The organism is Listeria immobilis, from assembly GCF_014322845.1.
Taxonomy (GTDB): domain Bacteria; phylum Bacillota; class Bacilli; order Lactobacillales; family Listeriaceae; genus Listeria; species Listeria immobilis.
The window spans coordinates 288,357-382,614 of record NZ_JAASUA010000003.1; the positions used below are offsets into that span (position 1 = coordinate 288,357).

Consider the following 94,258-nt stretch of genomic DNA (forward strand, 5'->3'; position numbering starts at 1 on the left):
CACCATGACAATAACAAAAAGCACGGGTAGAAGTGCTAAACTATAAAGTGTCAAAACAGGATCTATCATTAACATAAATCCAAGTGTAACTAGAACACTCAAAATATCCGAAATCAAATTAATAAGGCCATTTGAAAGTAAATCACTCAACATATTAATATAGTTAACAACCCGGATAAGAATTTTTCCGTGAGGTCTGCTATCAAAGTAAGAAAATGGTAGTTTTTGCAAATGACCAAAAATGGCGGTTCTCATGTCTTTCAAAATGTCCTGCCCAATTAGCGTAATGGATTTAATTCGATAGCGCATACATAGTCCAGTTACTACAACCGAAGCAATAAAGATAATCGCAATCCAGAAAAGTTGGGTCATATTTTTATTTGGAATGGTATCATCAATGACAATTTTTGTTAAGAAAGGACCAATCATTGTTGCTACATTGGCAAGTAAGATAATAAATAGTGTTAGGTAAATAGATTTCTGGTATGGTTTTACATAAACAAAAATCCGTTTTAAATGTGCAGAACTAAATGCTGTTTCTAACTCTTCATCAACATCAAATTTATTTCTAGCCATTCGCGCTCGCCTCCATTCCCAGCTGCTTATTGTAAGTATCAAAATAATAACCTTTTTTAGCTAGCAAACTTGTATGTGTTCCTCGTTCAATAATTTCACCATGTTTTAAAATTAAAATTTCATCGGCATCTTTTACAGAAGAAATCCGGTGAGCGATAATAAAAGTGGTTGTGTTTTCGGTGATTTTCTTCAACTCGCCTTGGATTTTCACTTCTGTTTCCATATCCACCGCAGAAGTTGTATCATCTAGAATTAAAATAGAGGGGTTTTTTAAGAGTGCACGAGCAAGAGAAATCCGCTGTTTTTGCCCGCCAGATAGCCCGACTCCACGTTCGCCAACAATTGTGTTATAACTCTCAGGCATGGTTTCAATAAAATGGTCTGCATCGGCAATTCGAGCCATTCGCCGGACTTCTTCCATCGTTGCATCCGGGGCGCCAAATGCTATATTTCCTTCAATAGTGTCGGAAAAAAGGAAAATATCTTGCATAACTGTGGCGATATGATTTCTAAGTTCTCGCACATGCCATTTTTTAGCATCCACACCATCAAGTAAAATTTCCCCGGAAGTTGGATCATAAAATCGGCAAATTAAGTTAACTAGAGTAGATTTTCCAGCACCGGTTTCCCCTAAAATAGCAATGGTTTGGCCAGGGGAAGCTTTTAAAGAAATATTTTTTAGAACATCGGTTTTTGGATCATCTTCAAAATGAAAGCTAACGTTTTTAAATTCAACAAATCCTTGAAGCGAAGGGGCTGATTTTTCGGCATGAATGGGAATTTTTGCAGTGGTAGCCATCATATCTTGAATTTTAAAAGATGAGGCAACAAAACGTTGAACATCATTAATTAACCAACCACTCATCCGCATGGGACCATTTAGCATCCATAAGAAACCATTAAAAGCAACTAAGTCTCCAAGTGTCATTTGCCCTTTAATGACTAAAAAGCCACCAAAAACAAGTGTGATAACTACTAAAATTCCAGCAAGAGAATCCAATATAGGTAGATAAGCTCTAGAAACTGCTGCAGAATCCAGATTGCGTTGTTTAAAATCTTCGTTATGTTCATGGAATTTCTTCATTTCAAAATCTTCTCGTGCAAATGCTTTAACGACACGATTTCCGCTAATATTTTCTTCCACCATTGAATTAAGTCGCGAAAAGCTTTCTCGAATTTCATAAAAGACTGGTTGCGCTTTGCTAGACATTTTTATAGTTAGAAAAGCGATAAGCGGTGTTATAATCACAAGCGCCAGCGTTAATTTCCAGTCAATAGTCGTCATAATAACTATGGCGAATGTAAATAAGAAAATGTTTTCCAAAATATTATAAGATACCCAGGAAATAAAATGACGAATTGCATCAGTGTCCCCGGTCATCCGTGCCATAATATCACCAACTCGAGTGTTATTAAAAAAATCAAAATCCAATGATTGTAATTTTTTATAGAGATCTTCTCGAATTTGGAAAAGGGAGTTTTGACCAATTCGTTCACACATAATTTGATAGGTATAACGACAAATTGTTCGAATAACTGTCGAAACTATCATGATTAATAGTAGCGGGATAAGTAATTTAGGCTGATTTTTATAAACAACATCATCAATTACTTTTCCACCAAGTAACGGATAAATAATACTAATACCAGAAGCAATAAAAATTAAAATAAGTACACCAATCATAAGCAGCCGATAATTTCTTACGTACTGCCAAATCCATTTTACACTCTTCACTCGTTTCACTTCCTTTTACTTTATATACATCCATTTAGTTTACACCCCTGATTTGGAAAGAGAATGGTTTATATTCGCTGGAAGCATGGACAATGTTATATAATTAAAAGATAAATGTAAACGTTATTATTATGGAGGTGAAAAGATGCTAAAAATAAATACTACTACGTTCAATCCGCAAATTTTGTATATTGCTAGTTATTATACGAATGAGGCTCGGATTGGCGAAAATCACCATCATGATTTTTTAGAAATGTCGATTATTTGCGAAGGGACGGGTATCTATAATATTGAAGGTGAGCAAGTAAAGCTTTGTGCAGGTGACGTGCTTATTTTTAATCCGGGAGTAAAGCATTATGATATTACCGAACCTGGGATGACCAATGTGCAACTCCATATCGGATTTCGTAACTTTACGTTGGAAGGCTATGCAAGAAACACTTTTCCATTTAAAAAAGCTTTTTTGCGGAAAAAAGAGACTGAATCTGCCATTTTAGATATAGCTAGGCAGATAATGGAAGAAAAAGATGCTGAAAAACCTGGTTATGATTTAATTTTGAAAGCTTTTGTCATGCAATTGATTATCCATATTTTACGTGAAGCAACTCCGGAACAACTTGAGAACAATGGGGTGAAATTATCAACAGAAGAACAACAAAAACAGCTGCTTGTAAACGAAATTATTCACTATATGGAAAAGCACCATACCGAAGACGTTTCGCTCTCCACTTTGTCACAGACGATGTATATTAGCCCGGCGTATATCTCCAAAGTATTTAAAGAAGAAACAGGAGAGTCGCCAATCAATTACTTAATAAAAATTCGCCTTGCACGTGCGGAAGAACTACTCAAAAATAAAGATATTACTGTAAAACAAGCAGCAAATATGGTTGGCTATAACGATGCTTATTATTTTAGCAAGCTTTTTAAAAAATATTACGGCTTTCCACCCTCTGAAAATTGGCGAAAATCTAGTTAATTTAGGATACAAGTTAATGGGGTAGAAGTTTAAAAGTAACCAAAATACAGTTTACGCTAACGACGAGCGAAACCTATGATAGAAAGAAGGAAGCAGTGATGCGCTATGACGAAGCCTTAAGTTATTTAAAAACAAATAGTATTAAACGACAAGAAGAAGGCACTGAAATCATTTTTAAAATGGCAGCGGATACATTGGAGGGAAACTTAGATCCATTTTTATTAAAAGATATTAAAAAAAATGTCGAAACTGCAATTGAAACGACACCTCAAGAAACCGCAATACCAGATTTTTCTAACTTAGAAATAGCCACAGCCGCAGCACTTCAAATGAGAGCAACAATGGGAAGTCCCAATATAGATTTAACACAAGGTATACAAACAGAGACGGCTGTTGTATCAGGTGAATTTGGGGATATTCCAATTCGGATTTACCGTCCTGATTCACAAGGTCAACTAGCGCCAGCACTGATTTATTATCATGGCGGAGGATTTATAGGAGGTACGCCAGCTGTAGTAGAAAACTTTTGCAAAGGGATAGCGGAAAAATCAGCGGCTGTCGTCATTAATGTGGAGTACCATTTAGCACCAGAATTTCCCGCTCCAGCAGCACCGAAAGATTGTTTTTGTATACTAAATTGGGTAGTAGAAAACAGCGAAAATCTCCAAATTGATCCAACCAAAATTGGTGTTTCTGGAGATAGTGCGGGAGGAACTTTAGCTGCAGCAGTTAGTTATATGGACCGAGAAGCCAAAACTAATTATGTAGGTTTCCAAGCCCTGCTATATCCTGCGCTTACTTTGTTTGCTGCTGATAATGAAAAATATTCATGGGATATTAAAAAGTTTGCTGCATCCGAAACAACTAAACCGCTCGTTACTCCAGGAATTATTGGAATGAACAATTCAGGATTATTGTTACGAACAGTTTATCTTAGAGGCAAAGACCCAACTTCACCCATTTATTCCCCGTTATCGGCAACTGATAAAAGCATTTATACGCCGACATTGATTATTAGCGCAGAATTTGATGGACTTAGGGCTTTAGCGGCTGTTTTTACGAAACAATTAATAGCCAGTGGTGTAAATACAAAAGCGATAGTTTACCAAGGAATGTGTCATGCCTTTATCGATAAATACGGGATTTTTCCACAAGCAGAAGATGCCGCAGATGAAATCGCCAAAATGATGAAAACAATATTTTAAAGAAGCAAGGCAGGTGTTTTTCGGAATACCTGTTTTTATTTTGCTAAACTTTGCGGTTAGCAGTAAAAGTATACTAGAATAGAGAAGAGAAATGGGAAGGAATGATAGGTTATATGAAATTTCAACTTTTTATCCAACCAAAATTAGATGTTATCCAAGGAAATATTATTGAATATGAAATACTTCTTCGAGATGATAGTGAAATTCCTAGATTTCCTTTGTCAGAGTTAGAGAATGTCCTTGCAGATGAGGAACTATATGCTATTTATTCAGATTGGTTTAATGAAGCATTTTTAGATGTCTTAAATAAATATCCAAATGATCGATTTGCCATTAATATCGCACCACAACAGCTTTTTTATATGGAAACAATTCATTGGTTTGAGCGGCTAAAGAGCGAAAGTCATCGAATTACAGTAGAAATTACAGAAGATATTTTTGATGTTCCCGCACACAAGCGACATTTAAATGCAAATGACAAAGATGCTTTTATACTTAATAAAATAAAAGTGATACATGGGCTAGGCTATCATATTGCAATGGATGATGTTAGCTGTGGACTCAATAGTTTGGAACGTGTAGTGAGTTATTTGCCTTATATAACCGAAATTAAGTTTTCTTTAATTCACTTTGAAAAGATAGATTTAGAGGACTTGCTTTATTTTGTTAAAGCATGGGCTAATTTTGCCCACAAGAACAAATTGGGTTTTGTAGTGGAAGGAATTGAAACAAAAGAAACCATGACTCTACTTGAAAGTCATGGCGTCACTATTTTCCAAGGTTATTTAGTTAATAAACCATTTCCAGTATGAAATTACTCCACCTGATTTTGTAAGTTTTGATAAGATTCAATTGTTATCGGCTTTTTGCAAGAAAGTAAGCCTTTTTTCCGCATTTTTTCTAGTGCTTCTGTAATTCTCGCCCGACTAGATCGACAATAATCAGCTAAAAGTGACTGGGTAATATAAGAGGGAAGAATAATTTGATCGCCTTGTTGATGCAGGTTTAATAGCTCAACAATTTCAATTAAAACATTAATCGCCTTATAAAATGGTGGTTGATTAATGTTTCTATAATTTTTTGCTGTAAACATATATTTAATGATAACATTATCTAATATTTGGTGGAAGATTTGAGGATTAGCATACAAATAATTAAGAAAAAGTTCTCGATTTATAAGGATGGCGGTTCCATCGGTAAGAGCGCGCACACGATAATCTATGCGATGTGGTGCTACATCTGTTTCGAGTAATAATTCTACTCCAAAAAGCATGGATTTAGCAATAAGTCCGTTTATTAGCCAACGACCGTCTGCTGTATGTCCCTCGGTGGTAGCCGCACCAGACATAATAATTCCAATATGCATTTTATAATTTCCATCAACATCAGATGAATGGATAATATCACCTTTGCAAAAAGAAAGTCTATTTGAATATTCGTGGGAGATAACGTCTAAAAAATCTTTAATGTAAATCATTTATCAAAACTCCTATGTGAAATAGATTTAATTCACATTATTTACTACCTAATAAAATTACTGTACTCTCAAAAGGTGTGAAAAGATACGCAAATAACGATTTTTTCACAAAAAAGACGATAAAAAGACACATTTTAGACACAAATAACCACTTTTTTAAGTTTTGTGCATTGTATTAATAAAAAGTTTTGCCTGATAAACAAACTGCTTTTTTAAAAAATTATAGCGAATAAAATGGATGCAGAAAACTATTAGTAATAAACTGGAGGAGCAACAAAAAAGAAGAGGCTCAAAATCATGAGTCCCTTCAAAATTTTTTATAAACATCAATCGAACTGCCAAAATTAATTAAATAATCGCCACAATCATACATTGGACCAAATTTTTCTGCGTAATGCGTAACTGTATGGCGCAAAAATTCCTCAGTTACTTCTAAAAACTCTGCAACCTCAAAATATTCCCGTAGTCCTAGATAAAAACAAGTAATTATATCTTCAAGTGGAACCATCTCTTCGTATCCTTTTCTTCGGGCGAAAAGCTCTTGTTTTTTATCCATAATTGTTTCTTGCTTCGTAATATTGCCAACTGTGTACTTGTGATGCATTAATTCTTCTGCTAAAATACAACCTTTTTCAATGGTGGATTGGTTTTTATTAATCAAAATTGTCCCATTTAAATATAAACCAGGTAGTTTATAAGGCATTTTTTCTTCTCTAATGGTTACTTCATCTTGGTATTTGGCTACCAATTTTTCATACAATAAGATCACATCCCGCGATGGAGTTTTTTCTTCATCTCTATATAAGCTAGTATATCCCGTAATTCTTCATCTGTTACATCGTCGTCAATATGGGCTGCAACTGTCATTCCGCGTTCATCAACAGGAGGAAGGTTTCTTTCTGGAAAAAAGTCATCTAATCGTTTGTTAAAAATCTTCGCAAGTTCAAATAAAACATCCTGGTTTGCTTTACGATCACCATTTTCGTAGCGACTAATTGTTTGGCGCGTGGTCTGCAAACGTTCCGCTAGTGCTTCTTGATTTAACCCACGTTCCTCACGATATTGTTTTATTTTATTTCCTACAAATTTATTTAACTCCATAATAATTGTCCTCCACGTGTTTATGTTAATAGTGTAGCACTTTTAGCACCAAAATGGAACTTTTTCGGACTAAATTGTTTTATTTAATTTACTTGTAACCAAAATGGTGCTATAATAAAGTTATATTAAAAATAAAAACAACACAATTTTACACCAAAAGCACCGAAACGGTGACAAGGTTGTTCAAAATGGATGAATAAATTTAGGAGATGGAAGTGAAAATGATGGATAGAAAACTTCTGAAAGAAAAACAAATACAATTAATTTTTCAGCTAGAACAAGAAGAAAACAGATTTGTAAGGAAAAGATTATTAGAAGAACTAGAATACTTTGAAGCATTAGGAGACGAAGAAAAAGGGCTTTTAACAGCGGAGCAAAAATTACTTATTTTATCACCACAAGAGTACTTAACATACAAAAAGACATTTTCCGATGCTCAAATTAGCAACTTAATTGGCATATCTAGATCTTCACTCGCAGAATGGAAACGAAAAAAAGGACTGTCAAAAAAGCAACGACCTCGAAATCAACAAGAGATGATTCAGATTTTAGCATACCATTTAGATAAAACAGAAGAGGAAATAAGCCGTTTGCCCGATGCAACGATTGAATGCCAGTATGAAGCGTTCGTAATTAACGAAGCCCATAATTAAGGAGTGATTATATTGCAAGTACTTGTTTTACCAGAAAATAAAGAGATTAATTATATAAAAACCGTCCAAGAAGTAAAGCGGTTTTTCGCAGATTTTCAGCGTTTTCGAATGATATGTGGATTATCACAGAAGCCAAAGCTAGAAAAAAATGGTTGCTTGGAAGAACCTGTTTTTAACACAATTACATTTTCTGCTAGACATGATAAGGAACTAATTCGCGAGGCGCAGTGGCTAGTGGAGAAATACACAACAATACTCAATCAAATGGATGCACTTTATCGAACTATTTTACTAAGCTGCTATATCGAACGAAAGCAGGATGTAGCGATTATGATGGATTTGCCCTATGAAATCGCCCAATTTAAACGAATAAAAAAACGAGCAGTTTTGGAGCTTGCTGCGGTTTTGGGGATTTTGGTTAGGAAAGCATGATACTTTTGCGATATTTTTCTAAGTTATTTTTGCAGTAATATAAAGATAAGGAAATTGTCCAGTATGCGGATGACAATAAAAGCTGCATCAGAATTTGGGTGCACCGTTATTCTGATAGAAACACGTATTTGTTTTGAATTTGGATGATAATCCGTTGATATAAACAAATGATCTATTTAAGGAGTAAGACTCGGAGGAATGAATTATTAAGAATGGTCTCGACCGAGTTTTATGTTCTATTTTTAAGGAGTGAATGCTTAGTGAAGAGTTTGAACTTCATGAGAGTCTTAGAAGCAGCCAAAACTATGCTTCAAGAAAAAGGTGGAATCAATGTTTCTATTGTAATGCAAAATCAAGTAGATACTCCAACAACAATAATGGAAATGATTGAACAAGAAGAAGAAGAAAGTCGAACAGTGTGGAAAGAAATTTATCGTCTTGCAATCCATCATTATTCAAGTGAGTTGGATGTTGCAAAAATCGATTTAATTGATACGCTGATGCAATCGGGTTTCATTTTGCCAGAAGGGTATGAACTACTTACTATTAGGCATTATGGAAAACAAAATTTAGTAAAAGAAGGCAATTTAACACATGCGAAAATAAGCTTTGAAATAGTTATTTGTCGCAATTTAAAAGTGAAAATTTAGGAGGAATTATTAATGGCATTTGAAGAAAATTTATATTGTGATTATACACCGGGAGCTGCTAAAGCTGTTGCTGGGAAAGATGTGGTTTTAGCAATTTTTAATGCGGCAGGAGATAAATTACTAGCCGTTGCAGGTCAACAAGGTTTAACGATTAATCGTTCTAAAGATAGTATCGAGATTACCTCAAAAGATACAATTGGTGGTTGGAAATCTAAAATTGGCGGAATGAAAGAATGGTCAATCGAAAATGACGGTCTATATGTGGCCGATGCAGATTCTCACCAAGAATTGGCGAAATATTTTGAAAGTGATAGTCCGGTTTGTGTTAAAGTCATTAATCAAGCTTCTAAAAAAGGTTTGTTTGGTGGTTTGGCAATTGTAGCTGACTATAGTTTTGAAGCACCTTTTGATGAAGCGATGACTTATTCCATAAAACTTGATGGAATGGGTGCACTTGTTGATTTAACAATTACTGAGGGCGGAGATCAAATGCCCGGAGATGAACCAGTAACACTAGCGGAATAAAATAGAAAGCCACTACAAAAAGTGGCTTTTCCTTAGGAGGAAATGGAATGTTTGAAGTGAATGATACAACCTATATTTTACGATTTAATAAGCAAAAAGTGAAAACGGTCGAACTAACAACTGGAATTAGTTTGGTGGCTGCTTTAACTGCTAATAAAGGAATTCTAAGTTATCAAGTTATTGAAACGCTATTTGTTTCTGGCTTAGTTGAAGAAAAAGGGCTAGTAGCTGTAAAACAAAAAGAAGCATTAGAAATTTTTGACAAATTAGTAGAAGAACAGGGTTTAATTTCTTTAAATGTAGCTGTTATTGAGAAATTACAAGAGGATATGGGTTTTTTGTTCCGATAAAACAAATTGAGTTTGAATATTTTGGAGCAGAAGATGGAGAAACTGCAAATGAAACAAATAATGATTTTGAACTTGAGAAACAGCTAGCTTTTTTCGTAGTTAATTTTCATATGACTAAACACGATTTTGAAGAGTTAACAGAGATAGAAAAAAATTTCATTATGAAAGAATGGGAAAATAAAGTCATTTTTGAATCTACAATGATGCGAAATGCAGTATTAAATGCTGAACAAAATCTCAATCGAAAACGTAATTCTCGCTTTATTGATTTACACAAAAAACGTCAAAAGAAAGCGGACGTAAATTATACGGTAAATGCACTCCAAGCAATTTCCGAAAATGAGGAACAAGAAGGAAAAGGATGGATTGACCGCATTTATCAAGCAAATGGTTTACAGAAACCAAAAAATAAAAAAGAAAGGGGGAAAATTAATGGCGGATAATAAAAAAATAAATTTAGAAATGAATGATACGGCTTTAATTGCTCAAATGAGTCAACTAGATCAAATGGTTTCAACAGTCGAAAGGCGCTTTACTGAAATGAAAATGACTATTGAAGATACTGGAAATGCAGATCCTGGATCAAAAATTTCTAACTCTCTAGGTGGCCTACAATCCAGTGTTGCCTCAATCAGTGATGCTTTTAGTTTATTAGGGTCTAGTGGAGAGTCTATAACTTCAGGTTTTGGTGCTGCGGTAGGATCTGTTGGAGGAATCACAGACGCATTTAAAAATCTTGGTTCCAGTGTTCAAAATGGTTCACTCTTTTCAAGCCTAGCAACAGGTATTGGTGGTATGGGAAGTATGCTAAATGGTGTTGTTGGCGGTGTGCAAGGTATTAGTAACTTAGCTAGTGGATTTATGGAGTTGAAAAAAAGCGTAGGTGGTTTAATGTCTTCCGTCGGTGGTGTTTCAGGAATTATGTCTAAGCTAACTTCTCCAATGGGGCTAGTTATTATCGGGATTGTTGCGCTTGTGGCAGCATTTGCTTATTTAATGTCAACTAATGAATCATTTAGAAATTCAGTTATGTCAGTCGTTACACAGGTTGGTCAATTATTTGGACAATTAATAGCAACCTTGATGCCTATTATTATGCAAATTGTTACTGCGGTTGGTCAAATTGGAGCAGCTTTAATGCCGATTGTCGTGCAATTTATCGCATTCTTTGCACAACTTTTAGCACAATTAATGCCATTTATCTCCATGCTTGTATCCATGCTTATGCCCGTAATAATGCAAATTGTCCAAGCCGTCATGTCGCTTGTGTCAGCGCTTTTACCAAGTATTATGGCTATTATTCAAGGTATTATGGGAGTTATTCAGTTCTTAATTCCAATCATTATTCAAATTGCCACTGTAGTAATACAAATTGTTGTGACGATTATTTCATACATTAGTAAAATTATACCCGTCGTCATGATGATCATTGGAGTCATTATTTCTGTTATTACTACAATTATTAATTATATTGTTGTGATCGCAACGACAATTATAAGTATTATCGGTAAAATCATTAGTTTCGTTGCTAGCGTAATTACTGCAATCATGGGTATTGTTCAACCGATTATTGGATTTATCACCAATATCTTTAACTCAATAGTTGCTGTTATTGGGGCAGCTTTCCAGATGGTTTTTGCAGTAGCATCAAAAATTTGGAACGCTATTTTAGCAACCATTTCGGGGATTATTGAAGGGATCAAGTCAATTATTACAGGAATATCAACCACAGTTTCATCAGTCTTTAATGGAGTGAAACGAATTATTACTGGGGTTTTTGAAGGTATTAAAAGTGCCTGGGGTGGTTTAACAAATTTTGTGGGAACTATTTTTGACGGTGTTTCGAGTGCAATTCAAAATGTAGTAGATAATGTCAAAGGATTTGTGAATGTAGTGATTCGTGGAATTAACTCGGCAATCGGGCTTATTAATAAAATCCCAGGTGTAGAGATTGGTAGGATTCCGCAACTGATTTCGGGGACAACAAACTTCCAAGGCGGTTTTGCAAGGATGAATGAAGGCGGTCGAGGCGAGATGGTTGTATTACCATCAGGTTCCCAAGTAATTCCGCATGATGCAACGATGAAGTATGCAAGAGAAAGTGCTCGCGGAAATAGAACTTCACTACTATTGAATCAAGGTAATGATTTGGGTAGAGTGGAAAATCTTCTAGAGCGTTTATTACAAAAAAATCCAGTAATTAAAATGGACGATAAAGTTGTTTCGGAAGTAGTTAGTCGAAACCAAGCTAATTCGTTTGATCAGTATAACTATACAATGGGAGGTGCGGCATACTAATGAATGACTTGTTTTTAGAGATAAATGGAGAGGTTTATTCGATGAGTGAAACGTTTCCAGGGCTTTCAGTTCAAGAAGTAGCAAGACAAAGCCCACAATTAAGCATGGAAACTGCTGAAATCGCTGGGACTGATGGTGTTATTCCAGGAACCGTTGCTTTTAAACCATTTGTCTTTTCGGCAATATGTAATTTACAAGCACTTGATATACCTGATTACCATTTAGCTGTTAGAGAAATTTATGAGTTTCTATTTCAGCGCGAAAGTTATTATATTTGGAGTAATCAGATGCCTGGTATTCGTTATGAAGTGCATCCAAAACCTTTTGATTTTAGTAGGGAGTCAGACAGAGTTGGACTATTGACCATTGAATTTGATGTATTCAAAGGCTATGCAGAATCACGGGGTACGACACTTGATCCACTGACATTTGAAGTGGATTTATGGCAAATGGGGATGAACTTATCCAACCGTGATGATCTATTTTACATTTTTAAAGAGAATTCTTTTCGTGTGTACAATGCGGGGAGCGAACGAATTAATCCCCTAATGCGTCATGAGTTAGATATAGCAATGACTGCAAATGGGATTCCAACGATTAATAATATCACAACTGGAGACTCGTTTCAGTATCAAAATGAACTTAAAAAAACGGACGTCTTACTATTGAATAACATCTATCCATTTGTAAATAATCGCCGAGTTGGGAAAAATACGAATCATGGAATTATTACTTTAGAAAAAGGCTGGAACGATTTTGAAATTAAAGGTGTAACAGATGTAACAATTGCTTTTAATTTCCCGTTCATTTATCGGTAGGTGATGATGATGGATTATTTAATTATTCAAAGTATGGACAAAGAAGTGGAAGAGATATTGACGGATATTGACTATGGTTCATTTTCGTATGATTATGAAAAAAATACAACTCGATCTATCTCTTTTACCGTAAATAAAACAAAACAAAATTCAAGTGTTTTTGATTTATTGGGAAACGAAGCCGTGATTATTTATCGAGGTCAACAATTTGTTGTGAAAAAATGTGCCCCTAAGTCCATTGGGAAAACCATTTCTAAGCAAATAACTGCACAACATATTAGTTATACAGTGCAAGATCATGTTCAATACAATGTGAAAAAAGGGCTAAAAAAATATTCGATTCAAACGGTAATGGAATTTGCTTTAGAGAATAATGTGTTAGGTTTTTCTCATAAAATCATAGGAAGTTTTCCTCTAGTTGAGCTAGAAGATTTAGGAAATAAGAATGGATTAGAGTTAGTTAATTTATGTTTAGAAGAATTTGGCGCAATATTATTTGCAGACAACAAAAAACTATATTTTTATGATGAAGCTAGTTGGTATTTGAAAACAGAAAAGCAATTTCGCTACTTGTACAATACAGAAGATATTTCGGTAGATACTAATACTGATAATTTAAAAACGCAGATAAAATGTTATGGCAAGCAAAAAGAAAATGCAGATAAGCTAACGGGAGATAACAAATATTTAGCTGTAGTTACCTATACTTCGCCAAATGAAGCTATCTATGGTAAGCGAATGGCAAATGCTAAAAGTGATGACAAAATAACAAATAATGCAGACTTATTAAACTTTGCAAAAAAACAAATTTTAGACGTTCCTGAAACTTCTTTAAATATTACTTATAAAGGGCAAGAAGAAGTTTCAGAGCGAGATGTTTGGTATTTTATTCATGAGCCAATGCATTTTGAAACGGAAGTTAAAGTTACACGAATTAAATCAGCGCACCCGTGGAGCAGGAAGTTTCAAGATGTTGGTTTTAGTAATACGAGGCGGGATATGGTTCGGATTCAAACCCAAATAGCAAATCAAGTTAAAAAAGCTAGTATAGATACGAATAAGATTAATTCGTTTTCAAACATCGCAATGAATGCTTTTGATTCACGAATTTTAACGGAAGTAGTAGGTGTTGTAGATGGCGACTGAAATTAGAGTGCTAAAAAATACAGATAATACCGTTTTCTATCCAAAAACACACTTAATGGCAATCGAAGGCCTAAATGAAGCGACATCAAGTACTGCTGGATTAATGGCTCCTAGTGATAAAACGAAATTAAATAGTATAGAAGCAAATGCGGAAAAAAATAATGTAACAGCGGCTGATATTTCGAATTGGAATAAAAAGCAGGATACGATTTTGACTTCGGAAAATGGATTTAAATTCAAAATAGTTGTAACGGATACTGGAGAATTAAAGACAACTAAAGTGGATTAGAAGGGGAGGTATTTATGAAATTAGACTTATGGAAATGGGAAATGCTCCTTCAAGGGCGTGAGTTCAGAAATAAAACTAACGATAATTGGCAGAAATTAATGGATTGGTCCAGTTTTATTTCAACTGGTTTGGACGCAATTTATGTATATATCAATAAAGCAGACGCAAGCCTAAATCAAAAAATTGAAACAGTGGATAAAGCAGTAAATGTAAGAATAAATGAGCTGATTAATGGGGTTCCGCAGCTAGATGAAGTTGTTGATGCTAGAACAGATGCGTTTGGTGAGAAATATCCAGTTTTAAGAGCGCGTTTAAATGAGGAGCAAGTTATTTATAGTAAAAAGAGTACGCTGCAATTTGATGTGGATAGTATTATTTCGATGCAAGAACAAGATATTGGACTGCTTACTAGTAAATCAATTACAGAACCGCAAACAGTTTGCTTTTTAAATGTTTCAAGCCTGGATGAGCAAGCAGATATTATTCTTGAAAAAACAGGGGAGACTAGTTTTTCAGACAAATTAACTAGTTTAGTATTTGCGAGAATAGGAACAAATGAACGTTACCAAATGGAACAATTGGTTGTGTAAAGGAGGAGTGAAGTATGACTGAAATTAAACGAATGCTACAAACAAAGGAAGATCAGTCAAAAGAACAATTTTATCCAGAAACACATGTGGAAGGAATTGTTGGGTTAACAGATTTTGTTTCTGGCCAACTTCCAACAGGTGTTGTTAGTGTTAATGGCAAGTCTGGCAGTGTTTTGCTAGAAGCAGCAGATGTTTATGCCGCAAGAAAAGATCATAATCATAATGTAGCTACTTACACAACAGATGGATTTATGAGTTCGTTTGATAAAATAAAAATTGATGAACTAGTATCGCCGGAAGCAGGCGTTGTAAGTGTTAATGGGAAAACGGGCATTGTTGATTTATTTGCATCTGATGTTGAAGCAGCAACAGTGAACCACACCCACTCAGATGCTTCAGCTAGTGAAAGTGGATTTTTATCAATAGAAGACAAAGGAAAACTAGATGCGATGCCAATAATCGCGCTGGAAACTATTAAGGAGGTAATAGAATGACTAAAATTGTAAAAATGTCAGAGAAAAATGAACACGGAACTTTAGAACAATTCTATCCAGAAACACATGCCGAGGCTGTTAAAGGATTAGTGAGTGTTTCAGAAGAAGAAAAAACAATTTGGGATGGTAAGGAAAGTACAGAAGGAGCAGAACAAAAAGCGAATACAGCGTTAAATAGCGCTAAAGAATATGTCGATACTATTGGGGAGGGGATAGTGGTTTTTAAAGGAGCAAACCATATGGGAGCAGGTCAAGCATTTAAATGGGACCCTTTTAAGCTGAAATTTGGTTTAACACTATTGTTTAGTCGATATGATACAACAAATAATACTCCATACGATTATTATTATCATTCCGTATTCTTATCTAAGGCTCAACTAGTTGAGTTAGCTGGAAAAGGTGTCTTAATGCAAATGCCATCAACAACTTATGGAGATCGAAAATACCTCTATATATCAACAACTGGGCTTTCTGGACATGCTGATAATTTGAATTCTCCGGCCTGGGTGCTTCGCCAAATAGCAATAATGTAATCAAAAAGGAGGGTTTCCATGGAAGTCATACTAAAAGTTGGGATACTGGGATTTGGTGCGGTGTTTGGATACTTATTTGGGGAAGTGGATCTATTGGTAAAAGTGCTTGTATGCTTTATTGTAGCTGATTATATTTCTGGGCTACTTGCTTCAGGGTATCAAGGACAACTAAATAGCAAGATGGGTTTCAAAGGAATCGCAAAAAAGATTGCAATCTTAATTTTAGTGGCTATTGCACACCAAGTAGACTTGATTCTAGGAACGCATAATACAACCCGAGATGCAGTTATCTTTTTCTATTTGGCAAATGAGCTGATTTCTATATTGGAAAACTTCATACGAATGGAAATGAAAGTGCCGGAAGTTTTGAAAAATTTAATTTCTATTTTTGATTCAAAAGCAGGTGAAAAGGAGGAAAAGCATGACAAAAATTTGGATTGATGCAGGGCATGGAGGAAAAGATTCAGGAGCTACTGGAAATGGTCTTGTTGAGAAAAATTGGGTATTAGCTATTTCCAAGCAGTTAGAAGTGGATTTGACGAAGGCTGGTTTTGATGTAGGAATGACAAGAAAAAATGATACTTTTTATGGCTTAAGTAATCGGGCACAAAGAGCAAATAACCTAAAAGCAAATTTATTCATCTCAATTCATTTTAATGCAGGTGGAGGAATGGGATATGAAGACTATATTTTTACCTCCACACCAGCAAAAACTAAAGAAATCCAAAAAATAATTCATAAAAATGTGATTGCAAAAGTTTCTAAACATGGTATGCGTGATCGAGGAATGAAAAAAGCAAATTTTGCTGTTTTGCGAGAAACGGCTATGGACGCTATTTTACTAGAGGCAGGTTTTTGCGATAGCAATGATTCAGCAATTCTCAAAACAAGTGCATTTCAGCGAGATTTTTGTTTAGGAATTGTAAAAGCTGTACAAGAAATCTTTAATGTTCAAGCAACCAAATATCGAGCGGGAAAATATTCGACAAGTGATGATGCGATTTCAGGTAAAAATCTAAAAGGTTATTTACCAGCAGGGACAAAGGTTTTTATTTATAAAGAATTAGCAAAAACAATTAATTTAACAACAACAAAAGGTGTTCCGGGAAGCTGGATTTTAAAATCAGAAGTGAATGCTGGAAAAAGGTAAAAAAGAGAGCGGCCAATTTTGGTCGCTCCTTTTGTACAGTTAATTTTTCTTTCGCAAAACATAAAGTGCAGTTGTTGTTAAAACTAAACCAAACACTGTCGCAAGTCCTGTTGTATCGCCAGTTGTTGGTAGGGAAGCATTAGTTTTACTTCCAACAGGCGACAATTTAGCTGGCTTTTCATTTGTAGTTATCCCATCATTAGTTGCGCCGTTACCATTAGTTGTGTTGTCGTTACCTGTGCCACCACTATTACCACTACCATTATCAACCCCACCATTACCACTTCCATTATCTGGAGGCGTTGTTGCGGCTGCTTGGACAGTTGTTTGGAAAGTGGTGCTATAGCCATTTGTGTCGGTGATTGTAGTTGTTACTTGATCGCCTTCTTTAAGGTCTAGGGCAGAAACATTAACAGAGAAGTTACCATTTGTATCAGATGTTGTGTTAGGTAATGTAGCACGTGCTAATTTTACTGTTGTGGTTGCTTTTTGAACTTCGACATTAACACCCGGCAAAGTAGTACCGGTTAGCATTTTGTCTTTTTCTGTCAGTTTATTGATTTTTGTTGCGTCTTTTAATGCTTTGATAGCTGCATCAGCTGTTTCTTTGTCGATTTCAGCTTGGGATTTGTAAACTTTACGGCCTTCTTTTTGGGCAGTGATTACTTTTCCAGCAGCTTTTTGTTCTTTGATATAATTGATGAAAGTTTCAGTGTCTGGGTCAATGGCTGTAACTAAGTTTGCTTTTTTAAATGCAGAAAATCCATCACCACCACCGAATAAGAAATCATTGATTACGACCTTGTATTTTTGGTCAGATTTTAACGGAGTGCCATCTTCTGTTGTAACGCTAGCAACTTTGTAAGCATGCTCTAAGTCATCTGTATCAGTGAAAGTGTATTTTAATCCAGAAATTTGTAAAAAGTAAGTTTGGTTACTTAAATATTGTTGGTTTAGTGCTTCTAAAATATCTGCACCAGACATTTCCACTACTTGAAGAATATTTCCGAATGGTTGAACAGCTTGTGCCGCACCCCAAGTAATTTCGTTTTGGCCATTTGCCAGACGTGTTGTGAGGTCAGCACGAATGCCGCCATTATTTGTCATAGCAAAATCTACGTCAGCGCCTGCTTTATTTGCCATATAGCGCTGTGCATCAGTAATCATATTACCAAGTTCAGATTCTTTATCATCTAGGGCTTGATTGTCTGGATTTGTTTCGCGGGAAATGACATCTTTATTTGCTAACCCGATAGTTTCGTTGATAACTCCTTCAATGCGGCTTTTCGCATCTTCGGTAACAGCGGTAATATCGGCAGTTGGAGAGACGCTTCTTGTATTATATGTAATTTTTGCATCTGGAGGTGAAACGAAATCACCGGTTGTTTTATCAAGTTCGCCAGTTACATCAGAAAAAGCTTTTCCGTTATTGTAGCTTTGAACGATACGAGTTTTACCAACTAATCCATTTGTATATTGATGATTATGCCCCGCAAGGACTAAATCGACGGAGTTATTTGGGTCTAGTTCGTTGGCTTTCGTCATCATATTAGCAGCTTCTCCAGCTACATCTTGCTTTGTTCCAGTATTTGGATTTCCAGTAGATAGAGCAGGAACATGAGATAAGACAACGATTGCGTTAACACCTTGGTTTCTAAGTTCAGCAGAATATTTTACGATTGTATCCGCTTCATCAAGAAAATCGTAATCTTGAATATGGCTTGCAAGCACTAAGTTTGGAATTTCTGTAGTAACAATACCGATGAAACCAACTTTGACACCAGCAATTTCTTTTACATAATATGGTGAAAATCCTTCTGCAACAGTGTTTGTTCCTTTATTTACAACGTTTGCTGCAACAATCTTCATATCACTTTTAACTCGAGGATAACTTTCCACAATTGGTCCAAATTTGCTCGTAGAAACACCATCTAAAATTCGTTTGTATTCTGGCAATCCTTCATCAAACTCGTGGTTCCCAAGTGTACCGACTTCGAAATTCATTTTTTGAAGGACTTTCATTGTTGGCTCGTCTTGAAGTAATCCAGAAACTGCTGGACTAGCGCCAACCATATCACCCGCTTGAACGCGAATGGCATTATCAGCAGTAGCATCAGGATTTGCCTGTAAAAATGAGCTAGTGGCATTATCTAAGTTTGTTGCTAGATAGTCTGCTCCGCCAATTGGTGAGCCAGATGCATCTTTGGAGGCTGTTTCAAGCGCTCCGTGAAAATCATTTATTCCTAAAATCTGGATTGGAACGGTGTCTGCCGCCGCTTGTGCTGTTGTCCCGGTGAATGGTGCAGTTAGTCCAATTGTGAGCCCTGCTGCGAGTAAAACATGTGTAGTTTTCTTGAAAAATTTGTTCACTTTCACACTCTCCCTTTTTTTCGCCAGTGGCAATTTGTAAGCGCTAACTCATTGGTGCCTATCTATTATAGTAGCAAAGTGAATTTGCCTTAGCAATAGAAAATGTTGGCTTTTTGTAAATGTTAGGATAATTTATTGCGATATTTTCATATTAAATAAAAAAGGCTGATGTGAGTCTGGTAACGTACCAAATTCACACCAACCATTTTATATTTACTTAATTAAATTATTGGAAGCGTCTTTAACAACAACATCATGTGCGCCGCCTTCTACGATAGAAGTGGAGGAAACGAGTGTTATTTTAGCTTTTTGTTGAAGTTCAGGGATATTTAACGCTCCGCAATTACACATTGTAGAACGAACTTTGCTTAAACTAATTGCTACATTATCTTTTAGTGAACCAGCATAAGGGACATAGGAATCTACCCCTTCTTCAAAGGAAAGTTTTTTATCGCCGCCTAGGTCATAACGTTGCCAGTTACGTGCTCGGTTAGCTCCTTCACCCCAATATTCTTTCATGTAAGTACCATTTAAATTCACTTTATTTGTAGGACTTTCATCAAAACGAGAGAAATAACGACCAAGCATAATAAAGTCTGCACCCATTGCTAAAGCCAGTGTCATATGATAGTCGTAAACAATGCCGCCATCAGAACAAATTGGAATATACACACCAGTTTCTTCAAAATATTCATCACGTGCTTTGGCAACATCAATTAGTGCAGTTGCTTGTCCACGACCGATTCCTTTTTGTTCGCGTGTAATACAAATAGATCCTCCGCCAACTCCAACTTTAACAAAGTCTGCGCCAGCATCAGCTAGATAGCGGAACCCATCACGGTCCACCACGTTTCCAGCACCAATTTTGACAGAATCACCATATTTGCCGCGCACATAATCCAATGTGCGTTTTTGCCATTCGGAGTAGCCTTCAGAAGAGTCTATACAAAGAATATCTGCGCCAGCTTCCACTAGTGCGGGAACACGTTCTTCATAATCACGTGTATTGATACCAGCGCCAACAACGTAACGTTTGGAGGAATCAAGTAGTTCTAATTTATTTTCTTTGTTGGAGTCATAATCTTTACGGAACACCATATGAACTAAGTGCTCATTATCATCAACAAGAGGTAAGGCATTTAATTTGTTGTCCCAAATAATGTTATTTGCTTCTTTCAAAGTGGTGGATTTATTTGCTGTAACTAACTTATTAAAAGGAGTCATGAAATCTGCTACTTTTTCGTCAGGACTCATTCGTGTTATACGATAGTCGCGGCTGGTTACGATCCCAAGTAATTTACCATTCGCAGTACCATCTTCTGTCACTGCAACGGTAGAATGACCTGTTTTTTCTTTTAAATCCAGAATATCTTGAAGAGTTTTATCTGGGCTAATGTTGGAATCACTAATAACGAAGCCGGCTTTATGATTTTTTACACGTGAAACCATTGCCGCTTCACTTTCAATAGATTGTGAGCCGAAAATAAAGGATACTCCGCCTTCTGTAGCTAAGGCAATCCCCATATTATCATCAGAAACAGCTTGCATAATTGCGGAAACAAGCGGAATATTCATTGTAATTGCTGATTCCTCACCCTTTTTAAACTTTACGATAGGTGTTTTTAAACTAACATTAGTAGGTACACATTCTGCTGATGAGTAGCCAGGAACGAGCAAAAACTCACTAAATGTGCGGGACGGTTCTTCAAAATAAAATGCCATTATCTCCACTCCTTCTTCTATTTAATTTACATTTATAAAATATCTTTATTATTTCAAGAACTCGCTTGAAAGTCAATGATTGATAGTGATTTTTTAAGGTCAAGTATAAACGTTTTCTTTTGTAGGTTAGGAGGAATATACTAAAAGAAGATTATTTTATGCGAAGGAGGTAAGCAGATGAGTGAGGAAAAACTTTTAGAACGTGGTTATCGTAAGTATCACGGGGAAGAAATAGATGTTTATTTTAATACAAATGTTTGTGAGCATTCAGGAAATTGCGTAAGGGGAAACAAAGAATTATTTGATTTAGATAGAAAACCATGGATAATGCCAGATAACGTATCAAAAGAAGAAGTAAAACGTGTTATTAACACTTGTCCAAGCGGGGCACTTCAATATATAGAGAAATAGGAGGGGTAAAATGGAATATAAAGACGGCGAAAATAGAATTTATGCGGTAAATGATGCAGGTGTTGAGGTTGGTGAGGTAACATTTGTACCAACAGGGGAAGATATGTTTATTATTGATCATACGGGTGTGGACGATGCAGCTCGTGGTCAAGGGATCGCCCAAGAACTGGTGAAACGTGCTGTAGAAAAAGCAAAAATAGAAGGTAAGAAAATTATTCCGCTTTGTCCATTTGCTAAATCTGAGTTTTCGAAAAAGCCGGAGTATCAAGCGGTACAAGCTGATAAGTAATAATAAGTAGACTAGGTTTTGAGCCTAGTCTCTTTTTTTATGGAATATTTTAAAAATATTGGATTTCTCTTCTTGACATCTCCTTCATTTCAGTGTATCTTTAATTCACAGTAAACGTATAGGAATAATAGTGATACAATTTCTTATCAAGAGTGGTGGAGGGATTCGGCCCAGTGAAACCCAGCAGCGGAGCGCAAGTTCTATGCTAATTCCGATCAGAAGTAACATTCTGGCAGATAAGTAGTCGCTTACAATTAGGCGCTTCGATTCTGACCAAAAAACAGAAGAAGCGTTATTTTATTAGCGCTAAAGAGGGGAGTTTTTGTTAGATGAAGAAATTTTTATTAGTGGCAGTTATCTCAGTTTTTGCTTTGGTGCTGACTGCTTGCGGAGGTTCTGGTACTAGCTCAGATAAAGCAAACGGTTCTGGCAAAGCAACAGATGGCGGATCGATTATTATCGGAGTGGCAGGAGACCCAGAAGTTATCAATCCAAACTATGCCTCTGACCGAGTAACATTAACTATTCAACAAGCTGTTTACGCACCACTTTTTTGGGAGGCTGATGGAAAACCAGCGCTTGCGGAAAGCTTAGATATTTCAGATGACAACCTAACTTATACTGTAAAATTGAAAGATGGTTTAACATGGCACGATGGAAAACCGCTAACTGCAGATGATGTAGTATTTACAGTAGATTCCGTTTTAGATACAAAACAAAACAGCCCTAATCGTGGGAATTTTGTTTTTGACGATAAACCTGTAAAAGTAGAAGCTGTTGACGATACAACAGTTAAATTTACTTTACCAACTGTTGCTCCAGCCTTTGAAAATACAATTAAAACTTTCTTCCCTATTCCAAAACATGTTTTTGAAGGGGTAGAAAATATCGAAAAAAGTGATAAAAATAAAAAGCCAATTGGTTCCGGACCATATAAATTTGTTGAGTATAAAGCAGGCGAATACGTTTCCTTAGAGAGATTCAACGATTACTTTGATGGCAAACCAAAACTAGATAAAGTCACTTATCGAATTACCAAAGATCAAAATTCAGCAAACTTAGCACTTCAAAATGGAGAAATCAACTTAAAATCAATACAACCTTCTGAGCGAAATAAAGTAGAAAAGGCTAGTGCGGTAAACATTATCACTTATCCTGAAAACCGTTTGAGTTATGCAGTTTTCAATGAAAATCAACCTGCTCTGAAATCAAAAGAACTTCGCCAAGCGTTATCTTATGCGCTTAATCGCGAGGAAATCATTGAAGCAGCGTATGGTTCGGATGAATATGCCAAACCAGCGTCTTCCTTCCTAACAGAAAACACAAAATATTTTACTGATAAAGTAGAAACATATGAGCAAGATATAGCTAAAGCAAAAGAACTAGTAAAAGAAAGTGGTTTTGATACTAGTCAAAAATTAACCGTATATTATTTAAATAACAGTAAATCTCAAGAGAGCATTGCGCTTTACCTGCAACAACAGTATAAAGAAATTGGCGTAACACTTGATTTAAAACCAACTGATCCAAATGCACTAAGTAATATTACACTTGACCGTAAAAATGCGGATTACTCAATCGCCTTAAATGGTTATATTATGGGGAATGATCCAGATGCATATAAATCTTTATTCCTAAGTGATGCTCCTTATAACTATGCCAATTATCACAATAAAGCTTTGGATGAACTTTGGGCAAAAGGCGCCGTTACAGCGGATGATAAAGACCGTCAAGCAGTGTATGAAGACATTCAAAATACAATTGCGGACGATGCGGTAATTTACCCAATTTCATATGACAATGCAGTACTCGCACTTGATAGCCGTTATGGTGGACAAAAAGCTGCAACACCGCAACCAGTAACAATGTTCCGTGATCTATCTAAATTATATTTAACGGAATAATAGCTAAAAAATATTCATAAAAAATCTGACCTGCCAAGTTATTTTTGGTGGGTTCAGATTTTTACTTGTCATTTTTTGTGTTTTAGATAGGAGATAAATTATGCTAAAAACAATCACAAAACGCGTACTGCAAATTATTCCGATGCTATTTATTATCTCAATTATTTCCTTTGCACTTATAAAATTAGCACCCGGTGATCCGGTAAATTCATTTGTTACGCCTGATATGAATCCCGATGATGTAGAGCGAATTCGACAAAGTTTAGGGCTTGATCAGCCGATTTATATGCAGTACTTTATTTGGCTAGGGAATTTGTTGCAAGGGAATTTAGGTTATTCAATTATTAATAGCCAACCAGTTTTACAACAAATTTTAGAGCGAATTCCAGCGACACTTGGTTTAGTAGGGACTTCCCTTATTTTGACGCTAATATTGTCCATTCCGCTTGGATTAGTGGCGGCGAATTATGAAAACACTTGGATTGATAAAGTACTAAATGGAATTTCATATATTGGGATTTCGATTCCGATTTTTTGGTTTGGGATGATTTTAATTGATGTGTTTTCAATTCAATTAGGGTGGCTTCCGAGTCTAGGAATGCGAACGATTGGGGTGGATTCATTTTGGGATATGGCGGAACATGCGATTTTACCAGTCATTACGCTGACTTTCCAAGGATGTGCGGCCTATTACCGCTACGTTCGGTCCAATACGATTAACCAATTAAAAGAAGAGTATGTATTATTTGGTTATGCAAAAGGGCTTTCTAAAGTACAAGTAATGGGACATCATGTCTTAAAAAATTCCTTGCTTCCAGTTATAACTTTGCTTGGAATGTCGCTACCTCAAGTAATTACAGGAGCGTTTATTACCGAGAGCATCTTTTCGTGGCCGGGAATGGGATCGCTTGGCATTAATGCGATTTTCCAATTAGATTATCCGGTTATTATGGCAATTACACTTTTTTCAGCACTTTTATTAATTATTGGAAATTTACTAGCTGATTTAGCTTATATGATTGTTGATCCGCGGATTAGGGAAATGGGGTGAGGAATGCATGATGCGATTAGACTTTTCGAAAAAAACAATGCAGGAATTTGAGCGAGATGCGGAAGTGGTTCATGCTACGAGAGAACGAACTTTTTGGCGTTATATGTTATCCGACCGCCGCGCTATTTTTGCAACAGGAGTATTGATTTTTATTACCGTTGCTTGTGTTTTTGCATTCCTGTCGCCTTATGACCCTAATGCACTTTCGATTCAAGATAAACTAATGCCACCAAACGCATCGCACTGGTTTGGAACGGATGATCATGGGAGAGATTACTTAACACGTGTTTTATATGGCGGTCGTGTTTCTCTTTTAGTTGGTGTGTTTGCGATGATGATTGCAATTGTTGTTGGGACATTTGCTGGAACAATAAGTGGTTATTTTGGCGGGTTTGTTGATAACATGGTGATGCGTTTCTTAGATATTTTTATGTCGATTCCATCATTTTTCTTATTAATGATTTTAAATGCGTACTTAAAACCAGGGATTTCCAATATTATTATTATTATAGGTTTGTTGTCTTGGATGGAAGTAGCGCGGATTGTTCGAGCGGAAACACTAACTCTAAAAGAGCGAGAGTTCATTTTGTATTCGAAGTCAGCGGGTGGCGGATTTTTCCATATTATGTTTAAGCATATTATTCCAAATGCCATGCCATCAATAGTTGTAGCGGCATCTCTAAATGTAGCGACAGCAATTTTAACCGAGTCGGCGCTAAGTTTTCTAGGGCTTGGCGTGCAACAACCAAACGCTTCATGGGGAAGCATGCTGAACAATGCGCAAGGTTATGTTGGAGAAGCCAGTTATTTGGCACTTTTCCCAGGTTTATTAATATTAATGACGATACTTTCGTTTAATGTGCTGGGTGATGTACTTAGAAAAGGGTTATCGCGTAGATATTAAAATACGGATTTGGTTTTTTCTTTTGCGGGAAATAACCAAATCTTTTTTATGAGGAACGTAACGATTCAAGTTATAATTACTAAGAATAATTCTATTTTTATACATCTTTATCTAAATTTTAATCTTTTATGATGTATGAATATTCAACTTTATTCATCACCCTACATTACAAAACGTTAATTAGTTTGGCGTTTTTGCTAATAGAAGATTGAAAAATTATATAAGACTAGTCTAGTTTATGAACATTTCGTGACTTTTAATTTAATGTGCAAAAATTGTGAAAAACAGCTCTAATTGTGCGATTTTTTCTGAAACCATGCAATATATATTGTGCAGCAATTACGCTAAATTAATGGTGTTTTAGTAGTTAATAAGGGTAAATGGGGCTTTTTACTTAGATTGTTCTGTGCTATTCTCCAATTAGGGAGGTGTGATTATTGTATAGATTATTAAGTATTATTTTTTTTGGAATAGCAGTAATTTGTTTGTTCTTTCCATGGATGTCAAGCGGTGTGGATGCAGAATCGTTTGAATTAGTTTATGAGCCTGCTTATAAATTAATATGGATGCAACCAATTATTATTATAGGATATCTAGGTTTTATTATTACTATTTTTATTCCGAGATTTCAAAAAGGGACTAATAAAATCGTGCCATTTATTGGGCTGTTAGTATTAGTGTTTGGTTTATTAAATTTGGCAGTTAGACCACTGTTTGGATTTAGCACATTTGCATTTAGTATACTAAGTACTTACATTACTGAATTAGTAGAACCGGCATTTATTATCGCAGTATTGGCAAGTGTTGTATCGTTAATTATGTATGCAATATATTTAAAAACGTCGGATGGTAATTTGTTCAATACTAAGTAGGGAACAATATATCATAATGTAGGGCCGAAAAGCTTATCTTATAAACTGCAAATTATACTAGTATAGATGAAAACAAATAAGGTCTCTATTCCGATTTTTGGATAGAAGCCTTATTTGTTTTTTGGTAGATTTAATTTGCTCTACTATTTTTTCACTTCAATAAACTTATAACTATAAGGTGAGCCAAAAGCATGTTTTTGCACACCTGTAATATCGGTTCGTTGCAGTACTGCGGTTTGATGTTGATAAAGAGGTAAAATCGCTGCATCGTCATCTAGTAAGACTTTTTCAGAAGCGACAAATGCATTCCAACGTTCTTCTGGTTTTGTTGCAAGTGTTGTGTCAGTTGATTTAACTAGTTTATCATATTCGGGGCTGTTATAGCTCATATGGTTATTAAAGTAATCTGATAAGAATAGGCTACTGTATGTCCAAGGATCTTTGAAATCAGGCATCCAAGCAGCAAGTGATAAATCATAGTTACCATCAGAAGTCAGCTGTGTTGCGCTTTTCGATGGCATATTTTTCACTTTAATAGTCACACCTGGTAAATTATCTTCAAACTGTGCTTTTAAATAAGCAAAAACAGTTTTAGTAGTTTCTTGGTCATCGCCAAGCAGTTCAATGGTCACTTTGTCCGTACCAAGTTCTTTTTGCGCTTGTTTCCAATATTTTAATGCTTCATCTTTGTTATAAACTAAATGGTCCCCGCTATCTGTTCGGAAATCTGCACCCGTTGTTGGATTTTGAACAAAATCTTTTGGAAGCAGGCCGTTTGCTGGGAAAGACCCATCGCCTAAAATGCGGTCTGTTAACTGTTTTTTATCAACAGACAAGTTAAGCGCATGACGTAAAGAATTATTAGCAAGTGGTGTCGCTTTTCCGTCACGTTTTTGGTTCATACGCAAATAACTTATTAACGCGTCTTTTTCAGTTAGGAAATCTTTTTTATCTTTATATTGTTTAGCGAACTCACCCGAAAGTGGCGCACGATCAGCCTCGTTAGTGTTATAAAGATTGACACCGGCATTAATATCTTTTGCTACTTGAACATCAATTTCGTCTACCTTCACATTATCTTTATCCCAGTAGGTATCGTTTTTAGCGTAAGTCCATTTATTGGTAATATTTCCGCCCCAATCTTTCATTACAAAAGGACCATTGTACAAAGTATGCTCACTATCTGTACCATATTTATCGCCTTGTTCCTTCACATAACTTTCCTTTTGTGGGAAAAATGTTTCAAAAGAAAGCAGTGAAATGAAGTAAGGAACAGGTTTTTTTAATGTAATTTCAAGAGTCGTTGGATCAGTTGCGACAACCCCAAGATCAGTTACAGGTAATTTGCCTTCATTGATTTCTGTTGCATTTTTAATAGAATCTTTAAATAGCGCTGAGTAGCCTGGCGCTGTTTTAGGGTCCACAGCACGTCGCCAAGCAAAGACAAAATCATCGGCAGTTACTTGTGATCCATCAGACCATTTAGCATTTTCTTTTAGTTTAATAGTATATTTCGTTTGGTCGGCGCTGATTTTGGGCATTCCATCAGCAACCCCAGGAACAAAGTTATCTTTTTGATCGAGTGTATATAAGCCTTCAAAGACCTGGTTTTGCGCGGTGAAACTTGCAAAATCTTCTTCAGACGTTGTATTTAAAGTCAGTAATTCACTGGTTTCAAGAAATTTAATTTTGTTCGGGGAAGTTTTTTCAGCCGACTTATTAGAGTCATTTCCGCAGGCTGTTAGTAAAAGTATGGTCAAAATGGCAATAATAGGCAGTGCTTTTTTAAAATGGTGCATAATTTTCTCCCCTTTTATATGAGTATTTAAGGTTATTATAAGTATTCCGATAAGATAAGTCAAATTAATGATTTGCAAAAGAAGTGCTTGACGCATAAAAAATCAAATGGTAAGATATTTCTTGCAAATAAGAATGATTACGTTTTACGCCGATCGCCAAACAAGTGACTAGAATAGCTATGTGGTATAAATCGTAATCATTACGAATAGAGGGGGAATAGTATGAAAAAATGGTCGTTTTTATTTAGTATTATAGCGTGTGTGTTGCTTTTAGCTAGTTGTGGAACGAGTAATGAAGGGGCAAATGAAGCTAAGGATGAACAACTAAAAATAGTAACAACTTTTTATCCAATGTATGATTTTACCAAAAATGTAGCAGGTGAAAATGCTTCAATTGAAATGTTAATTGATGCTGGCACAGAGCCACATGATTATGAGCCAAGTGCTAAAGATATTGCCAACATAGAAACAGCGGATGTATTTATATACAATAGTGCAGATATGGAAACATGGGTACCAAGCGTTTTGAAAAGTTTAGATTCTAAAAAGTTGACAGTTATAGATGCAAGTAAAGGAATTCAGCTAGTAGAAGGAATAGAAGAAGGCGAGGAGCATGAAGGTCATGAGCACGACGGAGAAGCGGCACATCACCATGAACATGATCCGCACGTTTGGTTAAGTCCAGTCCTAGCACAAGCAGAAGTTGTCAATATCCAAAAAGGGTTAGCAAAAGCAGACAAGTCGAATACACCTACATATGAAGCCAATGCAGAAAAATATATAGATAAATTGAAAGCCTTAGATAATGAATATAAAACTGCTTTTAAAGGAGCAAAACAGCGAGATTTCGTAACACAACACGCTGCTTTCCAATATTTAGCTGCAGAATATGGTTTACATCAAGTGGCAGTTGCTGGGTTATCACCGGATCAAGAGCCAAGTCCAGCGCGTTTGGCAAAATTACAAGAGTATATAGAAGCCAATCATATACAAACGATTTACTTTGAAGAAATTGCTTCTCCAAAAGTAGCGAAAACACTTGCAAATGAAACAGGCGCAAACTTGGAAGTACTAAGCCCAATTGAAGGAGTAACAACAGAACAACAAGAAAAAGGAATGGACTACATCTCTTACATGCAGCAAAATCTAAAAGCTTTGCAAAAAACAATTAAATAGGGAAGCGATAAAATGTCATATATTAATGTAAATAAGGTTCGTTTTAAATATGAAACGGAGCCAGTTCTTGAAAATATTTCTTTTGAAGTGAATGCGGGAGAATTTATTATCCTAACTGGGGAAAACGGAGCAGCTAAATCAACACTGCTCCGTATTATTTTGGGAATTTTAAAGCCAGATCAAGGTTCGATTTTATTTGCTAAAAAGAATGTCGATGGTGGAAGACTATTAACAGGGTATGTCCCGCAACAAATAGCTTCATTTAATGCAGGTTTTCCAAGTACAGTCATTGAATTGGTGAGGTCAGGTCGTTTTCCAAATGGAAAGTGGTTTAAACATCTTTCAAAAAAAGACCATGAACATGTTGAAAAAGCACTGAATTCTGTAGAAATGTGGGATTTTAGGAATAAACGCATAGGTGAATTATCTGGAGGGCAAAAACAGCGAATTTGTTTAGCAAGAATGTTTGCGATGGATCCGGATTTATTAATTCTAGACGAACCTCAAACCGCGATGGATAAAAATAGCAAAATTCGATTTTATGAGTTATTGCGACATGAGGCGAGAGTACATCAAAAAGCAATTTTAATGGTAACACATGATAGTGAAGAATTAGAAGGATACGCGGATAAGCACATTCGGCTTGTAAGAAGGGAGGATGTTTCATGGAAATGTTTTTCTATGGATTTATGCAAAGAGCCTTCGAAGCATCCATGATTATTGCGGTTATTGCACCGCTTTTAGGGATATTTTTAATTATTCGCAGGCAGTCCCTTATGGCGGACACACTTTCGCATGTATCGCTTGCAGGAGTGGCGTTTGGCCTAGTTTTAAATGTGAATCCTAATGTGACAACTTTAATTGTAGTGGTTATTGCAGCGCTTGGAATTGAATATTTGCGCGGAATTTATTCAACTTATTCTGAATTATCGATTGCGATACTGATGGCGGGAGGTCTTGCAGTTGCATTAGTTTTAATGAGTTTAGACCAAGGGGGAATTACAACAAGTGTACAACAGTACTTATTTGGTTCCATCGTAACGATAAGTAAGGCGCAAGTACAAATATTACTCATCTTAGGAATAGCAATTATTATTTTATTTCTCGCATTTAAACGTTTTATGTTTGTGCTTACATTTAGTGAGGATGTTGCAATCTCTGAAGGAGTACCAGTTCGTTTAATTTCATTATTATTTAGTGTAGTGACAGGGGTTGCAATTGCTTTTATTATGCCGATAGCAGGAGCGTTACTTGTATCAGCACTTATAATACTACCTGCTGCAATTGGGATGCGTATATCTAAAGTTTTTTTTATGTGTGTCATTAGCGCTATTTTTATTGGCATGCTAGGAATGTTTTTTGGACTTGTATCCTCGTATCAATTTGGAACCCCGCCAGGTGCAACGATTACATTAATGTTTATTTTAATTTTTATTGTTGTCACAATTGGTCTAAAGGTAGCAAGAAAATAACGCGTTACCAGCTTTCTTGAAATTCCTTAACACGAGTATTTAATTCTTCACTTGTAATAATCCAATTTTTATTTTGTTTTTCGATTGTTTTAGCTGCTTTTAAATCCGTTAAATCTTTGTAAAAACAGCTTTTGGATAGGTTGCTATAGGAAAGAAGATAACTCGTTTTAATTTCTTGAGGGAGAATAACTTTGTTGTCATTAATTGGTGTGCCATGAAGAAGTGCCATGTTGTTAAAAGCGACTATAAGTTTATTCGATGCGGAACAGTTAGCTACTATACTTTTGAGGTAAGCGTGGGTGGCTTGATTCTTCATAATGAAAAATTGAAAACCAAAATTTTCTGGAAACATGGATAGAAAGTAAATGATATTTTCCTTAGAATATTGGTATAAGGTGCATTTTGATAGAGTTTTGAAGGTAAACTTATTGGATGAATCATCAAGTAAGGTTAAATAATTTAAAAATGAACCCCCGCTTTGAATGGAATAAATTTTTGAATGAGAAGTAGGATCAATTGAAAACACAGAAACATAACCTTTTACAATAAGATAAATATACTTATTTACGTCAGCTTTTTGTGTTAGTAAGCTGGCGTTTTTGGGTATTTCGATTTCTTTATATTCAATCTTACCTTCCTTAGAAAGCCTAATAAATTCTTGATAATTGTATAGGTTTTTTGTCATTTTATGCTCCTCCATTTTTTCATCTCAACACATATTATTGTACCAGAAAGAACAAATTATAAATTCTTAGCTAGGTACTATTTTTTAGGAAGATGTTTCTAAAATGTGAATAAACTGTGTCTCCTAAAGGTGGAAAAGAGGGACATGGCTTCGTTTAGTTAGAAATGAGTGAGTGATTCACAGGGAAAAGTGTGTTTTTAAAGGAACAATAAAAAGTGTAACGAACACCAGTTCTATGGTATAATTCAAAAGAATGATGAAGGAGGATTTTTGATGAAAACGGTGAAAATTTCTGTTCGGCGTTTAGTAGAATTTGTTCTTAGAAGTGGTAGTATAGATAGCCGAATGACAAGTTCTGATCGAGCGTTAGAAGGGACGAAGATTCATCAATTACTCCAAAAATCAGCAGGCGATGAATATAAGGCGGAAGTTAGTTTGAAACTCGACCGAACTGTTGCTGGTGTGGCTTTCTCATTGGATGGACGTGCGGATGGAATTATAAATGAACGAATAATAGATGAAATTAAATCAACAGAGACGGCTATAGAGGAAATTACTGAAAATTTTCGACCACTTCACTGGGCACAGCTGATTTGTTATGGCTTTATGCTGGCGGAGAATGAGGGACTTTCAGAGGTTGAGCTCCAGTTGACATATTATCAAATAGTAGATGAAGAGACAAAGCAGTTTAGACGTACAATGAGTCGCGAAGAAATGGGCGCTTTTGTAGATGATTTACTTACTAAATACGCAATTTGGGCGCAAATGTCTGCAGCTTGGGAATTGAAACGAAACCAAACGATAAAAGAATTAGCATTTCCTTACAATAGTTATCGGCGTGGCCAAAGAGAACTTTCTATAGCTGTTTATCGGACAGCAGTTTCTGGTGAGAATTTGTTTTGTGAGGCTCCTACAGGAATTGGAAAAACAATGTCGACATTATTTCCAGCTATCAAAGCGATGGGAGAGGGAAAGTCGGATAAGCTTTTTTACTTTACCGCAAAAACAATTACGAGACAGGTGGCAGAAGATGCACTAGATGAAATGCGGCGGAAAGGACTTGCTGCAAGGAGTGTTACTATTACGGCAAAAGACAAAATATGTTTTCTAGATGAGCGCAAATGCGAACCGGACCATTGTCAATTTGCTAGAGGGTACTATGACCGTTTGAATGAGGCATTATTTGATATCTTAGGTCAAGAAGAAGCGATTACTCGGCCGATTATAGAGCAATATGCTAGAAAATATACGCTTTGTCCATTTGAATTGTCATTAGATGTGGCACTATTTTGTGATGCAATTGTTTGCGATTATAATTATTTATTTGATCCAGTAGTATATTTGAAACGATTTTTCAGTGAAAATCTAGGAAAGTATACATTTTTGGTGGATGAAGTTCATAATTTAGTAGATCGTGCTCGCTCGATGTTCTCTGCAACACTTCGAAAATCACTTATTATGCAAGTGAAGCGGCAATTGGATAAGAAGCAGCACAAACGTCTCTGGAATTCCATTGATGCAATGAATAAGGTAATGATTTCGCTAAATAAAAAGCTAGTTGAATCAAATACAACTATTCATGTGAGAAAAGAACAATTAGAAGAATGGAATGAAACAGTGCTTAAGTTTACATTTGTTGCAAAGGATTGGCTACCGCAAAATACACAATCAGGAGCGCAGACAAGCGTCTTAGAACTTTATTTTGAAAGCTTAAGATATATAAAGATTGCGGAACTTTATGATGAAAGGTATACAACGCAAATTACAAGAAGTCGGAATGAGATAGAAATAAAACAACTATGCCTGGACCCAGCCTTTTTATTATCTGAGAAACTAAAACTTGGGACGAGCTCGGTACTTTTTTCGGCAACGCTTAGACCGATTGACTATTATACAAATGTACTTGGCGGGGAGTCAGATACTAGTAGAATGATTTTTTCGTCTCCATTTGAGCAAAAAAACATGCATTTATTAGTAGCAGATTACCTTAGTACTAAATATCAAATGCGCGAAAATAGTATGGAGGGAGTAGTTGAGGCGTTATTTGCTCTTATATCTGGTAAGAAAGGGAATTACTTGTTTTTCTTTCCTTCGTTTCATTATTTAGAAAGGATTTATCAATTATTTAAAGAAAAATATCCAGATGTTCGTGTTCAAAAGCAAGAAAACTCGATGGATGAAGTTGGTCGAGAAGCATTTTTAGCGGAATTTGAAGCTGATAATGTGGAAACTTTGGTAGGATTTTGTGTTTTAGGGGGAATTTTTTCTGAAGGAATTGATCTGCGTGGAGAAAGATTGATTGGTGCGGCAATAGTAGGAGTTGGACTTGCACAGCTAAATCCAGAATCAGACTTAATTAAGGATTATTACAATAAAACAATTGGTCATGGTTTTGATTATGCCTATCAAATTCCAGGGATGAATAAGGTGCTTCAAGCGGTTGGTCGAGTGATACGTGCGGAGTCCGACCGAGGTGTAGTTTTATTAATAGAAGAACGATTTTCAGCAGATCGCTATCGAGCTTTGTTTCCAGCGCATTGGAATCATGCCAAAACAGTGAAAAATACACAAGAAATAGTGCAACAAGTAAGTGAATTTTGGCGAAATGACTAATTTTCTAGTAGAATGAAAGTAATTAGTCACTGTTGGGAGGAAATTATGTATAAAATTATCGCAATAGATATTGATGGCACCTTATTAAATGATGCGCACGTGATCACACCAGTCGTTCGAGATTCTATTAAGGCAGCGAAGGCAAAAGGGGTAAAAGTTGTTTTATGTACTGGTCGTCCGCTTGCTGGAATTAAGAAAAGTTTGCTGGAATTAGATCTTTTAGATATTGGAGATTATGCAATTACATTCAATGGAGCAGTCGTTTTAGAAACTGCTTCCGAAAAAACATTAGCCGATATTACTTTAAATAAAACCGAATTGGAAGAAATCTATGCATTTTGTCATGCCGAGGATGTAAATGTTACTTATTTTGATGGGAAAAACATGTATGTACCAAGCCGAAAAATAACAGAAATTACTTGTCAGGATTCGCTTCTATTACAAACACCGCTATACCATCTGCCAGTAGAAGAAGCCCCTGAGTCCATTCACGTTTCGAAAGTAATGTTGCTAGATTCTCCTGAAAAAATAACGAGTGTCATTAAAAATCTACCTGCAACATTAAAAGAGAAATTTTATATTGTTCGAAGTGTTCCTTACAATCTAGAATTTTTGCAAAAAGGGGTAAATAAAGGTTCCGCATTAGAAAGCTTGGCGAATAAACTAGGCGTGGATCAAAGAGAAGTAATTAGTATTGGGGATCAAGAAAACGATATTTCGATGATAGAATATGCTGGTATGGGTGTAGCGATGGGTAACGCAACCGAGCATATTAAAGAAATTGCTAATTATACAACAACAACCAATAATGAAGATGGGGTTGCAATGGCTATTCAACTGTTTGTATTAGATCGCTAAAAATAAAAACATTCCATGTAAGGTAGGATTTGAATTAAAAATATTGACAGCGCTTTATTTCATAGGCGAAAATAGAAAGATATCAAAGCAACATAGAATGGAAGCTATTTTAGCGCAATTAGAAATCAATGGTTTTTTTGTGGGAGTTTTTCTATTAGCTCTATCTTGCCAAATTAGCTTTCTTTTGTTATTGTTTTAGGAATAGTTTGACATTTTGAAAATAGAAGGGGGTAACGATGTTTGAAAATCACAAAAATTAAAACACATACCATACCAATTCAACTAAGTTCTACATTTAAAACAGCCCTTAGAGAAGTAAATCATGTAAATATAGTGCGAGTATATATCCATTTTGATAATGGGATTGTAGGAATAGGTGAGGCTGCTCCGACACATGTCATAACTGGAGATACAGAAGTAAGCATTAAAAGTGCAATTAATGATATTTTTGCTCCTTTTTTAATAGGGCGTGAACTAGACGAAGAATTAACCATTTTAGATGAAATGAAGGCACTTTTGATACATAATTCAAGTCCGAAAGCAGCGATTGATATTGCGCTTCATGATGCTTTAGCGAAAGCAAATTCTACCCCACTATACAAATTTCTAGGTGGTGGAAAAGTAGTACTAGAAACAGATTATACGATTAGCATCGGCGCACCAGAAAAAATGGTGGATGATGCAAAAACAAAAGTAGCGGAAGGGTTTCGTTCTCTAAAAGTTAAACTTGGTCTTGATCCTGTAGAAGTCGAAGTTGCTAAAATTAGGCAAATGAATGATGCTTTAGGCGGGAAAATCCCATTTCGGATTGACGCAAACCAAGGCTGGACTCCAGAAGTAGCAATTCAAATTTTAAATGAATGGAGTGATATTCCAATTGATTTCGTCGAGCAACCGGTGAAAAGTTGGGATTTCGCAGGGATGGCAAAAGTGACTGCCAACACAAATATTCCAGTTATGGCAGATGAAAGCTTGTTTGGAATTCATGATGCCAAGCGACTATTGGATGAAAAATGTTGTGATTTACTAAATATAAAATTGATGAAAAGCGCTGGTATCAAAGAAGCCCGTGCTATTCGTGCTTTGGCAAATGAGTATAATGTTGATTGTATGATTGGGACGATGATTGAAGGCTATGCAAGTTTATCAGCCGCCGCCCATTTTGCTGCAGCTTCAGAACGAGTGAAATTCTATGATTTAGATGTACCATTTATGTGGAATCTTCAAGGCAAAGATATAACAGACATCGGGATAGAAATCGGCCAAGGTCAAGTGCTTTTAACAGAAGAAAGCGGCATTGGAATTTCTGCATACTAAAGAAAGAAGGGGTAATATGAACAAATTAGTTAGTCAAAGTAATGCATTTCTTTGGAGAAAAAATGAAATGAACCCAGTACTAGAAAATATTTTAAAAGCAAGAAAAACAAGTGATTTAGTACAGGTATCAAAAGAAGATGCGATGAAGCTATATGAAGACAGCTTAGTGGACTCGGATTTGCTCTATAATGACTTGGTAATTGTCGATAAGATAGAGGGGGACTGGGCGAAAGTAGTTGTTCCTTCCCAACATAGCTTCCTAGATAAACGTGGCTATCCGGGCTGGATGCTGCTGGAAGATTTGATAGATGAAAAAAACCCTGCGAACACAGAAGAAAAATTAGCGGTTGTTATACCAAAATCACAAATTACGTATGAAAATGGAGCAACACGAGAAGTATCATTTGGAACACTTTTCTTAAAAAAAGCAGAAACAGAAGACAACTACATAATTGAGACACCTCATGGGGAAGCGTTTATCCCACGCACACACGTGGCACTTCAAAATGAACCGCGTGAAAATATCGGGGTGGATGTGGTTCAAATGGCATTACAATTTTTAGATTTACCTTATGTTTGGGCAGGTATTAGTAGTGCAGGTTTTGATTGTTCTGGTTTTGCATTTACATTGTATCGTACTTGTGGAAAATACATCGGTCGTGACGCAACAGAGCAATCATTTGCGGGAGAAAAGATAGACTATTCGAATGCCGAGCCAGGTGATTTACTATTTTTTGCTTATGAAGAAGGTAAAGGCGAGGTGCATCATGTAGGAGTATACATGGGCAACGATGAAATGATTCACTCGCAAACACCAGGTTCCAAAGTAATTCTCACCAAAATAACCGGCAGCAAATATGAACCAGAGCTTTGTGTAACGGCGCGACATCGCTAAAAAGGGGTGGTGAAATAGTGAAAACAAATATATACCAAAAAATCAACCAAACTTTCGATTCAATTGATTCAAAAGCACTTTATATAACAGATGGAAAACAAGTTCTTTTTGCTGAACAAGAAAATCAGCTTTATACAGCAGCTAGTGTCATTAAACTACCAATTTACTTGTACTTTTTTGAGAAAATTGCTAAAGGTGAGCTAGACTTGCAAAGTGAATTCCAAATTTTACCAGAAAAAGTAGTTGCGGGTGCAGGCATAATTCAAATCCTTCCTGAAAAAAGGACTTGGCGCCTAGAAGAGCTTTTACATTTGATGATTGCAATTTCAGATAATACAGCTACCAATCAACTAATAGAGCTAGCAACCTTTCCAAGTCTAAAAGCGTGGATAAATAAAAAAGGTTGGGAAAATAGTGTGCATATAGAGCGCAAAATGATGGATTTTAAATCAGCTAAGCAAAATAAAATCAGCGCAAAGTTAGCCGTCATTATTTTCCAAGAAATTAACGAGTTAAGTAAGGCACATCCAGACCTAGCAGAAACGATTCGACGACCATTTTTAAATCAGCAACATCGTTCGAATTTGACTGGGACTTTGGAAGAAGCGGGAATTACTGATCTTTTAATGTTAAACAAAACTGGCGAATTAAAAGATGTGCAGCATGATGTCGCCATTTTTGAGTACAAAGGGAAAACGCGGATTGCAGCGGCGTTAACGAACAATACTGGGCTTGAAGCAAATGCAACAGCATGGATGCAAACAGTAGGTAAACAATTATTTGTCGATATAAGCCAAAATGAAAAATAGGGAGGAAACAAAATGAAAAAAAGATTAACAGTATTATGTATCATGATCCTATCTATATCAACCTTTTTAATAGCATGTGGTGGAAATAAAGACGAAACTACTAAGTCAGCAGGCAAAAAAACATTGAGAATTATGGAAAATGCTGAAGTTTCTTCCATGGACTCTACTCTTTCACAAGATGTTCCGAGTTTTACCGAACAAGGTCAAGTTTTTGAAGGTCTATACACTTTAAACGATAAAGACCAAGCAGTTCCAGCCGTAGCCAAAGAGATGCCAACTTTAAGTGAAGATCAAAAAACGTACACTATCCAATTACGGAAAGATGCCAAATGGTCTAATGGAACAAAAGTGACAGCAAATGATTTCATTTTTGCATGGAAAAAACTAGCAAACCCAGATACTGCCGCTCAATACTCCTTTTTACTTGATGGAACAGTTGAAAACGGCACAGATGTAATTAATAGCAAAAAAAGCGTAGATGAATTAGGCGTAAAAGCGCTTGATGATTACACAATTGAAATCAAACTAGAACAACCAGTTCCTTATTTCACTTCACTACTCGCATTCAACGCTTTCTATCCTCAAAATGAAGAATATGTGAAAGAACAAGGTAAAAAATATGCGCAAAGCAGTGAAAATATGATTTATAATGGTCCCTTTACAATGAAAAGTTGGACCAATACCGAAAAAGAATGGACACTAGAAAAAAATCCAGAATACTGGGATAAAAAGAATGTTAAATCCGATAAAATTGAAGTTAGTGTTGTAAAAGCACCAAATACAGCAGTTAATTTATATGATACTGGAAAACTAGATGTAGCAACACTTTCAGGTGATTATGCTGCACAAAAAAGCAACGACAAAGATTATCATTCCGAGCTTGATGCTTATGTGACACATTTAAAATTAAATCAAGCAATTGGCGGAAAAGAAACACCACTTGCAAACGAAAATCTGCGAAAAGCGCTATCCCTTGCTGTAAATAAAGAATCGCTTACTAAGAAAATTTTAGCAGATGGTTCTAAAGCGATTTACGGTTATGTTCCAGAAAAATTTGTCACTAATCCAGAAACTGGTGAAGATTTCCGCAAAGAAAGTGGCAACTACATGGAGCAAGATGAAGCAAAAGCAAAAACGTATTTTGAAAAAGCAAAACAAGAGCTTGGTGAAGAAGCGATTACTGTTGAGCTACTAAATTCAGACTTAGAATCTAGTAAAAAAGTAGGCGAATACTTGCAAGACCAACTAGAAACCGCACTTCCTGGGCTTAAAATAAATTTAAAAACAGTTCCTAAAAAGAACTTGCTACAATTAACGAGAGAGCAAAATTACGAAATCGTTCTTTCTAATTGGGGTCCAGATTTTCAAGATCCATTAACATTCTTAGGAAACTACACAACTGGCAATACTTACAACGCGAGTGGCTATTCAAACACGGATTACGATAAAATGATAAATGCAACTTCAACCACACTAACAACCGAAGCTGAAAAACGTTGGGAAACATTTATTGATGCAGAGAAATTGCTTATCGAAACGGATGCAGCAATGATTCCGCTTTATCAAACGGCTGTATGTAATTTGAAACAAGACACAGTCAAAGGAATCGTTCACCATAACTTTGGTACAAGCTTTTCTTATAAAGGTGCATACGTAGAATAGAAGGAGCGAAACAAAATGAAACTTTGGATTTCCGTAGATATGGAAGGGATAAATGGACTACCCGATGATACTTTTGTAGATTCTAGTATGCGAAACTATACTAGAGGACAAAAAATAATGACGAGCGAAACAAACTGGGTAGTGGAAGAAGCCCTTAAAGCCGGCTACGATGATATTTTGGTAAACGACAGCCATTCCAAAATGAACAATATTTTAATAGAAGATTTACACAAAGAAGCACGTCTAATAACTGGTGATGTAAAACCGTTTTCGATGGTGCAGGGACTAGATGCTAGTGCTGACGCAGCCATTTTTATAGGTTATCATTCTCGAGCAGGACAGCCGGGAGTGATGAGCCACTCAATGACTTCTGGGGTACGGAATTTTTACATTAATGATGTAGTGGTAGGAGAATTTGGTTTAAATGCATATGTTGCAGGGGCATTTGGAGTATCAGTTATTCTAGTTGCAGGTGATGATTATATTGCTGCCGAAGCGAAAGCGTTAATTCCGGGCATCGAAACAGCTGTAGTCAAAGAAGCAGTCTCTCGTTCTTCTGCAATAGCGTTTTCTTTAGCAAAATCAGAAGCTATTATTCGTGAGAAAGTCGAGATAGCACTACAAAACAAACGAGCAGGAATACTCACTCCACCAGAAAAACCTATCTTAAAAATCGAGTTTTGCAACTACGGACAGGCTGAATGGGCTGCACTAATACCTGGAACGAAAATAATTGATGAAACGACAGTCCAATTTGAAGCTAATGATATATTAGAAGCTTATCAAGCAATGGTTGCAATGACTGAATTAGCAATGAAATGCGCATTCTCATAAGATTTGAAGGAGGCACTTTAATAGTGTCTTCTTTTTTTGTGTCTAAAATGTGACAAAAAACACGATATTTTATGTCGACTTTATGAATAGAAAGTACTTATTTATCCTTTTTTAAATGAAAGCGCTTCGATTTCGTATACAGCCAATGCCTTGCCTTGTATTATATAAAAGTGCACTTAATTTAACAGTAAATACAACTTAAAAAATAGGAGGAGAGAATTTTTTATGATAAAAGCAACTGCGCTACGAAGCTACATTCTATTAACACTATCTATTTTCTTAATACTTAGCCAATTGAATTTAGCACCTTTATTAGCATTAGCAGAAGAAAACGGTAACGAGTTTCTTTCATATGAAGTTCAAGAAGAGCTATCAAATGATAAAAAGAAAGCCACTCTAAAAATAAAAGTAACACCAAAAAATGAACAAGTGAAAATTTTAACGGTGAAATCCCCAGATGGTGAGGAAACAGAAGGACAAGAGGCCACTTATACTGCGGATAAAAATGGTAAGGTGGACTTCTTAATCACCTACCAAAATCAAACGAATGACGAAGCTAATCCGGAAACTAAAACTTACACAGCTACATATGATGTAAGTGAAATAGTTGCTGATGAAGAAATAAATAATGAAACAGCAACCACAAGTCCAACTGAAAAAGAAAGTACAGAAGTTCAACTTAATCCTAATACAACAGATACAAATCAAGTAAATAAGCCGCTACTGAAATCAGGACAAACTAATGTAACCTTAAACATACCGGATTATAACCAAGTAGCTTGGGGCAACGGTGAAATCAAAACAGTTACTACAACAGTAGAGTTTGGCGACAGTGCTACTTCAGGTAAAAAAGTGAATTTTACTTTACCAGATGGAATGCGTTTTGTATCGCTTCCTGTTCCAAGTAACTATCAAGCTAGCGGTAACGTAGACACAAGTATTTTAAACTATTTAGGCGCTAGTGACCCACTAGGAATTGCAACTACATCTGTAGCTGTCCCTGAAAAAGAATCAGGTTATAATCACTCAACTTTTGGCACAGTTAGCTATGAACTAAGTCCGGGAACAGAAAAAGCGACTTTTACTTTTTTAGTTCGAGTAGATGCAACGAAATATTATGGAGAAGTTGATTTAGCATCTCCAATTAAAGCAGATGTCTTTGTTGGAGACGGAAGTACACCTGTCGCTTCCGCCGAACAATCAATTCACGCAAAAGGAAATAAAGTTGTTGGTTATGCTAATCAAGACCATATAAGTACAATGTTCCGTTACTGGTATGAATCGCAAACAATAGCTGAATCTTTAGCAAGTACTGATACAGAGACTTCTTACAACTACACAAAAACCTATTCGGTGGTCAATGGTTTAAATCAATTAGATGAACGTGGATCAAAAAGCTTTATTCCTAAAAGTGTATCAATGACACTTTATTATCCAGAAGGCATGGAATATATGGGGATTGTTAATACATCTGGATATAATGTATACGCTAGTAGTAATTTAGCTATTACACCTTATCCAAATGAAAATAAAGTTGTGATAGATTTAAAACAACCAATTTATAACGGATTTGCAGTAAAATATAAAATACCTAAAGGAACGGCAGTAGGGACACATAAAGCAACCCAAGTTCCACATGCTGTTGTGACCACTTATGATGGAAAAGTATTTGAATCTGATGCACTAACTAATAATACTGCTGACTTAACTACTACAGCACCACTTGAAGAATGTAAGGTTGTTGCTAGTTCATTGAATCAAATGACTTTAATAGGAGCACATAGGAGTATCAATCCTGAAAATGAATCATGGGCAGGTAGTATCCAGGTTACAAATAGAAAGACTGCTGGGATGAAGACCAACCAAGTTTATCAAATTCAATTTGACCCAAATTGGGAAGCCTATACAGTTAATTTACCATTTGACGGAAGTGTTTCCGGAAATAAAGTAACAGATGTTCAATATAAAACAAATCTAAATTCTAGCTATCGTACTTTCAATGGAACTGTACCTGTAGCTAGTAATAGACGAATGGCAGTTCTAGATGCTGCTGCTGTTGGCCTTCAAGAAGGAGAATATTTTACAGAAGTAAGAGCTAATGTAGGAGATTTTTCAACTGGATTTGCTAGCACGGATCCCTCGGCTACTTACCGAGCGACATCGACTGCTTCATATGGAATTGTTAAGCCTGGAATTACATCAGTAGATTTTAAAGGGGCAATTTGGGATGCTAATGATGAAGCAAACACAAAAGTGACTGGTGTATCGAATTATGGCGTCTCCAATACTATCACCTCAGCTGCAAATGGAACAGCCACTTTTTATAATAAAGCAGGTGAAGCTGTTAATGTTGCAAGTGCAGGGGATACAGTAAATACGAAAGCAACACTTGCTATATTCGATTACCCATATGGAACACGCACCACATTAAAAAATCCAGAAGTATATTTACGGACTTTAGCAGGAACAAAAATCCAACCATCCTCAATAAAATTAACAGATGAGAGTGGAAAAAATGTTGATTTTACAGTTCAAACAGAAACAGATAACAAGGGTGAGCAGGTTTATGTTCTGAAAACAACAGGTGTCACAGTTGGATTTTATGTAGGCTATCCGAGCAAAAACCAATATTTAAACCTTAGTTATGATACAACATTTGATGTAACACTAGATAAAAGTATTGATATGGATGCAAAAGATGTTATTGCATGGGGCGGACCAAATGTCTCTTCTGCAATATATACTAACTATTTCACAGACAATGGTTTAGATATAAATAAAAACGGCATTGAAAACGAAAAGTTGCTATCTGTTAATAGTAGCCCGCTAAGTGTTCCAAAACAAGATACTGTTACTGTAGAAACTTTCCTAAGTGTAGCTGGCGAAGGTGCAAAAGCTGCATACGTGGAAGGCGATGACAACACCGTTTCTTATTTCACACCAGGAACTGACGCTGATTATACAGTTCAAATTACCAATACTTCCAGTGGTGAAGCGAGCACATTTGAACTCTACATTCCGATTCCAAAAACCGGTCAAAACTTTGGCTCCAAATTCCAAAGTGAAGCCTTCAAATGGGATATGAAACTAAGTAACGCACTTAATATCAGTGCTGAACAACAAACTCAGTTCGATGTGAGTTACGCAACCGAAGCAACCGCGGACAATTACGCTTCCGATAGTATTTACAGCGACACTGTTTCCAATTATGAAAAAGTTAACATGGTTCGCATCAATGTCAAAACACAAATTAACGCTGGCGAAACTCAAACTTTCCAAGTACCACTCAAAGTAGATGAAACTTTTGATTCTGCTAACAAAGACAATAAAATCAGTGAACGTGACATCTACAATCCATATTATCGTGTAATCACAAATACTTTCTCTGGTTCACTATCCGGTACAAAAGTAGGAGCTGAACTCGTAATCGGCGAAGTGACTGGGACATTATTTAATGATAAAGACGCCAATGGACTATATGAGAAGGCAAAGGGTGATGAGGCTCTAGCCAACGAAACCGTCGAACTTTATAAATGGGATGACACAACATCCACATATAACCCAGCAACAAAAGATGGCGAAAATATTACTACCAATACAGATGCAAACGGCTCATATACCTTTGATTATCAATCCGATGTAGGTTATGGAAATTATGCTGTGAAATTCCCGGAAAAAGCGGGCTATCAGTACACGCTGAAAAATGTTGGTAAAGATGTGACATTGGATAGTGATGTACCTTATAGCGGTGCTGATAAAGGATGGGCAAAAAATGTTGATCCAACCCAACCGACTTCACAGTTTATCAATGCAGGTTATTATGCTTATACACCAGAGCAAGATTTAAAAGTTAATTTAAATGAGAAACGTATCCAAATGGGACGTAGTATTGAAATTACATTACCAAAAGTAGCTTCTACAAGTGGGCAAGCTGCAGAAGATACTATAGAACCAGCCTTTTTCCAAAATATCCAAGCAAGCGCAAATGGCTATAAATGGACAAGTGCTAACACCGGAGTAGCAACAGTACAAACATTAACAGATGGTTCAGCTGCTGTTGTAGGTGTTTCTACTGGAGGCAAAACAATTGCTGCAACAGACTTAACGATTGCGCTTAAAGATGTTTTTGGAACTGAACAAAGCTCGACGGCACCAGTGTATGTCACTTCTGCAGACGGAAATATTGTTCAGCAAGATGGCTTTATGATGGGAGCGACAGACTTTTCATTAGAATATAAAGAAGCTGTTGCAGTTACGGATGCTAAGGCATTAAGTTTAGCGAAAATTGCTGCTTTTGAAGAAGTGAAAAGTGGTGTCAATTCCAGTGCGCAAGACCGTTTAAGCTTAGTACAAGTAAATCAAACACAATTAAATGCAATTAAAAACGGCTCCAATCTAGGCGGGACCTATCCACTAACATACACTCTTGCTAAAGATGGGAAAAATGTTGAAGTAACTATTCAAGTAACGGTTGCGCAAGATTTAACAACAGTTAATGCACATAATTCGACCTTATATGTAGGCGATAATTGGACTGCAGCAGCAAACTTTGATAGTGCTATCAATAAAGAAGGAAATACGGTTGCATTTAATGATATTGTAGTAACAGGAACCGTCAATACTAGTGTGGCAGGCGTTTATCCAGTAACATACACTTATAATGGTGTATCCACTACTGTCCAAATTACAGTTAAAGAAATTTTAACAGCAGTGAATGCCCATGATTCAACGATTTATACTGGGGATACATGGAGTTCCGCAGATAACTTTGATAGCGCGCTAGATAAAGATGGTAATACTTTAGACTTGGCAGATGTGACAGTAACAGGAACCGTTGACACTAATCAAGCGGGTACAAACCAAGTTACTTACACGTATGATGGCGTATCAACAACCATTACTGTCACCGTTAAAGAAAATAAATCCGGAATTAGCGCTCATGATTCTGCTATCTATGTAGGAGATAACTGGACTGCAAAAGATAACTTTGACAGTGCTTATGATAAAGATGGCAATCCGGTTGCTTTCGAAGATGTAAAAGTAACTGAAAAACCAATCGTTAACACTAATAAAGCAGGGGCTTACCAAGTTACCTATAGCTATGGTAAAGTATCTAAAACAATTACACTAACAGTCAAAGAAATTCAAACTGCCGTGAATGCACATGATGCCGTTCTTTACACTGGAGACAATTGGACTGCTGCAGACAATTTTGATAGCGCTCGTGATAAAGATGGTAACTCTGTTTCTTTCTCAGGGATTCAAGTAAATGGTACAGTCGATACCACACAAGCAGGAATCTATCCTGTGACTTACAGCTATGATGGTGTATCGAATACAATTAACGTCACTGTCAAAGATCCACAAACAGCTGTCCATGCCCATGATTCTGTGATTTATACAGGAGATACTTGGACTGCTGCAGATAACTTTGATAGTGCGACTGATAAAGATGGAGAAGCAGTAGCATTCCAAAAAGTTGCTGTAAGTGAAACGCCTACAGTCGATCCAAATACAGTTGGCGTGTATCAAGTGACCTATAGCTATGATGGCGTAGCAACAACAATTAATGTTACTGTTGAACCAAGACAAACTAGCATTGATGTGATTGATAGCACTATCTACGCAGGAGATACTTGGAATGCCAATGACAATTTTGAGAAGGCAACCGATAAAAAAGGTAACCCAGTCTCATTTGCGGATATGACTATTACAGGAACAGTAGATGCAAGTGCTCCAGGTACTTACGAAGTCAGTTATCTTTATGACGGAATAAAAGCTGTAGCCCATGTAACAGTTCTGAAAAATCAAGCACAAATCACCATTCAAGACAGCACCATTCAAAAAGGTGATAAGTGGAAAGCGAAAGATAATTTTATTAGCGCAATAAACCGTGATGGTACAGCCATTGCGTTTGAACAAGTACAAACTAGCGGTACAGTAGATACAAGTAAAGCAGGAAAATACCAAGTTACGTACACAATCGACCCGAGTGAAGGTACTGCGGATGCAGGTAAAAAACAACTATCCGTTATTGCTACCATTCAAGTTGAGGACCCAGAAAAGCCAAATCAATCCAACGAATCTTCCAAAGGTGGATCCGGTTTAACAGTCAAATGCACTGAGCAACATACAGCTGACTATGAAGAAATAAAACCACTACCCAAAACAGGAGATCAAACCACTTCTTGGATAGTCTGGACTGGACTTGGCTTACTGGCAATTAGTTTCCTACTATGGACACTAAACCGAAGAAGACGCGCTTAAAATAATTTAATTAAAAATAAGGCATACCCTAATACAGGGGTGCCTTATTTTTTTAGTTATAAATAAGTATCTAAAAAGACAGTTTGCAAACATGTTAAACCACACAATAACCGTAATTAACACTTAAAATAAGTCTGAATCCCGACCTAAAGTTCGCAAAAAGTTCACATAAAAGACACTTTTACCCATAAAAACGTGTAAATTATACGTTTTTTAATGTATACTCACATTGAATTGATTGAATTGCAAGCGATAAAACAAGTAAAGGATGAGTTGTGTTATGAAAAAGGGTAATAGTGTTAAACGGAATTTCTTGCTTCTTCTCAGTGCGATTTTACTTATGAATGTGCTCCTTCAAACAAATTTCGTGAAAGCTGCAACTAATTATAGTTCTGATTTTTTAAAAACAATTGAATTGCAAGATGCAGACGGTAACCCTAAAACAGATTTTGGCTATTATGATAGTATCCAAATTCACTATACATGGGAAATACCAAATTCATCAGATTTAAAAGCTGGAGATACAATGGCATTTACTTTACCAGAGCAATTAAAAATAGTAACGGATTTAAGTTTTGCCTTAAAAGATGATGAAGGAAATACAGTTGGGAATGTGGTTGCAACGAGAGCTACTGGGGAAGTTGTTGTTACTTTTACAGATTATGTAGAGAAAAAGTCGAATATAAAAGGGAATCTCAACTTTTGGAGCAACTGGAATACAAATATAATTCAAGGAAGCGAACAAGTCCCAATTGAATTTCCGGTAGACGGAGATTATGTGACTGTTCCAGTTGATATTGGACCAAAAAACCAAATAGGTCCAAATGAAACTTTATATAAATATGGTTGGGCTGATGAGAAAAATCCAGCACTTATCAATTGGGTTGTTCGGATAAATTATGCGAAAGTAAGTATTGATAATGCGATATACGAAGACTTTATTGGACCAAATCAAACACTTGATTTTAGTTCTGTGAGAGCATTCCATGGTGAGTTTGACGCAAATGATAATTTTACAAAAGGAACTCAAGTACCAGCCTCGGCCATTACACAAACGAGCGATGGGTTTAAAATAGCATTTGGTAATTTAACTGATTCCGTGAAAGTTTCTTATTATACCATTGCAACAGATGGCGGCGTTTCATCTAATTACGCAAATAAAGGGATATTATCTGGTACTAATTTTGTTTCAAAAACAATTGAAGTTTTAACACCAACATCTGGCGGGAGTGGTAGCGGTGAAGGGACAACTGGATCTGTAGAACTAACTAAAACAGATAATACAGCACAAAGAAACCCACTTGAAAATGCAGAGTTTAAATTAGTGGATTCTGCTGGAACTACCTTGCAAGAAGGGATTAAGACTGGTTCTGATGGGAAACTTACAATTGCGAATTTGAAATTTGATACGTATAAATTAATCGAAACCAAAGCGCCAGTTGGATACGAATTAGATGCAACTCCAGTAGAATTTACAATTGACGATACGCATCAGTCGTTATTTGTATCTAAAGAAAATGCCCCGATTACAGGATCTGTCACACTTGAGAAATTAGATAGTGAAACAAAAGCGAAATTAGCGGGTGCGGAATTTGAACTACAGGATGCGCAAGGAGTTACATTACAAACAGGTCTTAAAACAACCGACGAAGGAATTTTAACTATTACTGATTTAACGCTTGGAGAATACCAACTAGTGGAGACCAAAGCTCCAATCGGTTATTTGTTAGATGCGGCACCAGTGGAATTTACAATTACAGAAGAAACGGCGAAACAGGCATTACTTGTAACGAAAGAGAATACCAAGATACCAGAAACGCCAACTATTCCAAAAGTGCCAAACGAACCAAATGAGCCTTTAAAACCAGTAATTCCTAGTAACTCTAAAACACCAAATGAACCAAAAATATCGGTAATTTCGGAAACACCAGATAAAATAGTAAGTGCGGATAGTGCAAGTTCGCCATCTGCATTACCAAAAACAGGTGATTCTCCTTATGTTAACGGTTTGGGATTATTATTGGTAGTAATTTCAGCTAGCGGATTAATCTTATTTAGAAGAAAATAATAAAAATGGAACATAAGACGATTAAATAAATCGCTTTATGTTCCATTTTTTTACTTGGTTCTTGTTTGATCTTGTAAAACAGCCTTTAAAGAATGATAGGCTGGAATGGATAAATTCAAATCAACACGATTAATTTGTTGAGCCATTTTTGGTTGGACGCCAGAAATGAATGCCTCAACGCCAAGAAGCTTAAGCACGGTTACTAAATTATTAAGCATTTCTCCAAGTGCATCATCAAAATAAGATATTCCCGATAAATCAATGCAAAGCTGTTCAACGCCTAATTTGACGCATTTATTAGCTGTGATTTCGGAAAGTTTTTCAGCTCTTTCCCGGTCAACGCGCCCCATTAAAGGAAGGATTGCTAATTTGTTGGTAATCGAAATCACAGGTGTGCTAATTTCTTCAATTAAACGATGCTGTTGTTCCAAATGCTGAACAATATCCCGATAATACATTGCAGAAAACGCCTCATTAATCCGGTCAAAACCGTGGTTAACCATCGCCATGCTAGAAGAAAAATCACATTTTGAAACATCGTCATTTTCAATGCAAAAATCAGCAACCGCAGTTAAAAATTCGCGTCGAAGTTTATCTAGTGTCGTGATAACTTCGGGTAGTGGAACTTCATTTTCCATACGGCGCTCGTACATATGATCAAGCCATTTATCTAGTTTGGCAAAAAACGCCTTTTTACCAGTAAAATAAGAAATAATTAAATCCGCTGTTTGTTCACTATCTGCACGCAGTTCATCTTTATAGCGAGGGGAGTAGACAAAGCTAGTATAAGTATTTTCGTTTTCGTAAATTTTTGATAACCAATTAGTTATTATTTCTTCAGTATGTGCTTTTAAATAAAGCTCCATACTCCCATTTGATTCATTCATACCAGACAGCCCCTTTTAAGTCTAAGTATAGAAACTACTTTCTTATATTCTATGCTCAAAAAGGAATAGTGTCCATTTAAATTTATAAAAAAAAGCTAATTTATTGAAATTGTAATATTTTTTAACAAAACCATCGTTATTTTTTGTTAAAATTCCGAAGCTATTTGGGACTTGTCATGGTATAATATTACAATATGGATAGAAAGGAAGTTTTTTGTGGGATTACAGGATGAACTTACAGTGATGCAACCAGTGGTCATGAAGATATTCTCAAAAAGTGTCCGCGAAAATCGATTATCTCATGGTTATTTATTAGAAGGAGCAAGTGGCACAGGGAAAAAACGGATGTCACTTTGGTTAGCGCAAAGTCTTTTTTGCTTAGAGCCAACCGAGACAGAGCTTGCATGTGGGAATTGTGCGAATTGCACCAGAATAGCCAGCCATAATCATCCGGATGTTCATTTGCTAGAGCCAGATGGAGCTAGTATTAAAATCGATCAAGTCCGCACATTAAAGCAAGAATTAAGTAAACGCGGAATGGAATCAGATCGAAAAGTTGTTATTATTTACGATGCAGAAAAAATGACTGTTCAATCAGCCAATAGTCTGCTGAAATTCATAGAAGAACCAGAAGGCGGTTTGTTATTATTGTTTTTAACAACGAACCCAGGTCAAATCTTGCCAACTATTCAATCAAGACTACAACCAGTAACTTTTAAATCACTAACATTTGAAAGTTTAGTAGCTTCTTTAACGCGGATTAATATTTCCGAACAAAAAGCGCGGATTTATGCTAGTATTACAGGTAGCACCGAACAAGCGAAAAAATTTGAAGAAGATGATTGGTTTGGCGATGCAAGAAACGTAGTAATTAAGTTGTATGAAGGATTGCATCATCAAGGGACTAGTCCGTTAATCATTATTCAAGAGTCATGGATGCCGCTTTTTAAAGAGAAAGATAAGATGGCGCTTGGTCTGGAATTGTTGTTACTGCTATACCGAGATAGGCTGCACCTCACACTTGATGAAAATTACGAACCTATTTGTACTGCGCAAAAAGGAATGCTCGCGCAAGATGCTTTGCGTAAATCATTGACTGAAACCACAGGGGAAATCGAGAAGATTCTCGCTGCGAAATCAAAGCTAGATTCCAATATGAATTTGCAACTTCTAATGGAACAACTAGTTCTTGAAATTCAAGGGAGGTAATCACTATGCTTAAAATTGTTGGCGTCCGTTTTAAAGACGTTGGTAAAATATATTATTTTTCACCTGGAGAACTGGAAATCACAGAAAATCAAGGTGTAATTGTGGAAAATGCACAAGGAATTGAATTTGGTAAAGCCGTCATTGAGCCGCGTTATGTGGACGAAGAAGATGTTGTTTTGCCATTAAAGAAAGTACTTCGAGTCGCAACAGAAGCTGATTATAAGTGTGTTGCTGAAAATGGTGATTCTTGTCAGAAAGCCTTTTTGTTATGTGATGAGAAAATCCGCGAACGCGAACTAGAAATGAGCTTGGTGGATGTTGATTATACTTTTGATCGTAATAAAATTATTTTTTACTTTACCGCAGAAGGACGCGTGGATTTTCGGGAGCTTGTGAAAGATTTAGCTTCTGTATTCCGGACGCGCATTGAACTTCGCCAAATCGGAGTTCGTGATGAAGCGAAGTTACTTGGTGGAATCGGTCCATGTGGTCGAATGCTCTGCTGTTCAACGTTTCTTGGCGATTTTGAACCAGTATCCATCAAAATGGCAAAAGACCAAAACTTGTCACTTAATCCAACGAAAATTTCTGGGTTATGCGGTCGTTTAATGTGTTGCTTGAAATATGAAAACGATGAATATGAGCAAGCTAAACGTGAAATGCCAGATGTTGGTGTGAAAGTGAAAACTCCAGAAGGCGCAGAAGCACGTGTTTCGGGAATTAACTTGCTTTCTAGAATCTTACAAGTAAGCTTGCCCGAAGAAGAGACGGTTATAGAATACGAATTGGATGAATTACGTCCATTTAACGATTTTCTAAAACAACCGGCAAAGTCTTGAGGTGAAAAAATTGGATAAAAAAGCTATTTTTGACTCAGTCAGTAATATGGAGGAGCAAATTGGCGAATTGTATCAGCAACTTGGAGATCTAAAGACAAACTTAGGTGAAATGTTGGAAGAAAATAATCGGTTAAACCTTGAGAATGAGCATTTGCGACGTAGGCTTTCTTTGACGGATGAAACACCTCCTGAACAGGAAGTAGAAGAAGATGAGGCGGCACATGGAGTAATGGCCCCAAATCGAAAAGAAGCAATGCAACAAATGATTGAACTCGGGGAAGGCTATGATAATCTTGTCCAACTTTACAAAGAAGGATTTCATGTCTGCAATGTACATTTCGGCAGTCCGCGTGGCAATGATGAAGATTGTCTATTTTGCCTATCCTTACTTAATAAAAAATAACATGACGGGCCTTTCTCGAATTTGGAGAAGGGCTTTTTACTAGAAAAGGTGATTTGGTTGGAAAAACTAAAATTAATAGGTGACGAGCGGTTAGACTTTTTACTGGCAGAAAACTTGCGGATTATTCAAAGTCCATCTGTCTTTTCATTTTCCATTGATGCGGTTCTTCTGGCAAAATTTAGTTATTTACCCATTCGAAAAGGGAAGATAATTGATTTATGTAGCGGGAACGGTATTATTCCGTTATTACTTAGCACTCGAACAAAAGCGCAAATTATAGGTGTCGAAATTCAGCCGCGACTCGCAGATATGGCAAAACGAAGCGTTATCTACAATGAGCTTGAGGACCAAGTTGAGATGATTGAGTATGATTTGAAAAAAATTACCGATATTATACCAAAAGAACGCGCTGATATTGTTACTTGCAATCCGCCTTATTTTGCAGGTCCGGAAACCAGTTTGAAAAATGAAAATGAACATTACCGAATTGCGCGACATGAAGTTATGTGCACACTTGAAGACACGATTCGAGTTGCTTCAAACCTGTTAAAACAAGGTGGGAAAGCTAATTTTGTACATCGTCCCGAACGTCTGCTGGATATTCTAGATTTAATGCGAAAGTATCGCTTGGAGCCGAAGCGGATTCAAATGGTGCATCCACGCTTAGAACGAGAGGCAAACACAGTACTGGTAGAAGGAATCAAAGACGGAAAACCAGGCGTGAAATATATGCCACCAATTATCGTCTATGATGAAGCTGGCGAATATACCCCAGTAATAAAGGAGATTTTATATGGCGAAAGCGAGTGAACATTTCTTTTATGTGCTAAAATGTAGTGATAATTCCTATTATGGCGGTTATACGACAGACGTTTTGCGCCGGGAAGCAGAACATAATGCGGGAATCAGATGTAAATATACAAAAACTCGCCGGCCGGTAAAAGTAATTCATTTCGAAAAGTTTGCAACAAGAAGTGAAGCAACAAAAGCGGAAGCGGCTTTTAAAAAATTATCACGTAAAAATAAAGATGCCTATTTAAAGCGGGAGGAGGGTACGGAATGATTAAAAGTCAAAAAAGTTTTAGTGGAGTTATGGCGGGAGCGCTCTATTTAGTGCCAACGCCAATTGGGAATTTAGAAGATATGACTTTTCGAGCGATTAGGATGTTAAAAGAGGCAGATATTATCGCAGCAGAAGATACAAGAAATACGGTGAAACTTTTAAATCATTTTGAAATTACGACTCGAATGACAAGCTACCACCAGTTCACGAAAGAAAATAAAGAAGATACGATTATTGAACGAATGCAAAGCGGAGAAGTTATTGCGCTTGTGAGTGATGCGGGTATGCCTTCAATTTCTGACCCGGGCTATGAACTTGTTCAAAGTGCGCTAGAAGCAAATATTCCAGTCATCCCACTTCCAGGAGCGAACGCCGCTTTGACAGCGCTAATTGCCTCAGGACTGGCGCCGCAACCGTTTTATTTTTACGGTTTTTTACCTCGCCAAAACAAAGAACGAACTCAAGAAATCGAAAAATTAGCGGCTCGCACGGAAACATGGATTTTATATGAATCACCGCATCGTTTAAAAGAAACCTTAAAAGCCATTAGCAAAATTACTGGAAATGAGCGGAAAATCGTTTTATGCCGGGAATTAACTAAACGTTTTGAAGAATTTTTGCGTGGTACGGTGGAGGAAGCAGTAAATTGGGCAACTGAAGAAGAAGTACGTGGGGAATTTTGTATTATAATAGAAGGAAATGCGAATCCGCCACTTGCGGAAGAAACGCTATGGTGGCAGGAATTAGATATTAAAACACATGTCAGCAAAGTAATGGAACAAGAAAATGTTAGTTCCAAAGATGCGATTAAAACCGTCATGAAAGCTAGAAATCTACCTAAGCGCGAAGTTTATGCTGCTTATCATGAAATAAAATAAAATCATGCGCGATGTCCCATAATAAGACAATCGCGCATGATTTTTTTATATCGAATCACCAAACCGCCGTTTAATCTCTTCCATCAACTCCGTGGCACCTTCCTTGCTTAGTGTCAATTTACCGTCCACAAATTTCTTATTTTCAACGGAAAACTCTCCAGTAACATCACACACCAAACCAGCAGAATATTTCTTTAAAATAATTGTTTCATCATCAATAAAGATTTCAAGGGGGTCTTTTACGTTCAAATTCATGGTGCGTCTAATTTCAATCGGAATTACAACGCGACCAAGTTCATCGATTTTTCTTACCATTCCAGTTGATTTCATTTTCTCACCTTCCACGTAATTTTTATTCATTTTAACAGATTATCATCAGAATAGGAATGATTTGGGGGTAGAACGGGTAAAGACTCCAAGTAGAGAAAATTTAGGGGGAAAATATATGAATATCGTTATCGCATTAATTCCAGCAGTTATGTGGGGGATTATGCCGTTAGTTGTCTCAAAAATTGGCGGAAAACCGCGGCAGCAAATTATTGGGACAACATTTGGTGCATTGCTTTTCGCAGTGGGTGTATTTATTTTTACCAATCCAGAATATACAGCCACCATATTAATAGCTAGTTTTGTTTCAGGGGCATTTTGGAGTTTAGGTCAAATGAATCAATTTCGTGCCTTTACGCAAGTCGGCGTTTCAAAAACTATGCCACTTTCAACAGGGATGCAATTAGTCGGAACCTCGCTTTTTGGGGTCTTTGCTTTTCATGAGTGGGGAACGACTTCTAAATTAATCATTGGTTTTTCAGCGTTAGCACTAATTATTTTTGGGATATTTTTAACAAGTTATCAACAACATAAAGATGAAAATTCTGGTCAAAATATGAAGAAAGGACTTATTACTTTAGTTATTTCTTCGGTTGGATATGTTGGGTATGTTGTTATTACGCAATGGTTTAATATTAGTGGATGGGATGCTATTTTACCGCAAGCAGTGGGGATGGTTGTCGCAGGGTTATTATTTTCCATTAAATCATCTGAAAAACGTTTTACAAAACAGACTTGGCTAAATATGATACCCGGTGTTATGTGGGCTACAGGTAACTTAGCATTACTATTCTCTAATAAATTAGTTGGAATCGCCACTGGATTTTCACTTTCTCAAATGGGTGTAGTTATTTCAACCATTGGGGGAATTCTTTTCCTTGGCGAGAAAAAGACGAAAAAAGAGCTTATTCTTGTTATTATTGGAATTATTTTAGTTATAATCGGTGGAACAATGATTGGAATAGCAAAAAGTTAATCTTTAAAATTCAGCACATTTTTTGATAAATAAAAACAAATTAAAGGCGGTCATAAAAAATGGGTAATAACCTAAATGTAAATGCAGAAACTGTTAAAGAATCGTATGTGTATTTATTGTCACGCTATCTTGTTTTAAGACAAGAAAATTTTGATATTAACGAAGATAAGGTGCCTTATAATGTATTAAAACAAAATACAATTGCTCCAGCAGATGCGAATTTTGTTAATCCTAATTTTGATGTGGTTTATTCTGAAACATGGATAGCTGTGGATGACGAACACGCAGTTATTTTAGAAGTTCCAGAAATCAAAGGGCGTTATTATACCGTGCAACTTCTAGACGGTTGGGGTGAAGTAGTAACGAATATAAACGAACGAAATTATCCAGAACATCCATTTGGGAAATTCGCCTTTATTAAACAAGGCACAAGTCCAGTTATACCTGCTGATGCTGTGAAAATTGAATTACCTGCTGAAAAAGTGAAATTACTACTTCGGGTAGAACAAAAAGGTGATCCAGATGGCGCAGTAAAACTACAACAACAATTTAAATTAGATGCACCAGCTGGCATTAAAATTCAAGAACCACTTGAAATACCGACATTTACCAATGCAGCCTTCTTAATGGAAGAAATTTATAATAATTTAGAAACTATTTTAGCTAGTTATCCTGATAAAATGCCAAAAGCAGCTGAATTCCAAGCAAAAGCGAAAAAAGTTGCAGATTATATTGCACTTGGAGACGAACAAAGAGCTGAAGTGAAAAATCTTATTATTAAAGAAGCCATTCCCTATTTCTTAGCTGGAGCAAAAGGATTTGGAACGCAAAAAGGCGGATGGTCAGTTACATATGTTGCTGGGGCATTTGAAAATGATATATTAGCGCGATGTATCATTAATTTTGGCGGCTTATGGGCGAACACTATTGATGAAGCTTTATATTTCATCGGTCAAACAGATTCAAATAAGGAAATGCTAAGTGGCGATAATACTTATAAAATTCATTTTACAAAAGAGGAACTACCTGAGAAATTAGTAAATAGTTTTTGGTCGATTACGATGTATAGTGTTCCAGACTATCATGTTATCCCCAATAAACTAAATAAATTCAGTATAAACAATTATTCTAATACAAAACTAAATGAAGACGGTAGCCTAACGTTATACTTAGCACCTGAACAGCCTGCAGACGTGGCAGAAGAAAACTGGTTGCCAACAGAAAAAGGAAGAGATTTCTCACTGAATTTTAGATTATACGTTGCAAAACAAGAAGTGCTTGACGGCGAGGTATTTTTGCCACCGCTTGAACGCATTTAAATAATTAAAATGATCGAGCTAAATATGGTAGTTACCTGTTTTAAAGGTTGCTCCTATTTAGCTTTTTTATTTGGAATAATCCTTTAGAATCCTCTATCTTCTTCCTACTATTTCCGCTATAATAAAGTAATTGAAAATCATAACAAAAGGTCGATAAGGAGGATAACGATTTGAATATTATGATTGCGCTGATTCCTGCGTTACTTTGGGGAATAGTTCCGCTACTCATTACTAAATTTGGCGGTTCTACAAGGCAACAAACTATGGGAATGACACTAGGGGCGCTAATTTTTGCAGTAATCGTTTTTTTCTTTACAGATCCAGTTTATACACTCAAGACAGTTGGTATTAGCTTTTTGACAGGGTGTTTATGGTCGGTTGGACAGATGTTTCAACTACAGGCCTTTAAAATAATTGGCGTTTCAAAAGCTATGCCGATTTCAACAGGGATGCAACTAGTTGGAACAACGCTATGTGGAGTCATTTTATTTCATGAATGGGATACGACATTACGGATAATTCTCGGCTTCATTGCTTTAACATTGATTGTAGGAGGAATATTTCTTACTTCCTATGCAGAAAAAGAAGAAGATGGTTCAACAGCGCTAAAACAAGGTTTGATTACATTAGTGATTTCATCTGCCGGTTATGTTGGCTTAGTAGTATTAATTCAAGGCTTTAAAATTAATGGAATTGATGCGATACTTCCGCAAGCGATTGGGATGGTTTTAACTGCGCTAATTATGACTCAAAGTACTGGTAAAGAAAAACGTATCAATAAGCGAACACTTTTATTAGTTATTCCGGGAATGATTTGGGCTACGGGAAATGTTGTGATGGTACATGCGAATCAACTAGTCGGTGTAGCAACCGGATTCTCTCTTTCTCAATTAGGTGTAGTGATTTCAACTATCGGCGGCATCGTATTACTAAAAGAAAAGAAGACAAGAAAAGAAATGGTTTATGTAATTATCGGAGTTATTTTAGTTGTTCTTGGTGGAATTTTAATCGGTGTGGCAAAAGGCGTCTAATTAATTATTTCGTTTAGGATGAAAAATGATATAATAATACTAATTGTTTTATTTTGAAGGAGGGAATTGTGTTGCCTGAAGAGAAAAATACGTTTTACATTACAACACCAATCTATTATCCAAGCGGAAAAGCACATATTGGACACGCTTATACGACTGTTGCCGGAGACGCGATGGCTCGTTACAAACGCTTAAAAGGATACGATGTGTTTTACTTAACTGGAACAGATGAACACGGACAAAAAATCCAAGCAAAAGCAAAAGAACGCGGGATTTCTGAACAAGAATATGTTGATGAAATTTCAGAAGGTTTTCAAGAGCTTTGGAAAAAACTAGAAATTTCTAATACAGACTTTATTCGTACAACACAGGACCGCCACAAAACATCCGTAGCGAAAATTTTTGAACAACTTGTCGAGCAAGGAGACATATACTTAGGTGAATATGAAGGTTGGTATTCGGTTTCTGATGAAGAATATTTTACTGAAACACAATTAGAGGAAGTTTACAAAGATGAAAATGGCAAAGTAATTGGCGGAAAGGCTCCTAGCGGGAATGAAGTGGAACTTGTTAAAGAAGAATCTTACTTTTTCCGTATGAGTAAGTATGCAGATCGTTTAGTAGAATACTACAATTCTCATCCCGAATTTATTTTACCGGAATCAAGAAAAAATGAAATGTTAAATAATTTTATTAAGCCAGGTTTAGAAGATTTAGCGGTATCCAGAACTACTTTTGATTGGGGAATTAAAGTTCCGGGAAATCCAAAACATGTAGTTTATGTGTGGATTGATGCGCTTTCTAACTATATTACAGCACTTGGTTATAATACGGATAATGATACAAAATTCCAAAAATATTGGCCAGCTGATGTACAAATCGTCGGGAAAGAAATTGTTCGTTTCCATACGATTTATTGGCCGATTATATTGATGGCACTAGATTTACCACTTCCAAAAATGGTATTTGGTCACGGTTGGATTTTGATGAAAGATGGTAAGATGTCGAAGTCTAAAGGAAATGTAGTAGATCCTTATATGTTAATTGATCGTTACGGCCTTGATGCGCTTCGTTATTATTTATTACGCGAAGTTCCCTTTGGCTCGGATGGACTATTTACACCAGAAGACTTTATTGACCGGGTAAACTATGACTTGGCGAATGATTTAGGAAACTTGCTAAATCGTACAGTCGCAATGATTAATAAATATTTTGATGGTGAAATTCCTGCCTACCAAGGGGACGTGACACCATTTGATAAAACTTTAGTTGATTTTAAAAATAATGTAGTTGCTGACTACGAAAAAAGCATGGACCATATGCAGTTCTCTGTAGCCCTTAACCAGCTTTGGTCGCTTATTTCCCGTACGAATAAATATATTGATGAAACAGCTCCATGGGCACTTGCCAAAGACGAAGAAAAACGTGCAGAACTAGAAAGCGTAATGACACATTTAGCAGAAAATTTACGGATTATTGCTATTCTTTTACAACCATTCTTTACAAGAACACCAGGAGAAATCTTCTTACAACTTGGCCTACAAGAAGAAAACTTAAAGAAATGGGATAGTATTTATGGCTACGGAGAAATTCCAGCTGGAACAACTGTAGTGAAAAAAGGAACGCCAATTTTCCCAAGACTAGATGCAAAAGAAGAAGTAGCCTTCATTCAAGAGGAAATGAAGGGTTCAGCACCAGCGCCATCAGAAGCAGTAGAAGAAATCACGGCTTTAGAAACACCGCAAATTGGTATTGAAGATTTCGACAAAATAGATCTACGTGTAGCCGAAGTAAAACAAGTAGAAAAAGTGAAAAAAGCTGACAAATTACTTTGTTTCCAATTAGATCTAGGTGAAGGTAAATTACGCCAAGTACTTTCTGGTATTGCAGAATTCTATGAGCCAGAAGACTTAATTGGCAAAAAAGTCATCGTTGTTTCCAATTTGAAACCAGTAAAACTTCGCGGACTGATGAGCGAAGGGATGATTCTTTCCGGCGAGAAAGATGGCAAACTAAGTGTTATCGAAGCAAATAACGCTCTTCCAAATGGAGCAAAAGTAAAATAAAAATTAAAAAACCAAAAAACCATCTAATTGGAAGATGGTTTTTTGGTTGAATTATATTTTATAGTATAATAGAAGGAAATTGATTTATTAGGAGGAATTCCATTGTTATTTGACACGCATGTACACCTCAATGACGAGGCTTTTGACGATGATATAGAAGAAGTAATCAAACGAGCGCAAGAAAACGATGTAACTCGTATGGCGGTCGTAGGCTTTAATAAGGAAACAATTGACCGTGCATTAATACTAGCGGACAAATACGATTTCATTTCACTTATCGTTGGCTGGCACCCTACAGACGCAATTAGCTTTACAGACGAAGATTTAGAATGGTTGCGAGATTTAGCTCTTACCCATCCAAAAGTAGTAGCTTTAGGCGAAATGGGCTTAGATTATCATTGGGATACTTCCCCGAAAGAAACCCAATTTGAAGTTTTCCGGAAACAAATTCGTTTGGCAAAAGAAGTGAATTTACCGATAGTCATTCATAATCGTGAAGCCACTGAAGATATCATTCGGATTTTGCAAGAAGAGCATGCCGAAGAAGTTGGCGGAATTATGCATTGTTTTGGTGAAACGGTAGAAGTTATGGAAGCTTGTCTTGCGATGAATTTTTACATTTCTTTTGGCGGAACAGTCACTTTTAAAAATGCTAAATTACCAAAAATTGCAGCTCAGGCTATACCAATTGACCGATTATTAATCGAAACAGACGCCCCATATCTTGCGCCAACACCAAATCGCGGAAAAAGAAATGAACCTGGATACGTCAAGTTAGTTGCCAAAAAAATTGCAGAACTGAAAGAAATGAAATATAGCGAAATCGCTACGCACTCAATGGATAACGCAAAACGACTATTTAGAATTAAAGATTGAATGTAACAAAACTGTAATATAAGGGCGACTCTGTAACCCAATCTTAAGCTTCAAAGATATGAAAATAGGCATTTGGACCAAAACCCTTATTTTATGCCTACGACCAGAGACGTAGAAAAATGACATACTTTTGTTACATTTGATATTTTTATATTTATGTGGATTCATAAATGGCTTTATACCAACGTTTATTTACTGAGTTTGCGCAAATATGAACAATCTGCTTAAAAAATTGACAGTTGTTTGCTCCCCTGTATATAATCACTAGCGAAGCAGAAAGGGGAGAAATACATGACCATGGAAAACAGCAGTAACGTAGCTCAATCATCAAAATGGAAATTACCAATCATGATTGCAGGATTTGTTATTGTAGTAGCATTGGTTTTTTATTTCGTTTTCGAAGGAACTAAAAACGATATCACTATAGTAAATGCTGGCGAAAAAACAGAATCAAGAACGCATGCCAAAACAGTTGCTGAAGCATTAGACGAAGCAGGAATAAAAGTAAGCGAACATGATGAAATTGCGCCAGGTAAAAACGCAGACATTAAAGACGGCATGGAAATCAAATATCTTCCAGCACGCCAAGTTACAATAAATGATAATGGAACAAAGAAAAACGTATGGAGCACTAAAGAAAATGTAGAAGATTTACTTAAAGATGAAAATATTACAACTCGTCCACATGATGTGCTAAACGTAGCGTTAGAAGATAAATTAAAAGATGGCCTTGAAGTTGATATTGATCGTGCCATCCAACTTTCCTTACAAAACGGAGCAAAAACAGATACAGTTTGGACAACAAAAACTCAAGTTGGCGATTTGCTAGCTGAGAAAAACATCCAACTTGATCAAGATGATCGTGTGTCACCTGCGAAAGACAGTAACTTAAAGGAAAAAATGACCGTACAAGTTACATATGTTGATTCCAAAGCTGACAAGAAAAAAGAACAAATCAAATTTAATACAGTTTACAAAGAAGACGATAGCCTAAATCAAGGTGTTGAAAAAGTCGTTCAAGAAGGTAAAACTGGTGAAAAAATTGTTGAGTATAAAGTAACATTTGAAAATGGCAAAGAGAAAAAACGCGATGTCGTTAAAGAAAATGTCACTTCTGCAAAATCTGATAAAGTAGTTGTTCGCGGTACAAAAGCAAAAGCTGTAGTTGCTGAAATAGCGAGTGCAAAACCTGCTAAAAAAGCAACAACATCTAAAACTTCTAATTCACCAAAATCATCAAATTCTGCTAAATCATCGACTCCAGCTGGTGGAAAAACATTCACAATGGAATCCACTGCATATTCTGGTGGCGGTGTAACTGCGACAGGAATTAACTTAAGTGCTAATCCTGGAATGAGAGTAGTAGCTGTTGATCCTAGTGTTATTCCACTTGGCTCACGCGTTTGGGTAGAAGGATACGGAGAAGCTATCGCTGGTGATACTGGTGGAGCAATCAAAGGAAATATCGTTGACGTTTATTTCCCAAATGAAAGTTCATGCTACTCTTGGGGTAGAAGAACTGTAACCGTAAAAGTGTTAAACTAATAATCGCATAAAAACGAGGCTGACTCATAGGGCCTCGTTTTTTCTTTGCCCAAAATGTGGTATGATGTATGTACTTATTTTACTAAAAAGGATGTAATCATTATGAACGAGAAGCCTGTAATACACGAGTTTATTGTCGTAGAGGGCCGCGATGATACAACTGCGATTAATCGTTCTGTTGTTGCGGATACCATCGAAACAAATGGATCGGCACTTTCACAAGAAACAATTGAGAGAATTAGACATGCGCAAGAACTTCGGGGAGTCATTATTTTTACAGATCCGGATTTTCCGGGTGAAAAAATTAGAAAACAAATTGACTCAGCAGTTCCAGGTTGTAAGCATGCTTTTATTAATCGTCAAGATGCTTTACCAAAAGCGGGTCGTGGTCTTGGAGTGGAACATGCTAGTAACGCTACCATTCAAGAAGCATTACAACATTTCCATACAAGTAATACACGAACTGAAAAACATTTTATTTCAAAAGAGATTTTAATGAACTTAGGTCTTCTTGGCGGACAAGGGTCAAAAGAACGTAGAGAAAAACTCGGAAATATACTTAAAATCGGCTACACTAATGGAAAACAGCTACAAACGCGTTTGGAATCATTTGCGATTAGTGAACAGCAGTTAGTAGCCGCGTGCCAAAAGCTTATGCAGGAGGAAGAAAATGAGTAAAGATATTGCAACACCTGGAAGAACAACAGAAATCTTAAAAAAATATGGTTTCTTATTTAAAAAAAGTTTAGGGCAGAATTTTTTAATTGATAGTAACATTTTGACCCGAATTACGGATACTGCTGAAATTACGAAAGAAACAAATGTCATTGAAATAGGTCCGGGTATTGGCGCGCTAACAGAACAATTAGCTAAAACAGCCAATGAAGTAGTTGCGTTTGAAATTGATCAACGTTTATTGCCAATTTTAGATGATACACTTAGCGCATACAATAACGTTAAAGTCGTTCACGGAGATATTCTAAAAGCAAATGTAGAAGAAGTAATTACAACTCAATTTACCAAACCAGAGCTACCACTCAAAATTGTAGCTAATTTGCCCTATTATGTAACTACTCCGATTATTTTAAAACTACTACATGATAATATTCCAGCTGATTCCATGACTTTCATGTTACAAAAAGAAGTTGCGGATCGGATTAGTGCCGTTCCAAGCACTAAAAGCTATGGCAGTTTAACCATTGCTATCCAATTTTATATGGAAGCTGAACTAGCTTTTATTGTGCCGAAAACAGTGTTTATGCCGCAACCTAATGTCGATTCAGCAGTTATTCATCTAAAGCGTCGTAAAGAACCGCTAGCCCAAGTTGATGACGAAGAATTTTTCTTTGAAGTTACAAGAGCGGCATTTGCCCAAAGAAGAAAAACGCTTTGGAACAATCTGGCTTCTAAATTCCCGGCTCTAAAAGCACGTAAAGAAGAATTAGTAAATGGTTTAAATGGCATTGGTATAGACTTAATTCGTCGCGGAGAAACATTAGATATCCCTGAATTCGCCAAATTAAGCAATTTTTTAGCTGGTTTTTTAGCAGAAAAATAATTTTTTTGAAAAAAGCGCTTTCTTAGTTGACAGCTAGCCCTTACAACTGTTAAAATATTTGGTTATTGATTTCTTGAGCCATCTGTGCTATAATAGTTCTTAGTGAGGTGGAAAATAAATGCCAAAAACCATTGCAAGCATTAAGACGAATTTAGATTCTAGATTAGGTAAAGCATTGACATTGAAAGCAAACGGCGGTCGTAAGAAAACGATTGAACGTTGCGGCATCCTAGCTGAAACATATCCATCCGTTTTCATTGTAGAGCTTGATCAGGATGAAAACAACTTTGAAAGAGTATCCTATAGTTATACGGATATTTTAACAGACGCAGTAGAACTTGTATTTACAGATGATAATAAAGAATTAGCTTTGTAAGAAGCTGAAGTAGCCGAGCCATCATTAATGGTTCGGTTTTTGCTTTGTTAAGGGTTGTTTTGGACCGTCAGCTACATATTTCTTCTTTCATATGATAGAATAGAAAAAGAGATTTTGAACGCGGAGGCGGGGAAAATGAAAATAAGCATAACGGCGCCAGCTAAAATTAATCTATCGCTTGATGCGCTTTATAAACGTGATGATGGTTATCATGAAGTAGAGATGGTAATGACAACTATCGATCTTGCGGATAGACTATATTTAGAACGGCTAGATGAGGACGTTATTGTGCTAGATGTAAAGGCGCACTTCATCCCAGAAGATCGCCGCAATTTAATTTATCAAGCAGCCGCACTTTTGAAAAAACGCTTTAATGTAAAAGCAGGTGTGCGGATTACAATAGATAAACATATTCCGGTTTCTGCGGGGCTTGCAGGTGGGAGTTCGGATGCAGCTGCAGCACTTAAAGGGTTAAACGTTATTTGGGAGTTAGGTCTTTCAATCGAGAAATTAGCAGAAATTAGCTCGGAAATCGGTTCTGATATTGCGTTTTGCGTCTATGGTGGGACCGCTATCGCAACTGGTCGTGGAGAAAAAATCACTTCACTGCCGAATATGCCCGGTTGCTGGATTGTACTAGCGAAACCAAGTATTAGTGTGTCGACTCCAACAATCTATAAAGAATTACAAGTGGATGAGGTAGAACACCCGAATACGAAAAAAATGATTACAGCAATGCAGCAAGGGGATTTAGACGGCATTTTCTCATCTACAGGGAATGTTCTTGAATCCGTGACGCTTGAAAAAAATCCACAAGTAAAACGAATTAAAGACAAGATGTTAGCGTTTGGTGCTGAGGCGGCTTTAATGAGTGGTAGCGGGCCAACAGTGTTTGCACTTGTCAAACAGTACTCAAGAGCAAAACGCATCTATAACGGCTTACGAGGCTTTTGTGAGGAAGTTTATATGGTTCGACCATGGAGTGAGAGTGAAAACGATACTATTAAAGGTTGAGAGGGGTCAGAAGAATGAAAATTATTTTTAATGCAGATGATTTTGGAATTAGCCCAGGAGCAGTATATGGTATTTTAGATTCTTACAAAAGAGGGGTTGTAAAATCAACGACACTGTTAGCTAATAGCCCGGCGTTTGATTTAGCGATTGAAGTAGCGAAAGAAAATCCAGGTCTAGATATTGGGGCGCATTTGACTTTAACATTTGGTTCTCCATTACTTCAAGGGCTAAAGACGCTTACAGATGAGAACGGCCGCTTCCGTAGAAATTATGATGCACTAGAATCTGGCTTAGCTGATGTCGATATGGGAGAGGTTGAACGTGAATTAACTGCCCAAATCGAGAAAATTTTAGCTTCTGGCATTACTATTTCTCACTTTGATACGCATCACTCCATTGAACCATTAATCTATCCTGTACAACATAAACTTGCAGAAAAATATGGTGTAAGTTTGAGACGCCACGCAGATGTTTCTGATTTTGGTGCGATTAAAACACCAGATTTATTTGCTACTGATTTTTATGCAGATGGTGTTAGCTGTGATACGATTAAAAAAATAGTTCAAAAACATATCGGGACAAATGATGTGGTTGAAGTTATGACCCATCCGGCTTTTATAGATGATATTTTACTTAATATTTCTAGTTATGTTAAGCCAAGGACAAAGGAGCATACAATACTTACATCAAGAGAATTGCAAGCTTATTTAGGTCAACAAGAAGTAGAAATTATTAGTTTCCGCGATTTATAAAAAATACTGACCCGTCAAAGGATGTTTATTTGGCGGGTTTTTTAATGCGTTACAATAATAAAAGTTGTCATTTTCATGGAAAACGTTTTATAATAGAGAAAATACGGACAAAATACAAGAATTTGCTTTTTAATATACGGAATTTTATCAAAGGGAGAGAGATTATGAAGATTCGTCGCAGTGAACGATTAATTGATATGACCCAGTTTCTTTTATCGCATCCGCGAAAACTAGTGCCGCTTACGATGTTTGCTGAACGTTATGGCTCAGCTAAGTCTTCTATTAGTGAAGATTTGGTTATCATAAAGAAAACATTTGAAGATAGAGGAATTGGTACGCTTGAGACAGTTCCGGGAGCTGCAGGTGGAGTGCAGTATATTTCTATTGCTGGGAATGATGATGTGCTTGATTTCGTGCATACATTATGTAACCGAATTGCAGAACCAAATCGTTTGCTACCAGGTGGTTATTTGTACCTTTCAGATTTATTGGGCGAACCAGTTACACTGAAGGCGATTGGGAAAATCTTAGCAACGAAATTTAACGATAAGAAAATAGATGCAATTATGACTGTTGCAACGAAGGGTATTCCGATTGCGCAAGCTGTTGCAGAACATTTAAGTGTGCCATTTGTCATTGTAAGGCGAGATAGCAAAGTGACAGAAGGTTCGACGGTTAGTATTAATTACGTATCCGGCTCATCCAAACGAATCGAAAAAATGGAACTATCCAAACGCAGCCTAGCAGAAGGTTCTAATGTTGTTATAGTAGATGATTTCATGAAAGCTGGAGGAACAATCAACGGAATGAAAAATTTACTTGAAGAGTTTAATGCTCATTTAGTTGGAATTGGCGTTTTAGTTGAATCAGAATATGCCGAAGAACGCTTGGTAGATGATTATGTTTCGCTTGTGAAAATTAAAAACGTGAATATGAAAGAGAAACAAATTGAAGTAGTTGACGGAAATTATTTTAATAGCTAAACGTACAACCCTAGGCGACTCTAGGGTTGTTTTTTTATTAAAGTGATGATATGAACAAATCAGACCTGCGATGTACTTCACTCACTTAAGTTTTATGTTAAAATAAATCCTATCATTGTTACATAAAATCTAAGCCTTTCAAATACTTGGGAGCAGAAGGAGAACGTTCATGAAAAAATGGGTTAAATGGTTAATTGTTATTGTTATTATTGCAGTTGTAGCCGTTGGTGCGGTTATGTTGCTTGGAAAAGATAGCGGTTCTGTAACACAAGAGAAATTAGTTACAACAAAAGTGAAACAAGGAGAAATGAAAATAAACGCTACTGGAACAGGGGCGATTTCACCAGAAAACACACAAGTTCCTGATTATGACGAACTTCAATTAGTGGCGCAAATGGACGAGCTTGATATTCCAAACATCAAGAAAGACCAAGAAGTAAAAGTTACTGTAACAGCACTTCCTGATAAAACATACACAGGAAAAGTGAAAGAAATCGCGGAACAAGGTCAGGTGCAAAACGGTGTGTCTAGTTTTTCGGTAATTATCTCACTTGATAAAACAGACGATCTAAAAGCGGGAATGACAGCAGATGCATCTATTTTAGTTAATGAGAAAAAAGATGCGCTTTATGTGCCGATTGAGGCAGTTCAAAAAGATAGCGACGATAAATACTATGTGTTAGTTCCAGAAGAAAAAGATAATGGTAAAACAAAGAAAGTGAAAAAATTTGTAGAGACAGGTCTGCATAACGAAGACAATATTGAAATCACTAAAGGTGTTAAAAAAGACGAAAAAGTAATCCTTCCTACACAAGAAACTGAGACGCTTCCAGGTGCTCCAAGCTAAGTTTTATGTAAGCAAGAATCAGAAAAATTGTATGAAGGAGGGATAAACATGCCAAAACCGCTAATTGACATGAAAAATTTAACAAAAACATATACTTTAGGCGGAGAAACTTTTAAGGCATTAGATGATGTTACTTTTACCGTTGACCAAGGCGAATTTTTATCCATCGTTGGTCCATCCGGTTCAGGAAAATCAACATTAATGAATATGATTGGTTGCTTAGACGTGCCAGATGAAGGAAGCTATCATTTGGATGATGTCGACGTCTTTACATTGAGCGACAATAAATTATCCGAAATTAGAAATAAGAAAATCGGCTTTATTTTTCAGCAGTTTAATTTACTTACAAAATTATCGGCTTTTGAAAATATCGAATTACCTTTAATCTATGCAGGTTTAAGCGTTTCAGCACGTGAAAAAGTTGCGCTTGAATGTTTGGAAAAAGTTGGCTTACTTGAAAAACGGAGAAACTTACCAACACAGCTTTCTGGTGGACAACAACAACGGGTCGCTATTGCAAGAGCGCTCGCTGGAAAACCTCAAATTCTGTTGGCAGACGAACCAACCGGAGCACTAGACTCCAAAACTGGTAAAGAAGTAATGGGTATTCTTCAAGAATTAAATCGGGCAGGCAATACGATTGTTATGATAACCCATGATCCAACAATTGCGTCTTATGGAACGAGAAGTATTCGTATTCAAGATGGTAAATTATTCCACGAGGAGGCGACTAAAGCATGAACGTTCTCCAAAGCATGAAAATGGCGTGGAAACAATTAAAAGCAAGTAAATTGAGGTCTTTCCTAACCATGCTAGGTATCATCATTGGTGTAGCATCTGTTATCCTATTAGTTTCACTGGGGAATGGAGTTACTCAAGAAGTGGATGAACAAATGGGCGATTTAGGATCTAATTTAATCACCGTTGTAAACAGCTCAGTTAATCCGAATGATAAATACACCTATGATGAAGTAATGAAATACCAAAATATTGATGGGGTCAAAAGTGTTTCCCCAGAACTATCTGGACAAGTAAATGCAACATATGATTATAAAAATTCAAGCAATAAGGTCATTGGTACGAATGATCAGTACAGAGCGGCTCGTAGCTTGGAAATGGATGAAGGGCGCTTCTTGCTACCAATTGATACAGAATATGGTCAGAAGGTAGCTGTAATAGGCTCTACAGTCGCGAATGATTTGTTTGGCTTTGGGAATCCAATTGGTGAAACAATTAGGTTAAACGGAATGCCGTACAAAGTGGTTGGAGTTCTAAAAGAAAAAGGCGCTTCAATGATGGGTTCAAGCGATGACCAAATTTTCATTCCAATTTCTTCTGCGCAAAGACTACTAAAAGATACGAATGTCCGTACAATTTATGTAGAAACAAAAGCTGCTGAAGATGTTGACTTTGTTGTAAACACGCTGGAATCTCGTTTAGCCATTAAGTTTGGTGATGAGAAAGAGCAAGAAGAAAATGCTTCTTCCGCTCAAATGGGACCATCTTATCAAGTTATCAATCAACAAGAAATTTTAAATGCATTTAATACAATAAGCGCAACTTTAACAACTGCGCTAGGTGCGATTGCTGCTATTTCGCTTGTCGTGGGTGGTATCGGAATTATGAATATCATGCTCGTTTCGGTAAGTGAACGTACGAGAGAAATTGGTATTAGAAAAGCACTTGGAGCTAAAAAACGAGCTATCTTACTACAATTCCTGATTGAATCAATTGTTATTAGTGTTTGTGGTGGGGTTATTGGAATACTCATTGGTGTATCTGGTGCGTTAATATTCGGCTCATTTGCTGGGATATCATCAGGAATAACTGCTGGGACGATTATTTTCTCCTTTGTATTCTCGCTTTGCATTGGAGTAATATTTGGAATCGCTCCTGCCAACAAAGCATCAAAATTAAGACCAATTGATGCATTAAGGTCAGAATAAACCTAAAAAGGAATTCAAAACATTTTTGGATTCCTTTTTTAGTATTAAAAAAGGGCTATTTATGTATAAATGAACCACTAGTTGTCTTGTCATCTAGATTTAACATTTTTGTCACAATTAAGCGTTATCAATCCAAAAAATAAATTTAGAAAAATAAAGCATACGATGAAAACGTGCATGGCTATGCTGTTTTTAGGGTAAATATACAATAATAAGAAGAAGTATGCATAGAGACTGGGAAAAGTACAAATTTTAAAAAATAGGTGCCATTAAGGGGGAAAAACTCGTTATATTGTATACAATGGCTTGTAAGAAATGAATTGATTTCAACCATTTTACTGGCATTATTGCCTATAAAATAGTATGATGAATACATTGTAATTCAGCTCTAGCAATGGTTTGAGAGTTTTTTACATATAAATAAATAACATTGTATACAAAGGTCATTTCATAGTGAACAATTCAAAAATGTCAATACTTTTTGAAAAAAAACTATTTTTTTTGATTCCGAATTCACAAAGTTGTCAAATTTAGTTTTTTTTATTATTATGTTTGTAGGGAATAATTTTACGTAAATGTTGCTTGTTTCAAAAGCGATTTTTTCTATGGGGGAATTTTTCTCGAGTGTGTACTTAATGTTGCATGTGAGCATTGGTTATTAACAGAGCAACTAGAATAAGGTGGTGAAGATAATGGAGATTACAGATGTGAGATTACGCCGTGTTGAGACAGATGGGAGAATGAAAGCTATTTCTTCAATAACGATTGATGGTGAGTTTGTTATTCACGACATTCGTGTTATCGATGGCAACGAGGGACTGTTCGTAGCTATGCCAAGCAAACGTACGCCGGATGGAGAGTTTAGAGATATTGCACACCCTATTAACTCGAATACCCGTGCGAAAATTCAAGAAGCTGTTTTAGCTGCTTATGAAGTGGCGGAAGTACCAACTGCAAGTGAAGAAACATCTGCTGACGAAAGTGTCGCAGAAGAGAATTAAAAAATCCTCATTTCGGGAAGGACATTGTTGTGAACAGCTTGAGAAGGGGATTTAATGAACCTGATGTTTGGCTGGGAAAAGCATATTCTTTTTGATCGAGGCAAATGGGATAAGGAGTGACTAATAATGCAAGTAACAGATGTGAGATTACGTCGTGTAGAAACTGATGGAAGAATGAGAGCAATTGCTTCAATCACTTTAGATGAGGAATTTGTAGTTCATGATATTCGCGTTATTGATGGGAATAACGGTTTATTCGTAGCTATGCCAAGTAAGCGTGGCGTTGACGGTGAGTTCCGTGATATCGCTCACCCAATTAATTCTGACACTCGTGCAAAAATTCAAGAAGTTGTTTTAGCTGAATATGTACGTGTTGGTGAAGAAGAAGCTAATGCGGTGACAGAAGAAGAATCTGAATCCGTTTCTGCTGAATAATTAAAAATTTCCAAGGGCTAGCCTCGTGCTAGCCCTTTTTGCGTTTTTAAATATAGGGAAAATGATAAATAGTCTTGGTGTTCCATTTTAGCTATGGTATAATTAAAAGTAGATTGAAATTTGGGAGGGGAATTCGGAATGATGTTGCAAAATCAGGCACAATCACGAAACTATTATTGTAGCACGACTGTAATCTCTGCTTTCAATAAACAAATAAACAATCATGCTATATCTTTCGGAATTTTCAAACAAATAAAACACTAAATTTACTCTTTACCTAAAAATATGGTTAAGAGTTTTTATTTGGGCGCAATCTTGAAAAAATGCAATTTTTACGTTATCATTCATAGTGGAAGAATAGTGAAAAATGGAGGTTCTATATAATGTCAAAACGATATGCTGTAGTGCTTGCTGCTGGCCAAGGCACGCGGATGAAATCAAAACTTTACAAAGTATTGCATCCTGTTTGCGGAAAACCAATGGTCGAACATGTAGTAGATCAAATTTCGACGCTTGATGTTGATAAAGTGGTTACAATAGTTGGGCATGGAGCGGAAAAAGTACAAGAGCATCTAGCTGGTAAAAGCGAGTTTGTAAAGCAAGAAGAGCAACTTGGAACAGCCCATGCGGTACTTCAAGCAAAAACAGCCCTTGCTGATAAAGATGGTGTTACGTTAGTTGTTTGCGGAGATACTCCTTTAATTGAGGCTAGTACAATGGAAGCTCTATTGAAATATCATCATGAAAAACGTGCAAAAGCAACGATCCTGACAACAGTGATTGAAGATCCTACTGGTTATGGACGTATCATTCGTGATGACCTTGGCATTGTAGAAAAAATTGTCGAACATAAAGATGCGACTGAAAAAGAACAACGCATTTCAGAAATTAATACTGGTACTTATTGTTTTGATAATAAAGCTCTTTTTGAGGCGTTAGAAAATGTCTCTAATGATAATGTGCAAGGAGAATATTACTTGCCAGATGTTATTAAAATTTTAAAAGATTTAGATGAAGTAGTAGCGGCATATCGAATGGAATCTTTCGAGGAATCGCTTGGAGTGAATGATCGAATCGCTTTAGCTGAGGCATCTAAATTAATGCAACGCCGAATTAATGAGAATCATATGCGTAATGGGGTAACGCTTGTTAATCCAGAAAGTACGTATATTGATATAAATGTAAAAATTGGTCAAGATACTGTTATTGAACCTGGTGTTATGTTGCGTGGTAATACAGTGATTGGAGACGATTGTATTGTTACAAGTGGCTCGGAAATCGCTAATAGTGTTATTGGTGAACGCGCTCATATCAGAAGTTCTGCTATTTTTGAAAGCAAGGTTGGGGATGATGTTCAAATCGGACCTTATGCGCATCTAAGACCAGAATCCGATATTCATAATAACGTGAAAATCGGCAATTATGTTGAAACCAAAAAAGCGGTTGTCGGTGAAGGGACAAAACTGCCACACTTCATTTATATGGGGGATGCAGAAATCGGCAAAAACGTAAATATTGGTTGTGGAAGTATTGCGGTTAATTATGATGGCAAAAATAAAGCGAAAACGATTATTGGCGATGATGTTTTTGTAGGTTGTAATTCTAATTTAGTTGCCCCTGTCAAAGTAGGCAATCGCGCTTTCATTGCAGCTGGTTCAACTATTACAAAAGATGTTCCAGAAGACGCGCTTGGGATTGCTCGCGCGAAACAAGACAACAAGATAGGTTATGCAAAACGTTTGAATCACGGTAAATAATTTCCAATTGGAAAGTTTAAAATTTTAATAAAAATAGTGGAGGCTGATTATGTCAAACGAGTATTTTGATCCAAAGTTGAAGATTTTCTCGCTAAATTCTAATCGTGAACTAGCTGAAGAGATTGCGAAAGAAGTAGGTATTGAGTTAGGAAAATCAAGCGTTACTCATTTTAGTGATGGAGAAATCCAAATTAATATTGAAGAAAGTATCCGTGGTTGTCATGTTTACGTTATTCAATCAACGAGTAACCCTGTAAACCAGAATTTAATGGAACTTTTGATCATGATTGATGCGTTGAAACGTGCTTCTGCGGCGACAATTAATATTGTTATGCCTTATTATGGTTATGCACGCCAAGACCGTAAAGCGAGAAGTCGCGAACCAATTACGGCAAAATTAGTTGCAAACTTAATCGAAACAGCTGGAGCGACAAGAATGATTACGCTAGATATGCATGCGCCGCAAATTCAAGGTTTCTTTGATATTCCAATTGATCATTTGAATGCTGTACGCTTACTAAGTGGTTACTTTGGGGAACGTCATTTGGGTGATGATTTAGTAGTCGTTTCGCCAGACCATGGTGGAGTTACTCGTGCTCGTAAAATGGCGGATCGTTTGAAAGCGCCGATTGCTATTATTGATAAGCGTCGTCCGCGTCCAAATGTGGCGGAAGTAATGAATATTGTTGGTAACGTAGAAGGGAAGGTTTGTATCATTATTGATGATATTATTGATACAGCGGGAACTATTACGCTTGCTGCAAAAGCGCTTCGTGAAGCTGGGGCAACAAAAGTATATGCTTGTTGTTCGCACCCGGTATTATCCGGACCTGCAATGAAACGTATTGAAGAATCACCAATTGAAAAATTAGTTGTTACAAACTCTATTGCACTTCCAGAAGATAAGTGGATAGACAAGATGGAACAACTTTCTGTAGCGCCACTTTTAGGTGAAGCAATTGTGCGCGTACATGAAAACGCATCTGTAAGTTCGTTGTTTGAATAAAAAATCGCTTAAACTAAAACAGAAATTCTCTATTGATGAGGATTTCTGTTTTTTATTTTTAATAGAAGAAAAAGATGTGTTTCTCTTATAAGGGTTTAACTAAAATGAAAATAAATGTTATTATGTTCGCCGGATTTTTTAAGTGTTAGTATTGTTTGGAAGAAGAGTGGCGCATTCTGGCATAATAGTTTAAAATACTAAGATGAGATTGAGAAACGCAAAATGAAAAGGGCTAAAATGAGCGAGGGGATAGCTCTGTAAGCGTCACATAAGGATTGGGGGGAGTTTATGGATAAAGTGAGAGTTGCAATTATATCGGATGTTCACGGTAATGTAGAAGCTTTAAAAGCAGTGTTAAAAGATGCTGCGAATGAACATGCGGAAAAATACATAACGGTCGGTGATATAGCTTTAAAAGGTCCAGGTACAGATATTTGTCTGGAACTTCTGGAAAAACTCAATCCGCTTTCTTTTGTGCTAGGAAATCATGAACAGGTGTATAGGGACTTTTTGGAAGGAAAATCATTTAATTATTCTATAAAACGACGGATGATTGAGGAATTAGTGAAATATGATTATGCTTTTTTAGGTGATGAAAAATTTCGTTATTTAGCTACATTGCCCAAAAAAGTATCAATTCAAATATTGGGGACGAAAATAGATGTTTTTCATGCGATGCCAAAATCCGCTAGCTTCCCGATTTATGCGACGGAAGAGCAAGCCTATTTTGATGAGATGTTTTCGGATACTGATGCGGATGTCGCGATTAATGGACACGTTCATCGGCAATCGCTTAGAAGAACGGTGGATGACAAGTTGATTATTAATTCTGGCTCGGTCGGACTACCAGGCGGGGAAAGTCGGAAAACAAAAGATAATCTAGCTCAATATGCTCTTATTGATATCGCTGCTACAGGTGTTGTTGACATCCATTTTAAAAAAATCGCCTATGACATTGATGCAGAAATTGCTTTTGCGAAAAAAAGAGCTTTGCCATATGTGGATATTTATGAGAAAACACTTCGGTCAGGGCAATATTTATATATAGATAGTCAAATTGAGCAATACCTTGATTGAAAATAACCGTAAAAAAATGGAAATCAGCTTTAATGACTGATTTCCGTTTTTTTTAATAGTCTTGGGTTTCTGTAACGACAGCTGTACCGGATGCAGTGACCATTAACATGCCATTATCTGCTCCAAGTACTTCATAATCAATATCTACACCAATCACAGCATTTGCACCGATGTCTTGTGCGCGTTGTTCCATTTCTTTAATAGCTTCCTCACGTGCGTTAATCAGCTCGTCTTCATATCCTTGTGAGCGTCCGCCAAAGAAATTTCTGAATCCTGCTCCAATATCTTTCATAACGTTAACCCCGGTAATTACTTCGCCGAAAACGATTTTTTTATATTCGATAATTTGTTTGCCTTCGATATTTGGTGAAGTTGTTACAATCATTGTTTAATCCCTCCAGTTTTTCTTTTATCATACCCCTAAGTAGTTTTTTGAGTCAAAGGATAGCTAATTATTTTTTTCGGCTACGCGCTCTTTCAATATAAGGAATGGCGTCAGGGACTTTGCAGGCGGTTTTCCCTAAATCAACATGAACTTTACCTACAAAATTAGCTGCTTCTAATGCTTTTTCATATAATTCGTCTTTATAAATTCCACAAGCGATAATATAGCTATTCATAGAATAACGCGTTCTGTTTGTTTCAGATTGTAAGTTTTGCTTTGCGAATTCAAGCAATTCTTCTGCTTCAGGCAAATTGGCAATATGTTCTGAGAAAATTTGCCATCCCATCGATTTAGTTAAATCAAAATCACTTTTCATCCATTTTCTTGCAAAAGTGAGTGCGTCTTCACGTTTGCTTACGACGGAAGTTAAGCCGGAAGTTAGCATTGTCCATGTTTCGCGAAAAGCGCTATTCCATTGTTCGATTTGATTTACGTCTAGTTTTTTAGGGTCGACAGCAAGTAAACCTAGGTAAATTAAGTCGCTATTATTAGACTCAATTAGTTGAATCGCTAGTTCTTGATTTTTATTTAGTTTTTCACGACGAATAATTTTCTTTAAGTCGCCGATTTTTAAACCGTATAGTTCTAATGTTTCTGGGCAGCCATGGTTTCTAAAGATTTTGATAGTATTAGGGTTTTGAAGAGCACTTAGTTCGGCATCCAGCTGATCAAAAGTAATCATGAGTAGCCTCCTTTCGAATAAATTAAGTATAACAAAAAAGCATGCAAGGTAGCATGCTTTTTTGGTGGAAACATATTAATCAATTTGTTGCATTGCATCATCTAATACTTTTTTAAGAGTATCAGCGGATTTTTTCATTTGTTCTTTTTCTGTGGCATTTAAATTCATTTCAACAATATGGCGAACGCCTTGACGGTTAACTACGGCAGGTGCTCCAATGAAAATATCGTTCATTCCATAATGGCCATCTAAATATACGGAAAGAGGTAGAATCGCATTTTCATTATTTAAAATAGCTTTAGTAATACGGGCAAGAGCAGCTGCAACACCATAGAAAGTAGCGCCTTTTTTATTGATAATTTCATAAGCTGCATCACGAACGCTTACAAAAATAGTATCCATTGCACCTTGTTCATCCTCGCTTATCCATTCTGTAATTGGTAGTCCCCCAACGGTTGTATGGCTCCATGCTGGGAATTCTGTATCGCCATGTTCCCCTAAAATATAACCGTGGACATTACGTGCATCCACTTTTAAATAATCGGCAATTGACATACGGAAGCGGGCTGTATCAAGGCTTGTTCCTGAACCGATAACACGTTCTTTGGGAAGTCCAGAGAATTTCCATGTCGCATAAGTTAAAATATCGACTGGGTTTGATGCGATTAAGAAAATACCGTCGAAACCACTTGCCATTACTTCATCAACAATGCCTTTCATAATCTTAATGTTCCGGTTAACTAAGTCTAAGCGAGTTTCGCCAGGTTTTTGTGCTGTACCTGCAGTAACAACAACTAGGTCTGCATCATGGCAGTCGCTATAATTAGCTGAGTAAATTTTCTTCGGTGTCGAAAATGGAACAGCATGACTTAAATCCATCGCATCCCCGATTGTTCTGTCTTTATCTATGTCAATAATACCGAATTCTTGTCCAATGCTTAAGTTCACACAAGCGAATGCGTAACTAGAACCAACTGCTCCGTCGCCAACTAAAATAATTTTTTGATGATCTTTCATTTCGAATTCCTCCTATAAAAAATCTATTTACTAGTACAGTATAACATGTATTTTTCATTTGTGAAGCATTGAACGTCCTGAAATTTTAAAAGTTGTTATAATAAAATACTGAAAACGTTATAGTACAGTTTTAAAACGTTTGCATAAGGTAGCAACCGCTATTTTCTGTTTACCTTTTATTGAGAATTATAAACCTCTTAATCGTGATCAACCCATTTGCTTTGTTTTGCTATTTTTTTAAAGGGTAGATATAATAGGAGTGTACCAAAATTGAATGAGTGGAGTGATTTTTTATGGCAACAACATTAGAGGTCCAGAAAAGAGAAACAACGCAACATTCAGAAGTAACGAGATTGCGTAGTGAAGGAAAAGTACCTGGAATTATTTATGGTTACAAATCGGAAAATGTTCCAGTTTCCGTTGATTCTTTGGAATTAATCAAAGCAGTTCGTGACAATGGTCGAAATGCCGTATTTGCAGTGACTGTTGGCGGCAAGAAATTAAATGTTTTATTGCATGAGTATCAAGTGGATCCGTTAAAAGACACATTAGTACATGTGGACTTGCTAGCGGTTGATATGAATGAAGAAGTGGAGACCGATGTTCGTGTGGTATTAGTTGGGGATGCGCCTGGTGTTAAAGCTGGCGGTGTGTTACAACAAATTATCCATGATGTAAAAGTTTCGGCAACACCTGAAAAATTACCAGAAACGATTGAATTAGATATTTCCACATTAGAAATTGGTGATGTATTAACGACAAATAATCTTCCAGAAAACAAAGATTATGTTGTGCAAGTGGAAGAAGAAGAAACAGTTGTAACAGTTTCTGCCCCTCGTGCTGAAGAAGAGCCAACAACTTCAGAAGCGCCAGAACCAGAAGCTTTACATGGTAATGATGAAGAACCAGTAGAATAATTTTCAAATATATCCATTCGGAGGTACGCGTTTACTCGCGCGCCTCCTTATTTTTTTGTATAATATTAGAAAAGGAGGCGTTTTTATGCTGGATCAATCTGTTCCGAAAATCTCTGTTGCTATGGTTAATGATGATGCTACTAATTATCCGGAATATAGTTTGCCGGATGGGTATTTCTTTCGTTTTTATGAAGACGGGTTGGAAGAAGAATGGTGCAATTTACAGTTAGAATCAGGACAAGTTACCTCCTTAGAAGAGATTTATGCCCGTTTTAAAACAGAATTTAGCGGAGAGAAAGAAAAATTAGCTAAACGTTGCGTTTTTGTTCAAGCGCCAAATGGGGAAATCGTTGGGACGGCAATGTTGTGGGATGGAGATACTTTTGGTGAGATGGAAAGTCGTATTCACTGGGTTGCTGTACTAGATTCGCATGGAGGAAAAGGTATCGCAAAAGCATTATTATCTGAAATTCTACATTTAAATAAAAATGATTTTGTCTATCTAACAAGTCAAACCGGTAGTTACCAAGCAATTTATCTATATCAAAAATTTGGTTTTAAAAAATATCTTGGCAAAACACCAGTAAATTGGAAAAAAGCGAACTTTCAAGCCGAAAATGAAAAAGCATGGGAGATAATTGAAAATAAAATTGCGGAACATAAGCGTTGATTGGAAAACTTTCAACCAAATCAATTCCGTGGTATAATCAAAAAAACATCGAAACAAAAACCAGTTCATTCGTGAAGTGGTTTAGTTCATGTAAGGAGAAGCTTTATGAAAATAATAGTTGGCCTCGGAAATCCGGGCAAAAAATACGAACGCACCCGGCATAATGTCGGTTTTATGGTAGTAGATGAATTAAGTTTTCGTCATCAAACTCCTTGGAAAAAATCTAAGTTTAATGGAATGATAAGTGAAATCAATGTAAGTGGAGAAAAAATGTTGTTAGTAAAACCTTTAACCTTTATGAATGCTTCTGGTGAGTGCATTCGACCGCTAATGGATTATTACAATATCCCGATAGAAGATATGCTTATTGTTTACGATGATTTAGATTTACCAGTTGGGAAAATCCGCTTGCGACAAAAAGGCAGCGCGGGTGGACATAATGGAATGAAATCAATCATCCAACATGTAAAAACACAAGAGTTCAACCGTATTCGAGTTGGTGTGAGTCGTCCAAGTCATGGGGAAGTTATTAACTACGTGCTAGGTGACTTTCCAAAAGCAGAACAACCAGATATTATTGAAGCAATTCAAAAAAGTGCAGATGCAATAGAAGATTTCGCGCAGTTGCCATTTATTGAGGTAATGAATAAATATAATTAAAAACATAGACTAAAACGAGGCGTGGCAATATTTTTGTCACGTATTTCGGTCTTTCTTCGAGGCGTTGATTTATTTTCGCATTACATAGAATGAATTTTCTGAAAAAAGGAGCTGTTTTCCCTTGAAAGGATTACAACAATTAATATATGAACAAAAAGATATTCGAGCGATATTAAATGCGCTCAATGAAAAAAACAAAGCACAACTGGTTACAGGTCTTACCGGGTCTTCACGCGCTTTATTTGCAAGTGTCGTAGAAGGCGCTTCAAAACGTCCAGTTGTATTTGTCACACATAATTTATATCATGCGCAAAAATTATATGACGATTTACTTTCATTAATGGATGCAGATCGATTGTTTTTATATCCTGCAGACGAACTAATTTCTTCTGAGCTAAGCATTTCTAGCCCGGAACTTCGAGGTCAACGAGTGGAGGCGCTAGATTTTCTGCTATCTGAAAAACCGGGAATAGTAATTGTTCCAGTCGCGGGACTTAGAAAAATGCTGCCCCCAGTATCACTTTGGAAGCAATTTAATATATCTATCGTAGAAGGCGAAGAACTGGATCCAGAAATTTTACGCCAAAAATTAGTGACAATGGGTTACACGATGAGCGGCATGGTTAATACACCAGGTGAATTCAGTGTTCGTGGCGGCATTATTGATATTTATCCGATTACGGAAGAATTTCCAATTAGAATAGAACTTTTTGATACCGAAGTGGATTCCCTTCGTTTCTTTGATGTGGAAACGCAGCGCTCTACTTCACGTGTAGAAGAGTTTCGTTTGCTTCCCGCGACTGAAATTATCCTTGATCAAAGTTATTATCCAGATATTGTTCAACGTCTGGAAAAGAAAATGTCACATACATTAAATGAACTAAAAGAAAAAGAAGATAAACAAGCACTTGTTGAAAATTTAGAAGCAGACTTAGAAATGCTGCGTTCAGGGGTAAAACCAGATATGTTTTTCAAATACATTGGTTTAGCTTATCCAGATCCAGCATCTCTTTTTGACTATTTCTCAAAAAATACCGCAATTTTACTAGATGAATTTGCAAGGATTTTAGAAACAGAAGAAGGCTTGGAAAAAGAAGAAGCGGAGTGGCAAACGGAGACATTGAGTCGAATGGAGACTGTGCGTGATGTGCAAGTAAGTCATTCTTTTAAAAAATTACTAGATGAAAACCGCTCACCAAAAATTTATTTAACACTTTTCCAAAAGCAAATGGCGAGCATGCGAGTATCTAAAACAACCAATATTGTCTATAAACAGATGCAACAATTTCATGGTCAAATGAACGTATTAAAAACAGAACTAGAAAGCTGGCATAAGAATAATTATGCCGTTGTAATTCTGGCGCCAAATATGGAACGTGCAGAGAAAATGCAGCAAACTTTAACTGACTATGATATGGAAAGTACCATTTTAAAAAGCGAATCGGATGTTCCTAAATACGGTCTTGTGCAATTCGTTATTGGGACATTCCAGAACGGCTTTGAACTACCGCTTGCCAAAGTAGCAATCATTAGTGAATCAGAGCTTTTTAACAAAAAAGTGAAAAAAGTAAAAAAACGTCAAAAACTGTCTAATGCGGAGCGAATTCAAAGTTACTCCGAATTAAAAGTGGGCGATTATGTTGTGCATATTAATCATGGTATTGCGCGGTATGTTGGGATGGAAACATTAGACATTAATGGGGTGCATAAAGATTATTTATTGCTGGTTTATCAAGGAGAAGATAAACTATTTATTCCTGTTGATCAACTCGATTTAGTGCAAAAATATGTTGGCGCAGAAGGCAAGTCCCCAAGATTAAATAAACTTGGTGGCGCAGAATGGAAACGCGTTAAGAAAAAAGTACAAGCCTCTGTCCAAGATATTGCGGATGACCTGATCAAACTATATGCAGAACGAGAAGCAGAAAAAGGTTATGCATTTAGTCCGGATGAAGAAATGCAACGAGAATTTGAAGATGCTTTTCCTTATCAAGAAACCGATGATCAACTGCGCTCTATTGCGGAAATTAAAAAAGATATGGAGCGACCTCGCCCGATGGATCGTTTGCTTGTTGGTGATGTTGGTTATGGGAAAACAGAAGTTGCGCTTCGTGCGGCGTTTAAAGCGATTATGGATGGTAAACAAGTGGCATTCTTAGTTCCGACAACTATTCTAGCGCAACAACATTTTGAAACAATGAAAGAAAGGTTTCAAGGGTTCCCAATAGAAATCGGTCTTTTAAGTCGCTTCCGTACGAAAAAACAACAAACAGAAACCTTAAAAGGAATGAAGAATGGCACAGTGGATGTTGTTGTTGGAACGCATCGTCTATTGTCTAAAGATGTGGAATACCATGATTTGGGACTGCTTATTGTTGACGAGGAACAACGATTTGGTGTGACTCATAAAGAAAAAATAAAGCAAATGCGTTCAAAAATCGACGTACTAACCTTAACTGCAACGCCAATACCAAGGACGTTGCATATGTCTATGTTAGGAGTTCGAGATCTATCAGTTATTGAAACGCCGCCAGCAAACCGTTTCCCAGTTCAAACATACGTTGCAGAACAAAATAATGTACTTGTTAGAGAAGCGATTGAACGAGAATTAGCCCGTGATGGTCAAGTTTATTATCTTTACAACCGAGTAGAAACAATTACTCAAAAAGCAGACGAAATTTCAGCAATGGTTCCAGATGCTCGTGTGGCAATTGCTCATGGTCAAATGGGCGAATCTGAACTAGAATCTGTCATCTTAAGCTTTCTTGAAGGAGAGTTTGATGTTCTCGTAACTACCACTATTATCGAAACAGGTGTAGATATTCCTAACGTTAATACTCTATTTGTTCAAGATGCTGACCGAATGGGTCTATCGCAACTGTACCAATTACGCGGACGAGTAGGTAGATGGAATCGAATTGCTTATGCTTACTTTATGTATCAAAAAGACAAAATTCTTCGTGAAGAAGCGGAGAAACGTTTGTCAGCTATTAAAGAATTTACAGAACTAGGCTCCGGTTTTAAAATTGCGATGCGTGATTTATCAATTCGTGGTGCAGGTAATATCCTTGGAGCGCAACAACATGGCTTTATTGATTCTGTAGGATTTGACCTTTATTCGCAAATGCTAAAAGAAGCAATCGAAGCCAAAAAACCAAAAGAAGAACAAAAACAAATCGTACCAGTTGAAATTGATATCCAAGTAGATGCTTATATACCGGAATATTATATAACAGATGGACGACAAAAAATCGAAATGTACAAACGGTTCCGCAACATAGAAGTGTTGAATGATTTGGAAGAATTGCAAAGTGATATGATTGACCGTTTTGGTGAGTATCCGGAAGAAGTCGAGTATCTATTCACGATGACAGAACTCAAAGTACATGCACTTGAAGTGGGTATCGAGTCTGTAAAACAAGAGCAAAATAAAATTACCATGTTGTTTTCCGAAAGTGGAACAGCAGGCATTCGTGGGGATGTCGTTATGCAAATCATTGGTGAATTTGGACGAATGATTGGTGTTGGCATGGAAGGGACACAATTGAAAATCACTGCCAATATCCAAAATAAACCATTAAAAGAATGGCTCTATCAAATTAAAAGTTTGGCTGAAAAACTTCGCGGAGCTTTAAAAGAAAAAGTATCTACCGAAAAATAACCAATAAGTAAAAAGAAAGGAGGTGGCGGGATGTCAGAACGTTCCATGAAGCGACTGATGAAAGGAGCAGCTTGGCTAACCGCTGCCTCGCTTATCTCTAAAATACTTAGTGCAGTTTACCGTGTACCTTTTCAAAATATGGTGGGAGATGTTGGGTTTTATATTTTCCAACAAGTATATCCGATATATGGAATTGCGATGACCCTTGCTTTAGGGGGCTTTCCAGTTGTTATCTCTAAAATGTTAGCAGAAGCAAACGGTGATATAAGACGACAACAAATTATAATGCGAGCTGTTTTTAGGATGCTTCGAATTGTTAGCGTCTCTCTATTTGCCTTTTTATTTCTGTTTGCTAACATTATTGCAATGATGATGGGAGATCCGGCGCTTTCTGAACTTATTCGAGTCATTAGTTTTGTGTTTTTGCTTACACCATATCTTGCTTTTATGCGTGGCTTCTTTCAAAGCACAGGAGAGATGATACCAACAGCGATTTCTCAAACAGTAGAACAAATTATCCGTGTCGCCGTCATTCTTTTTGGGGCTGGTTTAGCTCTTCATATGAAATTAGATTTATATGATGCAGGAGCGATGGCGATGAGCGGCGCGATTTTCGGTGGCGTTTCAGGAATTTTGGTATTGCGCCATTTTTACAATAAAAAACTTACATCAGGTCAAGGGATACAACCAGCTGTATTTGCTGAAAAACAAGAAAAAATCGGAATAGGTCGCGATTTTCTTCGTCAAAGCATGGCGATATGTATCGTTAGTTCAATGCTAATATTGTTCCAACTAGTGGACTCTTTTCAAGTTTATCGCTTAATGAGTGATTCGGGAATTCCAGATTTTATTGCCAAATCACTGAAAGGGATATACGACCGTGGACAACCGATTTTACAGTTAGGGCTAGTGGTTTCAACTGGGCTCGCGCTTGCACTCGTACCAATGATTACTGCTGCAAGGGTTCAAAATCAGCAAAAAGAATTAAAACGTTCTATCCTTCTAGCAATCAAAATTACACTCATTTTGTCTGGAGCAGAAACAGTAGGACTAATTGTCATTATGCGCCCTTTAAATCAAATGCTCTTTCAAACGCCGGACGGTACTTTTGTTTTGCAATTATTTATGCCAGCAGTTTTTCTTAGCGCTTTAATTGTTATGTTAAGTAGTATTTTACAAGGGTTTGGAAAAATTATTGTCCCTGCTATTGGTGTTGGAATCGGACTTGTTGTAAAATGGATAACAGGAAGTATATTGATTCCGCATTATGCAACAGTCGGAGCGTCAATATCAACATGCGTTGGTTTAGCAGTAATCTTACTAATTTGTTACGTATCATTAAAACAAACAATCCGAGTTCCCTTCGTTGAAAAATCAATGCTACTAAGGTTAGCCGCAGCATTAGCTTTAATGGCGATAATTCCTTGTTTAATCGAATGGTTTGTCCCGTTTGAAACAAGGATGGGCAGTGCGTTTCAAGCGATTATAAGTGCGTTATTTGGCGGCGGGGTTTTTCTCGTTTTTGCACTAAGATACAAACTACTTGGACCGAAAGATTTTGTTTTCCTTCCGTTTGGCTCCAAGTTACTAGCGCTCAGCAAATTAGTTGCGCGAAAATAAACATAAAAGTAGGTGAATAAAATGGCAACAACCATGCGATTAGATAAATATTTAAAAGTATCAAGATTAATTAAGCGTCGTACAGTAGCGAAAGAAGTAGCTGAAAAAGGACGTATTGCTGTCAATGGCATAACCGCGAAACCAGGAACAAATGTGAAGTCTGGTGACGAATTAGTTATCCGTTTTGGTCCAAAGATTGTTACTGCGAAAATCGAACGTTTAGAAGAAAACGCAAAAAAAGAACAAGCAACAGAAATGTACACAATTATTAAAGAAGAACGCACAGATGAAAGTAGATAGAAAAATCGTTTGAAACGGGTTAATATAGCCGATTTCAAACGTTTTTTTTCTTTTTAAAAAAATGCACAACCAATTTTTTATGAAAAAGTCAAGAAAAAAATGATAAAAATCGTGGATTCCAATAGACAAATGGCTGATTTATTGATATTATTTTAATCAAGAAACGTTTTTTTCTCTACCGAATTTCACAAACGAAAAGCAAATAAGAACATGGGAGGGACGATGTATGAAAAAAGCTAAAACAAAAGTAGCGAGAATAGAAAATCGCTACATCAAAGATACTGCAGCAATGAAGAAAACTCGTAACCGTCGTCGCATTGCCCTGTTTCGAAGACTTGCTTTTATGGCTATTATCTTTGCTGTTGTTGGTGGGTTACTAACTGTTACCTATACACAACAAGTTCTATCACTAAAAGATAAGAAAGAACAACAAGTAAAAGTAGACAAAAAAATGGTTGCAATGAAAGATGAAGAACAAGAGCTAAATGATCAAATTAAGAAACTTCATAATGATGAATACATAGCTAAATTAGCTAGAAGTGAATATTATTTATCCAAAAATGGAGAAATTATTTTCAACATTCCTGAAGAGAATTCGAAACAAGAAGAGTAAGTCAAGGTTGAGCCATTATTCTCCATTACAGAATCAAAGGGAAAATTAAGTGGTACATTTTTGGGGATTACGAGTTTGACTGTTTGACACTCTTTTTATTATAGCTATAATTAAGCAATAGAGTGATATTTTAAGGAGGACGCATTTTTTTATGTCGATCGAAGTAGGCAACAAGTTACAAGGGAAAGTTACTGGGATTACTAATTTTGGAGCATTTGTGGAGTTAGAAGGTGGCAAAACAGGTTTAGTCCATATTAGTGAGGTTGCAGATAACTATGTTAAGGACATTAACGACATCTTAACTGTAGGAGATGAAGTTACTGTCAAAGTAATGAATATTGGTGATGATGGCAAGATTGGTCTGTCCATTCGTAAAGCAGTAGATCGTCCGGACCGTCCAGAAAAAAGTTATGATCGCAAACCAAAATACAGCAAAAAACCTGCTGGAAACTATGTAAAACCAGCCGAGAGCTTTGAAGATATAATGTCTAAATTCTTGAAAGATAGTGACGAAAGATTAACGACTATCAAACGCCAAACAGAATCCAAACGTGGTGGCCGAGGAGCAAAACGCGGCTAAACCGTGAAATTTATTGTAAATGAAGGATGCACCGTATGGATTATTAATACGGTGCACTTTTTAATAAAATGTATGAGCCGAATTTCGAAGGAAGGGTTTCTTGAATGGATGACACCAAAAAACGAGTACATAAATATATTGAGAAACACGACTTAATCCGGTCCGATGACAAATTGCTTGTAGCAGTTTCTGGTGGTCCGGATTCTTTGGCATTACTACAATTTTTACAAACAGCTAATCTAGTTCCAAAAGAAGCAATTTATGTAGCCCATCTCAATCATGGTTTACGAGAAAATGCAGCAAAAGAACAAGGTATCGTCCAAAATTACTGTGAAAAGTACGATATTCCTTTCTTTACAGAAGAAGTAAATGTGAAAAAACGCGCCGAAATGATGCAAAAAGGCATTGAAGAAACAGCGCGAATAGTTAGATATGAGTTTTTCACAAAAATAATGATTGAAAAAAGTATCAATAAATTAGTGCTCGCACATCATGCGGATGACCAAATCGAAACCATCCTCATGCGCTTAGTTCGTGGAAGTTCAAGTATGGGATGGTCCGGTATCCAACCGAAACGCAGTGTGCAAGGTGGTTTTGTAATTCGTCCATTCTTATCAATTACAAAGTCAGAAATTATAGAGTATGCTAATAAACATGATTTAGCATATGAAATAGATGAATCCAATGCTAGCCCAGAATATACTAGAAATCGCTATCGACAAGAAGTGCTACCATTTCTTACAAAAGAAAATCCAGCTGTATATGCTCATTTTGAGAGATTTTCTGAAGAAACAAGTGAAGATTTCCGGTTTTTGGAAGATTTAGCGAAAGATTTATTAAAGAAAAACCTTATCCAAAACCAAGAACAAACAACACTTTTACTTAGCAACTTTAAAAATGAAGCGAATCCTTTACAACGCCGTGCAATTCATTTAATATTGAGTTATCTGTACAATGAGGATGTTCGTTCTATTACGGCAAATCACATATATCAGATTATCCAGATGATTCAAAATGAAAATCCGTCTAGTTCGCTCAATTTACCCAAAAAACTCATTGTTACTAGATCTTACAACGAACTCCATTTTCAATTTGGAGAAAGACAAGCATCTGCTGAGTTTTATCATCAATTAGAACTAAATGACCGCATTGAATTAGAAAATAAAGCAAGCATCCGTTTAAAATTAAAAAGTTCAGTCGTACAAACGAATGGATTGAACGGAATGCTTCTAGATGCAGCGGATATTACACTTCCATTAATCATCCGGAACCGTGTGAACGGGGACAAGATGACAATGAAAGGACAAGCAGGTAGCAAGAAACTAAAAGATATTTTCATCGATGCCAAAATACCAAGGCAAGAACGCGACAATCTACCCGTGATAACAGATTACACTGGGAAAATTCTTTGGATCCCTGGCGTGAAAAAGTCTGCATATGACCGAGAATTTAGTCGTAACAAAAAGCAGTACATTATTAGGTACACTCGAAATATAGGAGGAAACGAGAGCATGCATAATGATATTCAGAAAGTGCTGATATCGGAGGACGAATTACAAGAAAAGATTCGTGAACTCGGTCGTGAGTTGACAGCAGAATATGAAGGACGTAATCCACTTGTAGTGGGCGTATTAAAAGGGGCAACTCCTTTTATGACAGACTTACTTAAACGCGTAGACACATACTTAGAAATGGACTTCATGGATGTATCCAGTTACGGAAATGGTACAGTATCGTCTGGAGAAGTAAAAATAATTAAAGACCTTAATGCATCCGTAGAAGGACGTGATGTGCTAGTAATAGAAGATATTATTGATAGTGGTCGCACACTTAGTTATTTAGTAGATCTCATTAAGTATCGCAAAGCAAAATCAGTAAAATTAGTTACTTTACTAGATAAACCAGCAGGACGAAATGTGGCAATTGAAGCGGATTATGTAGGCTTTGTAGTACCAAATGAATTTGTTGTAGGCTACGGTTTAGATTTTGCAGAACGCTATCGCAATCTACCATATATAGGTGTTTTAAAACCAGAAATTTATAGCGAGTGAAATTAATTAACAAACAGAACCATTTTTTGTTAAAATATAATAGCTAGCTTTTTAAGAAAACAAAACGAAAAAAGATTCATGAGAGCCGTGCAAAATAGTGGGCAAGATAGATTCGGTATGCTATCATTAGTCTTAGTTTTCGAAGGTGAAAAAAGTATCAATAAATATTAAAAAATCTAAATTAATAATAGAATAACTTCGTAAGAGAAAAGGCGAAACGGATATGTTTTTATTAATCAGGGGAATCTGCTATTAGTCGAAAACAACTTTTAAAGGGATTAAATCCAGAAAAAGTAAGATCCAAGCTCTTGCGTGGGAGGAGGTAAGGAATGAACAGGTTTTTTAGAAATGCAATATTTTATGTCATCATATTCCTAGTTATAATCGGAATCGTTGCATCGTTCAATTCAAATAAAGAGGCAGCGAAAGATATTAGCTATACGGAATTTATGAGTAAATTAGAAGATGGTAAAGTTAAATCATTAACCATACAACCAGACCGAAGTGTTTATACAATTGAAGGAGAATTCAAATCAAGCGATAAAAGTTCTTCTGATGACAAAAAAACTGGTCTAGGACAAAGCAAAACAAGCAGTACAGCTTTTACAACTTATGCTTTAAATAGCGATACTTCGTTGGAAGAATTACAAACTGCAGTATCTAAAGAAGATGTGAAAATGGAAGTTGAACCCGCTAAACAAAATAGCGGTTGGGTTACATTCCTAACCTCCATCGTTCCGTTTGTAATCATCTTTATCCTCTTCTTCTTCCTAATGAGCCAGTCTCAAGGCGGTGGCGGTGGTAAAGTAATGAGCTTTGGTAAAAGCAAAGCCAAACTTTACAATGATGATAAGAAAAAAGTTCGCTTTACTGATGTAGCAGGAGCGGATGAAGAGAAACAAGAGCTTGTAGAAGTAGTTGAATTCCTAAAAGATCCACGTAAATTTGCGGATCTTGGTGCTCGTATTCCAAAAGGTGTTCTTTTAGTAGGGCCTCCGGGTACTGGTAAAACCTTGCTTGCTCGTGCAGTTGCAGGTGAAGCGGGTGTGCCGTTCTTCTCTATCTCAGGTTCTGACTTTGTAGAAATGTTTGTCGGCGTCGGTGCAAGCCGTGTCCGTGATTTATTCGAAAATGCGAAGAAAAATGCTCCATGTATCATTTTCATTGATGAAATTGATGCAGTTGGTCGTCAACGTGGTGCAGGAATGGGTGGAGGTCACGATGAACGTGAGCAAACCCTAAACCAATTACTAGTTGAAATGGATGGTTTCGGCGGTAACGAAGGAATTATCATCATTGCAGCAACTAACCGTGCCGATGTACTTGACCCAGCACTTCTTCGTCCAGGCCGTTTTGACCGTCAAATTATGGTTGATCGTCCAGACGTAAAAGGTCGTGAAGCAGTACTTCGTGTTCATGCTCGTAACAAACCACTTGCTAAAAGTGTTGATTTAAAAGCAATTGCACAGCGTACGCCTGGATTCTCTGGTGCTGATTTAGAAAACTTACTAAATGAAGCGGCCTTAGTAGCAGCTCGTTCCGATAAGAAAGAAATAGATATGAGTGATCTTGATGAAGCAAGTGATCGTGTAATTGCTGGTCCTGCTAAGAAAAATCGAGTTATCTCTGAAAAAGAACGCCGTACAGTTGCGTATCATGAAGGTGGTCACGTAATCGTTGGAATGGTTCTTGATGAAGCAGAAGTAGTGCATAAAGTTACGATTGTCCCACGTGGGCAAGCTGGCGGTTATGCCGTAATGCTTCCAAAAGAAGACAGATTCTTAATGACGAAAGCCGAATTAATGGACCGTATTACTGGTTTACTTGGTGGACGTGTAGCCGAAGAAGTTACGTTTGGTGAAGTAACAACTGGTGCAAGTAACGACTTTGAACGTGCGACCGAACTTGCTCGCCGCATGGTAACTGAATGGGGTATGAGTGATAAAATTGGGCCACTTCAATTCGCTTCCGGAAATGGTCAAGTATTTATGGGCCGTGACTTTGGTAGTGACAAAGGATACTCAGATAAAATTGCTTATGAAATCGATACAGAAGTTCAAAGTTTAATTCGCTACTGTTATGACCGCGCTAAAACAATTATTACTGAACACCAAGAACAACACAAACTTATCGCGGAAACATTACTAAAAGTAGAAACTCTAGATGCTCGTCAAATCCGTTCCCTATTTGATGATGGTGTAATGCCTCCAGATATTGATACAATTGACGTAGAAGCAGAATATCCTTCCGAAAAAGACGAAATAGTAGCAGGTAAATCTTTTGAAGAAGAAAAAGAAGACTTAAAAGAAGAAGGGCACATCAAAGAAACACAAGATGAGCCAAAAGAAGTAACTTCTGAAGATGCTCCGGACGTTGAGCAAACTCCAAATGACAAAAAAGACGAATAAGATTAAAGAGGCTGGATATTCCAGTCTCTTTTTTGAAGCTGTATTACTCGGATTTTACATTAAAACATGATATGATACGTTAGAAAAATCTTCTAAAGGACGGTAGACAAACTTATGATACTTGTAATTGATGTTGGAAATACTAACTGTACTGTTGGAGTGTATAAAGAGCAAAATCTATTAAAACATTGGCGCATGACAACTGACCGCCACAGAACATCTGATGAGCTTGGCATGACAGTTTTAAACTTTTTTTCTTATGCAAATATAAATCCAGCTGATATTCAAGGAATTATTATTTCGTCTGTAGTACCGCCAATTATGCACGCCATGGAAACGATGTGTTTGCGCTATTTTAATATTAGACCGCTAATCGTCGGACCGGGAATTAAAACTGGTCTTAATGTAAAAGTAGATAATCCTAGAGAAATCGGTGCTGATCGTATTGTAAATGCCGTAGCAGCATCAGCAGAGTATGGAACACCGGTTATTGTTGTTGATTTTGGAACAGCCACCACATTTTGCTATATTGATGAATCTGGCGTTTATCAAGGTGGTGCAATAGCTCCGGGTATTATGATATCAACTGAAGCTTTGTATAATAGGGCAGCGAAACTACCTCGTGTAGATATTGCTGAATCTAAGCAAATTATCGGGAAATCTACAGTAGCATCCATGCAAGCCGGCGTTTTTTATGGCTTTGTTGGGCAATGCGAAGGAATTATTAACGAGATGAAAAAACAATCTCAATCAAGTCCAGTAGTTGTTGCTACCGGAGGGCTTGCTAGGATGATAACGGAAAAATCTTCCACAGTAGACATATTAGACCCATTTTTAACACTAAAAGGGTTAGAACTTCTGTATCGAAGAAATAAACCAACAACAGAAAAAAAGGAGTTTTAGATAATGAGTGATTATTTAGTAAAAGCGTTGGCCTATAATGGAATGGCGCGTGTATATGCAGCAGTAACAACAGAAACAATTAATGAAGCGCAAAAAAGACATGATACATGGTCTGTCTCTTCCGCAGCGCTTGGTAGAACAATGACGGGGACACTATTCCTTGGAGCAATGCAAAAAGAAGACCAAAAAATCACTGTGAAAATAGAAGGTGACGGTCCAATTGGTCCAATCGTGGCGGATAGTAACGCCCAAGGTCAAATTCGTGGTTATGTCACAAATCCACATGTTCATTTCAGTGAACTAAATGATTCAGGAAAGCTAGATGTTAGAAGAGGTGTTGGAACATCAGGGATGCTTTCAGTTGTAAAAGATTTAGGCTTTGGAGAAAATTTCACTGGTCAAACTCCCATCGTTTCAGGAGAGATTGGCGAAGATTTCACCTATTATCTGGCTACTTCCGAACAAATTAATTCTTCAGTAGGTGTTGGTGTTTTAGTAAATCCGGATGACTCCATCGAAGCAGCTGGTGGTTTTATGTTACAACTTCTTCCTGGGGCGACAGATGAAGTTATTGATGAAATCGAAAAAAATCTAAACGCTCTACCAACTATTTCCAGAATGATTGAAGCAGGAGAAACACCAGAAACGATTTTAGCTAAACTTGCAGGTGGCGAAGAAAATCTACAAATCCTCGAGAAAATCCCAGTATCTTTTGAATGTAATTGTTCTAAAGACCGTTTTGGCAACGCGATTATCTCCTTAGGAAAAGAAGAAATTCGCTCGATGATTGAAGAAGATCATGGTGCAGAAGCGGAATGCCATTTTTGTCGGAACACATACGATTTCTCAGAACAAGAACTGGAAAAACTATATGAAGAAGCAAAATAAGCTAAAGGAGTACTCTATTTGAGTGCTCTTTTTTTAAAGACGTTAAACTTGACAAAATAGGTCGGAATTAATTAAACTATATGAAAGACTTAAAATGATAGGAGTGCTTTAATAATGACGATTGCAAATTCAATAACTGATTTAATAGGAAAAACACCAATTGTAAAACTTAATCGTTTACCAGAAGCAGGAAGCGCAGATGTATATGTAAAATTAGAATTTCAAAATCCGGGTGGCAGTGTAAAAGATCGTATTGCAAACGCGATGATTGAAGATGCAGAAAAGTCGGGCGTATTAAAACCTGGAGATACAATTATCGAACCAACAAGTGGTAATACAGGAATTGGACTTGCAATGGTGGCAGCAGCAAAAGGTTATCAAGCCATTTTTGTAATGCCAGAAACAATGAGCCTGGAACGTCGCAAGTTACTTCAAGCATATGGCGCGAAATTGGTATTAACACCTGGGCCAGATGGGATGAAAGGCGCTATTGCCAAAGCGGAAGAATTAGCGAAAGAAAACAATTATTTTGTACCGCAACAATTTCATAATCCGGCGAACCCAGCAGTTCATGAAGAAACAACGGGTCCGGAAATTGTCGAAGCATTTGGAAAAGATGGATTGGATGCATTTATCGCAGGAGTCGGCACAGGTGGTACAGTATCAGGTGTAGGACATGTACTTAAGAAAAATTATCCCGATGTAAAAATATATGCACTTGAACCAGAGGAGTCTCCTGTTCTTAGTGGAGGATCTCCATCGCCTCATAAAATCCAAGGAATCGGTGCAGGTTTTATCCCGGATACACTGGACACAAAAGTGTATGATGGAATTCTAAAAATTTCTAGTGAAGATGCAATAGAAACAGCTCGCGAAGTAGCTAAAAAAGAAGGAATTCTAGTGGGTATTTCATCTGGAGCAACTATTAAAGCTGCTCTTAATCTAGCAAAAGAACTCGGAACAGGAAAAAAAGTATTAGCTATTGTTGCAAGTAATGGGGAACGTTATTTAAGTACACCGCTTTATAATTTTGAAGATTAATAAAGGAAAAGCGATATGTTTGGGGGAGTGCCCGAACGTATCGCTTTTATTTATTAAATGAAATAAATATATTTCTTACTATTTTCTAATCAAACGCACAGGAGAAATTTTCTTTTCTTGGTTAATATATAGTCATAAGCTAACAACAAGCAAAACATTTTCATTCTTCCCCCTTTTAGAATGAAAATCCCAAACTCCCTTTTTGACCAGTGTGGTTTACTCCCTTTTTCCACACTGGTTTTTTTATACAAAAAAATGAAAAGAAAAACCGGAAAATCTCATGAAACTTTAACAAAAATCACAGCATATCCACCAAAATATTGGTTAATATATAGTCATAAGCTAACAACAAGCAAAACATTTTCATTCTTCCCCCTTTTAGAATGAAAATCCCAAACTCCCTTTTTGACCAGTGTGGTTTACTCCCTTTTTCCACACTGGTTTTTTTATACAAAAAAATGAAAAGAAAAACCGGGAAATCTCATGAAACTTTAACAAAAATCACAGCATATCCACCAAAATATTGGTTAATATATAGTTATAAGCTAACAACAAGCAAAACATTTTCATTCTTTCCCCTTTTAGAATGAAAATCCCAAACTCCCTTTTTGACCAGTGTGGTTTACTCCCTTTTTCCACACTGGTTTTTTTA

At 36.6% G+C, this 94,258-nt stretch carries 89 protein-coding genes and 1 riboswitch (1 of these 90 running past the window's edge); of the genes, 75 read left to right on the forward strand and 14 right to left on the reverse strand.

Annotated elements, in window-relative coordinates:
* A protein-coding gene (locus HCJ45_RS06165; protein ID WP_185344464.1) for an ABC transporter ATP-binding protein crosses the window boundary here: on the reverse strand, positions 1 to 576 show its start. It extends 1,206 nt beyond the left edge of the window; only the first 576 of its 1,782 coding nucleotides appear in the window; it begins with the start codon at positions 574 to 576; its stop codon lies off the left edge, out of view.
* Positions 569 to 2,311, reverse strand: a complete 1,743-nt coding sequence (locus HCJ45_RS06170) for an ABC transporter ATP-binding protein (protein ID WP_185395714.1) — start codon at positions 2,309 to 2,311, stop codon at positions 569 to 571. The genes HCJ45_RS06165 and HCJ45_RS06170 overlap by 8 nt, the downstream gene beginning before the upstream one ends.
* A 145-nt stretch (positions 2,312 to 2,456) precedes the next feature.
* On the opposite strand from HCJ45_RS06170, the gene HCJ45_RS06175 reads away from it, so the two are divergent.
* The 3 genes from HCJ45_RS06175 to HCJ45_RS06185 all read left to right on the forward strand — a co-directional run bounded on the left by HCJ45_RS06175 (position 2,457) and on the right by HCJ45_RS06185 (position 5,307).
* Positions 2,457 to 3,290, forward strand: a complete 834-nt coding sequence (locus tag HCJ45_RS06175; protein WP_185395713.1) for an AraC family transcriptional regulator — start codon at positions 2,457 to 2,459, stop codon at positions 3,288 to 3,290.
* A 98-nt stretch (positions 3,291 to 3,388) separates the two neighbouring features.
* A complete protein-coding gene (locus HCJ45_RS06180) occupies positions 3,389 to 4,495 on the forward strand; it encodes an alpha/beta hydrolase (RefSeq protein ID WP_185395712.1) in 1,107 nt (368 codons plus the stop codon).
* Between the two features lie 104 nt (positions 4,496 to 4,599).
* Positions 4,600 to 5,307, forward strand: coding sequence for an EAL domain-containing protein (locus HCJ45_RS06185; protein WP_185395733.1), 708 nt, complete (start codon positions 4,600 to 4,602; stop codon positions 5,305 to 5,307).
* Between the two features lie 2 nt (positions 5,308 to 5,309).
* On the opposite strand, the gene HCJ45_RS06190 is transcribed toward HCJ45_RS06185, so the two are convergent.
* From HCJ45_RS06190 to HCJ45_RS06200, 3 genes are all read right to left on the reverse strand, one after another.
* The gene (locus HCJ45_RS06190) at positions 5,310 to 5,972 is read right to left on the reverse strand and encodes a Crp/Fnr family transcriptional regulator (protein WP_185344469.1); all 663 of its coding nucleotides are present in this window, start codon (positions 5,970 to 5,972) and stop codon (positions 5,310 to 5,312) included.
* 307 nt (positions 5,973 to 6,279) lie between these two features.
* Positions 6,280 to 6,732 (reverse strand): ImmA/IrrE family metallo-endopeptidase, encoded by a 453-nt coding sequence (locus HCJ45_RS06195; protein WP_185344470.1) that lies wholly within the window; start codon positions 6,730 to 6,732, stop codon positions 6,280 to 6,282.
* Between the two features lie 5 nt (positions 6,733 to 6,737).
* Positions 6,738 to 7,073 (reverse strand): helix-turn-helix transcriptional regulator, encoded by a 336-nt coding sequence (locus HCJ45_RS06200; RefSeq protein ID WP_185344472.1) that lies wholly within the window; start codon positions 7,071 to 7,073, stop codon positions 6,738 to 6,740.
* 224 nt (positions 7,074 to 7,297) lie between these two features.
* Here HCJ45_RS06200 and HCJ45_RS06205 point away from each other — a divergent pair, with 224 nt between their 5' ends.
* From HCJ45_RS06205 to HCJ45_RS06275, 15 genes are all read left to right on the forward strand, one after another.
* A complete protein-coding gene (locus tag HCJ45_RS06205; RefSeq protein ID WP_185395711.1) occupies positions 7,298 to 7,726 on the forward strand; it encodes a hypothetical protein in 429 nt (142 codons plus the stop codon).
* Between the two features lie 12 nt (positions 7,727 to 7,738).
* Positions 7,739 to 8,158: an ArpU family phage packaging/lysis transcriptional regulator gene (locus HCJ45_RS06210; protein WP_038406483.1), complete on the forward strand. Its 420-nt coding sequence runs from the start codon at positions 7,739 to 7,741 to the stop codon at positions 8,156 to 8,158.
* Between the two features lie 260 nt (positions 8,159 to 8,418).
* The gene (locus tag HCJ45_RS06215) at positions 8,419 to 8,808 is read left to right on the forward strand and encodes a DUF5072 family protein (RefSeq protein WP_311769594.1); all 390 of its coding nucleotides are present in this window, start codon (positions 8,419 to 8,421) and stop codon (positions 8,806 to 8,808) included.
* Between the two features lie 12 nt (positions 8,809 to 8,820).
* On the forward strand, positions 8,821 to 9,333 hold the full coding sequence (gene lmaA, locus HCJ45_RS06220) for a protein LmaA (RefSeq protein WP_185344474.1): 513 nt from the start codon (positions 8,821 to 8,823) through the stop codon (positions 9,331 to 9,333).
* A 47-nt stretch (positions 9,334 to 9,380) separates the two neighbouring features.
* Positions 9,381 to 9,683, forward strand: a complete 303-nt coding sequence (locus HCJ45_RS06225) for a hypothetical protein (protein ID WP_038406486.1) — start codon at positions 9,381 to 9,383, stop codon at positions 9,681 to 9,683.
* 110 nt (positions 9,684 to 9,793) lie between these two features.
* The gene (locus tag HCJ45_RS06230; RefSeq protein ID WP_038406487.1) at positions 9,794 to 10,126 is read left to right on the forward strand and encodes a hypothetical protein; all 333 of its coding nucleotides are present in this window, start codon (positions 9,794 to 9,796) and stop codon (positions 10,124 to 10,126) included.
* The gene (locus tag HCJ45_RS06235) at positions 10,116 to 11,981 is read left to right on the forward strand and encodes a phage tail protein (protein WP_185395709.1); all 1,866 of its coding nucleotides are present in this window, start codon (positions 10,116 to 10,118) and stop codon (positions 11,979 to 11,981) included. The genes HCJ45_RS06230 and HCJ45_RS06235 overlap by 11 nt, the downstream gene beginning before the upstream one ends.
* The gene (locus tag HCJ45_RS06240; protein WP_185380460.1) at positions 11,981 to 12,799 is read left to right on the forward strand and encodes a phage tail family protein; all 819 of its coding nucleotides are present in this window, start codon (positions 11,981 to 11,983) and stop codon (positions 12,797 to 12,799) included. Before HCJ45_RS06235 ends, HCJ45_RS06240 begins: the two co-directional genes overlap by 1 nt.
* Positions 12,800 to 12,808: 9 nt before the next feature.
* Positions 12,809 to 13,945: a phage tail protein gene (locus tag HCJ45_RS06245; RefSeq protein WP_185395732.1), complete on the forward strand. Its 1,137-nt coding sequence runs from the start codon at positions 12,809 to 12,811 to the stop codon at positions 13,943 to 13,945.
* Positions 13,935 to 14,234, forward strand: coding sequence for a hypothetical protein (locus HCJ45_RS06250; RefSeq protein WP_038406491.1), 300 nt, complete (start codon positions 13,935 to 13,937; stop codon positions 14,232 to 14,234). The genes HCJ45_RS06245 and HCJ45_RS06250 overlap by 11 nt, the downstream gene beginning before the upstream one ends.
* A 14-nt stretch (positions 14,235 to 14,248) precedes the next feature.
* Positions 14,249 to 14,824, forward strand: a complete 576-nt coding sequence (locus tag HCJ45_RS06255; protein ID WP_185395708.1) for an alpha-amylase — start codon at positions 14,249 to 14,251, stop codon at positions 14,822 to 14,824.
* 14 nt (positions 14,825 to 14,838) lie between these two features.
* A complete protein-coding gene (locus tag HCJ45_RS06260; RefSeq protein ID WP_185380462.1) occupies positions 14,839 to 15,318 on the forward strand; it encodes a hypothetical protein in 480 nt (159 codons plus the stop codon).
* On the forward strand, positions 15,315 to 15,851 hold the full coding sequence (locus HCJ45_RS06265) for a hypothetical protein (protein ID WP_185395707.1): 537 nt from the start codon (positions 15,315 to 15,317) through the stop codon (positions 15,849 to 15,851). Before HCJ45_RS06260 ends, HCJ45_RS06265 begins: the two co-directional genes overlap by 4 nt.
* A gap of 18 nt (positions 15,852 to 15,869) precedes the next feature.
* Complete coding sequence (locus HCJ45_RS06270) at positions 15,870 to 16,292, forward strand: phage holin family protein (RefSeq protein ID WP_185344485.1); 423 nt, start codon at positions 15,870 to 15,872, stop codon at positions 16,290 to 16,292.
* On the forward strand, positions 16,273 to 17,001 hold the full coding sequence (locus HCJ45_RS06275) for an N-acetylmuramoyl-L-alanine amidase (protein ID WP_185395706.1): 729 nt from the start codon (positions 16,273 to 16,275) through the stop codon (positions 16,999 to 17,001). The genes HCJ45_RS06270 and HCJ45_RS06275 overlap by 20 nt, the downstream gene beginning before the upstream one ends.
* Before the next feature lie 39 nt (positions 17,002 to 17,040).
* Here HCJ45_RS06275 and HCJ45_RS06280 read toward each other — a convergent pair whose 3' ends face one another.
* Together HCJ45_RS06280 and HCJ45_RS06285 are read right to left on the reverse strand one after the other, a co-directional pair.
* Positions 17,041 to 19,377 carry a 5'-nucleotidase C-terminal domain-containing protein gene (locus HCJ45_RS06280; RefSeq protein WP_187124244.1) on the reverse strand — a complete coding sequence of 779 codons (2,337 nt, stop codon included), beginning with the start codon at positions 19,375 to 19,377 and terminating at the stop codon, positions 17,041 to 17,043.
* A 207-nt stretch (positions 19,378 to 19,584) separates the two neighbouring features.
* Positions 19,585 to 21,093, reverse strand: coding sequence for an IMP dehydrogenase (locus HCJ45_RS06285; protein ID WP_185344492.1), 1,509 nt, complete (start codon positions 21,091 to 21,093; stop codon positions 19,585 to 19,587).
* 177 nt (positions 21,094 to 21,270) lie between these two features.
* Between HCJ45_RS06285 and HCJ45_RS06290 the strand changes: the two genes are divergently transcribed.
* The 6 genes from HCJ45_RS06290 to HCJ45_RS06315 all read left to right on the forward strand — a co-directional run bounded on the left by HCJ45_RS06290 (position 21,271) and on the right by HCJ45_RS06315 (position 26,524).
* Positions 21,271 to 21,504 carry a (4Fe-4S)-binding protein gene (locus HCJ45_RS06290; protein WP_185344494.1) on the forward strand — a complete coding sequence of 78 codons (234 nt, stop codon included), beginning with the start codon at positions 21,271 to 21,273 and terminating at the stop codon, positions 21,502 to 21,504.
* Positions 21,505 to 21,514: 10 nt separating this feature from the next.
* Entirely contained in the window at positions 21,515 to 21,793 is a 279-nt protein-coding gene (locus tag HCJ45_RS06295) for a GNAT family N-acetyltransferase (RefSeq protein WP_185344496.1), read from the forward strand.
* Between the two features lie 140 nt (positions 21,794 to 21,933).
* Positions 21,934 to 22,036: riboswitch (SAM riboswitch) on the forward strand.
* Positions 22,037 to 22,122: 86 nt separating this feature from the next.
* Positions 22,123 to 23,697: an ABC transporter substrate-binding protein gene (locus tag HCJ45_RS06300; RefSeq protein ID WP_187124245.1), complete on the forward strand. Its 1,575-nt coding sequence runs from the start codon at positions 22,123 to 22,125 to the stop codon at positions 23,695 to 23,697.
* A gap of 100 nt (positions 23,698 to 23,797) precedes the next feature.
* The gene (locus HCJ45_RS06305; protein ID WP_185380465.1) at positions 23,798 to 24,748 is read left to right on the forward strand and encodes an ABC transporter permease; all 951 of its coding nucleotides are present in this window, start codon (positions 23,798 to 23,800) and stop codon (positions 24,746 to 24,748) included.
* 10 nt (positions 24,749 to 24,758) lie between these two features.
* Positions 24,759 to 25,652 carry an ABC transporter permease gene (locus HCJ45_RS06310; protein WP_185380497.1) on the forward strand — a complete coding sequence of 298 codons (894 nt, stop codon included), beginning with the start codon at positions 24,759 to 24,761 and terminating at the stop codon, positions 25,650 to 25,652.
* Between the two features lie 437 nt (positions 25,653 to 26,089).
* Entirely contained in the window at positions 26,090 to 26,524 is a 435-nt protein-coding gene (locus HCJ45_RS06315) for a hypothetical protein (RefSeq protein WP_187124246.1), read from the forward strand.
* 143 nt (positions 26,525 to 26,667) lie between these two features.
* Here HCJ45_RS06315 and HCJ45_RS06320 read toward each other — a convergent pair whose 3' ends face one another.
* On the reverse strand, positions 26,668 to 28,323 hold the full coding sequence (locus HCJ45_RS06320; protein ID WP_187124247.1) for a peptide ABC transporter substrate-binding protein: 1,656 nt from the start codon (positions 28,321 to 28,323) through the stop codon (positions 26,668 to 26,670).
* Between the two features lie 222 nt (positions 28,324 to 28,545).
* Here HCJ45_RS06320 and HCJ45_RS06325 point away from each other — a divergent pair, with 222 nt between their 5' ends.
* From HCJ45_RS06325 to HCJ45_RS06335, 3 genes are read left to right on the forward strand one after another with little or no spacing between them, the layout of a single operon-like run.
* On the forward strand, positions 28,546 to 29,499 hold the full coding sequence (locus HCJ45_RS06325; RefSeq protein WP_187124248.1) for a metal ABC transporter substrate-binding protein: 954 nt from the start codon (positions 28,546 to 28,548) through the stop codon (positions 29,497 to 29,499).
* Between the two features lie 12 nt (positions 29,500 to 29,511).
* On the forward strand, positions 29,512 to 30,216 hold the full coding sequence (locus HCJ45_RS06330; RefSeq protein ID WP_187124249.1) for a metal ABC transporter ATP-binding protein: 705 nt from the start codon (positions 29,512 to 29,514) through the stop codon (positions 30,214 to 30,216).
* Positions 30,165 to 30,971, forward strand: a complete 807-nt coding sequence (locus tag HCJ45_RS06335; RefSeq protein ID WP_187124250.1) for a metal ABC transporter permease — start codon at positions 30,165 to 30,167, stop codon at positions 30,969 to 30,971. The genes HCJ45_RS06330 and HCJ45_RS06335 overlap by 52 nt, the downstream gene beginning before the upstream one ends.
* Before the next feature lie 4 nt (positions 30,972 to 30,975).
* On the opposite strand, the gene HCJ45_RS06340 is transcribed toward HCJ45_RS06335, so the two are convergent.
* Entirely contained in the window at positions 30,976 to 31,656 is a 681-nt protein-coding gene (locus tag HCJ45_RS06340; protein ID WP_187124251.1) for a Crp/Fnr family transcriptional regulator, read from the reverse strand.
* Between the two features lie 273 nt (positions 31,657 to 31,929).
* Between HCJ45_RS06340 and HCJ45_RS06345 the strand changes: the two genes are divergently transcribed.
* From HCJ45_RS06345 to HCJ45_RS06385, 9 genes are all read left to right on the forward strand, one after another.
* The gene (locus HCJ45_RS06345) at positions 31,930 to 34,269 is read left to right on the forward strand and encodes an ATP-dependent DNA helicase (RefSeq protein ID WP_187124252.1); all 2,340 of its coding nucleotides are present in this window, start codon (positions 31,930 to 31,932) and stop codon (positions 34,267 to 34,269) included.
* A 45-nt stretch (positions 34,270 to 34,314) separates the two neighbouring features.
* The gene (gene yidA / locus HCJ45_RS06350) at positions 34,315 to 35,127 is read left to right on the forward strand and encodes a sugar-phosphatase (protein WP_187124253.1); all 813 of its coding nucleotides are present in this window, start codon (positions 34,315 to 34,317) and stop codon (positions 35,125 to 35,127) included.
* Between the two features lie 240 nt (positions 35,128 to 35,367).
* A complete protein-coding gene (locus HCJ45_RS06355) occupies positions 35,368 to 36,444 on the forward strand; it encodes a dipeptide epimerase (protein WP_187124254.1) in 1,077 nt (358 codons plus the stop codon).
* A 16-nt stretch (positions 36,445 to 36,460) separates the two neighbouring features.
* Positions 36,461 to 37,339: a C40 family peptidase gene (locus HCJ45_RS06360; RefSeq protein ID WP_187124255.1), complete on the forward strand. Its 879-nt coding sequence runs from the start codon at positions 36,461 to 36,463 to the stop codon at positions 37,337 to 37,339.
* Between the two features lie 17 nt (positions 37,340 to 37,356).
* Positions 37,357 to 38,148 (forward strand): serine hydrolase, encoded by a 792-nt coding sequence (locus tag HCJ45_RS06365; protein WP_187124256.1) that lies wholly within the window; start codon positions 37,357 to 37,359, stop codon positions 38,146 to 38,148.
* A 12-nt stretch (positions 38,149 to 38,160) separates the two neighbouring features.
* Positions 38,161 to 39,810 (forward strand): peptide ABC transporter substrate-binding protein, encoded by a 1,650-nt coding sequence (locus HCJ45_RS06370; protein ID WP_187124257.1) that lies wholly within the window; start codon positions 38,161 to 38,163, stop codon positions 39,808 to 39,810.
* A gap of 15 nt (positions 39,811 to 39,825) precedes the next feature.
* Entirely contained in the window at positions 39,826 to 40,644 is an 819-nt protein-coding gene (locus HCJ45_RS06375) for a M55 family metallopeptidase (RefSeq protein ID WP_187124258.1), read from the forward strand.
* 225 nt (positions 40,645 to 40,869) lie between these two features.
* Positions 40,870 to 46,911: a putative cellulose-binding protein LCP gene (lcp, locus tag HCJ45_RS06380; protein ID WP_187124259.1), complete on the forward strand. Its 6,042-nt coding sequence runs from the start codon at positions 40,870 to 40,872 to the stop codon at positions 46,909 to 46,911.
* 280 nt (positions 46,912 to 47,191) lie between these two features.
* On the forward strand, positions 47,192 to 48,979 hold the full coding sequence (locus HCJ45_RS06385; protein WP_187124260.1) for a SpaA isopeptide-forming pilin-related protein: 1,788 nt from the start codon (positions 47,192 to 47,194) through the stop codon (positions 48,977 to 48,979).
* 50 nt (positions 48,980 to 49,029) lie between these two features.
* Here HCJ45_RS06385 and HCJ45_RS06390 read toward each other — a convergent pair whose 3' ends face one another.
* Positions 49,030 to 49,866: an STAS domain-containing protein gene (locus HCJ45_RS06390; RefSeq protein ID WP_187124261.1), complete on the reverse strand. Its 837-nt coding sequence runs from the start codon at positions 49,864 to 49,866 to the stop codon at positions 49,030 to 49,032.
* Between the two features lie 216 nt (positions 49,867 to 50,082).
* Here HCJ45_RS06390 and holB point away from each other — a divergent pair, with 216 nt between their 5' ends.
* Genes holB through rsmI form a run of 6 tightly spaced genes read left to right on the forward strand, consistent with a single transcriptional unit; the run spans position 50,083 to position 54,258 of the window.
* Complete coding sequence (holB, locus tag HCJ45_RS06395) at positions 50,083 to 51,075, forward strand: DNA polymerase III subunit delta' (protein WP_187124262.1); 993 nt, start codon at positions 50,083 to 50,085, stop codon at positions 51,073 to 51,075.
* A gap of 5 nt (positions 51,076 to 51,080) precedes the next feature.
* Positions 51,081 to 51,914 (forward strand): PSP1 domain-containing protein, encoded by an 834-nt coding sequence (locus tag HCJ45_RS06400; protein WP_185344534.1) that lies wholly within the window; start codon positions 51,081 to 51,083, stop codon positions 51,912 to 51,914.
* 10 nt (positions 51,915 to 51,924) lie between these two features.
* On the forward strand, positions 51,925 to 52,317 hold the full coding sequence (yabA, locus tag HCJ45_RS06405; protein WP_187124263.1) for a DNA replication initiation control protein YabA: 393 nt from the start codon (positions 51,925 to 51,927) through the stop codon (positions 52,315 to 52,317).
* Positions 52,318 to 52,374: 57 nt separating this feature from the next.
* Complete coding sequence (locus HCJ45_RS06410; RefSeq protein ID WP_185380498.1) at positions 52,375 to 53,127, forward strand: tRNA1(Val) (adenine(37)-N6)-methyltransferase; 753 nt, start codon at positions 52,375 to 52,377, stop codon at positions 53,125 to 53,127.
* Positions 53,111 to 53,380 carry a GIY-YIG nuclease family protein gene (locus HCJ45_RS06415; RefSeq protein ID WP_185380474.1) on the forward strand — a complete coding sequence of 90 codons (270 nt, stop codon included), beginning with the start codon at positions 53,111 to 53,113 and terminating at the stop codon, positions 53,378 to 53,380. The genes HCJ45_RS06410 and HCJ45_RS06415 overlap by 17 nt, the downstream gene beginning before the upstream one ends.
* Positions 53,377 to 54,258, forward strand: a complete 882-nt coding sequence (gene rsmI, locus HCJ45_RS06420) for a 16S rRNA (cytidine(1402)-2'-O)-methyltransferase (protein WP_187124264.1) — start codon at positions 53,377 to 53,379, stop codon at positions 54,256 to 54,258. Before HCJ45_RS06415 ends, rsmI begins: the two co-directional genes overlap by 4 nt.
* Before the next feature lie 45 nt (positions 54,259 to 54,303).
* On the opposite strand, the gene HCJ45_RS06425 is transcribed toward rsmI, so the two are convergent.
* Positions 54,304 to 54,588, reverse strand: coding sequence for an AbrB/MazE/SpoVT family DNA-binding domain-containing protein (locus tag HCJ45_RS06425; RefSeq protein WP_187124265.1), 285 nt, complete (start codon positions 54,586 to 54,588; stop codon positions 54,304 to 54,306).
* A 115-nt stretch (positions 54,589 to 54,703) separates the two neighbouring features.
* Between HCJ45_RS06425 and HCJ45_RS06430 the strand changes: the two genes are divergently transcribed.
* The 20 genes from HCJ45_RS06430 to HCJ45_RS06525 all read left to right on the forward strand — a co-directional run bounded on the left by HCJ45_RS06430 (position 54,704) and on the right by HCJ45_RS06525 (position 75,150).
* Positions 54,704 to 55,561, forward strand: coding sequence for a GRP family sugar transporter (locus tag HCJ45_RS06430; protein WP_185344542.1), 858 nt, complete (start codon positions 54,704 to 54,706; stop codon positions 55,559 to 55,561).
* Between the two features lie 59 nt (positions 55,562 to 55,620).
* Positions 55,621 to 56,880, forward strand: a complete 1,260-nt coding sequence (locus HCJ45_RS06435) for a DUF1214 domain-containing protein (protein WP_187124266.1) — start codon at positions 55,621 to 55,623, stop codon at positions 56,878 to 56,880.
* Positions 56,881 to 57,050: 170 nt separating this feature from the next.
* Positions 57,051 to 57,911: a GRP family sugar transporter gene (locus tag HCJ45_RS06440; RefSeq protein WP_187124267.1), complete on the forward strand. Its 861-nt coding sequence runs from the start codon at positions 57,051 to 57,053 to the stop codon at positions 57,909 to 57,911.
* A gap of 71 nt (positions 57,912 to 57,982) precedes the next feature.
* Positions 57,983 to 59,977, forward strand: a complete 1,995-nt coding sequence (metG, locus tag HCJ45_RS06445; RefSeq protein ID WP_187124268.1) for a methionine--tRNA ligase — start codon at positions 57,983 to 57,985, stop codon at positions 59,975 to 59,977.
* A gap of 102 nt (positions 59,978 to 60,079) precedes the next feature.
* Complete coding sequence (locus tag HCJ45_RS06450) at positions 60,080 to 60,853, forward strand: TatD family hydrolase (protein ID WP_187124269.1); 774 nt, start codon at positions 60,080 to 60,082, stop codon at positions 60,851 to 60,853.
* A 291-nt stretch (positions 60,854 to 61,144) separates the two neighbouring features.
* On the forward strand, positions 61,145 to 62,398 hold the full coding sequence (locus HCJ45_RS06455) for a resuscitation-promoting factor (RefSeq protein ID WP_187124270.1): 1,254 nt from the start codon (positions 61,145 to 61,147) through the stop codon (positions 62,396 to 62,398).
* A gap of 102 nt (positions 62,399 to 62,500) precedes the next feature.
* Complete coding sequence (gene rnmV / locus HCJ45_RS06460; protein ID WP_187124271.1) at positions 62,501 to 63,076, forward strand: ribonuclease M5; 576 nt, start codon at positions 62,501 to 62,503, stop codon at positions 63,074 to 63,076.
* On the forward strand, positions 63,069 to 63,956 hold the full coding sequence (gene rsmA, locus HCJ45_RS06465) for a 16S rRNA (adenine(1518)-N(6)/adenine(1519)-N(6))-dimethyltransferase RsmA (RefSeq protein ID WP_187124272.1): 888 nt from the start codon (positions 63,069 to 63,071) through the stop codon (positions 63,954 to 63,956). The genes rnmV and rsmA overlap by 8 nt, the downstream gene beginning before the upstream one ends.
* A gap of 118 nt (positions 63,957 to 64,074) precedes the next feature.
* Positions 64,075 to 64,332, forward strand: coding sequence for a biofilm formation stimulator Veg (veg, locus tag HCJ45_RS06470; RefSeq protein WP_003718261.1), 258 nt, complete (start codon positions 64,075 to 64,077; stop codon positions 64,330 to 64,332).
* Between the two features lie 135 nt (positions 64,333 to 64,467).
* On the forward strand, positions 64,468 to 65,346 hold the full coding sequence (gene ispE / locus HCJ45_RS06475) for a 4-(cytidine 5'-diphospho)-2-C-methyl-D-erythritol kinase (RefSeq protein ID WP_187124273.1): 879 nt from the start codon (positions 64,468 to 64,470) through the stop codon (positions 65,344 to 65,346).
* Positions 65,347 to 65,360: 14 nt separating this feature from the next.
* On the forward strand, positions 65,361 to 66,098 hold the full coding sequence (locus HCJ45_RS06480) for a carbohydrate deacetylase (RefSeq protein WP_185395752.1): 738 nt from the start codon (positions 65,361 to 65,363) through the stop codon (positions 66,096 to 66,098).
* Positions 66,099 to 66,262: 164 nt separating this feature from the next.
* The gene (purR, locus tag HCJ45_RS06485; protein ID WP_185348779.1) at positions 66,263 to 67,081 is read left to right on the forward strand and encodes a pur operon repressor; all 819 of its coding nucleotides are present in this window, start codon (positions 66,263 to 66,265) and stop codon (positions 67,079 to 67,081) included.
* 169 nt (positions 67,082 to 67,250) lie between these two features.
* The gene (locus tag HCJ45_RS06490; protein ID WP_185348787.1) at positions 67,251 to 67,928 is read left to right on the forward strand and encodes an efflux RND transporter periplasmic adaptor subunit; all 678 of its coding nucleotides are present in this window, start codon (positions 67,251 to 67,253) and stop codon (positions 67,926 to 67,928) included.
* Positions 67,929 to 67,976: 48 nt separating this feature from the next.
* Complete coding sequence (locus HCJ45_RS06495) at positions 67,977 to 68,669, forward strand: ABC transporter ATP-binding protein (protein ID WP_185348789.1); 693 nt, start codon at positions 67,977 to 67,979, stop codon at positions 68,667 to 68,669.
* Positions 68,666 to 69,874: an ABC transporter permease gene (locus HCJ45_RS06500; RefSeq protein WP_185348791.1), complete on the forward strand. Its 1,209-nt coding sequence runs from the start codon at positions 68,666 to 68,668 to the stop codon at positions 69,872 to 69,874. Before HCJ45_RS06495 ends, HCJ45_RS06500 begins: the two co-directional genes overlap by 4 nt.
* Before the next feature lie 692 nt (positions 69,875 to 70,566).
* Complete coding sequence (gene spoVG, locus HCJ45_RS06505; RefSeq protein ID WP_185395753.1) at positions 70,567 to 70,875, forward strand: septation regulator SpoVG; 309 nt, start codon at positions 70,567 to 70,569, stop codon at positions 70,873 to 70,875.
* Between the two features lie 126 nt (positions 70,876 to 71,001).
* The gene (gene spoVG / locus HCJ45_RS06510) at positions 71,002 to 71,310 is read left to right on the forward strand and encodes a septation regulator SpoVG (protein WP_185395751.1); all 309 of its coding nucleotides are present in this window, start codon (positions 71,002 to 71,004) and stop codon (positions 71,308 to 71,310) included.
* Positions 71,311 to 71,693: 383 nt separating this feature from the next.
* Positions 71,694 to 73,067, forward strand: a complete 1,374-nt coding sequence (gene glmU, locus HCJ45_RS06515) for a bifunctional UDP-N-acetylglucosamine diphosphorylase/glucosamine-1-phosphate N-acetyltransferase GlmU (RefSeq protein WP_185348810.1) — start codon at positions 71,694 to 71,696, stop codon at positions 73,065 to 73,067.
* A 49-nt stretch (positions 73,068 to 73,116) separates the two neighbouring features.
* Positions 73,117 to 74,073: a ribose-phosphate diphosphokinase gene (locus HCJ45_RS06520; protein ID WP_185348812.1), complete on the forward strand. Its 957-nt coding sequence runs from the start codon at positions 73,117 to 73,119 to the stop codon at positions 74,071 to 74,073.
* A gap of 288 nt (positions 74,074 to 74,361) precedes the next feature.
* A complete protein-coding gene (locus tag HCJ45_RS06525; protein WP_185395750.1) occupies positions 74,362 to 75,150 on the forward strand; it encodes a metallophosphoesterase family protein in 789 nt (262 codons plus the stop codon).
* A 52-nt stretch (positions 75,151 to 75,202) separates the two neighbouring features.
* Here the strand turns inward: HCJ45_RS06525 and HCJ45_RS06530 are convergent, their stop codons facing one another.
* The 3 genes from HCJ45_RS06530 to HCJ45_RS06540 all read right to left on the reverse strand — a co-directional run bounded on the left by HCJ45_RS06530 (position 75,203) and on the right by HCJ45_RS06540 (position 77,294).
* On the reverse strand, positions 75,203 to 75,535 hold the full coding sequence (locus HCJ45_RS06530) for a putative heavy metal-binding protein (protein ID WP_185348816.1): 333 nt from the start codon (positions 75,533 to 75,535) through the stop codon (positions 75,203 to 75,205).
* Positions 75,536 to 75,602: 67 nt separating this feature from the next.
* The gene (locus HCJ45_RS06535) at positions 75,603 to 76,277 is read right to left on the reverse strand and encodes a DNA alkylation repair protein (RefSeq protein WP_185395749.1); all 675 of its coding nucleotides are present in this window, start codon (positions 76,275 to 76,277) and stop codon (positions 75,603 to 75,605) included.
* A 75-nt stretch (positions 76,278 to 76,352) separates the two neighbouring features.
* Positions 76,353 to 77,294 carry an L-lactate dehydrogenase gene (locus HCJ45_RS06540; RefSeq protein ID WP_185348820.1) on the reverse strand — a complete coding sequence of 314 codons (942 nt, stop codon included), beginning with the start codon at positions 77,292 to 77,294 and terminating at the stop codon, positions 76,353 to 76,355.
* A 293-nt stretch (positions 77,295 to 77,587) separates the two neighbouring features.
* Between HCJ45_RS06540 and HCJ45_RS06545 the strand changes: the two genes are divergently transcribed.
* The 13 genes from HCJ45_RS06545 to cysK all read left to right on the forward strand — a co-directional run bounded on the left by HCJ45_RS06545 (position 77,588) and on the right by cysK (position 93,606).
* Complete coding sequence (locus tag HCJ45_RS06545; RefSeq protein WP_185348822.1) at positions 77,588 to 78,211, forward strand: 50S ribosomal protein L25/general stress protein Ctc; 624 nt, start codon at positions 77,588 to 77,590, stop codon at positions 78,209 to 78,211.
* 85 nt (positions 78,212 to 78,296) lie between these two features.
* Positions 78,297 to 78,881 (forward strand): GNAT family N-acetyltransferase, encoded by a 585-nt coding sequence (locus HCJ45_RS06550; protein WP_187124274.1) that lies wholly within the window; start codon positions 78,297 to 78,299, stop codon positions 78,879 to 78,881.
* Between the two features lie 105 nt (positions 78,882 to 78,986).
* Entirely contained in the window at positions 78,987 to 79,541 is a 555-nt protein-coding gene (gene pth / locus HCJ45_RS06555; RefSeq protein WP_185380485.1) for an aminoacyl-tRNA hydrolase, read from the forward strand.
* 121 nt (positions 79,542 to 79,662) lie between these two features.
* The gene (gene mfd / locus HCJ45_RS06560) at positions 79,663 to 83,202 is read left to right on the forward strand and encodes a transcription-repair coupling factor (protein ID WP_187124275.1); all 3,540 of its coding nucleotides are present in this window, start codon (positions 79,663 to 79,665) and stop codon (positions 83,200 to 83,202) included.
* A 30-nt stretch (positions 83,203 to 83,232) separates the two neighbouring features.
* Positions 83,233 to 84,822 (forward strand): putative polysaccharide biosynthesis protein, encoded by a 1,590-nt coding sequence (locus HCJ45_RS06565; RefSeq protein WP_185395748.1) that lies wholly within the window; start codon positions 83,233 to 83,235, stop codon positions 84,820 to 84,822.
* A 33-nt stretch (positions 84,823 to 84,855) separates the two neighbouring features.
* The gene (locus HCJ45_RS06570; protein ID WP_281384472.1) at positions 84,856 to 85,122 is read left to right on the forward strand and encodes an RNA-binding S4 domain-containing protein; all 267 of its coding nucleotides are present in this window, start codon (positions 84,856 to 84,858) and stop codon (positions 85,120 to 85,122) included.
* A gap of 226 nt (positions 85,123 to 85,348) precedes the next feature.
* Positions 85,349 to 85,735: an FtsB family cell division protein gene (locus tag HCJ45_RS06575; protein ID WP_185348834.1), complete on the forward strand. Its 387-nt coding sequence runs from the start codon at positions 85,349 to 85,351 to the stop codon at positions 85,733 to 85,735.
* Between the two features lie 151 nt (positions 85,736 to 85,886).
* The gene (locus HCJ45_RS06580; RefSeq protein WP_003718298.1) at positions 85,887 to 86,315 is read left to right on the forward strand and encodes a S1 domain-containing RNA-binding protein; all 429 of its coding nucleotides are present in this window, start codon (positions 85,887 to 85,889) and stop codon (positions 86,313 to 86,315) included.
* Between the two features lie 104 nt (positions 86,316 to 86,419).
* On the forward strand, positions 86,420 to 88,366 hold the full coding sequence (locus HCJ45_RS06585) for a bifunctional tRNA lysidine(34) synthetase TilS/hypoxanthine phosphoribosyltransferase HprT (RefSeq protein ID WP_185395747.1): 1,947 nt from the start codon (positions 86,420 to 86,422) through the stop codon (positions 88,364 to 88,366).
* Positions 88,367 to 88,695: 329 nt separating this feature from the next.
* The gene (ftsH, locus tag HCJ45_RS06590; RefSeq protein ID WP_185395746.1) at positions 88,696 to 90,774 is read left to right on the forward strand and encodes an ATP-dependent zinc metalloprotease FtsH; all 2,079 of its coding nucleotides are present in this window, start codon (positions 88,696 to 88,698) and stop codon (positions 90,772 to 90,774) included.
* Between the two features lie 114 nt (positions 90,775 to 90,888).
* Positions 90,889 to 91,677, forward strand: coding sequence for a type III pantothenate kinase (locus tag HCJ45_RS06595; protein WP_185348840.1), 789 nt, complete (start codon positions 90,889 to 90,891; stop codon positions 91,675 to 91,677).
* A 3-nt stretch (positions 91,678 to 91,680) separates the two neighbouring features.
* On the forward strand, positions 91,681 to 92,565 hold the full coding sequence (gene hslO, locus HCJ45_RS06600) for an Hsp33 family molecular chaperone HslO (protein ID WP_187124276.1): 885 nt from the start codon (positions 91,681 to 91,683) through the stop codon (positions 92,563 to 92,565).
* A 114-nt stretch (positions 92,566 to 92,679) separates the two neighbouring features.
* A complete protein-coding gene (gene cysK / locus HCJ45_RS06605) occupies positions 92,680 to 93,606 on the forward strand; it encodes a cysteine synthase A (RefSeq protein WP_187124277.1) in 927 nt (308 codons plus the stop codon).
* Positions 93,607 to 94,258: the final 652 nt, after the last annotated feature.

Coding starts and splice junctions, on each gene's coding strand:
- HCJ45_RS06535 (WP_185395749.1), bottom strand. CDS start 76,277: ATGATTACTTTTGATCAGCTGGATGCCGAACTAAGTGCTCTTCAAAAC.
- yidA (WP_187124253.1), top strand. CDS start 34,315: ATGTATAAAATTATCGCAATAGATATTGATGGCACCTTATTAAATGAT.
- HCJ45_RS06595 (WP_185348840.1), top strand. CDS start 90,889: ATGATACTTGTAATTGATGTTGGAAATACTAACTGTACTGTTGGAGTG.
- HCJ45_RS06285 (WP_185344492.1), bottom strand. CDS start 21,093: ATGGCATTTTATTTTGAAGAACCGTCCCGCACATTTAGTGAGTTTTTG.
- veg (WP_003718261.1), top strand. CDS start 64,075: ATGCCAAAAACCATTGCAAGCATTAAGACGAATTTAGATTCTAGATTA.
- HCJ45_RS06325 (WP_187124248.1), top strand. CDS start 28,546: ATGAAAAAATGGTCGTTTTTATTTAGTATTATAGCGTGTGTGTTGCTT.
- HCJ45_RS06390 (WP_187124261.1), bottom strand. CDS start 49,866: ATGAATGAATCAAATGGGAGTATGGAGCTTTATTTAAAAGCACATACT.
- HCJ45_RS06565 (WP_185395748.1), top strand. CDS start 83,233: ATGTCAGAACGTTCCATGAAGCGACTGATGAAAGGAGCAGCTTGGCTA.
- HCJ45_RS06480 (WP_185395752.1), top strand. CDS start 65,361: ATGAAAATTATTTTTAATGCAGATGATTTTGGAATTAGCCCAGGAGCA.
- lmaA (WP_185344474.1), top strand. CDS start 8,821: ATGGCATTTGAAGAAAATTTATATTGTGATTATACACCGGGAGCTGCT.
- rnmV (WP_187124271.1), top strand. CDS start 62,501: ATGAACGAGAAGCCTGTAATACACGAGTTTATTGTCGTAGAGGGCCGC.
- HCJ45_RS06385 (WP_187124260.1), top strand. CDS start 47,192: ATGAAAAAGGGTAATAGTGTTAAACGGAATTTCTTGCTTCTTCTCAGT.
- HCJ45_RS06230 (WP_038406487.1), top strand. CDS start 9,794: ATGACTAAACACGATTTTGAAGAGTTAACAGAGATAGAAAAAAATTTC.
- HCJ45_RS06345 (WP_187124252.1), top strand. CDS start 31,930: ATGAAAACGGTGAAAATTTCTGTTCGGCGTTTAGTAGAATTTGTTCTT.
- HCJ45_RS06550 (WP_187124274.1), top strand. CDS start 78,297: ATGCTGGATCAATCTGTTCCGAAAATCTCTGTTGCTATGGTTAATGAT.
- pth (WP_185380485.1), top strand. CDS start 78,987: ATGAAAATAATAGTTGGCCTCGGAAATCCGGGCAAAAAATACGAACGC.
- purR (WP_185348779.1), top strand. CDS start 66,263: ATGAAGATTCGTCGCAGTGAACGATTAATTGATATGACCCAGTTTCTT.
- HCJ45_RS06430 (WP_185344542.1), top strand. CDS start 54,704: ATGAATATCGTTATCGCATTAATTCCAGCAGTTATGTGGGGGATTATG.
- hslO (WP_187124276.1), top strand. CDS start 91,681: ATGAGTGATTATTTAGTAAAAGCGTTGGCCTATAATGGAATGGCGCGT.
- HCJ45_RS06295 (WP_185344496.1), top strand. CDS start 21,515: ATGGAATATAAAGACGGCGAAAATAGAATTTATGCGGTAAATGATGCA.
- HCJ45_RS06205 (WP_185395711.1), top strand. CDS start 7,298: ATGGATAGAAAACTTCTGAAAGAAAAACAAATACAATTAATTTTTCAG.
- HCJ45_RS06250 (WP_038406491.1), top strand. CDS start 13,935: ATGGCGACTGAAATTAGAGTGCTAAAAAATACAGATAATACCGTTTTC.
- HCJ45_RS06245 (WP_185395732.1), top strand. CDS start 12,809: ATGGATTATTTAATTATTCAAAGTATGGACAAAGAAGTGGAAGAGATA.
- HCJ45_RS06580 (WP_003718298.1), top strand. CDS start 85,887: ATGTCGATCGAAGTAGGCAACAAGTTACAAGGGAAAGTTACTGGGATT.
- HCJ45_RS06400 (WP_185344534.1), top strand. CDS start 51,081: ATGCTTAAAATTGTTGGCGTCCGTTTTAAAGACGTTGGTAAAATATAT.
- cysK (WP_187124277.1), top strand. CDS start 92,680: ATGACGATTGCAAATTCAATAACTGATTTAATAGGAAAAACACCAATT.
- ftsH (WP_185395746.1), top strand. CDS start 88,696: ATGAACAGGTTTTTTAGAAATGCAATATTTTATGTCATCATATTCCTA.
- HCJ45_RS06310 (WP_185380497.1), top strand. CDS start 24,759: ATGCGATTAGACTTTTCGAAAAAAACAATGCAGGAATTTGAGCGAGAT.
- HCJ45_RS06455 (WP_187124270.1), top strand. CDS start 61,145: ATGACCATGGAAAACAGCAGTAACGTAGCTCAATCATCAAAATGGAAA.
- HCJ45_RS06370 (WP_187124257.1), top strand. CDS start 38,161: ATGAAAAAAAGATTAACAGTATTATGTATCATGATCCTATCTATATCA.
- HCJ45_RS06490 (WP_185348787.1), top strand. CDS start 67,251: ATGAAAAAATGGGTTAAATGGTTAATTGTTATTGTTATTATTGCAGTT.
- HCJ45_RS06570 (WP_281384472.1), top strand. CDS start 84,856: ATGCGATTAGATAAATATTTAAAAGTATCAAGATTAATTAAGCGTCGT.
- HCJ45_RS06270 (WP_185344485.1), top strand. CDS start 15,870: ATGGAAGTCATACTAAAAGTTGGGATACTGGGATTTGGTGCGGTGTTT.
- HCJ45_RS06235 (WP_185395709.1), top strand. CDS start 10,116: ATGGCGGATAATAAAAAAATAAATTTAGAAATGAATGATACGGCTTTA.
- HCJ45_RS06240 (WP_185380460.1), top strand. CDS start 11,981: ATGAATGACTTGTTTTTAGAGATAAATGGAGAGGTTTATTCGATGAGT.
- rsmI (WP_187124264.1), top strand. CDS start 53,377: ATGATTAAAAGTCAAAAAAGTTTTAGTGGAGTTATGGCGGGAGCGCTC.
- HCJ45_RS06335 (WP_187124250.1), top strand. CDS start 30,165: ATGGAAATGTTTTTCTATGGATTTATGCAAAGAGCCTTCGAAGCATCC.
- spoVG (WP_185395753.1), top strand. CDS start 70,567: ATGGAGATTACAGATGTGAGATTACGCCGTGTTGAGACAGATGGGAGA.
- HCJ45_RS06415 (WP_185380474.1), top strand. CDS start 53,111: ATGGCGAAAGCGAGTGAACATTTCTTTTATGTGCTAAAATGTAGTGAT.
- HCJ45_RS06540 (WP_185348820.1), bottom strand. CDS start 77,294: ATGAAAGATCATCAAAAAATTATTTTAGTTGGCGACGGAGCAGTTGGT.
- HCJ45_RS06340 (WP_187124251.1), bottom strand. CDS start 31,656: ATGACAAAAAACCTATACAATTATCAAGAATTTATTAGGCTTTCTAAG.
- spoVG (WP_185395751.1), top strand. CDS start 71,002: ATGCAAGTAACAGATGTGAGATTACGTCGTGTAGAAACTGATGGAAGA.
- HCJ45_RS06305 (WP_185380465.1), top strand. CDS start 23,798: ATGCTAAAAACAATCACAAAACGCGTACTGCAAATTATTCCGATGCTA.
- HCJ45_RS06575 (WP_185348834.1), top strand. CDS start 85,349: ATGAAAAAAGCTAAAACAAAAGTAGCGAGAATAGAAAATCGCTACATC.
- HCJ45_RS06375 (WP_187124258.1), top strand. CDS start 39,826: ATGAAACTTTGGATTTCCGTAGATATGGAAGGGATAAATGGACTACCC.
- ispE (WP_187124273.1), top strand. CDS start 64,468: ATGAAAATAAGCATAACGGCGCCAGCTAAAATTAATCTATCGCTTGAT.
- HCJ45_RS06180 (WP_185395712.1), top strand. CDS start 3,389: ATGCGCTATGACGAAGCCTTAAGTTATTTAAAAACAAATAGTATTAAA.
- HCJ45_RS06360 (WP_187124255.1), top strand. CDS start 36,461: ATGAACAAATTAGTTAGTCAAAGTAATGCATTTCTTTGGAGAAAAAAT.
- HCJ45_RS06275 (WP_185395706.1), top strand. CDS start 16,273: ATGACAAAAATTTGGATTGATGCAGGGCATGGAGGAAAAGATTCAGGA.
- HCJ45_RS06175 (WP_185395713.1), top strand. CDS start 2,457: ATGCTAAAAATAAATACTACTACGTTCAATCCGCAAATTTTGTATATT.
- HCJ45_RS06425 (WP_187124265.1), bottom strand. CDS start 54,588: ATGAAATCAACTGGAATGGTAAGAAAAATCGATGAACTTGGTCGCGTT.
- HCJ45_RS06435 (WP_187124266.1), top strand. CDS start 55,621: ATGGGTAATAACCTAAATGTAAATGCAGAAACTGTTAAAGAATCGTAT.
- HCJ45_RS06585 (WP_185395747.1), top strand. CDS start 86,420: ATGGATGACACCAAAAAACGAGTACATAAATATATTGAGAAACACGAC.
- lcp (WP_187124259.1), top strand. CDS start 40,870: ATGATAAAAGCAACTGCGCTACGAAGCTACATTCTATTAACACTATCT.
- HCJ45_RS06290 (WP_185344494.1), top strand. CDS start 21,271: ATGAGTGAGGAAAAACTTTTAGAACGTGGTTATCGTAAGTATCACGGG.
- glmU (WP_185348810.1), top strand. CDS start 71,694: ATGTCAAAACGATATGCTGTAGTGCTTGCTGCTGGCCAAGGCACGCGG.
- HCJ45_RS06260 (WP_185380462.1), top strand. CDS start 14,839: ATGACTGAAATTAAACGAATGCTACAAACAAAGGAAGATCAGTCAAAA.
- HCJ45_RS06225 (WP_038406486.1), top strand. CDS start 9,381: ATGTTTGAAGTGAATGATACAACCTATATTTTACGATTTAATAAGCAA.
- HCJ45_RS06520 (WP_185348812.1), top strand. CDS start 73,117: ATGTCAAACGAGTATTTTGATCCAAAGTTGAAGATTTTCTCGCTAAAT.
- rsmA (WP_187124272.1), top strand. CDS start 63,069: ATGAGTAAAGATATTGCAACACCTGGAAGAACAACAGAAATCTTAAAA.
- HCJ45_RS06200 (WP_185344472.1), bottom strand. CDS start 7,073: ATGGAGTTAAATAAATTTGTAGGAAATAAAATAAAACAATATCGTGAG.
- HCJ45_RS06320 (WP_187124247.1), bottom strand. CDS start 28,323: ATGCACCATTTTAAAAAAGCACTGCCTATTATTGCCATTTTGACCATA.
- HCJ45_RS06525 (WP_185395750.1), top strand. CDS start 74,362: ATGGATAAAGTGAGAGTTGCAATTATATCGGATGTTCACGGTAATGTA.
- HCJ45_RS06265 (WP_185395707.1), top strand. CDS start 15,315: ATGACTAAAATTGTAAAAATGTCAGAGAAAAATGAACACGGAACTTTA.
- HCJ45_RS06300 (WP_187124245.1), top strand. CDS start 22,123: ATGAAGAAATTTTTATTAGTGGCAGTTATCTCAGTTTTTGCTTTGGTG.
- HCJ45_RS06500 (WP_185348791.1), top strand. CDS start 68,666: ATGAACGTTCTCCAAAGCATGAAAATGGCGTGGAAACAATTAAAAGCA.
- HCJ45_RS06190 (WP_185344469.1), bottom strand. CDS start 5,972: ATGATTTACATTAAAGATTTTTTAGACGTTATCTCCCACGAATATTCA.
- HCJ45_RS06530 (WP_185348816.1), bottom strand. CDS start 75,535: ATGATTGTAACAACTTCACCAAATATCGAAGGCAAACAAATTATCGAA.
- HCJ45_RS06545 (WP_185348822.1), top strand. CDS start 77,588: ATGGCAACAACATTAGAGGTCCAGAAAAGAGAAACAACGCAACATTCA.
- HCJ45_RS06255 (WP_185395708.1), top strand. CDS start 14,249: ATGAAATTAGACTTATGGAAATGGGAAATGCTCCTTCAAGGGCGTGAG.
- HCJ45_RS06495 (WP_185348789.1), top strand. CDS start 67,977: ATGCCAAAACCGCTAATTGACATGAAAAATTTAACAAAAACATATACT.
- HCJ45_RS06330 (WP_187124249.1), top strand. CDS start 29,512: ATGTCATATATTAATGTAAATAAGGTTCGTTTTAAATATGAAACGGAG.